This is a genomic window from Streptomyces sp. NPDC028722 (assembly GCF_040637655.1).
Taxonomy (GTDB): domain Bacteria; phylum Actinomycetota; class Actinomycetes; order Streptomycetales; family Streptomycetaceae; genus Streptomyces.
The window spans coordinates 115,344-230,451 of the sequence record NZ_JBEZWU010000008.1 but is presented as its reverse complement, the minus strand read 5'-3'; the positions used below and the strand labels follow the sequence as shown (position 1 = coordinate 230,451).

The following is a 115,108-nucleotide window of genomic DNA, read 5'->3' as shown; positions in this document are numbered from 1 at the left end:
CGCGGCGGGCATGGACCTCACCACCGCACCGCTGACCCGCCTCACCCTGGCCGCACTGCCCGGCGACGAGGTGCTGCTGCTGTGGTCCACCCACCACATCGTCCTGGACGGCTGGAGCACCGGACAGCTGCTCACCGAGGTCTGCGCACGCTACGCCGAGCTGACCGGCGGCCCGCACACGCCACCCCCGGTACGGCGGCCCTTCGCGGACTTCCTGCACTGGCTGGGCGAGCAGGACGAGACGGCCGCCGAACGGCACTGGGCCGACGCCCTGGCCGGGTTCACCGCCCGCACCCCGCTGCCCTACGACCGCACGCCCGCCGAGGCCCACCGGGCCCGGTCCGCCGCGGCCGTCCACCACGAGCTGGACACCGGCGTCTCGCAACGGCTGCGGGAGACCGCCGCCCGCGCCGGGCTCACCGTCAACACCGTGGTGGAGGGCGCCTGGGCGCTGCTGCTGGCCCGGTACAGCGGACGGGACGACGTGGTGTTCGGCACCACCGTCTCCGGCCGCCCCGCCGAACTGCCCGGCGTCGAAGGCATGATCGGCATGTTCATCAACACGGTGCCGACCCGTGTCCGCGTCCCGTCCGGACCCGTACTGCCGTGGCTGCGCGACCTCCAGGAACGCCAGAGCGACGCCCGCCGCTTCGACTTCCTCGCCCTGCCCCGCATCCAGGCCGCCACCGCGATCCCCGCCGGGGAACCACTGTTCGACAGCATGGTGGTCTTCGAGAACTACCCCGTGGACGAGGAGGCCACGGCCCGCACCGGCGTCCGCGTCGAGGAGGTGCGCGCCGACGACGCCACCACCTTCCCCTGGTGCCTGCGCGCCCACCTGGCCGACCGGCTCGGCTTCGACCTCTCCTACGACCCCGCCCTGTTCGACGCCGGCACCGCCGAGCGCGCCGCGGAGCGGTTCGCCGCCCTGCTCACCACCCTCGCCGACGGGTCCGGCGCCGGCCTCGACGACCTCGACCTGCTCACCCCGGACGACCACGGCCTGCTGGCCGCCTGGAACACCACCGCCCGCCGCACCGCACCGCGCAGCCCGGTGGAGCTGTTCGCCGAGCAGGCCCGCCGCGCCCCGGACGCGACAGCGGTGTCCGACGGGGACCGCGCGGTGACCTACCGGGAACTCGCCGAGTGGTCCGGCGCCCTGTCCGCCCGGCTGCTCGCCGCCGGGCTGGCCCCCGAGGGCCGGGTGGCGCTGCTGATGGAGCGCTCCGCCGAACTCGTCGTCGCCCAGCTCGCGGTGCTCATGGCGGGCGGCGCCTACGTGCCCGTGGACACCCGCGCCCCCGAGGAGCGCCGCCGCACCCTCCTCGCCCAGGCGGGCGCGGCCGTCCGGCTCACCGCCGCCGAGGTGGCCGCCGCCCGCCCAGGGACCCCGGACGGGCGGACACCGGACGCCGGTCCCGGCCGGCCGGCGCACGCCACCGGCGCGGAGGAGCAGGCGCCGCCCGCCGATCCCGACCGGCTGGCGTACGTGATGTTCACCTCCGGCTCGACCGGCCGGCCCAAGGCGGTCGCCGTACGCCACCGTGACGTCGCGGCGCTCGCCACCGACAGCCGGTTCGCCGGCGGGGTGTCCGCCCGGGTGCTGCTGCACTCGCCGGTGGCCTTCGACGCGGCCACCTTCGAGGTGTGGGCGCCCCTCCTCAACGGCGGCTGCGTGGTCGTGGCCCCCGGCGACGGCGTGGACGCGGCCCTGATCCGTCGGCTGGCCGCCGGTGACGGGCTGAGCGCGCTGTGGCTGACCGCCGGCCTGTTCCGGCTGCTCGCCCAGGACGCGCCGGACTGCTTCCGCGGTCTCGGCCAGGTCTGGACCGGCGGCGACGTCGTCCCCGCCCAGGCCGTGCGCCGCGTCCTGGCCGCCTGCCCCGGACTGACCGTGGTGGACGGCTACGGGCCCACCGAGACCACCACCTTCGCGACCTCCTGCGCGCTCACGGACCCGGCGGCGGTGCCCGACACCGTCCCCGTCGGCCACCCCCTGGACGACATGCGCGTCCACGTCCTCGACGCCCGGCTGCGGCCCGTGCCGCCGGGCTGCGCGGGCGAGCTGTACGTGGCCGGAGAGGGCGTCGCCCGCGGCTACCTGGGCCGTCCCGGCGACACCGCAGCCCGCTTCCTCGCCGACCCCTGCGGCCCGCCCGGAGCCCGGATGTACCGCACGGGCGACCTGGCCCGGCGGCGGCCGGACGGCACCGTCGAATTCCTGGGCCGCGCCGACGACCAGGTCAAGATCCGCGGCTTCCGGGTGGAGCCCGGCGAGGTCGAGGCGGCGCTCGCCGCCCACCCCGGCGTCGTGGACGTGGCCGTGCTGGCCCGCGAGGACCGGCCGGGCGCGAGGCGGCTCGTCGCCTACGTCGTCGGCCCGGCCGGCGGGGACACCGAGGAGCTGCGGGCCTTCGCCGCCGGCGCCCTGCCCGAGTATCTCGTCCCCGGCGCCTTCGTCCCGCTCGACGCCCTCCCGCTGAGCGGCAACGGCAAGGTGGACCGGGCGGCCCTGCCCGCCCCGCGGGCCACGGCACAGGCCGGGCGGGTGGAGCCGCGCACCGAGGCCGAGCGCCGCACGGCGGACGTCTTCGGCGAGGTGCTGGGCATCGAACCGCCCGGCGCCGAGGACGACTTCTTCCGGCTCGGCGGCGACTCGATCCTGTCCATCCGGCTCGCCTCCCGCCTCGCCGAGGACTTCGACACCGACCTCACCCCCCGTGCGGTGTTCAGCCATCCCACCCCCGCCGGCCTGGCCCGGCTGCTCGGCAGCCGGCAGGGCAGCGGCCGGCCGGAGATCGTCCCGGCCGCCCGCGAGGGAGCGGCGCCGATGTCGTACGCCCAGCAACGCCTGTGGTTCCTGGAGGAGTTCGCGCCCGGCGGCGCCGAGTACGTGACCGCGCTCGCCCTGCGCCTGCACGGCACCCTGGACACCGGCGCCCTCCACGCGGCCCTCGGCGCCCTGGCGGCCCGCCACGAGTCGCTGCGCACCACCTTCGACAGCGTCGACGGACACGGCGTACAGCGCGTCCACCCGCCCCAGGACGTACCGCTGCCCGTGCGCGACCTGGCCCACCTCACCGACGGCGAACGGGAACCCGCGCTGCGGGCCCTGCTCGCCGAGGAGCGATCCCGCCCGTTCGACCTGCGTCAGGGACCGCTGCTGCGCGCCGGGCTGGTCCGGCTCGCCGACCACGACCACGTCCTCACCCTCACGCTGCACCACATCGTCACCGACGGCTGGTCCACCTCCGTCCTGCTCGGCGACCTCGCCCACCTCTACCGGGCACAACTGGGCGCCGTACAGGACGATCTGCCACCGCTGCCGGTGCAGTACGCCGACTACGCGCACTGGCAGCGCACGGCCGGTGCCGCCGGCGCGGACGGGCAGCTCGCCTACTGGAAGCAGCACCTGGCCGGCACCGCACCACTGGACCTGCCCACCGACCGGCCCCGGCCGCCGGTGCGCACCAGCGCCGGCGCCACCACCCCCCTGGTCGTGCCCGCCCGGACGGCCCGGCGGCTGACCGGGCTCGCCCGGGACCGGGGAACCACCCTGTTCACCACGCTCGTCGCCGCCGCCCAGGCCTATCTGGCCCGGCTCTCCGGCACCGACGACATCGCCGTCGGCACCGTCACCTCCGGCCGCGACCGGGCCGAGACCCAGGCCCTGGTCGGGTTCTTCGTCAACACCCTGGTGCTGCGCTCCCGTGCCGACGCCGGCCAGCCGTTCACCGCCTTCCTGGGCGCGGTCCGGCAGACCGTCCTCGACGCCTTCGCCCACCAGGACGTGCCCTTCGAGCGGGTCGTGGACGAGGTCCAGCCGGTCCGCGACACCAGCCGCAGTCCGCTCTTCCAGGTCATGGTCGTCCTACAGAACACCCCGGCGGCCGACCTCGACCTGCCCGGCCTGGACGTCACCGACGTCGAACCGGAGTCGGAGCAGGCCGCGTTCGACCTGACCCTGGAGTTCGCCGAGACCGGCTCCGGAGCCCTGCACGGCCTGCTCACCTACAACACCGACCTGTTCGACGCGGCCACCGCCGAACGGATGGCCGGCCAGCTCGGCACCCTGCTGGACGCCGTAGCCGAGAACCCCGACCGCCCGCTCGGCGCCCTGCCGCTGACCTCCGGCGACGAACTGAAGACCCTGCTGGACCAGGGCCGCGGCACCTTCCGCCCGGTGCCGGAGGCGACCCTGCCCGACCTGTTCGAACGGCAGGCGGCCCACACCCCGGACGCGGTGGCACTCGTGGACGGCGACCGCGAGCTGACCTACGCGGACGTCGACCGGGCGGCCAACCGGCTGGCCCACCGGCTGCTGCGGGACGGCGTCGGACCGGAGCGGGTCGTGGCCCTGGCGCTGCCCCGCTCCGCGGCGACGGTCGTGGCCCAGCTCGCCGTCGCCAAGGCCGGCGGTGCGTTCCTGCCCGTCGACCCCGACTACCCGCCGCAGCGACGGGAGTTCATGATCCGGGACGCGGGCGCCCACCTCGTCCTCGCCGACCCCGCCGAGGTGTGGACCGCGGACGGGCCACCGACCGCGCCCACGGACGCCGACCGCCCCACCGCGCTCGTCCCCGCGCACCCCGCCTACGTCATCTACACCTCGGGCTCCACCGGCACCCCCAAGGGCGTGGCGGTCACCCACCGGGGCCTGGCCGTCTTCGCCGCGTCCGCAGCCGAACAGTACGCGGCGGGCCCCGGCGACCGGGTGCTCCAGTTCGCCTCGCCCAGCTTCGACGCCTCCGTCCTGGAGCTGTGCGTCTCCCTGCTCAGCGGGGCCGCCCTGGTCACCGGCGAGGAGGGGCCGCTGGTCGGGGAACGGCTCGCGGAGGTGCTCGCCGAGCGGCACATCACCCACACGCTGATCCCGCCGGCCGCGCTGGCCACCGTGGCGCCGGAGACCGCCGCCGCCCTGCCCGGCCTGCGCACGCTGATCGTGGGCGCCGAGGCCTGCCCCGCCGACCTCGTGGAGACCTGGGCGCCCGGCCGCCGCATGATCAACTCCTACGGGCCCACCGAGGCCACGGTCGTCGCCACCTGGACCGGCTCGCTGACCCCCGGCACCGGCGCCCCGCCCATCGGCCGCCCCGCCGGCGGCACCCGCGTCCACGTCCTCGACGCCGCCCTGCGCCCCGTCCCGCCCGGCGTGACCGGCGAGCTGTACATCGCCGGCCCCGGACTGGCCCGCGGCTACCCGGGCCGGCCCGGACTCACCGCCCAGCGGTTCGTCGCCGACCCGTTCGGCGCGCCGGGGGAGCGGATGTACCGCACCGGGGACCTCGTCCGCTGGACCGCCGACGGCCTGCTCCGCTTCGCCGGACGCGCCGACGACCAGGTCAAACTGCGCGGCTTCCGCATCGAACCCGGCGAGATCGAGAGCGCGCTGCGCCGCAGCCCCCTGGTGCGGGACGCGGTCGTGACCGTACGCGAGGCCGACACGCCCGGCGCCCCCGCCCGGCTCGTGGCCTACGTCGTCCAGGCCGACCCGTCCGCCCCGCTGCCCCTCGGCGAGCTGCGGCTGCACCTGGGCGGGCTGCTGCCGCCGCACATGGTGCCGTCCGTCTTCGTGGCCCTCGACCGGCTGCCGCTCACCCCGAACGGCAAGACCGACCGGCGGGCCCTGCCCGCACCCGGGCCCGCCCGCGCCGGCGACGGACCGCGGACCGCGCCGCGCACCGAGACCGAACGCCGTGTCGCCCGGATCTGGGCCGACGTCCTGGGCATCGACGAGGTCGGCGCCGACGACAACTTCTTCGCGCTCGGCGGCGACTCCGTCCTGAGCATGCAGGTCGTCTCCCGGCTGCGCCGCGACGGCCTGCACATCGCCACCCGGGACCTGTTCACCCACCAGACCGTCGCCGAACTCGCCACCGTCGTCCGCAGCGCGCCCCAGCGGGCCGGGGAGGGCCCGGTGACCGGCGAGGTGCCGCTCACCCCGATCCAGCACTGGTTCCTGACCGGTCCGCGCGCCGCCCACCACCACTTCAACCAGTCGGCGCTGCTGGAACTCGACGGCACCCCCGACCCGCGGGCGCTGCGCGCCGCCCTCGACGCGCTGCTGGAACACCACGACGCCCTGCGCATGCGGTTCACCCGGGAGGCGGACGGCTGGCGGCAGTTCAACCCGCCGCCCGCCGGCGGCCACGACGTCCTCACCCGCCACGACCTCACCGGACTGTCCGCCGAGGACGCCGACGCGGCCATGGCGAAGACCGCCGACGAACTCCACGCGGGCTTCGACCTGGCCCAGGGCCCGCAGCTGCGCGCCGCGCTGTTCACCGGTGAGCCGGACCGGCCCGTCTTCCTCCTCCTCGTCGCCCACCACCTGGTCGTGGACGCCGTGTCCTGGCGCATCCTCCGCGACGACCTGGAGACCGCCTACCGGCAGGCGCTCCAGGGCGCCCCGGTCACGCTGGGGGAGCGCGGCACCAGCTTCCGCGCGTGGTCACGGGGACTCGCCGCGTTCGTCGCCGAGGGCGGTCTCGACCACGAACTGCCGCACTGGGAACAGGCGGTGCACGCCGAACCCGCCCCGGCGGACCCGACCCCGGCGGCCGAGCCGGGACCGGCGGCCGTGGTGAGCGTGGAACTCGGCGAGGAGGACACCGAGGCCCTGCTGCGCTCCGCGCCCACCGCCTACCGCACCCGGGTCAACGACGTCCTGCTCGCCGCCCTCGCCCTGGCGCTGGCCCGCTGGACCGGACACGACCGGGTCCGCCTGGATCTGGAGGGCCACGGCCGCGAGGACCTCCTCGACGGCGTCGACCTCTCCCGCACGGTCGGCTGGTTCACCACCGTCTACCCGGTCGCCCTCCACGTGTCCGAGCCCGGCGACCTCGGCCCGGACCGCGACTGGCGGTCCCTGGTGAAGTCGGTGCGCCGCCAGCTGCGGGCCGTGCCCGGCAACGGCATCGGCTTCGGCGCGCTGCGCACCTTCGGACCGCCCGACGTCCGCGAGCGCCTGGGTGGCAGCGCGCACAGCCAGGTGGTCTTCAACTACCTCGGCCAGTGGGACGCCCGCCCCGACACCGGGGACGGCGGCCTGGTCCGCGCCGAACACGGCTCGTTCGGGCAGGACCACGACCCCCGGGACCCCGGCTCGCACCTGCTGGAAGTCGTGGGCGCGGTCCAGCACGGCCGTCTCGCCTTCACCTGGCACCACCGGCCCGGCGTCCACGACACCGCGACCGTGCGCCGCGTGGCCGAGGACTTCGCCGAGGCCCTGCGCCGGCTCGCCCGGCACGCCAGGGGAGGCCGGTGACGATCCTCCGCCCCCGCGGGGCGCCGCGCCGGCGGACCGACCGGCACGGCCCCCGCTCACCCCGCGCCCCGACCCGTCCCCCCGCTCCCGCACGGCCCACCCGAACCGACCGCCCGACCCACACGACGAAGGAACCCGACATGGACGAGAACACCCGCTACCAGGTCCTGCGCAACGACGAGGAGCAGTACTCCCTCTGGCCCGCCGACATCGACGTCCCCGCCGGCTGGCAGCCCGTCGGCAAGGAGGGCACCGAGGCCGAGTGCACCGCCTACGTCGACGAGGTCTGGACCGACATGCGCCCGAAGAGCCTGCGCGAGCGCATGGAGAACGCCGGGGCCTGACCCGGCCGCGACACCGGCACGCCGGACCGGCCCCAGGGCCGGCCCGGCACCTCCCTCCCCCCGCCTCCCGCCGTCCCCTGTCGCCCGGCGCCCCACCGCCCTCGGCCCTCACGACACCGCACCGCACCACTCCCGAGGAGCCCGCCATGACCCCCGTCCTGCGCACCGAACGCCTGGAGTTCCTGCCGTACCGGCCCGAGCACGAGGACGTCTTCGTCAGCCTGCTGCGCGACGAGGAGGTGTGCCGCTGGATGGGCCAGGAGCTCGTCCCCGAACCGGAGATCCGCGCGCTGTTCCGCGCCATCCTCGACGAGGTCTATCCGCACCGCCGCTTCGACGTGTGGGGCCTGTGGCTGTCCGGCACGTACGTCGGTCACGCCGAGGTCAAGCGGACCGGCAACGTCGACGGCCACGAACTCGTCACCGCGCTGGCCCCCGGCTACTGGGGGCGCGGACTGGGCGGCGAGGTGGTGCGCGGCCTGCTCCGGCACGCCGCCGACAACCTGGGACTCACCGAGGCGTACGGCATGGTGGGCGCCGGGAACACCGCCAGCCTCACCATGTGCCGCCGCCTGGGCTTCCGGCACGTCCGGGACGTCGTCGCCGACGACGGCACCGTCACCAAGCTGCTCGTCATCCCGACGACGGCCGCCCCGGCCGCCCCGGGCACGGACGCGGGGACCGGGGCCCACACCCGCACCGGCACCGGCGCCCCGGCCGGCGCCCCGGCGGGCGCGGTGACCCTGGCCGTCCCCGCAGGCACCAGGACCGGCGCCCCGGCCGGCGCGGTCACTCCGGCCACTCCGACGGGCACCACGACCGGCGTCGCGGCGGGCGCCGTCGTCCCGGCCGCTCCCACGGGCACCGCGCCGCCCACGGTCGCCTCGGCATCCGTGGCCACCCCGGCTCTCCCGCCCACCGCGCCGGCCCCACCGGTCGCGCCGGCCGCACCCGCCCCACCCCTCACGGCTCCCCTGGAGCCCTCGGACGCCAAGGACCCCGTGTGACCCGGCCGCCGCTCACCGAGGGCGCCGCCGGGCGCGCGGACACCGGCCGGCCGCCCAGCCTGTGGCACAACCGCGACTTCAACCTGCTGTGGACCGGTCAGTGCCTGTCCGACCTGGGCGGTGCCATGGTGGACCTGGCCCTGCCCCTGCTGGTCCTCCAGTGGACCGGCTCCCCGGCGCAGGCCGGACTCGTCGGCACCGCCGGCCTCGTCACCACGATGGTGTGCCGGCTGCCGGCCGGTGTCCTCGCCGACCGCTACGACCGGCGCCGGCTCATGATCGTCTGCGATGTCCTGCGGATCGCCGTGTACGCCCTCCTCGGCTGCGCGGTCGTCACGGACACGGCCTCGCTGCCGCTGATCCTCGCGGCGGTCGTCGCGGGCGCCGCCGCCACCGCCGTCTTCAGCACCGCCGAGCACGCCGCGGTCCGCAACCTCGTCCGCACCGACCAGCTCACCACCGCCGTCGCCCGCAACGAGGCACGGACCTACGGCGTCTCACTGGCCGGCCCACCCCTGGGCGGCCTGCTGTTCGGGCTCGGCCGGGCGCTGCCCTTCCTCGGCAACGCGGTGAGCTTCCTGCTGTCGCTCGCGGCCGTCCTGTTCATCCGCCGGCCCCTCCAGCAGCCCCGGCAGGAGGCGCCCCCGGCCGCCGTCGCGTCGGCCACCCAGGGCATACGGTTCCTGCTGGGCCATCCGTTCCTGCGGGCCCTGCTGCTGATCGCCGCCCCGCTCAACATGGCCTTCACCGGCATGATCTTCGCGATGACCCTGTCGCTCCGGCGCGCCGGCCTGTCGCCGTTCCTCGTCGGCCTCGCCGGCACGATCTTCGCGCTGGGCGGGTTCCTCGGCGCCTTCGCCGCCCCCGCGCTCCAGCGGCGGCTGCGCCTGCCCGTCCTGATCACCCTGCTGTGCTGGGTGACCGCCGCGCTGATGACGGTCGGCACCCTGCTGGCCACCACCGTCTGGGCCGCCGTACCGCTGGCCGCCGCGGTGTTCCTCGGGCCCACCGCGAACGCCGCCCTCTTCGGACGCCAGGCCGCCGTCACCCCGGACCATCTCCAGGGCCGCGTCGTCGGCGGACTGCTGCTCGCCGCCGGCTCGGCCAGCGCCCTCGCCCCCGCCCTCGCCGGAGCCCTGCTGGCCCGGTGGGAGCCGGGGACGGCCCTGCTGGTCTTCCCGGCACTGGTGGCCGTCGCCGCGCTGACGGCCACCTTCAGCAAGGGCATCCGGACGACAACCGGCTGAGCGACGTCACCGGGGCTGCGCGGACGGCCGATACGCGCTGTAATGGCGAAGTGGTGAGTGAGGGTGCTGCGATCAGCGGAACCAGAACGGTGCCGGAGCGCGCCGGAGCCGCCCTCGCGTCGCTGCTGGCATCACCGGCCACCGCCGACCGGCTCCGCCGGGTCCTCGAACTGGCCCTCGTCTTCGCGGGGGCGTCCTTCGCCGGGGTGTACACGCCCGGCGGCGACGCCGCGCAGCTCTTCCTCGCCGAGTCGGCCGGCCTGCCCCGCACCCTCTACGGCCTCCGGGACAGCTACGCGGCCAGCGGCGCCTCCCCGGTCGCCGAAGTCCACCGCACCGGCCGGCCGCAGTGGCTCGGCCCCGCCGAACTGGCCGGCTGCCCCGACGCGCGCCGCACCCCGTCCCCCGACTTCTGCCTGGCCGCCCTGCCGCTCGGCCCGGCCGGCGGCGGCTGCCTGCTGGCCGTCGGCGAGCACCCCGGCGGCTTCGGCGACGACGAGCGGGCCTGTCTGGAGCTGATCGCCCACACGGTCGCCGTACCCGCACCGGACACCGCGTACGACACCGGCGAGCTGCCCGAGAACGCCTTCAGCCTGGCCATGGACACCGGCCGGGTGGAGGCCGGGGACGCGATCCTGCGGCTGTTCGCGATCCGCCGGGAGGAGTTCGACGGCCGCGTGGAGTCCCTGCTCGGCCGCACGGTGCCCGAGGACCTGCCCGCGCTGATGTCCGTCGTCGAGGCCGACCACATGGCCATCGGCGACCGCGAGCTGGAGTTCCGCATCCTCCAGCCCGCCGGGCCGCCCAGATGGCTGCGGCTGCGCGGCCGGCTGCTGCCCGGCGGCAGGGGCCGCCCCGCCCGGCTCGTCGGCACCGTCACCGACGCCTCCACGGAGCGTTCCGGCGTCACCGACGTGGCCCGTGTGCAGCGCCTGGCCGCCGCGCTGGCCACCGCCGGCACCGTCAAGGACGTCGGCCAGGCGGTCGTCGCCGCGCTGCGCAAACCGCTCCAGGCCGACCGGATCGCGCTCGCCGAACTGGAGAACGACCGGCTCGTGGTCACCGTTCTCGACCCGCCCCAGCCCGAGGCCTGGCCCGACGTGTGGCGCAGCGAGTGGCGCACGGAGTGGCCCGACGCGCCGGTGCGGGCCATGCCCACCCTGGCCGCCGCGCTGCGCGAGGGCCGCACCCGGATCTGGTCCGACGGCTCGGCGCTGGAACCGGCCCTCGCCGACGTGGGCCGCGGGGGCCTCGCCGTGCTGCCCCTGCCCGCCGCCGGCCGCATGGCCGGCGCCTGCCTGATCGGCTGGGACCGCCCGCACGACTTCGCCCCCGACGAACGCGCCCTGCTCACCGCCTGCGCCGCCCTGACCGGCCAGGCCCTGCTGCGCGCCCACGCCTTCGACGCCGAGCACGAACTCGTCGGCATGCTCCAGCGCAGCCTGCTGCCGCGCCGCCTGCCCCGGCTGCCCGGCGCGGTCGCCGTCGCCCGCTATCTGCCGACGACGGCGGGCCTGGAGGTCGGCGGCGACTGGTACGACGTGATCCCGCTCGCCGACAACCACGTCGCCCTGGTCATCGGGGACGTCCAGGGCCACAACGCGGGCGCCGCCACCCTGATGGGTCAGATGCGCACCGCGCTGCGCGCCTACGCCGTCGAGGGCCACACCCCGGACGTGGTCGTCGCCCACGCCAACCGGCTGCTGCTGGACATGGAGACCGACCTGTTCGCGACCTGCGCCTATGTCGACGTCGACGTCGAACAGGGCACCGCCTGGTGTGTACGCGCCGGTCACGTGCAACCCGTGCTGCGCCACCCGGACGGCACCACCGAGATCGTGCAGGCCGAGGGCGGCCCGCCGCTCGGCGTGCTCGGGCAGGCCGAGTTCCCGATGACCCCGCTCCGGCTGCAACCCGGCACGGTGATCGCGCTGACCACCGACGGCCTGGTGGAGTCCGCCGGCACCGACCTCGACGCCGGCATGGAACGCCTCGCCCGCGAACTGGCCGCCGCCGACCCCGCGCACCTCGGGCTGGTCGCCGACGCCCTGCTCACCGGCGCGCACCGCGGGGACGACGTGGCCCTGCTGCTGATGCGCTACGACGGCATGACCGTACGGCCGCTGCGGGAGAGCTGGACGGTGTGGCGGGTGCCGGAGGCGGTGCGGCACGCCCGCCGCTTCACCCGGCGCACCCTGCGGACCTGGAGCGTGCCCCGGGACACGGTCGACGCCGCCCTGCTGGTCGTCTCCGAGCTGGTCACCAACGCCCTGGTGCACACCGGCGGCCCGGTCCGGCTCGACCTCGGCCTGGTCAACAACCGGCTGCGGCTCGCCGTGGCCGACTCCTCGCCGCGCAGCCCCGTCAAACCGGCCAGCATCGGCTGGGAGGCCACCGGCGGCCGGGGCATCCTGCTGGTGGAGGCCGTGTCCGAGACCTGGGGCACGATCCCGGTCAGCGGCGGAAAACAGGTCTGGGCGGATCTGGTGCTCGACGGCTGACCCGGCGGCCGGGCAGCGGCGCCGGGGAGCCGTTCGGACAGGTTGGGGAGGCGCACCGCGCGACCCGTGCCTAGGGTCGGTTGGTGTGGCACACACCTTTGAAGAACTGGTGCAGAAGCAGCGCGCGGCCGACGCGGCCCGCGCCATGGTCGCGGAACTGCGGGACGCCTACGGCCCGCCGGCCGAACGGGGGATGACGGGCGTCCAGTCGGGCACCTACGAGACCGCCCTGCGCGCCTGGCGGGATCTGGCCCGCGACGTGCAGACCGCGGTCAGCGAGTACGCCAAGGAGACGGGCCGGCCGCGCCGCGACATCGAGGCCGAGGTCGAGCGGGCGGCGGAGAGTACCTGACCCCGCCGACAGGCGCGCGGTGGGCGGCGCCGGCCGGCTGACCGGCGCCGGTCCGCGCATCCCACGGGCCTCGCCGGGTACCCGCCGACCATGAACACTGCCATGTACGAAGCAGCCTCGGGCCCACAGGTCTTCGGGTACATCCTCATCCTCGTCGCCGGTGTCGCCGTGGTCGCGGGCATCATCTGGGCGTTCCGGCTGGGCTTCAAGGTGCGCGAGCGCGAGCCGGCGCCGCCGCGCCCCGACGAGCAGCCGAAGATGCCGCCGTCCGGGCCGGTCCACGAGACCCACGAGGTCCGCGAGCCCGACGAGGTGCCCCGCACGGAGGGCGGCGACCGGCTCACCCCCCACGAGCTGGGCAACTCCGGCACCCGGCGCGCCGACGACCAGAGCCGCTCGCGCTGGTCGTCCGGTTCCAGCGGGTCGTTCGGCGGCGGTGGCGGCGGCAGGACCTGAGGCGGAACCGGGCCCGCCCGTGTTTGCGGGCCCCCGGTCCGGGGACCCGGTCGGGCACGCAGCAAACCCGGGCCCGGCGGGTCCGGCCGACCGGTCCCGCGAGCGGCGGGACCCGAAAGAAGATGAACGCCGTGACCGCGCACACGAGTGAGCAACCGGCCATATCCGAGGCGGAGACGGGCCGGGCGAACGCCCCCCGCCGACGCGAGCGGGGGGTGCGCACCTGCCTCCCCGCCGTCGTGGACCGGGCTTCCGCCCGGCTGCCGGGCGCGGACACCGAGGACAACATCGTGCGCGGCGAGGACTGAACCCGTACCCGGCCCGCCCGCCCGGCGGGTCGGGTGTCAGGCGTGGGTCTTGCCGAGCAGTTCCAGGATCTCGGCGCTGGTGCCCCTCTCGCCGAGCCGCGGGAAGATCCGCTCGACGCTGTTCTCGTGCGCGCCCGCGTCGGCGTCGGCCATGGCGTCCGTGGCGAGGGTGACGTGGTAGCCGTGCGCGTAGGCGTCCCGGGCGGTGGACTCCACGCCGATGCTGGTGGCGATGCCGGCCAGCACGATCTGGGTGATGCCCCGGCGGCGCAGCTGGACGTCCAGGTCGGTGCCGTGGAAGGCGCTCCAGTTGTGCTTGGTGACCCGGATGTCCCCGGGGTGCCCGGACAGCTCGTCCACGATGAGGTCCCAGCCCTCGGGGAAGGCGAGGCCGCGCGGCTGGTGCTCGGTGCGGCCGGGCACGGCGTCGGCCCAGTCGGCCGCGAAGGAGACCCGGACCAGGACCACGGGCAGCCCGTGGGCGCGGAAGGCGTCGGCGAGCCCGGCCGTGCGGGAGACGACGTCCGCGCCCGGGTACGGCTGGGTGGGCATGGCCACGATGCCGTTCTGGAGGTCGATCGCGACCAGGGCGGTACGGGGGTCGAGCGTGGTGAGCGACATGGGTCGGTCAGGCCTTTCGAGGGGTGTGGGAGGTCAGCCGGCCGAGGGAACGGTCGGGCAGGGTCGTCGCCAGCAGCAGTGCCGAGCCGGCGAGCATGAACAGGGCCAGGCCGTGCAGCCCGGCCGTGTCGGCGCGGTGCGGGTAGAACGCCGCGGTGGCGGCGGACGCGCCGAGCGCGCCGAGGTAGGTGAAGGTCCGCAGCAGTCCGGCGGCCGAGGCGATCCGCTCGGGGTCCGCCTGCCGGTACAGGGCGTTCTGCGTGGCGAGGCCGATCAGGCCCTGCGGCACGCCGAGCAGCGCGCCGACGGCGAGCAGCAGCCAGAGCGGGCTGCCCCTGCCGACCAGGAGCAGGGCGGCGCAGCCGGCGATCTGGAGGAGCGAGCCGGTGAGCAGCTTGGCCCGCACCGCCTCACGGCGCCCGGTCAGCGCGGAGACGGTGAGTGCGGACACCGACAGCGGCAGCAGCGCGAGGCCGGCCGTCGAGGCGCTCAGGCCGCGGCCCTGCTCCAGCCACTGCGTGTAGCCGTACATGAAGGCGTAAGCCGTGGTGTAGCCAAGGAACTGGCGCAGGTAGGTGGCGAGCAGCGGGCCGTTGCCGCCGAGCACCCGCAGGTCGATGAAGGGGTCGGGGACCCGCAGCTCGCGCACCGCGAAGCCGGTGGCGGCGACGGCGGACAGCACCGGCAGGTACCAGCGGTCCGCGCGCGGGTCCGTCAGGAACAGCATCAGCGCGACGAGCAGGACCGCGAACAGCACCATGCCGGGCAGGTCCACGCCCCGCTGCCGACGCCCCGGTGTGCGCGGCAGCCGCAGGGCGCCCAGCACGAGACAGGCGGCGGACAGCGGGACGTTGACGGTGAACACGGTCCGCCAGCCGCCCACGCCGATCAGCAGTCCGCCGAGCGCGGGCCCTACCACGGCCACCGTCTGGTTGGCGACGGCCAGCACGGCCAGGACGCCCGCCGGGCTGTCCCGCCCGGTGCGCTCGGCCTCGCCCCGGGTCAGCCGCATCGCCGCCGGGTACGCCGCCGACGTGCCCAGGCCCAGCAGCACCCGGGCGGCGATCAGCGCCCCCAGCGAAGGCGCCGACGCGCCCAGCAGACCGGCGACGCCCACCAGGGCCGTACCGGTGAGGTACAGCCCGCGCGGGCCGTACATGTCCACCAGGCGGCCCATGACGGGCTGGCCGACGGCGGTCGCCAGGTAGAGCGCGGAGACCAGCCACACCGTCCGGGCCGGCGGCGCCCCGAAGGCGACGCCGATCGGCACCAGCGCCACGGCGATCATCGAGGAGTTGACGGGGTTCAGGACCGAGCCGAGGACCATCGGCGCGACGAGCCGGCGGTCGAATCCGGCGGGGGAGGGGCCGGTGGTCCCGGTGCGGGCCCTGAGCCTCGGTATCACGGGCGCGACAGCCGTTCCATCAGCTCCAGCGCGGCGAGGACCGTCTGCCGCTCCTCCTCGGTGTAGCGGTCCTGGAAGGCGCGGGCGAGCCACTCCTCGCGCACCTGCCTGTTGCCCTCGACGCGGGCCCGGCCGGTGTCGGTCAGGGTGACCAGCTGGCGGCGCCCGTCGTCGGGGTCGGGGGCGCGGCGGACCAGCCCGTGCTGCTCCAGGGCGGCCAGCGTGGTGGCCATGGACTGCGGGCGCACCCCCTCGGCGGCGGCGAGGGCGCTGGCCGTGGCCGCGCCGTGCTTGCCGGCCAGGGTGAGCGCCGACTCCTGGGAGGGGCTGAGGTCGGCGTCGCGCGCCACCTCGCGGATGCGGCGCCGCAGCCTGCTGAAGACCACGCGCAGATCACGTGCGGCCCGGGCGGCGGAGTCGGAGATGTCGGCCATGACGTCAGCCTAGGGTCGACAGGATCAACTGTCCAGTCCAGGCTGTTCAGTTTTACCTGTCTGTTTACTCGGGTACTCGCCCGCCCGGACAGGGCAGTACACCGGTGAACCCAGGGAGCACAGATGACCTCTCCGGACACGTCCGGCCTGGAGGCGGCTCTCCGCGCCGAGGTGGACGGCGAAGTCCGCTTCGACCCGGGCAGCCGCGGTGCCTACGCCACGGACGGCTCGAACTACCGGCAGCTCCCGCTGGGCGTCGTCGCTCCCCGCACCGTCGAGGCGGGCGCGCGGGCGGTGTCGGTGTGCGCGCGCTTCGACGCCCCCGTCCTCTCCCGGGGCGGCGGCACCAGCCTGGCCGGGCAGACCACCAACACCGCCGTGGTGATCGACTGGAGCAAGTACTGCACCGGGCTGCTGAGCGTCGACCCGGAGCGGCGCACCTGCGTGGTCGAACCCGGCATCGTCCTGGACGAACTCAACCGCCGACTCGCCGCCCACAAGCTCCAGTTCGGGCCGAAACCCTCGACCCACAGCCACTGCGCGCTGGGCGGCATGATCGGCAACAACTCCTGCGGCGCCTCCGCCCAGGCCTACGGCAAGACCGTCGACAACGTCCGGCGCCTGGAGATCCTCACCTACGACGGGCAGCGCGCCTGGGTCGGCCCCACCCCGCACGCCGAACGCGACCGCGTCATCGCCGGCGGCGGCCGGCTCGCCGAGCTGTACGCCGGCCTGGACCGCCTCGCCACCGACCACCTGGCCGACATCCGCCGCGGCTTCCCGAAGATCCCGCGCCGCGTCTCCGGCTACAACCTCGACTCCCTGCTGCCCGAGAACGGCTTCGACCTCGCCAAGGCACTCGTCGGCAGCGAGGGCACCCTGGTCACCGTCCTGCGCGCCGAACTCGACCTCGTACCCGTGCCGGCGTGCCAGTCCCTGCTGGTCCTCGGCTACGACGACATCTGCGCCGCCGCCGACGACGTGTCCCGCCTGCTGGAGCACTGCTCGCCCACCCAGCTGGAGGCCCTGGACGGCCGTATGGCCCAGCTGATGCGCGAGGAGCACGCCTACCTCGACTCGCTCGCCGTCCTGCCCGAGGGCGACAGCTGGCTGCTGATCCAGTACAGCGGCGACAGCAAGGAGGACGTCGACGGGCAGGCACACGCCCTGCTCCGGGCCATCGGCCGCGACGAGAACGACGCGAACGTCGCCTTCTCCGACAACCCCGAGCGCGAACAGAAGATGCTCAGGGCCCGGGAGGCCGGACTCGGCGTCACCGCGCGCCCGCCGGACGGCCGGGAGACCTGGGAGGGATGGGAGGACTCCGCCGTACCACCCGAACGGCTCGGCGACTATCTGCGCGACCTCAAGAAGCTGTTCGAGGAGTTCGGCTACGACCACCCGTCCCTGTACGGCCACTTCGGGCAGGGCTGCGTCCACACCCGCATCCCCTTCGGGCTGAGGACCGCCGACGGCGTCGCCGGCTTCCGCCGCTTCCTGGAACGCGCCGCCGACCTCGTCACCTCCTACGGCGGCTCCCTGTCGGGCGAGCACGGCGACGGCCAGGCCCGGGGCGAACTGCTCACCCGGATGTTCGGCGAACGGCTCGTGACCGCGTTCGGGGAGCTGAAGGCGCTCTTCGACCCCCGCGACCGGATGAACCCCGGCAAGATCGTCCACCCGAACCCCGTCGACGGACAGCTGCGGCTCGGCCCCTCCTGGCGGCCCGTCACCCCGGCCACCCACTTCGGCTTCCCCGAGGACGACCACTCCTTCAACCGGGCGGTGATGCGCTGCGTCGGCATCGGCAACTGCCGCGGCCACACCGGCGGCGTGATGTGTCCCTCGTACCGGGCCACCATGGAGGAGGAGCACTCCACCCGCGGCCGGGCCCGGCTGCTGTTCGAGATGCTCGACGGCCACGCCGACTCCGCCGTCAAGGACGGCTGGCGCTCCACCGCCGTACACGACGCGCTCGACCTGTGCCTGGCCTGCAAGGGCTGCAAGTCCGACTGCCCGACCGGCGTCGACATGGCGACCCTGAAGGCGGAGTTCCTCTCCCACCACTACGCGGGCCGGCTGCGCCCCGCCGCCCACTACTCGATGGGCTGGCTCCCGGTGTGGGCGCGGCTCTCCCGCCTCGCCCCGGCCCTCGTCAACTCCGTGCTGCACGCTCCCGGACTGGCCCGCGCGGGCAAACGGCTGGCCGGCCTCGACCGGGCCCGCCCCGCCCCGGTGTTCGCCGGCGAGTCCTTCCTCCAGTGGTGGCGCTCCCGCGACCGCGAGAACCCCGATCCCGCCGATCCGCGCGCCGTCGTCCTGTGGCCCGACACCTTCAGCACCTACTTCCACCCCTCGATCGCGATCTCGGCCGTACGGGTCCTCGAGGACGCGGGATTCCGGGTCGCCGTCCCGGACGAGCCCGTGTGCTGCGGCCTGACCTGGATCTCCACCGGCCAGCTGCCCGTCGCCAAGAAGGTGCTGCGCCGCACCCTCGACGTGCTCGGCCCCTACCTGGAGGCCGGCACCCCGGTCATCGGCCTGGAACCCTCCTGCACGGCCGTCTTCCGCTCCGACGCCCCCGAACTGCTCCCCGACGACCAGGACGTGCGGCGGCTGGCCGGGCAGACGCGCACGTTCGCCGAACAGCTCGTCCACCACGCGCCGGACGGCTGGCGGCCCCCGCACCTCGCCCGGCCGGCGACCGTGCAGACCCACTGCCACCAGCACGCCGTCATGAAGTTCGACGCCGACCGCGAACTGATGCGCCGCGCCCGTCTCGACCCCGAGGTCCTCGACGAGGGCTGCTGCGGCCTGGCCGGCAACTTCGGCTTCGAACACGGACACCACGAGGTGTCCATGGCCGTCGCCGAGCAGGGCGTCCTGCCCGCCGTGCGCGCGGCGGCCCCGGACAGCCTGGTCCTCGCCGACGGCTTCAGCTGCCGCACCCAGATCGAGCAGGGCGGCACCGGCCGCCGCGCCCTGCACCTCGCCGAGGCCATGGCGCTGGGCCTGGACGGCGACCTGCCCGGCGACCACCCCGAACGCTCGGCCGACCGCCCGCCCCGGCCGTCCCGCACCTCCCGCTGGGCGACGACCGCCTCCGCCGCCGCTCTGGCCGCGGGTGCCGTCCTCGCACTGCGCCGGTTCGGACGGCGGGCCTGAACGGCGGGGAAGGCGAGAACGGAACCTGCGCCATCCGGAGCGGTTTCCGGCATCACCCCCGAGCCGACGGGGCACCCGGGCCCGGCCTGGCGCTCGTCGAGGAGCGGGCGGCACCCTGCTGGGTGGAGTGACGGACGTCCCGCCGGGGAACCCCTGCCGGCAGACATCGCGTCGAAAGAGGAGAGGTCCATGCCCCCCACCGTCGTCATCACCGGTGCCAGCGCCGGCATCGGCCGTGCCACCGCCCGCCTGTACGCCCGGCGCGGCGCCGATGTCGTCCTGGTCGCACGCGGCGAGGGCGGCCTGAAGGAGGCGGCCGACGAGGTCGCCGCGCTGGGTGGACGGCCTCTGGTGCAGGTGGCCGACGTGGCCGACGCGGCCCGGCTGGAGGCCGTCGCCGACGCCGCGGAGAAGGCGTTCGGTCCCATCGACGTATGGATCAACTGCGCGTTCTCCACCGTGTTCGCGCCGTTCGACGAGATCACCGCCGAGGAGTTCCAGCGGGTCACCGAGGTGACCTACCTCGGCTTCGTCAACGGCACCCGCACGGCCCTGAAGCGCATGCTGCCCCGCGACCGGGGCACGATCGTGCAGGTCGGCTCCGCGCTCGGGGAGCGGTCGATCCCGCTGCAATCGGCGTACTGCGGCGCCAAGCACGCCATCAACGGCTTCACGTCCGCCCTGCGCACGGAACTGCTGCACCGCGGCAGCAACGTGCACGTCACCGTCGCCCAGATGCCCGCCGTCAACACCCCCCAGTTCCAGTGGGTCCGCTCCCGGCTGCCCAAGCACCCCACGCCGGTCGCCCCGATCTACCAGCCCGAGGTCGCCGCGCGGAGCGTGCTGTACGCGGCCGGGCACCCGCACCGCAAGCAGTACTACGTCGGTGCCTCCACCGCCGCCACCATCTGGGCGAACCGGTTCGCCCCGGCCCTGCTCGACCGCTACCTGGCCCGCACCGGCTTCGACTCCCAGCAGACCGACCGCATCCCGCCCGCCGGTCTGGACAACCTCTTCGAACCGGTGGACCGGGAGCGCGCCGACGACCAGGGCGCCCACGGCGCCTTCGACGACAGCTCCCACGCCCACTCGTGGCAGGAGACCCTGGTCCGGCACCCGGCCGCCACCGCCCTCGGCGCGGGCGCCGTCGTCCTCGGCACCGTGCGCGGCATCCGCCGCCTCACCTCCCGATCCGCCTAGGCCGACACCGTGCGCCTCCTGGTCATGTCCGACACGCACCTGCCCAAGCGGGCCAAGCGGCTTCCGGAACAGCTGCTCGCCGAACTCCCGCACGCGGACGCCGTCCTGCACGCCGGTGACTGGGTCGACACCGCCACCCTCGACCTGCTGGAGAGCCGCAGCCGCCGGCTGATCGGCGTGTACGGCAACAACGACGGCCCCGACCTGCGCGCCCGCCTCCCCGAGGTGGCCCACGCCGAGCTGGGCGGCCTGCGCTTCGCCGTCGTGCACGAGACCGGCCCCGCGCAGGGCCGCGAGGCCCGCTGCGCCGCCCGCTTCCCCGGCGTGGACGTCCTCGTCTTCGGGCACAGCCACATCCCCTGGGACACCACCGCCCCCGGCGGACTGCGCCTCCTCAACCCGGGCTCCCCGACCGACCGCCGCCGCCAGCCCCACTGCACCTACCTCACGGCGACGGTCACCGACGGAACCCTGACCGAGGTCACCCTGCACCGGCTTCCCCGGCGCTGACCGACACCACCACGCCTGTCCGGCCACCCGTGCGAGGATGCCGGGATCATCAGCAGCACCGGCATGTCCACCGCCCGCCCACACGCCCGGCGTCCCGGTCACCGTGGATCCGGAGCCCGGCGGTACCGCCAGCCGCCGATGCTCTCGGCGAGGTCCGAGCCGGCCACATGGGCGGCGGCACGGTCGTGACGCGCGGCGAGGTGGCCTCCGGGTGAGTGGGGCATCCCGGAGACCACCGCCTGACAGTCACCGTCCGAGCCGCGCCCGGCCGGTGACCGGTCAACTGCCGCCGGGGCCCGTCCAGTCGGTACGGACGTGCCCCAGGCGGACGCGCTGCGGATGGTCGCCGACCGGGACCGACGTCACCTTCCGCCCGGTGGCGAAGTCGATCGCCGTCACCTGGTCCGCGCCGCTCTCGGAGATGACGCAGTCCTTGCCGTCACCGCTGACCGTCGCCCAGTACGGCTTGGACGCCGCCACCAGCGGGCCCTCCTGGAGGGTGGCGCGGTCGACCACGGTCGCGTAGTCGTCCATGGTCCCCGCGACGCACAGCTTGGTGCCCTCCGGGTTCATCGAGAGGCCGTGGTGCCGCGAGTCGTTGACCCAGGTCGTGCGGTCCTCGCTGGTCGCCGGGTTCTTCGGCAGGGTCTTCACCCGGGTGATCCGGTCGGTGGCGATGTCGTACTCCAGGAAGCCGTTGAAGAACGACACCTGGAAGTACAGCTTGGACTCGTCGGGGGAGAAGACCGCCGGGCGTACCGCGTCGGAGAAGTCCTTCAGCCCGAACGCGTCCAGCCGCTGCCGCATGTCGATGACCTTGACCTGCTTGTACGTCGTCGCGTCCACGACCGTGATGTGCCGGTCGCCCTTCGTCCAGTCCCAGCCGGGGTCGTCCAGTGCCGTGTTGACGTCGCCGATGGCCATGTTCCAGATGTACTTGCCGTCCCTGGTGAAGATGTTCTCGTGCGGCTTGTCCCCGGTGGCGAAGGACCCGAGCTGCTTGCCGGTGGTGATGTCCAGGACGTGCACGGTGTTCGCGGTCGAGGCGGAGACGGCGACCCGGGTGCCGTCCGGGGAGACCGCCATGTGGTCGGCGCGGTAACCCGACACGGGGAAACGCCAGTTGACCTTCCCGGTGGCCAGGTCGAGCGAGACGACGTCCGCGAAGCTGGGCCGGGACACCACGACCGACCTGCCGTCCGGGGTGGAGTACATGTCGTCGGCGTACTGGTCGTGGCCCTCGCCGACGCTGTTGCGGATCGCCTGGAAGTAGATCCACTTGACGGGGTCCGCGTTGATCTCCTTCATCCGCGCGTCCTTGTCGGGGATGACGTCGATGCGGCCGACCTTCCCGAAGTCACCGCTGGACCTGATGACGTCGGCGGTGCCGTCCCAGTTGTTGCCGACGAACAGCACCTCGCGCAGGTTGTCGGCGGCGGAGGGCGCCGCCGAGGCGGCGGTCGCGGGACCGGCCGCGGCCAGGACGAGGGCGGCGGCCACGGAGCACAGGTGCCTGGTTCTCGAAGCAGGCATGACGGCTCTCTTTCCTCGGTGGGGGAATCTGAACACGCGTGCTTTCACAGTGAACTTACTGAAAAGTAAGGACGGGCCCGCCTTCTCGACAAGAGGTGTGCACGACAAGATTGGCTGAGCGGCGGAATGACGGAGGGGAACACGTGGACGGCAGGCTCAGGGCGCCGACGGGACGCTACGGCGGCCGGTCGGCCGAGGAGCGGCAGGCCGAGCGCCGCCGCCGCTTCCTCGACGCGGCGCTGCGGCTGTTCGGCGGCACCCCCGGCTACCGGGGGACCACCGTCGCCGCGCTGAGCCACGCCGCCGGCCTGTCCACGCGCCAGTTCTACGAGGAGTTCCGCACCCTGGAGGACGTCCTCGCCGCCCTGCACCTCCAGGTCAACGACTGGGCGGAGCAGGCCGTCCTGGACGACCTGGCCGCCGCCGAGGGACTGCCGCTGGCCGAGCGTGCCACCGCGCTCTTCCGGGCCTACGCCCGCGGCGTCACCTGCGACCCGCACCGCGTCCGCATCACCTTCGTGGAGATCGTCGGTGTCAGTCCCCGTCTGGAGGAGCAGCGGCTGACCCGCCGGGCCCGCTGGATCGACCTCATCCGCGCCGAGGCGGACGCGGCCGTGGCCCGGGGGGAGGCGGCGCCCCGCGACTACCGCCTCGCCGCCACGGCATTCATCGGCAGCGTCAACGGCCTGCTGCACGACTGGACCGCCGGCTGGGTGGACGCCACCCTGGACGAGGTGGTGGACGAGCTGGTCCGGCTGCTGCTGGGCATGCTCCGGCCGGAGGGCTGGCGGCCCCGCGGCGGGTGACGCGGCACGTGCGGCGACCGTACCCCGGCCGGTTCGGCGCGCGGGATCGGTCCGGAGCTGATGTGCTGGTGCGGGGGGCCGTCGCACGTTCTCCGGAGAGAGCCATGAGTACCTACCGAGTCGCGCAGGTGACCACCGCGGGCGGTCCGTTCGAGCTGACCGAGCGGGAGGTGCCGCAGCCGGGCCCCGGCCAGGTGCGCATCGCCGTCGAGGCGTGCGGCATCTGCCACAGCGACGCCTTCTTCGTGACCGCCGGACTGCCGGGCATCACGTTCCCCGAGGTCCCCGGGCACGAGATCGCCGGGCGGATCGAAGCGCTCGGCGAGGGAGCGCGGGACCGCGGATGGGAGGCCGGCGACCGGGTCGCGGTCGGCTGGTTCGGCGGCAGCTGCGGCCACTGCCGGGCCTGCCGCCGGGGCGACTTCATCCTCTGCGTCGAGCTGGCGGTCCCGGGCTGGGCCTACGACGGCGGCTTCGCCGAGCAGGTCGTCGCCCCCGTCGACGCCCTTGCCCGGATTCCCGACGCGCTCGCGGCGAGCGACGCCGGGCCCATGGCCTGCGCGGGCGTCACCACGTACAACGGGCTGCGGCGCAGCTCCGCCCGGCCGGGGGACCTGGTCGCGGTCCTCGGCGTCGGCGGCCTCGGCCACCTCGGCGTGCAGTACGCGGTCGCGATGGGCTTCGAGACCGTGGCCATCGCCCGGGGCGCGGAGAAGGCCGGTTTCGTCAAGCAACTGGGTGCCCACCACTACGTCGACAGCACCGCCGGGACCCCGGTGGCCGAGGCGCTCCAGGCCCTCGGCGGAGCGCAGGTCGTGCTGGCCACCGCCGGCAACTCCGAGGCCATCACGGCCACCGTGGACGGACTCGGGCCGCGCGGCGAGCTGGTGGTCATCGGCGCCACCCCCGAGCCGCTCGGCATCAGCCCGGTCCAGCTGATCGGAGCCGGCCGTGTCATCCGCGGCCACCCCTCCGGCACCGCCCAGGACGTCGAGGACACCATGGCGTTCAGCGCCTTGCACGGCATCCGCCCGATGACCGAGACGGTACCGCTGGAGCAGGCCGGGGAGGCTTACGACCGCATGATCGCCGGCGCCGCCCGGTTCCGGATGGTGCTGACCATGCGGTGACCGTCCGGTGACCGGCGGGACGGAGCCGGCCGGCTCTACGTGGTGGCGGCCAGCGTCAGCAGCACCGTCGCCGCCAGCACCGCACAGCCCAGGACGCAGCAGGCCACCAGCCGCGCGCGCAGCGCCCGGTACCGTGCCTCGTACGCTCGCCGCAGCTCCTCCGCCCGCGCGGCCGTGCGGTGCCACGAGAGCCGGGCCAGTACCAGGTACTCCGCCTCGAACTGCCGCTCCACGTCGTCACGCTGGGTGTCGGTGAGCCAGCCCAGCCGGGACGTGAGCCGGACCGCGGCGGTACGGCCCTCCTCGCGCGCGGCGGCCAGCAGCAGATGCCCCTCGACCTGCCGGACGAGGGCCCGCTCGTCGTGGGCCGTCACCGCGCCGTCAACTCCTTCTCCACCGGCTCCACACCGGGGTGGTGCAGGTCGAACGCCGGGGACTCGCTGCGGATCCGCGGCAGGGTGAGGAAGTTGTGCCGCGGGGGCGGGCAGGAGGTCGCCCACTCCAGCGAGCGGCCGTAACCCCACGGGTCGTCCACGCCGACCGGCTTGCCGTACCTGGCCGTCTTCCACACGTTGTACAGGAACGGCAGCAGGGCGGAGCCGAGCAGGAACGAGAAGACCGACGAGACCGTGTTGAGCGTGGTGAGCCCCTCGACGGCGAGATAGTCGGGAATCCGGCGCTGCATGCCCTGGGCGCCCAGCCAGTGCTGGACCAGGAAGGTGCCGTGGAAGCCGATGAACAGCGTCCAGAAGGTGATCTTGCCGAGGCGCTCGTCCAGCATCTTGCCGGTGAACTTGGGCCACCAGAAGTGGAAGCCGGCGAACATGGCGAAGACGACCGTACCGAACACGACGTAGTGGAAGTGCGCCACCACGAAGTAGCTGTCGGAGATGTGGAAGTCGATGGGCGGCGAGGCGAGCATGACGCCGGTCAGCCCGCCGAAGAGGAACGTGATCAGGAAGCCGGTGGCCCAGAGCATCGGTGTCTCGAAGGACAGTGAGCCCTTCCACATCGTGCCGATCCAGTTGAAGAACTTCACCCCGGTCGGGACGGCGATCAGGAAGGTCATGAAGGAGAAGAACGGCAGCAGCACACCGCCGGTGACGTACATGTGGTGGGCCCACACCGTCACGGACAGACCGGCGATCGCGATGGTCGCGGCGATCAGCCCCATGTAGCCGAAGATCGGCTTGCGGCTGAACACCGGGATCACTTCGGAGATGATCCCGAAGAACGGTAGCGCGATGATGTACACCTCCGGATGGCCGAAGAACCAGAAGAGGTGTTGCCACAGCAGCGCTCCGCCGTTCGCGGCGTCGAAGACGTGGGCGCCGAACTTGCGGTCCGCCTCCAGGGCGAACAGGGCGGCAGCCAGCACCGGGAAGGCCAGCAGGACCAGCACACCGGTCAGCAGCACGTTCCACACGAAGATCGGCATGCGGAACATGGTCATGCCCGGGGCGCGCATGCAGATGATCGTGGTGATGAAGTTGACCGAGCCGAGGATCGTGCCGAAGCCGGAGAAGGCCAGACCCATGATCCACATGTCGGCGCCCATGCCCGGCGAACGCACCGCGTCCGACAGGGGCGCATAGGCGAACCAGCCGAAGTCGGCCGCACCCTGCGGGGTGAGGAAGCCGGCGACGGCGACCAGCGAGCCGAACAGGTACAGCCAGTAGGCGAACATGTTCAGCCGCGGGAACGCCACGTCGGGCGCGCCGATCTGGAGCGGCATGATCCAGTTCGCGAAACCGGCGAACAGGGGGGTGGCGAACATCAGCAGCATCACGGTGCCGTGCATCGTGAACGTCTGGTTGAACTGCTCGTTCGACATGATCTGAAGGCCCGGCCGGGCCAGTTCGGCGCGCATGAGCAGCGCCATCACGCCACCGATCAGGAAGAACGCGAACGCGGTGGCCAAGTAGAGCGTGCCGATCGTCTTGTGATCGGTGCTGGTGAGCCACTGGACGGCTCTGGTGTCTCTGATCCTCTTCACGACCCGCCTGTGTCCGCGCCCGGAGCGCGGGTCACACTCGCGGGACGCGAGGAGCATCACGGAAGAAGGGTGTGACGATCCGGGGGCTGCCGGACACGGACCGAGCATGAGCAACGACGAGACCTTCGCCGCTGCCTATCGCGAGCACTACTGGGCGGTCAGCCGCTATGTCGCGAGGCGGCTTCAGGGGCGGGCCGGCGAGGTGGAGGAAGTGGTGGCGGAGGTGTTCACGGTCGCCTGGCGGCGCCGGGCCGACCTGCCGGCCACGCCGCTGCCCTGGCTGTACGGGGTGGCCCGCAACTGCCTGGCCAACGCGGTACGCGGCTACGGGCGGCGGCGCCGGCTGGTGGACCGGCTCGGCAACGACGAGGCCGCGCACGGCCGGCACATCGCGGTGGGCCCCGACGCGGAGGAGCCGGGTGCCTGGGTGCACGAGGCCCTCGACCGGCTGTCCCCGGCCGATCAGGAAGTGCTGCGCCTCGCCGCCTGGGAGGAACTCGACGCCGAGGAGATCGCGGTCGCCCTCGGCTGCGGCCGTCGCGCGGCAACGATGCGCCTGTACCGGGCCCGCCGCCGGCTACGTACCGAGATCGACCACCTGCGACCCACGACACGCCCACCCGACGCCCCTGCGGCGCTGCCGGCCGACGTATCACCGGAGCAGCGCGTGCGTCCGGTGCCGGGGTCGGTCGACGGGCCGCTGGATCACGGTCCGCGGTCCGGACCTCAGTCGGCTGGCGCATCGCTGGACCAGTGTGTGCGTCCGGTGCCGGGGTCGGTCGACGGGCCGCTGGATCACGGTCCGCGGTCCGGACCTCGGCCGGCCGACACGCCACCCGACCAGAGCCTGCGGCCCGGATCTCAACCGGCCGTCACCCTGTCCGGTCAGCGGCGGCGTCCGGGGCCGCCGCCGGCCGGAGTACCTTCCGGGCACCGTCCCCGGGGCGCGGCGACGGCGTCGGCCGACGCGGCCGCTCCGGTTCGGCGGCGGGTGGTGCCCGGCCCCGCCGAGGCCAGTGCCGATGCCGCCGGTCCGGTCCGCCGGACGGCCGGCCCCGTCCGGTCCGCCGCGCCGGTGCCCGCCGCTGAGGTCGCTCCGGGGCGTTCGACCGCCGACCCCGCCCCGCCCCTGGCGTCGGCGGACGCCGGTGCGGTCCCGTCGTCCCCCGTGCCCACCGTTGACGCATGCCTGTGCGAGGACCCCCGACATGCCTGACGAACTCGATCTCCTCCGCCACGCCAACCCGGTCCCCGCGGACGGTCCCGACTTCGGTGACGGTCCGCTGGGCCACCGTGCCGAGCGGCGGCTGGAGCACCTGCTGCACGGGGCCCGGCCGGCGCGCCGCGCCCCCCGCGCCCGGCTGCTGTGGGGCCTGGCCGCCACCGGCGTCGTCCTGGCGACCGCGCTCACCGCGCTCCTCGGCGGGCCGAACACCCAGCCCGCCACCGCCGCGCCCCGCCCACTGACCGTCCGCGCCCAGGCCACGCGCGTACCGCTGGCGGAACTGGCCGACATGGCCGCGGCTGCCGCCGCCGACGGCTCCCCGCGCCTGCGCAAGGGCACGCACATGCAGTCCTGGAGCCTCGGCATGGCCGACGGCAGGCCGCCCGTCACCCTGCCCGAGGAACGCGTCGTGCGCTGGCGCGCGGACGACAGCCACACCGAGCTGGTCGTGGCGACCGACCCGCGCCGTCCGGGCCGCCCGGTCCTCACCGACGAGGGCGACGACCCGCACATGGTGGCCGACGGCCACGTCCTCAGCCGGATCACGTATCCGCCGAGCTGGAGCGACGCCCCGCCCGAGGCGCCGCCGCCGCACACCCCGGCCGCCCTGCGCGCCTACCTCGCCGAGACCGTGCACACAGACTCCCTGGGCACCCCCGAACTGCTGGCAGCCGTCGAGGAGTTGCTGGGCCACTGGACGCTGGGCGTCCGCGAGTCCGCGGCGCTGGTCCGGGTGCTCGCGGACGCCGAGGGGCTGCGGCCGGCCGGACAGGTGACGGACCGCCTGGGCCGGCCGGGGCAGGCGTACGTGTACGCGGGCGGGGGCGACCGGCGGATGCTGATCCTCGACCCGCGCACCGGTGCCGTCCTGGGTCTGGAGACCACCTTCACCCGGGACGCTCTCGAGTACGGGGTGAAGGCCGGGGACGTGATGGACTACCGGGTCTGGATGCGCTGACCACCGGAGCCGGCCCCGCGCCGAGCCCCGTAGGGCGCGACGTGGCGGGACGCCACGTCGGCCTCGCGGCACCGTCCAAGCGTCCGGTGCGTCCGGCGGCCTTCTTCGCGGCGTCGCCGGCGATGCGGTGGGCGAGCGCCGTGCCGCGTGCGTACGGTCCCCGGACCGCTCACCGGGTCCAGGCCGTCCGGGAGGTGACCTGGACCCGCGCGATCCTCCTCGGGAGGCCTGCCGCCGTACCCGGCCGGGTGCTATTCGTCCCAGGCCTGGACGATGAGCTGGTCGGCTATCTTGCCGTCCCGCAGGGTGACCATCGACTCGGAGAGCACGCGGGTGCCGTCCGCGTACTCGCAGGCCTCGCTGTAGGCGGCGTGGTCCCCCTCCACGACGCACCGTTCCAGCTTGTGCGTCATGTCGCGGCTGTAGACGTCGTCCAGCAACTCGGCGATCTGGCCCCGGCCGTGCAGGACCGCGGGGCTGCTGGGCTGGTGGTTGTGGTCGACGATGCGGATCTCCGCGTCGTCCGCGTAGAGCGACAGAAGGGTGTTCCCGGTGTTCCCCTCTACGGCCCGGCGCAGTGTGTCGGAGTCGAACGAGGACCCCGTCGCGGTGCCCATGGTGACCTCCTTCAGACGCCCGCGGCCCGACGAGGAGCGGGCCGCACGGACCCCACCTCCGAGACTCCTCCGTCCGGACGGACACGGCAAACGCAGCGGCCTGATCCGCCTCACGGGTGAGCACGGGCCGCCGCCCGTGTCCGGCCCGGGCCCGCACCCGTTGGTGAGGGCATGATCTCAACACGACGCATCGCCGCCGCCGTCGGTCTGGCCGCCGGGATCGCCGGTATCGCCGTACCGTCGGCGAACGCCGCCGACGCCGGCGCACCGCTCGTCGGGAAGCTCAGCGCGCTGTCCACGCTGGACTCGCTCGCCGGCGCCGGCATGCCCGCAGCGGAGCAGGGCCGGGTGCCCCGGGTCACCGACCAGATGCAGGCACTGAAGCACTTGAAGGACCTGAACCAGCTCGGCCAGGTGGAGCAGGCCCTCGCCCCCGCCGCACCCTTGCTCGGCCTGGCTCCCGCCATCCACTGATCCCGCCCCTGCCCCGAGGGCCGTCCCGTCCGGGGCGGCCCGTGCGCCTGGAAAGATCCACGACCGTCCTCGTGGACCGTCCCGCTGCCGATCGGCGGCGCGTAGGGTCGGCAGCGAAGGTATTCGAAGGAAGGGGCCAGGCCATGGCGCAGGAAGTACGCGGCGTGATCGCACCGGGGAAGGACGAGCCCCTGCGGCTCGAGACGATCGTGGTCCCGGACCCGGGTCCGGGCGAGGCCGTCGTGCGCATCCAGGCCTGCGGGGTCTGTCACACCGATCTGCACTACAAACAGGGCGGCATCTCGGACGACTTCCCCTTCCTGCTCGGCCACGAGGCCGCCGGTGTGGTGGAGTCGGTCGGCGAGGGCGTCACCGACGTCGCCCCCGGTGACTTCGTCATCCTGAACTGGCGTGCCGTGTGCGGGCAGTGCCGGGCCTGTCTGCGCGGCCGGCCCTGGTACTGCTTCAACACCCACAACGCGCGGCAGAAGATGACCCTCGCCGCGACCGGTCAGGAACTCTCCCCGGCCCTCGGTATCGGCGCGTTCGCCGAGAAGACGCTCGTGGCCGCCGGCCAGTGCACCAAGGTCGACCCGTCCGTCTCCCCGGCGGTCGCCGGGCTGCTGGGCTGCGGGGTGATGGCCGGCATCGGCGCCGCGATCAACACCGCGGGCGTCGGCCGGGGCGACTCGGTCGCCGTCATCGGCTGTGGTGGTGTCGGCGGCGCGGCGATCACGGGGGCGTACCTGGCCGGCGCGGCGAAGGTCATCGCCGTGGACATCGACGACCGCAAACTGGACAAGGCCCGCACACTCGGCGCCACCCACACCGTCAACTCCAAGGACACCGACCCGGTCGAGGCGATCCGCGAACTGACCGGCGGGTTCGGCGCCGACGTCGTCATCGAGGCCGTCGGCCGCCCCGAGACCTACCAGCAGGCCTTCTACGCCCGCGACCTCGCCGGCACGGTCGTCCTCGTCGGTGTCCCCACCCCGGAGATGAAGCTCGAACTGCCCCTGCTGGACGTCTTCGGCCGCGGCGGCGCCCTGAAGTCCTCCTGGTACGGCGACTGCCTGCCCTCCCGGGACTTCCCCATGCTGATCGACCTCCACCTCCAGGGCCGGCTCCCGCTCGACGCGTTCGTCACGGAGACCGTCCAGCTCGACGAGGTGGAGAAGGCGTTCGAGCGGATGCACCACGGCGACGTGCTGCGCTCGGTGGTCGTGCTCTGATGGCCGCCCGCATCGAACGCCTCGTCACCGCGGGCCGGTTCACCCTGGACGGCGGCACCTGGGACGTCGAGAACAACGTGTGGCTCGTCGGCGACGACCACGAGGTGATCGTCATCGACGCCGCTCACGACGCGGACGCGGTCGCCCGCGCCGTCGGCGACCGCCGGCTCACCGCGATCGTGTGCACCCACGCCCACAACGACCACGTCAACGCGGCGCCGGAACTGGCCGACCGCACCGGCGCCGTGATCTGGCTGCACCCCGACGACCTGCCGCTGTGGAAGCTCACCCACCCCGACCGCGACCCCGACCGGCACCTCACCGACGGCCAGGTCATCGAGGCCGCCGGCGCCGACCTGACCGTCCTGCACACCCCCGGCCACGCCCCGGGCGCCGTCTGCCTGTACGACCCCGGGCTCGGCACGGTGTTCACCGGCGATACCCTGTTCCAGGGCGGCCCGGGGGCCACCGGGCGCTCCTACTCCCACTTCCCGACGATCATCGACTCCATCCGGGACCGGCTCCTCACCCTCCCACCGGAGACGAAGGTCCTCACCGGGCACGGGGACGCGACGTCCATCGGCGCCGAGGCGTCCCACCTGGAGGAGTGGATCGCCCGCGGACACTGACGGGGTTCCGGGCAATCGCCGGGCGCGGCACACGGGCGCGACCCTAGGATCGCTCCCATGACCGCACAGACGATCGACACCCTCCACGGCGTACGGGTCCTGCGCTGCGCTTCCGACGGCCCGCTCCTCGACGGCGAGAGCGCGGCGCTCGACCTCATCGGTGACGCGTACGGGCACGACGCGCAGCTGGTCGCGCTGCCCGTGGAGCGGCTCGCTGACGACTTCTTCCGACTGCGCTCCGGGGTCGCCGGCGCGGTCGTCCAGAAGTTCGTGTCCTACCGGCTGCGCCTCGCCGTCCTCGGCGACATCTCCGGGCACGTCGCCGGAAGCACGGCCCTGCGCGACTTCGTGTACGAGTGCAACCAGGGCCGGCAGCTGTGGTTCCTCGCGGACGCCGCGGAACTCGACACCCGACTCCGCGGATAGCAGCAGACTCCGAGCGGCCGGCGCGAGCGAGGGCGCGGGTGCTGCGTGCGCTGACGCACACGGTGGCGCCCGCCGCGTCGAGCCGGCGGGGCCCGACGCCTGACGGTGCGTGGCCGAGTTGCCGGACGCGGGGGTGAGCCGGCGGACGTCACCGGGTGCCCGTGAGCGCGGGCGCCGGACGGTCGGGGGCCGCCGTACCGGTGAAAGGCCGCCGCCGCAGCCGTACTGTCGGCCCATGACTGATCCGACCCGCTTCGCAGGACACGGAGTTCTCGTCACGGGCGCCGCCCGCGGCATCGGCGCCGCCGTCGCCCGGCGGCTCGCCGAGGAGGGCGGCCGGGTCCTGGTGACCGACCGGGACCTGCCCGAGGCCGAGCGGACCGCGGCGACACTGCGCGGACAGGGCCTGGCCGCCGAGGCGTTCGCCTGTGACGTGGCCGACCGCGCCGCCGTCGAGGCGGCCGTCGCCCGCGCCGTCACCGTGTTCGGCTCCCTCGACGTCCTGGTCAACAGCGCCGCCCACTGCACCGCGGACGTCCCGCTGTTCGAGGACGACCCCGACGAGGCGTGGACCCGCGACCTCGACGTCACGCTCACCGGCGCCTACCGCTGCTGCCGCGCCGCCCTGCCGCACCTGGCCGCCTCCGGCCGCGGGGCGATCGTGAGCGTCGGCTCCGTCAACGGCCTCCAGGACTTCGGCAACCACGCCTACAGCGCCGCCAAGGCCGGCCTCGGTTCCCTCACCCGGACCCTCGCCGGGCACGCCGCCGCCCGGGGGGTGCGGGTCAATCTCGTGGCTCCGGGCACGGTCCGCACCTCGGCGTGGGAGGGGCGTGACGACGAACTGGACGCCGTGCGCGGCCTGTACCCGCTCGGCCGGGTCGGGGAGCCGCGGGACATCGCCGCCGCGGTCGCCTTCCTGGCCTCCCGCGACGCCGCCTGGATCACCGGCACCACCCTCGTGGTCGACGGCGGCCTCACCACCGTCAACACCGGCTTCCACGCGGCCGTCCACTAGCCCTGACCGGCCCGGGGGCCATCGCCACGCGCCCTTATACCGCCACCCGGTGGCGAAGTTCACCATTTCGTCACAGGTGACCGGAAACACAACCTTCCCCGGCCCGTCCGGGTCTAGTAGTGCGAGACCGTGGGAAGTGCGCTGGGAGACACCCGGTGGAGACCCCGGGCGATCAAGGGGAGAAGGGGAGGCCGTCATGGGGGACACACGCAGACGAGGCGTCGTCGCAGTGGGCGTCACCGGACTGGTGGCGCCGCTCACGCTGGCGCTCACCGCGGCACCGGCCCAGGCCGCGAGTTGCACCTCGCAGGCGGGTCCGTACCAGAAGCAGGTGGAGCGGTTCCTGGGCCGGCCGGTCGACGGCAAGCAGTCCGCCGCCGACTGCAAGGCCGTCCAGGCCTTCCAGAACAAGCACGGCATCACGCCGAACATCGGCTACGCCGGGTCCGTCACCTGGGGTGTGATGGACCTCATGAACAAGCAGAAGGCCGTCGGGAACAAGCCGAACAAGGACGGCAAGTGCCCGGTGAACAAGGGCCGTATCGCCTGCGTGAACCTCACGCTCCAGCTCAGCTGGATCCAGGACGGCGCGAAGCTCGTCCACGGTCCGGTGCCGGTGCGCACCGGCCGCGACGGCTTCGAGACCCGTACCGGCCTGACGAAGATCTACTGGCGCGACATCGACCACGTCTCCAACCTCTACGACGTGCCGATGCCCTACAGCCAGTTCTTCAACGGCGGCCAGGCCTTCCACTCGGTGGGCCTGAGCATGTGGAACCCGCCGGGCTCGCACGGCTGCGTGAACATGACGCCGGCGGAGGCCAAGGCGTACTGGTCGCTGCTGAGGAACGGCGACGACGTCTTCGTCTACGGCCGCAAGCCCGGCACCTGAGCCACGGCCGACCGCGCCTGCGCCGGGCGGCGCCCCCGGATCCCGGCGGGCGCCGCCCGGCGGCGTGAGCCGGGATCCGGCAGCGGAACCGATAGAAAGTACCCCTTCCGGTCGACCTGTTGACGTGATGAGCAACACGGTCCGAAATGTCCGTATTCGAGGTGCTTGCTCACAGCGCCTTCACGTCGTCCGGCATATGCTTCACAGCATGTCCACCACTGTTGCAACCGCCTCCGAGCGATCGGCCGCGGAGGTCAACGAGGAGATCCGGGCCCTGTGGCGCCGGTCGGGCGGGACACTGAGCACCGAGCAGCGCGCGGAGTACCAGCGCCTCGTGTTGGAGTGGGCCGCCGCGGCCCCGCAGTCGCACCGGGCGGCCTGACCGACCCGCGCGCACCGCGCCGTACCGCCCAGGGCACCCGTGAGCGCACGGGTGCCCTTCTCGCAGCACCTCCGGCCCGGCACCGCGCCGGGCGCCTCCCGTACCGGGGCCCGGCCGGCGCCCCGTCAGCCCCACGTCGCCGAGTAGTGCCGCCGGTACGCCTTGCGGTCCTGCTCGGACCGGATGAACCGGGTAGCGACCAGCGCGATCAGACTGCCCGCGATCACCAGCAGCCCCGGCCCGATGTTGCGGGTGTCCGTCAGCCGCGCCAGCAGGGTGCTGCCCTCGGACGTGCCCGTGACCGGCGCCGAGGTGCCCGGCGACGCCGCGTTCGGCGCCATCCCACCCTGCGCCGCGGAGGCCGACGGCGCGGGGGAGGGCGCCGCACTCGCGCCACCGCCCGCACCGCCCGCGTCCTGCGCCGACACGAGCAGCCGCACACCGAGCGCCGTCAGCGCCTTGGTCACCGGCTGGAAGAACGTCGTCCCGCCCGCCGTGCAGTCCCCGTTGCCGCCCGAGGTCACCCCGAGCGCGATGCCTTCCGAGAACAGCGGGCCGCCGCTGTCACCCGGCTCGGCGCACACCGTGGTCTCGACGAGTCCGGTGACCGTGCCCTCCGGATAGTTGACGGTCGCGTTGAGCGCGGTGACCCGGCCGTCGTGCAGACCGCTGGTGCTGCCGCTGCGGAACACCCGCTGCCCCACCGCAGGATCGGCCACCCCGGTGATCCGCACGCCCTTCCCGCCGCCGATCGCGACGACCCCGGCGCCCGCGCCGGCCTTGCCGGAGGCGTACTGCACGAGCGAGAAGTCGCTGCCGGGGAAGACGCTGTTCACGGTGTTGCCCAGCTGCCGGTCACCCTGGTTGTCGGCGAACCAGGTGGATCCCGCGGGCCCGCAGTGACCGGCAGTGAGGATGAAGTCGGACTGCCCGTTGGTGACGTTGTAGCCGGCCGAGCAGCGACCGCCGGTCGACAGGATCGGCAGGGCGCCGTTCAACCGCGTGGTGAACGCGCCCTTCGTGCGCTCCATGTGCACGAAGCTCCCGATCCCCGCGGCCACCCGGGTCAGCCGGGACCAGTCACCGGCGGACACCGTGCGGTCGGCCCGCACCACGACCCGGTTGGTCCGGTAGTCCACCGCCCACGCCGTGCCCGGCACCCGCGGCGCCGAACCCAGCGACGTCGTGGCCGACTTCAGCTCGTTCATGCTGTGCGGCACGACCTTCGCCTCGGCTCCGGCCCGCCGCACCGCCCGCGCTGCCGCGTCGTCGGTCACCGCCACGACCGGACGCCCGTCGGCGCCGACCCAGTTGCCCGCCGTACGGGCGGTGCCGAGCCGTGCCACCAGGGCGGCTCCGGTGTCCCCGGTGCCGCCGGTGGCGTGGAGCACTCCGGCGGAGCCGGGCGGTGTCTCGCTCGCCATGGCCGCCTGGGTGACCATCGCGCCCCCCAGGAGGAGTCCGCCGACCGCCGTCAGCCGTGTCAGTCGCCGGACGACCCGTCGTCGTGCGTGCCGCATGCATGGCTCCCAAGCCGAACCCGAACGCACGCCGCCCGTAACGGCAGCGCGGGACCCCCGGGTCGTCGGGGGCCCGCCCCTCCATACGGCGCCCGGGGCCACGGCGTTCACCGCCCCCGGCGAACTCCCCCCGCCCGATCGGCGCTTGCGCTCGGCCCGCCGGACAGGACGACGCCCTCCGGCTGCCGACGGCCGCCCTCTCCGCGGAGAGGCACACCATGAAGCCCTGTCGGTCGAGCGTGACCTGTCGGCCTGTCGGCCGAGCGCGGCCTGTCGGTCGAAGGCGGCCTGCCGACCGAGCACGCCCTGTCGACCGAGCACGCCCTGCCGACCGAGCATGCCCTGCCGGTCGACAGGCGGCTCAGAAACCCCGGTCGGCGTCCGCCCCCGCCCCCGGGCCGGCCGCCGTCGGAGCCAGCCGGGACCAGCTGTGCGGGTCGCCCCACACCGACTCCGCGCCCACGTAGGGCCGCAAACCCGCGGTGAGGTCCGGATCCCCGCGGCCGGCCAGCTCGTCGGAGGCGATCCTGCGGGCGATCCCGGCCAGGAAGTCGGCGATCTGCACCCGCGCGTCGTCCCGGGAGTCGACCAGCCGCAGCCCGCCGAGCCCGGTCCCGTCCCGCCGGGCGGCCTGCACGAGCCGGGCGATCCGCCCCGGCGTCAGCGCGTTCTGCTGGTCGTGCACCAGCATGACCGGCCGCCCGCCGGCACTCCAGTGGGCCGCCGTCAGCCGGATCGCCGGGAACAGCGGATTGAGCACCGGGAACAGCGCCGGGACCGTCCGCACGCGGGCCAGATAGTCGTCCGCGCGTGCCCGGCCCGCCCCGAGCCGCCGCAGGGTCCGCGCCGCCTCCGTCTCCGGGCGGGCCCGGACCAGGGCGTCCACGGTCCGGAAGAACGGCTCCCCGGCGTCGGCAGGGTCCCCGCCGGGACGGACCCGCAGCAGCCGGTTGGCGGCCACCAGGAACGCGTGCCACCCGTCCGGCCCGAACGTGTCCGGCCCCAGCCGGAACAGCGGGACGGCGTCCGCCGCGTCGTCCAGCAGCAGGCCCACGGTCCGGTCGACCACGAAGAACGCCTTGTGCGTCAGATGGACGTGGGCCCGCCCGTGGATCGGCCCGCCGGGCGCGAGCAGCCATTCCAGCACCGCACGGTGCTTCTCCCGCAGCAGGTGGTTCGCCTTGTACTCCTCGGCGGGCGAGCGGACGCGGTGCCGGATCTCCCGCACGCACTCCGCGGCCACGTCCCACGGCAGCGCCACACTGGCGTGCGCGAACACATCGGTGTTCCCGCCGACCAGGTTCTCCCCGTCCGACCCCGACTCGTCACAGGCGACCTCGGGCAGGCGGCCCTCCGCCGCCGTCCCGCGCCACCCGCCCGTCCCGGCGCTCCCGTTCCCGCTCACGCCCCGACCCCCTATCTTGAGCCTCATGACCAGCATCCCGCACAGCACCCCCGGCGAGCCGGATCCGCTGCGCACGCTCGGCCTGGAGCGGCTGCGACGCCGTACGAGCATGAAGTGGCGCACCTACCCCGATGACGTGCTGCCGCTGTGGGTGGCCGAGATGGACGTGCCGCTCGCCGAGCCCGTCGTCCGCGCCGTCACCGACGCGCTCGCCCTCGGCGACACCGGGTATCCGGCCGGCACCGCCTACGCCGAGGCCCTCGCCGCCTTCGCCGCCGAGCGGTGGAACTGGGACGGTCTCGCCGTCGAGCGCACCGCCATCGTGCCGGACGTGATGCTGGGCGTGGTCGAGATGCTCAAGCTGGTCACCGGGCCCGGCGATCCGGTAGTCGTCAACCCGCCGGTGTATCCGCCGTTCTTCCAGTTCGCCGAGCACCTGGACCGCCGGGTGGTGCAGGCCCCGCTCGACGCGGGTCTGCGCATCGACCTGCCCGGCCTGGAAGGGGTGTTCCAGGAGGTGGCCACCGGGCCCGGCCGTGCCGCGTACCTGCTGTGCAGCCCGCACAATCCCACCGGTACGGTGCACACCGCGGCCGAGCTGACGGCTGTCGCCTCCCTCGCCGAGCGGTACGGCGTCCGGGTCGTCGCGGACGAGATCCACGCCCCGCTCGTCGCCCCCGGCGTCACCTTCGTGCCGTACCTCGCCGTGCCCGGCGCCGACCGCGGCCTGTCCCTGATGTCGGCGTCCAAGGGGTGGAACCTGGCCGGTCTCAAGGCCGCGCTCGCCGTCGCCGGACCCGAGGCCGCCGCCGACCTCGCGTGCCTGCCCGAGGAGGTGGGGCACGGTCCCAGCCACCTCGGTGTCATCGCGCACACCGCCGCCCTGCGCGACGGAACCGCCTGGCTGGACGCCCTGCTGGCCGGCCTCCAGGACAACCGGCGGCTGCTCACCGGCCTGCTCGCCGCGCACCTGCCCGCGATCCGCGTGTACCCCGCCGAGGCGACCTATCTGGTCTGGCTGGACTGCCGGGCCCTGGGCCTCGGCGACGATCCCGCCCAGGTCTTCCTCGACCGCGGCCGGGTCGCCCTCAGCCCCGGCCCTCCCTTCGGCACCGGCGGCGCCGGGCACGCACGGCTGAACCTGGCGACCTCGCCCGGGATCCTCACCGAGGCGGTACGGCGGATGGCGGCGTCCCTGCGCTGACCGGGCACGCCCCGCCGGCCCACCGTACCGCGGCCTCCCCGGGCGGCGGACGGACTCCTAGACTGCCGGGCATGGACGACACGCGGCTCGACCGGCTCGGCTCCGGCAAGTACCTGCTGGTGACCAGCTACCGCAAGAACGGCACCCCGGTCGCCACCCCGGTGTGGGTGGTGCGGGACGGCGACACGCTCGGCGTGTGGACGGCCGCGGACAGCTGGAAGGTCAAGCGGATCCGGCGCCGCCCCGATGTCCTCGTCGGCCCCTGCGACGTACGCGGCAACCCCACCGGCGACCAGCTGCCGGCCACCGCCGAGATCACCGGCCCGGAGACCACCGACCGCTACCGCGCCCTCATCGCCCGCAAGTACGGCATCCTCGGCCGGCTCACCCTGCTGGGCAGCCGGCTGCGGCGCGGCCGGGACGGCACGGTCGGCATCCGGGTGACCCCCGCCCGTTGAGGGCCACCCGGGACGGGCGTCCTACGACGCGTCCAGCACCGACCCCGACAGCTCCAGACCGCCGGGCATCGGCTTCCCGGTCTCCGGGTCGAGCTGCCCGAAGCGCACCGACTCGGCGGGCTCACGGACCCGGTCCTTCACCGTCGGTACGGTGATGTCGGCGCCGGTGTGCCCGGGAGCGATGTCCGCCCACAGGTACAGGCCGTCCACCTTGGACAGCGGACGCGCGGGATCGGGCGACGCGCCGGCCGTGTCCCGCAGCCAGCGCGCCGGGACGTCCTTGGTGGACAGCTCGGGCGCGGTCGCCGGTACGACGCCGAAGTACACGCTCATGTCCACGTCGACCGCCTCGGACAGGGACACCCGCCACTTCAGCGGCTGTCCCTCGGTCACCTTGCCGGCGACGGGCGTGACGGTCATCGTGGGCGCCGGGTCGTCGTCGTGGACGGTGATCCCGCCCCGGTAGGAGCCGACGACCGCCCCCCGCACCGCTTTGACCAGCACGTCGTACGACACGTCGGTGCCGTACCGCGTGTTGCCCTTCACCCGGACCGGTACGTCGACGCCCTGACCGCCCGGGCGGACCGTCACCAGGCGGTCCTCGGCCCTGCCGGTGGCGGGGTCGACGACGTACACCCGGACCTGACCGCTGCCCCCCGTGCCCGTGACCTGGACCGGCACCCGGTAGGTGCGCACACCCGTGTCACCCTCGTCCACGGTGGTCCGGCCGACGTCCACGCGCGGCAGCGCGTCGGCGCGCACCGCGGGCGTTCCGGGCCGCCAGCCCCACGCGTCCATCAGCCAGGCCCGTCCGGACGCCGAACGCGGCGTCAGTTCCATGGACTTGACCGAACCCAGAGCGAGTCCGGCGCGGGTGGCCGCCGTCAGCGGCACCCGGATCTCCCGCGCCCAGTAGGACGCGGTCCGTTCGCTGCCGGGCAGCCCGTCCACCTGCACCCGGCCGAGGTTCGCCTTCCGGCCGGCGGCGTCGGTGAGGGACACGTCCAGCCGCGTCCCCCGGGAGTTCGGCGGCACGAACAGCCGCAGTGCGAGCGCCTTCGCCCCGGACAGGGACACCGGCTTCGCCGCGCTCACCCGGACCGGGGCACCGGCGCGCGTCCAGTGCAGCGCGACCGCGTGCCGGCCGGCCTCCCGGTCGATCGCCCACTGCGCGAAGTGCGGTGACTGCCCGCGCGCGCCCTGGTTCAGGCAGGCCTTGGCCGCGGTGGGCGACACCGCGTCGCACAGCCGGCCACCGGTCACCGACACGCCTGAGTCCGGCAGGAGACCGCCGCTCCGGCGGGCCCCCACCGCGTGGCTGAGCACCCGCGCCGGGTCCGCCGACGGCGCCCGCTTCCCCGAACCGTCCAGCAGCGGACGCACCCGGTCGTCCCCGGCGAGGAACAGCCGCGCGGCGGCGGCGATGTACGTCGAACCGGCCCGGTGCTGCTGGTCGGCGGTCAGCCGGGTCGCGGCCCCCTTGCCGCACACCGGGTCAGGTTGCCCGGGGTCGTCGGAGAAGTCGTCCTCGGCGGGCGCCGCGGCCTGACCGGGGGTCCACTCGGAGTTGAAGAAGTTGTGGTTGGCGCCGATCACGTACACGGCGCTGTGCAGCGCGGTGCCGTTGCCGACCGCGCGCGTGCCGTCGACGTACACCTCGCCCTGGAGGTCGGAGACGTCACCGTCGCAGCCCGGCAGGATCGTCACCGACGGCACGTCGGGCACCGGGTTCTGCCCGAAGACGGTCGGGCCGATGAGGACGGTGCCGCGGATTTTCCAGCGCACCGGCCCGTGGTAGCCGTCCTGGTCCGCGGGTGGTGGCGTGAGGCTGTCCAGGGCGGCCCGGTCGACGCCCTCGCCGCCCCGCGAGTGGCCGACCAGCAGCACCCGGGACAGGTCGGCGCGGGGCGCCTCGCGCACCACGGCCGGTGCCGTCGCGGGGTGTTCGGTCCAGTCGGCCCAGCGGGCCAGGTGCAGCCGCACGAGCGAGGAGCGGGCCTGCGCGCCACCGTCCTCGGCGGCGAAGTCCTGCCCGTTGATGCCGTTGGCGGCGATCGACACGGTCATGTAGCCCTGGGACGCCAGGAGCCTCTGGTCCCGCAGATAACCGCGGTGACTGGGCACCGGCTCGGTGCCGGCCGGGCATGGCCAGTCACCGGTGGTGTCGTCGCGGCCCTTGTAGCAGACGGAGTGGCGGCCGTGCAGGAACAGCGCGAGCGGGCGCTTCCCCGCGGCGCCGACCGGCGCGACGACCACCGCGCGCATCTCCACCGGCTTCGAGAAGCCCGGCAGGCGGACCGACTTCAGTGTGTACTCGCCCGTCCTGGTGCGGAACGAGCCGGGCTTGCCCGGGTCCACGCCGTTCGCGGGGAGCGGGGCCGGCAGCCGCGCCGCCGACGCGGTGCCGGTGCTGTCCCGCGCGTCCAGCCGCCGTCCGCCGGACCAGACTTCCAGCCCGCCGAGCCCCGGTGTCCGCCGCCCGTCGAGCGGCAGCCGGAAGGTGCGCCCGTCCGTGCCTGGCCGCGGCACGCCCAACAGGTGCCCGCCGGAGCGGAATTCGACCCGCGCGTCGCCCATCGGCACCGGCCGGTCCGACCGCCACACCAGCTGCGGTGCCTGACTCCGGCCGGCGAGCCGCCATCCCGGCGGCAGCGGCCCGTCGTCCGTGACCGTCAAGCCCCTGTCAACCAGCCCTCGTTGGGGCTGGGCTGTCGCCACCCCCGGGGTCGCTCCCGCCACCGCGAGTAACGCGGCGGCGGCCACCCCTATGTGCCGGGCACGGACCACTGTTCCTCCTCGAACCCCGACCTCGGGCGCCCCGGGCCTGCCGGGACGCCCCTCGCCCCCGGAGGATGAACAGCGGAGGCTGCGGGTTGCCTGTGCGCGGGAGGTGATGGATCACAGCGGGGACGCCGGGGCACGCGGACGGGTGCGGCGGGGAGTGCGGAGGCAGGGGTGCCGCGGTGCGCGGCCGTCAGGTCAGGTCCCAGGGAACGGTGCTGTCAGGTCCAGGCCCGGTAGGGCTCGTCCAGCAACTGGAAGACCGGTTCACCGCGCACCGGGTCCTTCGCCGTGGACAGCCGGACCCGGTCGCCGCTGTGGATCCCGACCGGCGGGCCCATGACCCGGCCCCGGACGACGAACCCCTCGGCCATCTCTATCAGCGACACGTTGCGCGCCGCGGGCGTGTTGCGGTGCACCACGGTGGAGTGGCGGACCGTGCCGACGCCCTCGCTGCGTTCCGTGCGCAGTTCGCTGCCCTGGCACACCGGACACAGCAGCCGGTGGTACGTCGCCGTGCCGCACCAGGTGCAGCGCTGGAAGAGGATGGCGTCCTGGGAGTCCACGGAGACGGGGTCCAGGACACCCGTCGCGGACCCGGCCGCCGGATGCGCGGTGCTTGCTGAGTGGTGGTACACGCTGGTCAACTCCTCGCGCTCGGCCGGAATCCCGTGTGCCCGGCGCGGACCGGCACGCGGAGGCGCGGTTGCCGTGCCACCGCGCACGCCGACAGAGTATGGCACTGAGTGTCACTCGTAAAGGCACTCCGTACCCAGATTTGTGGGCGGTGGACGCGCCGGGGGTCAGCCGCGGCCGAGCGCCGTCTCCAGTTCCTGCACCACCCGCCACAGCGGGGCGTCCCGGCGGGAGACCAGCACCACCACCTCGTCGGACTGCGCCTCCCGTTCCCCGGACCCCGCCGGGCCGGACCGCGCGGACGCCGCCGGGGTGTCCGCCGGCCCGCCGTAGGTCCTGTGCACATAGCCCAGCGCGTGGTCGACCGCCGCGCCCGGATCGCCCGTGCCGTCCGACCGCAGCCAGGAGCGCAGGGCGTTGTTGTGCGCGGCGACCACCGCCGCCGCGATCACGTCGGCCCGCAGGGTGCCGTCGGGCCGTCCGGCGAACCGGCCCCGCAGGTATGCGGCGAGCGCGCGCTCGTAGCGCCACACCACCGACAGTTCGTAGGCGCGCAGGCCCGGCACCTGCCGGGTGAGGCGGTAGCGCTGCACGGAGAAGGTGGGGTTCTCGGCGTACATCCGCAGCACCAGCCGGGCCGCGTCGCACACCCGCCGCACGGGTTCGTGCTCCGGGCCGCCCGCGCCGAGGAAGGCGGTCATGTCGGCCAGGCAGCGCTCGTGGTCGGGGAAGACCACGTCCTCCTTGGAGGGGAAGTAGCGGAAGAACGAGCGCCGGCCGACACCGGCCAGGGCCACGATGTCGTCCACGGTGGTCTGCTCGTACCCGCGTTCCAGGAAGAGCCGGAAGGCCGCCGCCACCAGGGCGTCCCGCATCGGCGGCTTCGCGGCCGGCGCCGCGCTGCTGGAGCTCATGAACGGGAACGTAGCACCCGGGACGCTTCTATGACACTCAGTGCAACGACAGTGGCCTTTCGGGGGAACTGAGTGCTTCTTTGGCGGGCGGCCGGGACGTGAGGGACGGCTCCCGGGCGGCTGCCCGGGGGCGGCCTCCAACGCCCGTACCCTGCGGCGTAACCTTTCTGCACCCCGCTGGCACCGGCCGCGCACCGCCCCGAGGAGACCTCCCATGCCCGCCGCTCGCCCCCGCCTGCTCTACGTCACCGACCTGGCGTACCGGGCCCGCGGGCGCCGCTACTGCGACGAGGACATCCACCTCACCTCCCGGCTGCGCGCCCACTTCGACCTGGCCCTGTGTCACCCGCTGGACGCGGCGGCCCTGATGGCCGGTCACGACGCCGTCGTCGTCCGCAACAGCGGCCCCGTGCTCGGCTACCCGCGGGAGTACGACGCCTTCCGGGCGCGGGCGCTGGCCACCGGCGCCCGGGTGTACAACCCGCTCACCGGCAAGGCGGACATGGCCGGCAAGCAGTACCTGCTCGATCTCACCGCCGCCGGCTTCCCCGTCATCCCGACCGTCGGCAGCGTCGAGGACCTGCACCTGCTGCCGCCCGTCGCGCGGTACGTGGTCAAGCCCAGGCTCGGCGCGGACTCCCTCGGGCTGCGGACCGTGCCCGCAAGCCGGATCGCCTCCTTCGCCGCCGCCGACGTACTGATCCAGCCGCGCGTCGACTTCGTCCACGAGGTGTCGTTCTACTTCGTCGACGACGACTTCCAGTACGCCCTGTACGCCCCCGACCCACGGCGCCGCTGGGAGCTGCGGCCCTACGCGGCCACCGCCGCCGACCTGGAGTTCGCCCGGCGCTTCATCGACTGGAACGACCTCGGGCAGGGCATCCAGCGCGTCGACGCCTGCCGCACGGCCGACGGCGGCCTGCTGCTCGTCGAACTGGAGGACCTCAACCCCTACCTGTCCCTGGACGCGCTGCCGGAGGAGGCCCAGGACGCCTTCGTCACGGCGTTCACGGCGTCCCTGAACCGGTTCGTGCAGGGAGCGCCCAGCCCCGTCCCGGCGTGACCCGGACGCTCGGCGGGGGAGGGGCCGGGCCTTGAACGGGTCCGTCGCGGGCGCCGTATCCCAGGGCGGGAACCGCGCGAGCCCCGTACCCGGGGGACGGAAGGAGAGCCAGGTGCCGACACCGACCGATCCCGAACGGCCCCCGCCCTCACCGGCGTTGGAGCCCATCCGGGTGATACGGACCCGCCGCTTCGACGCCCTCGCCGAGCTGATGCGGGAGATCCGCCCGGACCCGGTGACGTACGAGCCCTCCGGCACGGCACCCGCCCCCCACCCGCTTCCCGCCGCGGAGGACACCACGGAACTTCCGCCGGTGCCCGCCGCCCGGCCCGCGCAAGCCCCCGCCCGGAACGCCTCCGGCCCCGGCCCGGGCCGTCTCCCGCGGACCTCCGCCCGCGGCGTGTCCGGCGTCGGCCCGGTCCGGCCCCCGAAGGCCCCCGCCCGGGGTGCGTCCGGCCCGGGACCGGGACCGCGCCGGGCCGCCGTCGCCGTGGCCGTCGCGGCGGCCGCCCTCGCCGGTTTCGGCTGCGCCCTGCTCCTCCCCGGCCGCCAGCAGGCCGCCGCGGCCCCGCCGGTCCCGCCGCCGAGCACGGCCTCCGCGCCCACCACGGCCGCCCCACCCGCCACCGCGTCCGCCCCGCCGTCCGCCGCCACCGCGCCCGATCCCGACGGCCCCGGCACCCTCCGCCAGGGCGACACGGGACCTCCGGTCACCGAACTACAGCGGCGCCTGCTCCGCATCCCGGACGTCTACCGCGACGGCACCACCGACGGCACCTACGACCCCGCACTCACCGAGGCCGTGGCCCGCTTCCAGCTCTGGTACGGCATCAGCGGCGACGAGAAGGGCGTCTACGGCGACGACACCCGCCGCGCGCTGGAGTCACGCACCGGCACCGGCGACGATTCATGAGCGGCACACCGGGAACAAGCAGCGACGCCGGGAGCCGGCAGCGGATCGGCAGGGCGGACGGAGGTGCCGGGGTGGACCGGACGGATCGGCGGGACGAGGGTGCCGGCGTGGACGACAACGGGCAGACGGACCGGAACGGCCCGGGGGACAAGGCCGGTCAGGGAGACAAGGCCGGTCAGGGGGACGTGGCGGGCTTCTTCGCGCGGCTGGACCCTGACATGTGCGTGGTGACGGCGGTCGCGGACGGCGAGCGGGCCGGCTGCCTCGTGGGCTTCGCCTCGCAGTGCTCCCTCCAGCCGCCCCGGCTCGCCGTGTGGCTGTCCAAGGCCAACCGCACCTACCGGGTGGCCCGGGCCGCGCAGTACCTCACCGTCCATCTGCTCACCGGCGACCAGCGGGACCTGGCGGAGCTGTTCGGCGGGGAGACGGGCGACGAGACCGACAAGTTCGCGCGGCTCGCCTGGCGGGAGGGCCCCGGCGGCACCGCCGTCCTGGACGACGCGGCGGCCTGGCTCGTCGGCGGCGTGCTCCACCGCACCGACGGCGGCGACCACGTCGGCTTCGTGCTCGACCCGGTCCGGTCGGGTACGGGCCGGGAAGGACCGCTGCTGCGGCTCTCCCAGGCCGTCACCATCGAGGCCGGCCATCCCGCGGACTGACGCACGGGGAGCGGGGACCTCACCCTCGGCCGCCCGCGGCCCCCGTCGCGTCCTGCTCGTCCTCCGCCGGCATCCGGATGTCGAGCACGCACACGTCGTCCCGCCGCTCGTCCGCCAGCATCGTGGCGAGCAGCGCCTCCAGGGAGGCGGACTCGCCGCGGCCGTGGGCGCGCACCGCCTCGGCCAGCCGGTCGAAGCCCGCGTCGAGCCCCTCGCCGGGACGCTCCACCAGACCGTCGGTGTAGAGCAGGAGCCGGTCACCGGGTTCCAGACGCAGCTCCGCCGACTCGTAGACGGGGGAGCCGGTCGCGCCGAGCAGCATGCCGGCGGGCCGGTCGAGGTAGCGCACCTCGCCCCGGCGCACCAGCAGCGGCGGCGGGTGCCCGGCCTGGGCCCAGGCCAGGACGTGCTCCCCGGCGTCGTAGCGGGCCAGGACCATGGTGGCGGTGGTCTGGCTGTCGCGGGAGTGCAGCAACAGCCGGTTGAGCCGCGCCAGGGCCCCGGTCAGCGACGAACCGGTGCTGACCATGCCCTTCGCGGTGAACCGGAGCTGAGCCATGGTGGCCACGGCGTCGATGCCGTGGCCCGCCACGTCACCGACCACGAACAGCGCGTCGTAGTCCGGCAGTTCGATGGCGCTGAACCAGTCGCCGCCCACGTGGATCCCGGCCTGCGCGGGCAGGTAGGCGACCTCGACGCGCAGCCCGGTCAGCTGCACCGGCTTGCTGGGCAGCGGCAGCAGGGCGTGCTGGAGCCGCGTCGCCAGGGCCCGTTCGGCCTGAAGGATGCCGCGCTGGAGCAGCATCGCGCGCTCGCTCTCCACCAGCGCCAGCTCCGCGCTGCGCTGCGCGGTGAGGTCCTGGACGAAGCCGTGCACCTCGACCGGGGTGCCGTCGGGCGCCGTGACGGCCTCCGCGACCATCCGCAGATGCCTGACGCCCGCGGCCGTCTCGACGCGGAACGGCACGTCGAACGGGTGCGCGTGGCGGACGAGTCCGGCGATCGCGTGGGCCAGTGCGCCCGCGTCCTCCGGTACGGCCAGGCCGGGCAGTTTCTCCAGCCTGACCGGCGGCCGCCCGGGGGTCCGGCCCAGCACGGTGTACGTCTGCGCGGCCCAGGAGATCTCCTGGGTGATCAGGTTCCAGTTGGCCCAGCCGAGATTGCCGAGCCGCTGCACGTCGGCCAGGCGCTGCTCCTGCCGGTCCGTCCCGTCGTGCCGCAGCCAGGTCACCACCAGGCCGTCGCCCAGCGGGGCCGCCCGTACCGAGTAGGTGGTGGTGACCGGAACGCCGTCGATGACGTCCTGGTAGGCGAAGGGCTCGCCCTCGAACGGCACCCCGGTCGCGAGCGCCTGGAGATAGCCCTGCCACAGCGGTTCCCCGGCGACCGACGGATAGCTCTCCAGGATGTGGCTGCCGACCATGTCCCGGCCGGTCCGGCCGAACACGTCGACCGCCCCGGGGGTGGCGGCGTCGATGCGGTAGTCCTCCACCCGGCCGGAGGTGTCCCGCAGCGGGGTCAGCAGGGTGATCGCGCCGGGCAGCGCGTCGAACACCGCCTGCACGCTCTGGGCGACGCTCTCGGCCGCACGCTCCCGCGGCCCGTCGAAGGCCCGCAGGCGGCCCGCGCTCAGCCGGGCCATGGCCCGCAGCAGCTCCCGCTGGCGCGTCGTGAACGGCCCGCGACGCCGGCGCAGCACGCCGAGGGCGACGGAGGCCGCGTCCCCGGCCGGCACGGGCAGCCACGCGCGGGAGGGCCAGCGCTCCGGGGGCTCGCCGATGAGCTGGTACCGCTCGCTGTCCGCGGCGGGATCCTCCAGCCAGCACGGCTCCCCGGACCGCAGGACGTCCAGCGCGGCGACCCCGGTCATCGGCGGCACGTGACGCCACTGGGCGGCGAGGGTGGTGTCGACGCCGGCGTGCCCGATCAGTCCGAGCCCGCCCTCGGGCAGCCGCTCGTAGAGCATCACGGCGTCGGCGCCCAGTTCGGGAGTGAGGTGGTCCAGGAGGCATTCGGCCAGTTCGTGCGGCGAGCCGACCCGGACCAGGTCCCGGCCGGCGTGCCCGAGCACCTCCGCCAGGTCCACGGTGGCGGCGGGCGGGGTCGCCCGGGATCCGGTGCCGGCGGGCGGGGCGGGTTCCGTGACGTCGGGCGGGGCCGGTGCCGTGGCGGCGGGCCGGTCCGGGCGTGACAGGCTGCCCAGGGTGAGCCAGCACTGTTCGAGGAGGGTGCGGTTGCCGTCCTTGGCCCGCCGCGTCAGCTCCTTCTGCGCGGCGTCCGGCATGCACCCGGTGAGGGCCATCAGCACGCCCTTGGCCCGCTCCAGCACGGCGGTGGTCGCCGCCCGGTCCCGCAGCCGTTCCATCTCGGCACGCTGCCGGGCCACGACCTTGGCCAGCGCCGCGACATCGGCGCTGGTGCCGGGGTCCACCGGGGGCACGGGCTCGCTCGTCACGCGACGAGCATTGCACACCTGAGGTCGTTCGATCACTCGTCTGCCAGGTCCAGGTTTATATGACCGTCTGACAAGATTTCTGACCGCGGGAGCGGGTCGCGCCAAAGAGGGCGAACGGGGCCGGAGGAGGCGCGGACGGGAGTGCGGAACGGCCGGACACACGCCGCGGCGCAGGCAGGGCGCGACGGCCCGGGCGGCGGCGCCGACGGGGTGCGAGGGCGGGGGGCCCGGGACGGACGGGTCGGCTCGGAGCGGGGCTGCGGGGTCAGCGGCTCGTGCCGCGGCCGGCCAGCGCCTCGCTCACCACGCGGACGCTGCGGGCGATGTGCTGGAGCTGGAGGACCTCGGCCGCGTACATCTTGATCGTGTGCTCGATCACCGATTCCGGCAGCCCGAGCACCGGCAGTTCGGCCCGCGCGGTCTGGAGGGCCGTCCGTGCCACCCGGATCTCCTGCTGTACCTGGATCTGCGCGTGCCGGGCGAGCAGGACGGGGTGCCGGATGAGCGCCGGATAGCTGGAGTAGCGCGCCGGGATCAGTTCGCGCAGCCACTTGGCCGCCGAGCGTTCCCAGTCGTACGAGCCCGGCGTCTTGACCTGACAGGGCCAGTCGGGACTGATGCGCGTGCTGGTCAGGGGCATGATCATCGCTTCCGGTGTGCGGCGTCGGGAGGTGGTCGACGGGTTCGGGGCGGCCCCGGCCCAGGGGATGGCCGGGGCCGCCCCGGGCGCCTCGCGCAGGCGACGCGCCCCGGAACACCCCGGGCGCCGACGTGGGTAGGACGGCGGGCCGCGGGGTGACCGTGCGGGGGTCCCGGGTGCCGGTGCCGGCCGTGCCCGGAGCCGACCGGGTGCGGTCCGTGAGCAGTATTTATATATGCCGTCCAGTTTGCAAGACGTATGAAAAAATTCATGCGCAGTCTGTGGTGAATCGTCCCCGTTCAGGGGGTGGGAGACCGCAAGATCTTCACGTATGTGCGGCCCGCGCGGAAGGATCGGCCGCCGTGACCGCCCATGCGGCCGGTGCGGCAGGCCCGCTTCAGTCCCGGAGGAAGAACTGGTGGTGGTCCGACAGCTGCTCGTACTTCTCCAGCCGGGCCTGGGTGCGCTCCGGATCGGCGTCGGTCATGGCCTGGAGCAGCGCGGCGGCCAGCACCCCGGGCGCCGAATAGGAGTCGAACACCAGCCGCGAACCGGTGCCGGTGGCGAAGGCGACGTCCGCCTCGTCGGCCAGCGGTCCGAGCGCCAGGTCGGTCACCAGGGCGACCCGCAGGCCGGCACCGCGCGCCACCCTCAGGGCGTTGAGCGTCTCCTGCGAGTGACGGGGCATCGCGAAGGCCAGCACCCAGCTGCCGCCGGCCTCACGGGCCTGGAGCAGCGCGTCGTAGGCCACGCTGCCGCCCCGCGTCACCAGCCGTACGTCGGGATGGATACGGCGGGCGGCATAACCGAAGTACTCGGCGAGCGACACCGAGATACGCAGACCCAGCACGGTCAGCGGGGTGGACCGGGACAGCTCGCGGCCGACGTGGATCACCCGGTCGGGGTCGGCGAAGTCGCGCCGCAGGTTCTCCAGGTTCTGGATCTCCGCGTCGACGGCCGCCTGGAGCTCGTTGGCCCGGTCCTCCTCGCCGGGCCCGCCGGCCAGGCCGCTCAGCGCGATCGACTGGAGCCTCTCCCGCAGCGCGGGATAGCCGCTGAAGCCGACGGCGGCGGCGAAGCGGGTGACGGAGGGCTGGCTGACTCCCACCCGGTCCGCCAGCTCGGTGATCGGCAGGAACGCGGCCTCGGTGATGTGCTCGATCAGGTACTGGGCGATGCGCCGCTGCCCCGGCGACAGACGGGGGCCGTCGAACAGTTCCCGGAGCCGGGACGTCGGGGAGGCCTCGGCCTCGGGCACGGTCTTGCCCGACGTGATAGCTGATGCCTGTGCGCGTGCCTGCTGCGGCGAGGGCACCGGTCGGCCTCCTTTGTCTCCCACGAGCACTCAACATAGCTCACCGACCGCCGTGACCAGGGGGTTGAGTCAGCGGGCTCACCGCCGAAAGAGGCTGATGGAATGGCCGACTTCGCCGGCCGGCCGGCTGCCGGCGATCAGTTCGGCGAGCCTCCCGCGCGCCTTGGCCACGGCCGAGTCGGACACCACCAGCAGTCCGTGCACCCGCTCCGGCGGCACCCGGCGCGGATCGGCGGCGTGGATGCCGTAGTACGACGGCACTCCGCTGCCCTTGTACACCAGCCACACCCGCTCGCCCGGGTACCGCTGCCGGAGCCGGTCGGCGAGCCGGCCCAGGTCCTGTCCCCAGTCCACGTTCGAGTCGTGCAGCAGCCGGTGCGTGTGCGCCGGGCCGCCGAAGGCCTCGTTCGCGTACGGCAGGTAGTACGGGAACGCCCGCAGCGAACTCGCCGCCTCGAACAGCACGAGGGCGCAGATCAGGGGACGGGCCCAGTGCCTGCCCCGGTTCTGGTCCCGGTCCCGGTGCAGCGCGGGCAGGCAGCCCGCCGCCACCGCGAAGAACATCGGCACGAACAAGGCGTACCGGGTGCCGAAGTCCCGCGCCCCGGTCATCGCCACCGCCAGCAGGACGAGAGGCGGCAACAGCAGGTACGGCGCCACGGGCCGCAGCCGCCGCACCGCCACGACCGCCACCGCGCCGGCCGCGCCCAGCGCCGCCAGTCCGAGCGGCGTCTTCACCAGCAGGGCGGCCGGCAGGTAGTACCAGAGCGAACCGGTGTACACGTGCCCGAACAGATAGCCATGCCAGGGATAGTCCTCCAGCCCGAACTGCACCCGCATCCCCGCCCGGTACGCCTCGGGCACCGGCAGCAGGTCCACCAGCCGCCCGCGCAGCCCGTGGACGGCGGGGACGGGTTCGGCGGGCGTGAACCGCAGCCGGGGATCGACGGCCAGGTACGCGGCCCAGACGACGGCGAGCGCCACCAGCACCACGACCGCGGCGCCCAGGAGCGCGGCCCCCACCGGCCGCCGCCGGCCCCCGGACCACGGCCGGTCCGGCCTGGCCCACCGGTCGGGCCGGTGCGGCCGGAAGGCCAGGAAGAAACGGCGCGTGACCGGGGCGGATGCCGCGGCCGGAGTGGACGGGTGCGGGTGCGGGGCGGATGCCGCGGCCGGAGTGGACGGGTGCGGGTGCGGGTCGGGTCCCGCGGCAGGAGTGGTCGGGTGCGGGTCCGGGGCAGTTCCCGTCGTCGGACCGGACGGGTGTGGGTCCGGGGCGGACCTCGCAGCCGGGGCGGACCGGTGCGGACGCGGGCCGGACCTCGCGGCCCGAGTGGACCGGTGGGCGGCCACCGCGGACGCCGCCGCCAGCACCATCAGCACCGGCACCGCCGGCAGCGCGCTCATCTTCGTCGCCACGGCCGCCCCGAGCGCGGCCCCGGCCGCCGGCAGGTACGGGACGGGCCGCCGCCGCGCCCGCCACACCAGCCAGGCCGACACCAGCACGAACCCGGCCGCCGGCACGTCCAGGGTGGCCAGCGAACCGTGGGCGATCAGGTCGGGCGAGAAGGCGTACAGGGCGAGCGCCACCAGTCCGCCCGCCGGGCCCGCCACCTCCCGGGCGAACGCGAAGGCGACCAGCCCGCACAACAGGGTCAGCACGATCACCGGCAGCCGCGCCCACAGCATCACCCGCCAGGGATCGTTGCCCGACGCGTACAGCAGCCGCCGGCCCGCCTCCCCCTGGTCGCCGGTGAACGCCGGGTCGTAGCGCGGGTCCGCCACCGCCACCCCGGCCGCGATCAGGAGCTTCCCGAGCGGCGGATGCTCGGGGTTGTAGCGCACCCGGTGCGTGTGCAGGTAGTCGGCGGCCGTCGCCACGTACACGGGTTCGTCGATGGTGGGGGTCTGCTGGACGGCCGTGGTGACCATCGCCGCGGCCATCTGCGCCAGCAACAGCACGACGAGGAGCGGCGTCAGCCGGCGCCCGTGCCGGCGCAGCCGGGCGTACCGGGCGTACCGGGCGGCCCGGGCCCGCCGTACCGGCTCCGCGGCCGGAGCCCGGGGAGTGAGGACCAGGTGCTGTTCGCGCGTCATCGTCCGTCCCACGGTGGCACCGGCCCGCGCGCCGGACCAGCGCCCGAGGGCCCGGTCACGGTCCCGCCGGGGCACCGCTCCCGCCACCGCCGCACAAGTCGTACCGGCAGACCTTCTGCCGTACACACCGGTACGGCCCACGGCCCGGCGGAGTTCACCCCGCCCGACACGAAACCGGCCGCACGACCGGGACCCGCCGGGACGTCTACGCGACCGGCACCGTCGACGGGGCGCGCGCGAGCCCGCCGCCGGCCGGTACGAAGGGAGTGCGGCCGTCCCTTCCGGTGACGGACCTGGTCCGGCCGTACGCACGAGGCGCGCACCGCCGTACGCGGACCCGGTCGTCGGCACCTGCGGCCGGGGCCGTCCCGGACGCGGCCGTCCCGGCCGGTGACGACCCCCGGCGGGGCCGCACCCACGAGGCGTGCACCGTTCGTCGTACGCCGCGCCCCGGCCGTCCGTGCCGGCGCCCGCGCGTCAGCCCGCCGGGGGCGGCGGGGCGGCCGGCAGCACCAGGTCCGCCCGTTCCCGGGTCGCCGCGATCAGGTCGGCGTTGCGCTGGTCCGTGCCCCGCACCCAGGCCACGGCCGCCGCGTGGTCCTTGCCGAACTCCTTGTGCCGGGCGATCAGCCGGCGCACCCGCTCGTCCTCGTCGGTCTCGCAGAACCACACCTCGTCCAGGCACGGCCGCACCCGCCCCCACGCCCCCTCCCGCACCAGCAGGTAGTTGCCCTCGGTCACCACCAGCCGGGCGGTCGGCGGCACCGGGATCGCGCCCGCGAGCGGCTGCTCCAGCACCCGCTCGAACGCCGGCGCGTACACCACCTCGCCGGTCTCCTCGCGCAGGCGCCGCAGCAGCGCCGCGTACCCGGCCGGGTCGAAGGTGTCCGGCGCGCCCTTGCGGCCCCGGCGGCCCAGCCGGTCCAGCTCGGCGTCGGCGAGGTGGAAGCCGTCCATGGGCACGTGCACCGCCCACGGCGGGCCGTCGCCGTTCAGGGCGTCCACCAGGCGGGCGGCGAGCGTCGTCTTGCCCGCGCCCGGGCTGCCCGCGATGCCGAGCAGGGCACGCCCGCCGCCCCGGGGCAGGGCGCGGGCACGGCGGAGGAGGTCGTCGAAGGTCAGGGACACACGGGCAAGTGTGGCATCGCCCGTTCGCCGCACAGGTGGCCCGTTCGCCGAACATGTGGCGTGCGCCACCCACTGGAGCGCTTCCTACGGGGAACAGTGCTGGGTATGACTCAGCTCGGTCTGCCCGACACCATCCAGGCCTGTCTCTTCGACCTCGACGGGGTCGTCACCAAGACGGCCGTCGTGCACGCGGCGGCCTGGAAGGAGACGTTCGACGCGTTGCTGCGCGCCTACGACGGCGAGCAGGGAAGGCCGTTCTCCGACGCCGACTACGACGAGTACGTCGACGGCCGCCCCCGCGCCGACGGCGTCCGCGCCTTCCTCGACTCGCGCGGCATCCACCTGCCCGAGGGCGGCCCGGACGATCCGCCCGACGCCCGCACCGTCCACGGCGTCGGCAACCGCAAGAACGAACTGCTGCTGGAGAAGATCCGCACCGGCGGCGTCGAAGCCTACGACGGCACCCTGCGCTACCTGGAGGCGGTCCGCGCGCACGGGCTGCGCACCGCGATCGTCTCCTCCAGCGCCAACTGCCGGGACGTGCTGCGCGCCGTCGGCGCGGAACACCTCTTCGACACCCGCATCGACGGCGTGGTCGCCGCCGAGCGGAACCTGCCGGGCAAGCCGCACCCCGACACGTTCCTGGCCGCCGCCCGTGACCTCGGCGTCGAGGCGTCCCGCGCCGCCGTGTTCGAGGACGCCCTGGCCGGCATGGACGCGGGCCGCGCGGGCGGCTTCGGGTACGTCGTCGGCGTCGACCGGGTCGGCCAGACCGACGCGCTGTACAAGCACGGCGCCGACACCGTCGTGCGGGACCTCGCCGAGCTGGGAGACAAGCAGTGATCACCGAGCGGTCGTACGCCGTCGAGCCCTGGACCGTCCGGGAGACCACCCTCGACCTGGACGTCCTCGCCCAGAGCGAGTCGGTGTTCGCCCTGTCCAACGGGCACGTCGGCTGGCGCGGCAACCTCGACGAGGGCGAACCGCACGGCCTGCCCGGCAGCTACCTCAACGGCGTCCACGAGGTGCACCCCCTGCCCTACGCGGAGGCCGGCTACGGCTACCCGGAGTCCGGGCAGACCGTCATCAACGTCACCAACGGCAAGGTCCTGCGCCTGCTGGTGGACGACGAGCCGTTCGACCTGCGCTACGGCCGTCTCGTCGCCCACGAGCGCGTGCTGGACCTGCGCCGTGGCGTCCTGGAGCGGACCTGCGAGTGGACCTCGCCGGCCGGCTCCACCGTCCGGGTGCGCTCCACCCGGCTGGTGTCGCTGACCCAGCGGGCGGTGGCGGCGGTCGCGTACGAGGTGGAGGCCGTCGACAGCCGCAGCCGGGTGGTGATCCAGTCGGAACTGGTCGCCAACGAGAGCCTGCCGCAGTCCGACGGCGACCCGCGCGCCGCCAGGGCGCTGAAGTCCCCGCTGGAACAGGAGGACGGCTTCGCCGCCGGCAACCGGCTGCGGCTGGTGCACCGCACCCGGCGCAGCGGCCTCAGGGTCGCCGTCGCCGCCGACCACGTCGTCACCGGCCCCGACCGCACCACCACCCGCAGCGAGAGCGGCATCGACGTCGCCCGGCTGACCGTGACCTCCGTACTGGAGCCCGGACAGACCCTCCGGGTGGAGAAGCTGGTCGCCCACGGCTGGTCCGGCGCCCGCTCCCTGCCCGCGATGGCCGACCAGGTCGACGCCGCGCTCGCCGCGGCCGGGCACGACGGCTGGCAGGGCCTGCTGAACGACCAGCGGTCCTGCCTGGACGACTTCTGGGCCCGCGCCGACGTCGAGGTCGAGGGCGACGAGGAGGTCCAGCAGGCCGTCCGCTTCGCCCTCTTCCACGTCCTCCAGGCCGGGGCCCGCGCCGAACAGCGCGCGATCCCCGCGAAGGGGCTCACCGGCTCCGGGTACGACGGACACGCCTTCTGGGACACCGAGATGTTCGTGCTGCCCGTGCTCACCCACACCGCGCCCGCCGCCGTCGCCGAGGCACTGCGCTGGCGCTACAACACCCTGGACGAGGCCCGCGAACGCGCGGCCCAGCTGGGGCTCGCCGGGGCCGCGTTCCCCTGGCGGACCATCGCCGGTCCCGAGGGCTCCGCGTACTGGCCGGCCGGCACCGCCGCCTTCCACGTGAACGCCGACGTGGCCGACGCCGTCGTCCGGTACGTCGAGGCCACCGGCGACACCGCCTTCGAGCGGGAGACCGGCGTGGAACTGCTGGTGGAGACCGCCCGGCTGTGGCGGTCGCTGGGCCACCACGACCGGCACGGCGTCTTCCACCTCGACGGCGTCACCGGCCCCGACGAGTACAGCGCGGTCGCCGACGACAACACGTACACCAACCTGATGGCCCGGCAGAACCTGCGCGCCGCCGCCGACGCCGTCGAACGCCATCCGCGCGAGGCCCGGCGGCTCGGCGTGGACGACGAGGAGAGCGCCGCCTGGCGGGACGCCGCCGACACCATGCACCTGCCCTACAACGACGAACTCGCCGTCCACGAACAGCACGCCGGGTTCACCCGCTACCAGCGCTGGGACTTCGCCGGCACCCGCGCCGACCAGTACCCGCTGCTGCTCCACTTCCCCTACTTCGACCTGTACCGCAAACAGGTCGTCAAGCAGGCCGACCTCGTGCTGGCCATGTACACCTGCGCGGACTACTTCGAGCAGGAGTACGACGAGGAGCAGATCGCCCGGAACTTCGCCTACTACGAGCCGCTCACCGTGCGCGACTCCTCACTGTCCGCCTGCTGCCAGGCCGTCATCGCCGCCCGCACCGGCCATCTGGACCTCGCCTACGCCTACACCACCGAGGCCGCGCTGATGGACCTGCACGACCTGGAGCACAACACCCGGGACGGGTTGCACATCGCCTCCCTCGCGGGCACCTGGATGGCGCTGGTCGCGGGCTTCGGCGGCATGCGCCGCGACGGCGACCGGCCCCGGTTCGCGCCCCGCCTGCCCGAGCGGCTGAGCCGCCTCGCCTTCCACGTCCAGTTCCGCGGGCGCCGGCTGCGGGTGGAGATCGGCGCGGACAAGGCGACGTACGCGCTGCTGGACGGGCCGCCGCTGACCATCCGCCACCACGGGGAGTCCCTGAGGATCAGCACCGACGAACCGGCCGTCCGGGCCATACCGCCGCTGGTCCGCCGCGCCGCGCCCGACCAGCCGCCGCACCGGGCACCGAACGGCGGCTGACCCGCGGCCGGCCGGCCGACGTGGGGGGCGCGGGTGTCCGTCGCCGGGTGCGGGATGTCCGTGGCCGGGCGCGCAGTTCCCCGCGCCCCTGACGGGGTCCGGACCCGGCTTGGCCGTACGGGCATCCTGGGTAGTCGGGCCACGGCCCGGCAGCGTGCGTGTCCGTCGTCGGGGGCGGGGCCTCCCGTGGCCGGGCGCGCAGTTCCCCGCGCCCCTTCGGCCGTCGGTGCGCCGGATGGCCGTACCCGCGCCGCGCGGGCGGACGGAGCGGGCTAGCTTGGCGGTGGCTTCCCGGTTCCGGGCCCGCCCCGTACGGGCCGGTGAGCCGTGGGGGAGCGGCCGTGAGGAAGCTGTAGGCGAGAAGCGGTGATCCATGACCGGCAGCACGGACACCCCACACGCCGGCGCGCGCCGTGAGCGACGCGCCGCGCATCCGGCGACGGACGGTGTTCGTACCCGGGCCCGCGCCACCGCCCCGCTCGCGGCCGTCGCCGCCGTCTTCACCCTCGCCCAGCTGCTCCTCCTCGGCCCCGGTACCGGCCTCGGCTGGGACGAGACGGTGTACGTCAGCCAGGTCGCCGCACACGCCCCGGCCTCGTTCTTCAGCGCGCCGCGCGCCCGGGGCGTCTCCCTGCTCGTCGCGCCGGTCGCCGCCTGGTCGTCCTCCACGGTCCTGCTGCGGATCTACCTCGCGGTCCTCTCCGGCCTCGCCCTGTACCTGGCGCTGCGCGTCTGGCGGAGCCTGTTCCCGGTCCGTGTCCTGGCGCTCGCCGGTGCCCTCTTCGCCTCCCTGTGGGTGACCCTGTTCTACGGCCCGCAGGCCATGCCCAACTACTGGGTGGCCGTGGGCGCGCTCACCGCCGTCGGCTGCTTCCTGCGCGCCGGGGCATACGGTGCCGGGACGGACCGGGCGGCCCTCGCGGGGCTCGCCGGGAGCGCGGCGCTCATGGCGTTGATGCGGCCGACGGACGCCGTCTGGGCGGCCCTGCCGCTGCTCGTCCTCGGTGCGGGCCGACGCCACCGGCGGGCGCTGCTCGTGCTGCTGACCGGCCTCGCCGCCGGCGCCGCCGAGTGGGTGATCGAGGCGTACACGCGCTACGGCGGCCTGGCCCGGCGGCTGGCGGACGGCTCGGCGATCCAGGGCGGCCTCGGCTGGCACCTCGCCGTCGTCGACCAACTGCGCAGCCTCGGCGGGCGGACCCTGTGCCGGCCGTGCACCGGCGGCCCGCCGCACCCCGCTCTCACCGCCTGGTGGTTCGTGCTGCCGCTGCTCGCCGCGCTCGGGCTGGCCGTCGCCGTCCGCGCCCGGCGCACGGCGGCCACAGCCCTGCCGCTCGCCTGTGCGGCGACGGCCGCCTTCCCGTACCTGTTCCTGATCGGCTACGCGGCACCCCGCTTCCTGCTGCCCGCCTACGCCCTGCTGGCCGTCCCGGTCGCCGACGCGCTCGTCCACCTGATGACGGTTCCCCGCCCCTCCCGGCGCCCGGTCGTGGTGACGCTGGTCTGCGCCGGGCTCGCCGCCCACCTCGCCGTACAGCTGGCGGTCCTGGTGCACACGGCCGGCAGCACGGCCGCCGCCCACCGGGCCTGGTCCCGCACCGCGGCGGAGCTGCACCGCCGGGGCATCCGCCCGCCCTGCCTGGTCACCGGCGAGGAGGCCCTGCCGGTCGCCTACCAGGCCGGCTGCTCCTCGGCCGCCACCTCCGGACCCAACGCCAACGCCACCGGCGACGGCATCGCCCGCACCGCCCGGCGGATTCCGGTCGCCGCGCTGGTGCCGGTGGGCGCCGCACCACCCGGGTACGCCCGCGCCTGGACGCCCGTGCCGCTGGGCGGCGTACGGCTGTACTACGTCGTCCCCGGGCCCCGCGGCTGACGTCCGCGCCCAGCGCATGGGCAAAGACTGTGGCGCGCTTTGGCGCACATGGGTTGCATATGCCGGAGGGATGGCACAAGGCTGGGTGGTGACCGCCCCTGGTCGCGCTCCGCCCCTCCCCGCCCCGCCAGGACCCAGTCCTCGGCCCGGCACCGCGTCCCCGGCTCCTGACGCGGCAGGAGCTGATCAGGGGCGGTTCGGCCACGGCCCGGGTGACGGCGGGGTTAATGATCCTCTTGCGGGTTACGTGGAGCAGGACCGCACCGCGAAGGAGGCGACCATGAGCGAACAGTCCGAGCAGACCCCCATGGCGGACGACGCCTACCAGCCCACCGGAACCAACGAGGAACAGGAGGACGCCGCACCCCTGGACCTTCAGGACGCGGTGGACGAGCGCACCTACGACGACATCCTCGACGAGGGCTACTCCCCGCCCGAACGCCCCCTGGGCGTCACCAAGCACGGCATCACCGCCGCCGAGCAGCACGAGGGGGAGACCCTTGACGAGCGGCTCGGCCAGGAGGTCCCGGACGTGACCCCGCCCGCCGGCGACGAGATCGGCGACCTGCCGGGAGGCGAGGGCGAGCCGGTCGACTCCGAGGCCGGAGAGACCCGCGCGGGCCGCCTGGTCGCCCCGGACGAGGGCGCCCACACCGACACGGTCAAGGAAGAGGTCGCCGACGACGTGGGCATCGACGGCGGAGCGGCGGGCGCCGAGGAAGCGGCCGTGCACGTGATCCCGGACGACACCGCCCTGCCGGAGTGACCGCCGGCACCCGCGACCTCCCGCACCGGTCACGGCGCACGACATCCCCCGCACACACGACGGCACCGGCCGGGCGTTCCCTCGCCCGGCCGGTGCCGTCGTCCGTCTCCTCGGTCCCCGGACCGCCCTAGGGCAGCAGTTTCTCGACGGCCGCGGAGCCCTCGGACTCCAGCTTCTGCCGCGCCCAGTCGAGGTTCTTCGGTGTGACGTCCCTGCCCGCCGCCATCACCAGATCCTCGGGGGTGACGTCCCTCGAGGGAGCGGAGTGGAGCAGGGCGTCCGGGGTGCGGACGTCGTCCGACGTCGACCGGGACTCTTCGGGTGTGGATGTCGACATGATGCCTCCTCCTCGGTCCGGATGACCGCATCCGTGCCGGTGCCTCCGAACGAGGCACCCTCTCACCATTGCCCGCCTCGGCGCTCCCTGCATCCGGAAAGCGCCGGGGGCGGCGAGAAAGCACCTGCCCACGCCACGCGGGCCCACTCGCTCCTAAGCTGGATAACACCCGTAAGCGGGAAACCGCATCGCGGGACCACGCCCCGTACCGAACCGGGAGGCCGCCGATGGCCGAGACGCCGTTTCCCGAGGACGCGGCCCCCCGCCGCCGCTACCTCCCCATCGCCGACCACGGACTCATCGGCGACCTGCGCAGTGTGGCCCTGGTCGGCACCGACGGCACGATCGACTGGTACTGCTGCCCGTCCTTCGACGCCCCCAGCGTCTTCGCGGCCATCCTGGACGCCGAGCGCGGCGGCCGGTTCGAGCTGGCCCCCACCGTGCCGGCCCGCACCAAACAGTTCTACTTCCCCGACACCAACGTGCTGATCACCCGGTTCTTCACCGAGGACGGCGCCGGCGAGGTGCAGGACTTCATGCCCGTCGGCACGAAGGGCTCCGAGACCGGCCGGCACCGGCTCATCCGGCGCGTGGTCTGCGTCCGCGGCACCGTACCCTTCCGGGCGCTGGTCGCCCCGCGCTTCGACTACGGCGCCGCCCCGCACACCGTGCACGCCCTGGACGGCATGATCCTGTTCGAGTCGCCCGACCTGTCCCTGACACTCACCTCCACGGCGGCCCTGGAGTACGGCGAACGCGACGCGTGGGCCGACTTCAAACTCGACGAGGGCGATTCCGCGGTGTTCGCCCTGGACCAGGTCGGCGCCCGGATCGCCCCGCGAGGCTGTGCCCACGCCGAGGCCGAGCACGAGTTCACCGCCACCGTCGCCTACTGGCGGCACTGGCTCCACCAGTCCCGCTACCGGGGCCGCTGGCGCGAGATGGTGCACCGCTCCGCGCTCACCCTCAAACTCCTCACCTACGCCCCCACCGGCGCCATCATCGCCGCCCCCACCACCAGCCTGCCCGAACAGCTCGGCGGCGAGCGCAACTGGGACTACCGCTACGTGTGGGTGCGGGACGCCGCGTTCTGCGTGTACGCGCTGCTGCGGCTCGGCTTCAGCGGCGAGGCCGAGGCCTTCATGCGGTTCGTCACCACGCACATCAGCCCCGGCTGCGGCGACGGCACCGGACCCTTGCAGGTCATGTACGGCATCGACGGCCGCGCCGACCTGCCCGAACGCGAGCTGCCGCACCTGGAGGGATACCAGGGCTCCGCACCGGTCCGCGTCGGCAACGCCGCCGCCGGCCAGCTCCAGCTCGACATCTACGGCGCGCTGATCGACTCCATCTACCTCTACGACACGTGGGCCCAGCCCATCTCCAGCGGTCAGTGGGACGACGTGTGCCAGCTGGTCGACTGGGTCTGCGACCACTGGGACCAGCCCGACGAGGGGGTGTGGGAGACCCGCGGCGGGCGCAAGAACTTCCTCTACTCGCGGCTGATGTGCTGGGTCGCGATCGAGCGGGCCATCCGCCTCGCCAACCGGCGCGGCCTGCCCGCCGACCTGACCCGCTGGCGCCGGGCCCGGGACACCGTCTACCGCCGGATCATGGACCGCGGCTGGTCCGAGCGCCGGGGCGCCTTCGTGCAGTACGAGGGCGGCGACGTCCTCGACGCCTCCCTGCTGATGATGCCGCTCGCCAAGTTCATCGCCCCCACCGACCCCAAGTGGCTGTCCACCCTGGATGCCCTCACCGACGACCTGGTCTCCGACTCACTCGTCTACCGCTACGACCCGCAGGCCAGCCCCGACGGACTCCGCGGCGACGAGGGCACGTTCTCCATCTGCTCCTTCTGGTACGTCGAGGCGCTCGTCCGGGCCGGCCGCCTCGACGAGGCCCGCCTGGCCTTCGAGAAGATGCTCACCTACGCCAACCATCTCGGCCTGTACGCCGAGGAGATCGGCCGCACCGGCCGCCAACAGGGCAACTTCCCGCAGGCGTTCACCCATCTGTCCCTGATCAGCGCCGCCTTCAACCTGGACCGCGCCCTCGGCTGAACCCTCCCGCACGTCCGCCACGGCTGGCGCCGCCGGGTCACAGCCCACCCGCGCCCCACGACTTCCGCGGCGACGGCCGCACCGACCTCCTCACCGGCTTCCCGGACGGCACCGCCGGCGGCAAGGAGGGCGCCGGACACGTCACCGTCCGGTACGGCACACGCCTGGCCGGAACACCCCGGACATCCCGGGCACCGCAGAGGCCGGTGACGCCGCTCTCGGCGGGGCCGCCCACGGCGCCCGCTCGGCGCGCCGATCGACGAGTGGCCGACCGTCCGGATCGGGCGGTGTGTCCGGAACGTGCTGCGGGTACCCGGCAGCTCCGCAAGCGGAAGCACCACCGGGTCGACAGAGGGAGGAGACCGGATGACCAGCACCAGCGAGACCGGCGACGTCACCGGCACCCGCGACAAGGACTACAACCTGATCTGGTACGTCGAGGCGTGCCTGAGCAACGCGCTGCGCATGGAGCAGTACGTCCAGGACGCCGAGCGGGACGGGGACAACGAGGTCGCCGACCTGTTCCGCAAGGCGCAGGCCGACAGCCGCAAGGGGGCCGAGCTGGGCAAGCGGCTGCTGCGCTCCCGGCTGAGCGACAGCTGACCGCCACCGTCCCACCCGCCGATCGTGCGCCGCGGCCGGACATGGCCCCTGACGGGCATGCCGACCGCGGCGCCTTCCGCGCCGCCGGCGCCGCCCGCTCAGGGCAGTGGCTGCTCCGCCCAGATGACCTTGCCGTGCGGGGTGTAGCGGGTGCCCCAGCGCTCGGCGAGCTGGGCGACCAGGAACAGGCCCCGGCCGCCCTCGTCGGTGCTCCCCGCGTACCGCAGATGCGGGGACGTCGTACTGCGGTCGGAGACCTCGCAGATCAGCGTGCGGTCGCGCAGCAGCCGTACCCCGATCGGGCCGCGCCCGTAGCGGATGGCGTTGGTCACCAGCTCGCTCAGTACCAGCTCGGTCGTGAACGCCAGCTCCTCCAGGCCCCAGCCGGCCAACTGCCGGGTCACCGACGCCCGTACCCCGGACACGGCCGCCGGATCGGACGGCACCTCCCACTCGGCGACCCGGTCCCCGCCCAGCACCCGGGTGCGGGCCACGATCAGCGCCACGTCGTCGCTCGGCCGGGCCGGGAGCCGGTCCAGCACCGTACGGCAGGTGTCCTCCGGTGACGCGCCCGGCGTACGGAGCAGGGCGTCGCGGAGCAGGTCGAGCCCCTCGTCGATGTCCCGCTCCCGGTCCTCCACCAGACCGTCGGTGTACAGCACCAGCCGGCTGTCCTCCGGCAGTTCCAGCTCCGCCGTCTCGAACGGCAGCCCGCCCAGGCCCAGCGGCGGCCCCGCGGGCAGGTCGAGGAACTCCACGCTGCCGTCCGGGCGGGCCAGCGCGGGCGGCGGATGACCGGCCCGCGCCATGGAGCACCGCCGGGACACCGGATCGTAGATCGCGTACAGGCAGGTCGCGCCCGTCACCACCGCCGCGCCCGTCGCCGGGGTCTCGTCCTGGTCGATCCGCCCGACCAGCTCGTCCAGCAGGGCGAGGAGTTCGTCGGGCGGCAGATCGAGCGAGGAGAAGTTGTGCACGGCCGTACGCAGCCGGCCCATGGTCGCCGCCGCGTGCAGCCCGTGCCCCACGACATCACCGACGACGAGCGCCACCCGCGCACCGGACAGCGGCAGCACGTCGAACCAGTCGCCGCCCACCCAGGCCTGGGCCGGCAGATAGCGGTAGGCGATGTCCAGCGCTGTCTGCTCCGGCAGCGTCCGCGGCAGCAGGCTGCGCTGGAGGGTGACCGCCATGCTGTGCTCGCGGGTGTACCGGCGGGCGTTGTCGATCGACACCGCCGCCCGCGCCACCAGCTCCTCGGCGAGGGCCAGTTCCTCCGTGTCGAACGGCTGCGGCTTCTCCGACCGCCAGAAGTTCGCCACCCCCAGCACCAGACTGCCCGCCCGCAGCGGCACGGCGATCAGTGAATGGACGCCGTACGCCAGAACCTGGTCGGTACGCTCCAGGTCCTGCGCGCGCCAGCCGGGCGAGGCGTGGAGCCGGGGCTCCACCACCGACTGACCGGTGACCAGGCTGCGGGCCTGCGGTGAGGTGGGCACGAACCGGATCCGCTCGCCGACCGGGTACAGCGGGGCGTCCTTGCGGATGCCGGCACAGGCCGCGCGGCGCAGCGCCGTCCCGGGCCGCGGCTCCTCCCCGCTGAGCACCGCGTCGAACAGGTCCACCGTCGCGAAGTCCGCGAACCGGGGCACCGCCAGCTGCGCCAGCTCCTCCGCGGTACGGGTCACGTCCAGGCTGGTGCCGATGCCCACCCCGGCGTCGTACAGCATGTTCAGCCGTTCCCGGGCCACCTCCGCGCGGCCCGACACGGCGCGCAGTTCGGTGGAGTCGCGCAGCGTGGTCACGCTCCCGGGCGGGCCGCCGCGCAGATCGGTGGGCCGCTGGTTGACGGCCAGCAGACGGTCCTTGACCAGGTGCACCTCGTCCGTGGCGATCCGCCCGGAGGCCAGCAGCCCCGCCGTCCCGTCGTCCAGGCCCAGCTCCAGCACATGCCGGCGCTCGGCGTCCTCGGGCAGGTCCAGCAAGCGGTGCGCCTCGTCGTTGGCGAGCAGCAGCCGCCCGTCGCCGCCGACGATCAGCACCCCCTCCCGCACCGCGTGCAGCACCGCGTCATGATGCTCGTACATGCGGGTCATCTCGTACGGCCCGAGCCCGCGCGTCTGGCGCAGCAGGCGCCGGCTGACCAGGGCCGTGCCCGCGGTGGCCAGCGCGAGCGCCGCTGCCGCCGCCGCGAGCAGCAACGGCAGCTGCTGGTCGGCGGCCCCGCCCACATGCGCCGTGGTGATCCCGGCGGACACCAGGCCGACGATCTTGCCGGCGGGGTCCCTGACCGGGACCACGACCTGCACCAGCGGGCCGATGGTCCCGATGACGTGCTCGGTGACGGTGCCGCCGGCGAGGGCCGGGGCGATCGTGCCGACGAACTTCCTGCCGATGCGGTCGGTCCTGGGATGGGTGTAGCGGATGCCGTCGGTGTTCATCACGACGACGAAGTCCACGCCGGTCGCCTTGCGGGTGGCCTCGGCGCGCGGCTGGAGCACGGCCGTGGGGTCGGGGGAGCGCAGGGCGGCGGCCGTGCCGGGCGCGTGGGCGAACGTCTCGGCCACGGCGAGGGAGCGGTTGGTCGCCTCGAGGTCGCTGTCGTGCCGCACCTGGAGAACCTGTGCCACCACGGCCGAGACGACCAGCAGCAGCACGATCACCACCTGGAGCAGGAACACCTGCCCGGCCACGCTGCGCCCCGACACCGCCGACCGCAGCACCCCCGGCCGGCTGCCGTCCGCTTCATCCCCGCTGCGTGTCGGGAGTTGCGGTGCGCGCGGGTGCCCGGAAGCACGGGACGACCGGGTCGCGGGCCAGCCGGGCAGTCGCACCATGTGCCATGTCTACACTGCCCGGCGCCCTCAGGCGAGACCGTCACCCGGGCTGCACCTGAAAGGGAAGGCCGACGGCAGACCTGCCCGGGCGGCAGGGCGCGGTGGGGTCAACCGGGCGGCATGAACGGCGGGGTGAAAAGGGGCGGCCGGCCCTGCGGTGCGGAGGCCGGGCGGCGGGCGGCGAGCAGGAGCGCCACGTCGTCCGGGCGGTCGGTGGCGTGCCGGGCGGTGGCCGTGAGCTGGTCGGCGACCCCTGACAGCGACCGCCGGCCGGCCCGGCCGGCTCCCGCACCGGCTTCGGCGAGCGCCAGCCGGAGCGCGGTGATGCCGTCGTCGATGTCGGCGCCCGGCCGCTCCACGAGCCCGTCCGTGTACAGGGCGAGGATCGCGTCCGGCTCCAGCAGCACCTCAGTGACCGGGTAGCGGGCGGCCGGGTCCACCCCGAGGACGACACCGCCCGGGATGTCCAGCACGCCGGTGCTGCCGTCGGGGGCGCGCAGCAGCGGCGGCGGATGACCGGCGCGGGCGATCCTGGTCCGGCCGGTGAGGGGGTCGAGGCGCAGATAGCAGCAGCTGGCGAACTGGCCCGGGTCCAGGTCGATCAGCAGGAGGTTGGTGCCGCTCAGCACTTCGTCCGGCGGCCGGTCGCCCAGCGCGAACGCGCGGACGGCGCTGCGCAGTTGCCCCATGGTGGCCGCCGCCTGCACCCCGTGCCCCTGCACATCGCCGATGACCAGCGCGAGCCCGTCCCCGGCCCCGACCACGTCGTACCAGTCGCCGCCCACGTCCATGCCCTGCGTACCGGGCAGATAGCGGCCCGCGGTCTCCACCCGCGGGTGCGCCGACAGCCGGCGGGGCAGCAGGGCCTGCTGGAGACCACGCGCCAGCGCCGCCTCGCTGTCGTAGCGCTGCGCCCGCTCCATCGCGTGCGCGATCGGCCCGGCGAGCGCCGTGAGGACCGTACGCTCCTCCGTGCTGAAGCCGCGCGAGCCCTCGAAGCCGAGGATGCAGGAGCCGACCGGCCGGCCGGAGGCGATCAGCGGCAGGAAGGCGCGGGCGCCCTCGTCGGCGTCGAGCGCGATGCCCGGGTAGGCGGCGGCCAGCTGCTGCATCGACTCGAAGAACAGCGGCCGGCCGGTGGTCAGGGTCTCCACGCCCGGCAGGTGCGCGTCCAGGCCGACTCCCTCGAACGAGGCGAGGAAGCCCTGCGGGAAGCCGGCCTCCCAGGCCAGGTACAGGTGGCGCTCCTGAAGCAGGTAGATGGCCAGGCGCCGCCCGCCGAACGCGGGCAGCAGCTCCTGCATGACCACCGCCGACACTTGCCGGGCGGTCACCGCGTCGGTCAGCGCGATGGCGAGGGCGATCGGCCGGTACAGCGGTGCCAGCGAGTGACCGGCCACCACCGTGCCCTCCGGGACATGCGCCTCGGGAACCGTCCCCAGCGCGGTCTCCATATGGCTGGCCGGGACGATTGTGCAGGTCAGCAGGTCCGCACCAGGATGCACCGAGACGGCCAGCCACTCGCCCTCACCTTCCTCCTCCCGGTCGCCGGCCGGCCGTCGCGCGTGGAAGTGCACCGGGTCCGGGCCGAGCAGCGCGCCCCGCAGATGATCGTCGTACGGCGGCCCGGACAGCCACGGCATCGCCTCCCACAGCGCCCGCCCGAGCAGCCACGCCCGCTCCCGGCCCGCGAACCGGGCCGCGGCCGGATTCACGTACACGATCAGCCCGAGCCGGTCCAGACAGAACACGCCCTGCGGCAGCACGTCGGCCGCGCCGTCCGCGAAAGCCCCCGGACCGGGATCGAAGACCACCCCCCGGACCAGCCCGCCCGTCGTCCCGGTATCGCCTGCGGACTCCGGCCACGTCCCGGTATCGCCACCGGACGCCGGCCACAGGTCGAGCAGCCGCGGGGTGCCGTCCCGGGACCGCAGGTCCAGCGGCGTGCCCGGCGGTGTCCCGGCGGCGGCGTCGCGCAGCGCGGCCAGGATCAGGTGCGCGTCGGCCGGGGCCACGGCGTCCGCGAGCGCCGCCTCCGTCCCCGTGAACTCGCCGGGGCGCAGGCCGAGCAGTGCGTGCAGCCGGTCGTCGGCGCGCACCTCGGAGGTCGCCGGATTCCAGCTGAACCGCCCCGAGTCCGCGCGTGCGGGCCGGCTCGCGGGCGGCCGGACGCTCAGCGGCTCCCCGTCCCAGGCCACCGCGCTCTCGTCGCCGTCGGCCAGAACCCGCAGGCGCTCGCCGAGGCCCTCGGCGAGCTGGACGAGCATGTCCCGGTCGAGGAGTTCGTCGAGAGTGTCCGCCACCGACGGGCGCAGCACCGTGAGAACCCCCAGCGGTTCGGTCCCGCCCGGCACCGGCACGTGCATCGAGCCGAACGGGAACGGCAGACCGGCCGCGAACTGCGGATACCGGCGCATGGTCTCCGTGGCGTTCGGCAGGACCACCGGCACACCGAGCCGGTAGGCGTCGGCGACGGGGAAGGGACGGCCGACGTGCAGTCGCCACCAGGGCCTGAACAGGGGGCCGGGGAGCCCCACGAGCACCGCCAGGCGCAGCGTGCCCGGGCTGCCCGACCGCAGGTACACGCCCGCCACCCGGCCGCCGGCCGCGCCGAGCGCGCCGGTCGAGGCGTCGGCCAGCAACGCGGCCAGCCGGGCCCGCGTACGGACGGCCCGCTCGCCACTCCCAGCCATCGGCCTACCTCGTCCCGTGCGCCTCCGGATGGATGACATGTATGAACACAGCAAGAATGCGCCCCGAGACGCGCGGAACGCACCTGGGCGGGACGGGTGCCGGGGGAGAGAGCCGGCGGCCCGAGCGTGTGCCGGCGGTGCGCCGCCGCGCGCTCCGGAGTGCGTGCCGCGTTCCCCCGCGCCGCCCGGTGGTCTCACACCTGTGCCCCGCCCGAGTGGCGGCGCCGAGGAGCCGCTTCTAGTAATGGACTCCGTGACGCCATGACCGCACACGGGGCCAGGTGCGCGGTCGCGCCCTTCTCCTGGAGCCGAGATGACCATCCGCTCTTCGCCCTCCCGCCCCGACGATTCGCTGATACCTCCGGCACCGGCCAGCACCGGCGTTCCCACGCCCGCCCCCCATCTCGTGACCCGGCCCCCACGACCGCCCGGGGAGCCGCCCGAGCCACCCCGCGCGGAGGACTCCGCACGGGATTCCGGACAGGATTCCCCGTACGACTCCGCGTACGGCGACCCCCTGCGCGACCTGGTCCACGCGGCCGTCGCCGACCGTCCGCTGGAGGACGTCGTCCGGCTCATCACCCTGCTGGAACAGTCACCCGAGCACGCCGGGACCACGGCCGACGCCCTGCGCGCGGTCGGGATGGACCGGTCCGTGGAGGACGTCACCCGCCTGGTGACGCTGCTGACCAGGCCGCCCCGGGGGAGCGACGGCGCCGACGAGGTGATCCGGGCCGCCGCGGAGCACCGCCCCCTGGAGGAGGTCTCCCGGCTGATGCAGCTGCTGAACCGCACTCCGGTGGAACCGCACTGCGGTGAGGCGGCCGTGCGGGCGGTGGCCGAGCACCGGCCCGTCGAGGAGCTCGCCGAGCTGATCGGCCGCCTGGCCACGGACCGCCGGAGGCGTGAACGCCCGCTGCCCGAGCCGGCACCTCCCGGGACCACCGCCCCGCGTCCCACCCCCGGCACCGAGGCACCCGGTGTGACCAGGTCGGAGGGGCCCGGCCGGCCTGCCGTCGACAGGCCGGCCAGGGAGCACGCCCCGGGGGAGCGGTCGTCGCAGGAGGACCCGGCCGGGAAGCGGGTGGCCGGGGGACGGCGGCCCGGCGAGAGGCAGGACAGCAACCGCCCCGCGGACGGCCGGGGGCCGGGGTCCCAGGCGTATGCCGCACGTGGTGCCGCACCGGTGGTGCTGCTGTGCGGGGCGGCGCACGCCCCGCGCTACTGGGCCGGACTGCCCCAGGGCGTGCTCGGGGCCACGCTGCTCGCCTCGGCGCTGTGCGGGCTGCTGGCGCTGGCCATGACCGCGCGGGCGGCGCAGGCCCGGCTCGTCGCGGCGACGGCCGCGGCCGGTGTCACGGCGGTGCTCGCCGCGGGCCAGGCGCTGGGCGGACGCTTCGGCGTGCCCGACCCGTCCCGTCTGGCGGCGGCTACGCTGGCGCCGCCCTGGATGGCCGGCATGACGGCCGCGGCGGCCGCACTCGCCGCACTGACGGTCGTGTTGACCAGTCTGACCGGGGGCACCGGGCGCCCGGCGAAGGGAGGCCGCTGAGCAGGCCCCGAGCGCCACGGCCGGCCCACGCCAGCACCGGCCCACGGCGCCATTGGCCCACGGCGCCATTGGCCCACGGCGCCATTGGCCCACGGCGCCACTGGTCCACGGCGCCGCGAGCCCGGTCACCCGCTCGGCCGGCCGCGACGACGGCGGCCCCGCGACTGGCGCAACGAGGGCGACACCTCGGCCTGTCGCCGCATCGCCCGCATCGCCACATCGTCGGCGTGCACACCAGCCTGGTCGTACCCGAGCCGTCGGCGAGGTGGCCGGCCGCCTCGGTGGCCGGTCAGGGTTCGGACGGCCCGGGCGGCAGCGGCCGGGCCGCGTGCAGGCTGCGCAGGGCGAGCAGCAGGACGCCGATGTCGTCCAGGTAGACGGGGTCGGGCAGCAGGTCGGTGGGCAGCACCAGATACGCGACCGCCCCCCAGAACACCCAGCGCGGTCCCGTCGGCAGACCGGCCTGCCGCAGCGAACGCCGGGTCCGCACCAGCCGGACGAGCAGAGCGACGGCGAGGGCGAGCAACGCCGCCGCGACGACGGCCGCGATCACCAGCAGGGTGTCGGACGTGTCCATGCGCTCTCCTTCCGCCTTCTCCCGCCTCTTCTGCCCTCTGGCTTCCGGGCTACGCCAACCGGCCGCCGGAGCTGGGGGAGCCGCCGGACCCGCCGGAGGCAGCGGTGCCCGCGCCGTCGGCCGCCGTGCCGCCCCGCGTCGAGCCGTCCGCCGTCGTGCCGCCCTGCACCGAACCGTCCGCCGCCGTGTCCTCGGCCGGTGTCCCGTCCGGGGAAGCGCCCGCGGCGGGTTCCAGCCGCTGGCGGCCCTTGGCCGTGAACCTCAGCCGCTCGAACGTCCGGGTCAACTGGTGCAGCGCGACCGGCGTCCGCGTGGTGGACCGCTGCTGGTGCGGCAGGGCGGGCGCGGGGACGTCACGGTAGGCGGACAGCGCCTCCAGTGCCTGCTCGGCGGCCTGCTTGTACAGATCCCGGGACTTCGTCATCGCCTCCAGCGCCTCGGCGTACATGGCGACGAGCCGCCGCGCGCGCTCCAGCTCCTCCTGGGGGGTCCTCAGGGTCCAGTTGTCACGCAGATCGGTCAGCGCCTCCTCGGCAGCCTGGGGCAGGGGCCGGGGCCGGGCGGTGAAGTGCCGCAGCGCCGCGACGAGTTCGGCCGGCTCGGAACCGTCCAGGAAGACGTTGCGCACGCTGTGTTCCCGGCCGTCGTGGTCCTTGGGCGCCGGGTCGGGGGGCAGCAGTACCGCGCCGCCGCGCGGCACCTCGACGCCGAGGTCCTTCAGCGCCCAATTGACGGCCCGCAGTTGCTGCGGCGCCGCCCGGTGCTCCACCACGCGGTGCCGCAGGCCGGGAGGCAGCAGCCGGGTCAGGGGCAGCCGGCCCCGCTCGTCCGGCGTCATCGCCTCGTGCACGACGACGTTGACGCACCAGGCCTCGCGGGCCGCTTCCCGCAGCCGGCGCCGCATCTCCTTGTCGTCCGCGGGCAGCGCGTTGGCCTGCCGGAAGCGCAGTCCGGGGACGGTGGCGTGGTGATCCCAGGAGCCGTCGGTCCCCTCCGCGCCGTCCTCGGGCCAGAACAGCGTGGCGGGCGAGGGCCACGTGTCGTCCCACGGGCCCTCCGCCTCCGCGACGAGCCGCCACTCGTGCTCCTCGGGCCGGCTCGGATGCGGTACGAGGGTGAGCCGGGCCCGTACGGTCACGGTGCCGGCGGCCCGCCAGCGTGCCTCGAAGACGCGCCCGGCCGGGTCCTCGCCGGCGGGTGGCTCGGCGAAGTCGTCGATGTCCCCGCTCTCCTTGCGCCGGTGCAGGACGCGGCGGACGACGTCCTCGGGGTCGGGGCCGGTGTGGCGGCCCCGGGCCGCCCAGACGGTTTGCGGGATGGTGGCGCGGTCGCCGACGGAGTTCGACATGAGCCAATCTGCTGATGGGGGCGGGTGCGCCTCCCAGTATCACCGCTGGCCCGGGCGATACGTCGGCCGGGGCCCGCCGCCGCGTGTCACGGATCGGTGTGCGCCCGCGTACGGGGTGTGCGCCGTGCGCCCGGGACGCGCGCGGCACGCGCCACACGATCGTGGCGCACCCGTGCCGTGCCGCCGCGTAGGGCGTCCACAATGGTCCGGCGAACGGGGCCCGCCCGTCCATCCGCTCAGGGGAGGGCCCCGTTCACCCTGCCGGGGCCCAGAGCGGGGCAGGCCGTCACCGGGTTGACGAACAGCTGGTTCCCGCGAGTGCCGTTCGGTGAACGGCACTCGTCGCAGTCCCCGCGCACGGCCGCGGTGGCGGACCCGTGGACGATGCTCGGACGGCCGGCGTGGCAGCGCTGGGCGTGCGCCGCCGCATCAGGACGTCGAGTGCCACCGGTGCCGCCGCACGAGCCGTTCGCCCGGGCGGTCGGGGCCCGAACGGCGCGGCGGCCGGCGCACCGGCACCGACCCCCGCGACACCCCACCGGGTGGGGAAGTTACGCCTCGCTGGCCCGCAGCATGTCCTCGCGCTCGACGATCTTCACCCGCTCGCGGCTCTGCGGCTCGCCCAGGGCACGCTCGGCGGCGTCCAGCCGGTACCAGCCCTCCCAGGTGGTGAAGCGGACGTCGCGCCCGGCGAGGAAGGCGTCCACGGCCTCCGGCTCGGGCGTGGCCGGGGTGTCCAGGCGGCCGTTCGCGTAGTCGTCCAGGAGGTTGGCCACGGTCTCGTTGGCGTCACCCTTGGTGTGGCCGATCAGGCCGACGGGACCGCGCCGGATCCAGCCGGTGACATAGGCGGAGCGCAGCGGGGTGCCGCCCTCCTCGATCACCCGGCCGCCCTTGTCCGGGACGGTGCCGGAGTCGATGTCCCAGGGCAGCTTGGGCAGCTTCTCGGAGAGGTAGCCGACCGCGCGGTAGACCGCCGTGACGTCCCAGTCCTTGAACTCGCCGGTGCCCTTGACGTTGCCGGTGCCGTCCAGGGCGGTGCGCTCGGTGCGCAGGCCGACGACCTTGCCGTCCTCGCCGAGGATCTCCGCCGGGGACTCGAAGAAGTGCAGGAACAGCTTGTGCGGGCGGTTGCCGACGTCCCGGATCGCCCAGTTCTCCAGGGTCTTGGCGACCATGTCGGCCTGCTTGTTGCCACGGCGGGTCTCGATCGAGCCCTCGTCGTAGTCGATGTCCTCGGGGTCGACGATGACCTCGATGTTCGGGGAGTGGTCCAGCTCGCGCAGCTCCATCGGGCTGAACTTCGCCTGCGCCGGGCCACGGCGGCCGAACACGTGGATCTCCACGGCCTTGTTGGCCTTGAGACCGTCGTGGACGTTCGGCGGGATCTCGGTCGGCAGCAGCTCGTCGGCGGTCTTGGCCAGGATGCGGGCGACGTCGAGGGCGACGTTGCCGACACCGAGGACGGCGACCTTCTCGGCCTCCAGCGGCCAGGTGCGCGGCACGTCCGGGTGGCCGTCGTACCAGGAGACGAAGTCGGCGGCGCCGTAGGAGCCGTCCAGTTCGATGCCGGGTATCGACAGGTCGCGGTCGGCCATCGCGCCGGTGGAGAAGATCACCGCGTCGTAGAAGGCGCGCAGGTCGTCCAGGCTGATGTCGGTCGGGTAGTCGACGTTGCCGAACAGACGGATCTGCGGCTTGTCGAGCACCTGGTGCAGGGCGGTGATGATGCCCTTGATGCGCGGGTGGTCGGGCGCGACGCCGTACCGGATCAGGCCGAACGGGGCGGGCATCCGCTCGAAGAGGTCGATGGACACACCGGGGTCGGCGGCCACCTCGGACTTGAGCAGGGCATCGGCGGCGTAGATCCCGGCGGGGCCGGCTCCGACGATGGCTACCCGCAGGGGGCGCGGCATGATCAGGTTCCCTTCGAGTGTGAACGGCGACTCGAACAGGAAGCCTAAACTAAGGCACACCTAAGTAGGTACGGGGGTCTGCCCTATGACCTCATAAGGCGATCTTATGGGTTGTCGAGGACCGACTTATGAGCCGGGTGTCGCCGCCCCTCCCGTCTGCCGCCTCCGGGTCACGCGGGCCGGACCACGCGGTGGATCGCCGCCTCCCCGGCCCCGTAGACCGACTCCTCGCGGATGGTCGACCCCGGCCCCGGGGCGTGCACCATCATCCCGTCACCGACATAGAGACCCACATGCCGGTCGTCGTCGAAGAAGAGGACGAGGTCACCGGGTTCCGCACCGGCCACCGTGACCGGGGTGCCGGCCAGGGCCTGCTCGTGGGCCGCGCGCGGCAGCATGACCCCGGCGGCCTTCCACGCGGCCTGGACGAGGCTGGAGCAGTCGTACGAACCCGGTCCGGTCGCCCCCCACACGCACGGCCTCCCGACCTGCGCCCGGGCGAACGCGATCGCCTTGGCGGCCCGCAGGGCCCGGGAGTCGACGCCGACCCCGATGCCGCCGGCGCCGACGGATGTGGATGCGGCCGGGTGCGGGTACGAGCCCGTGTCCGTGACGGAGGCGGAGGTCGTCATGCCGGGGGCCGGCATGGCCGGGTGGCCGCCCGTGCCGGCCGCCGGGTACATCGCGACGGGGAGGGAGCCGGCGGTGTGCGTCACGGCAGGCGTCGCCACGGCCGCAACGTCGAGGGCCAAGAGCGCCACTGACGGAGTCTCGGGTACCAGCGGAACCGCGGGCGCCGCAGTCGACGTAGCCCAGGGCGTCGGCTGAGCGCCGGAGCCCCACGCGGTCTGCGCGTACGCGGGCTGAACCGACGTGGGAGCCGGGGCGAGCGGGGAGGCGTGCCGGGCGAGCAGGTCGCGGGCCGCGGTGAGTTTGCGCCGGCTGTCGCCCTTGGACACGGTGGGGGAGGGGCGACCCGGCGCGGCACCGGGCAGTGTCCTGGGGGTCTGGACCCGGTTCGCCTGCGCGAGGGGCAGTGCGGCGGCCGGAAGCAGGCCCGTCCCGGCGGCGCCCGTCCCGGCGGCGCCGGTACCGGCCGGCGCCTGCTCCACGAGGTCCGGCAGGCCCACCGAGCCACCCGCCATCGCCAGTTCGGTCCTGCTCCGGCCGGGCGCTTCGGCGGGGATCAGGTCCCCGGCAGCCGGAAGGTGCGGGGGCAGTGCCGGATCGGGCGGTACCGTCCGCCCGCCTTCCAGCATCGCCGTCGCCCGGCCGACCGCACTCACCAGCATCGGCCCGTCCGCGGGTTCGCCCGTAGTCTGCCCGCCGCTCGGCAGGATCCCGGTCCCCTCGGCCGCCCACGGGTAGCCGGCGGGTCCGGCGGTCAGCTCGCCCATGGCCTGTCCGCCGCCCGGCCGGCCTCCCGTACTCCCGGCCGGCAACTCGCCGATCGCGCCTCCCGCGCCCCGCTCCAACGCCTGGGGCGTGCGTGCCGACGGCCCCGGGGGCAGGGCCGCCCGCGCGCCGCCTGCCAGGTCACCGCCCCCGTCGAGACCCTGGGGACGCGGCGGGGCGGCCGGGCGCTCGGGCAGGCGGTCGGACGGCAGTACGGCGGGGACGGTCGGGCCGAGCTTGGCGCGGGCCGCGTCGAACCACTGCCGGGCCATCGTGTCCAGCGACGGTTCCGCGCGCCTGCCCGTCCGCTTGGCCAACGGCACGCCACGCGACCGCCGTTGGGCGGCCATGGCCCGGGTGGCGTTGAAGTTGCCGGTCGCGTTCTCGGCCTGGTCATAGAGGGACTCGATCCGTTGACGAACCTCGTCGCGGCTCTCCGGCGCCATGGAAGACGTGCTCCTTCCTCGCCCCGCAGGGCAGTTGGGCCGCTCGCCGGTACTGAGCCGGCCGGGCCGAGCGTCAACCTAGCCAACGTGTGTACCTCGTGTGAAGGTTGAGGTGTGGAATGTCCGATACATATTCGTGATGTTCGCGACGAGGTTCGAGTGGGAAGAGGCGGGGCGCGTGGTTTCCTGTGAGACTCCGGTGAATTCGCGATCCCGTTGAACACGACGGCTCCGCCCTCCGTATGAAGCGGGGGAATTCCATGTCCGACCGCGAGCACACACAGAGGACGACCTTGGTACGCAACAGGCGCAGACGCCCGACCGGCGCACGACGCGCGACCCTCGCGGCGCTCGCCCTGATGCTGGGCGGAGCCGGCCTGGCCGCGGTGAACGTCTACGCCTCGGCAAGCGAGGGCTGGGGCGACGGCTCCGGCACGGACTCCACCGGACGGGTGCTGTCCACGGGCATGGCGACGATCGACTGCCCCGATGTCGGCAGCCGGCTGACGGCGGTTCCGGACGCGGCGCGCCCGGACGTCGACCGTGAACTCGCCCTGCTCGACCAGCAGACCGCGGCGGCCTACCGGCAACTCCAGCGGTGGGGACGGGACGGTGGCGGCCAGGACGCCGGATCCGCCCCCGACACGATCATGAACCCGCTGAAGGGCAAGCGGTCCGCCTCCATCGGGCGCCTCACCGACGCCCTCGGCCGGGCGGGGGAGCACCCGCAGGGCCTGGACGACCTGGCCGCCTGCACCCTGCGCCCCGGCGACACCGGCCAGCCCACGGCCACCCCGAGCGGCACCGGCCAGGGCCAGGGGGGAGCCGGGCAGGGGCAGAACGGCACCGGCCAGGGCCAGAACGGGGCTGGTCAGGCCGGCAACGGGCCGGTCGTCTCCGACTACGCGGACATCACCTCCGTGCAGCCCGACGCGCCGGCCGCCTCCCCGGGGTCCGACGCCTCGCGCGGCACCTTCACCTCCGACTGCGGTGTCAACGCGAACGGCCTGTTCAACTCGGACAACGTCATCGTCGCCCCCGGCGTCTCCAACGGCGCCCACCACTTCCACGACTACGTCGGCAACCAGGGCAACAACGCCTTCGCCGGTGACGGCGACCTGGCGAAAGCCGCCACGAGCTGTGTGGACCAGGGCGACAGGTCCACGTACTACTGGCCGGTGCTGCGCCTACAGAACGGCAGTCAGGAACGGGACGCGGGCGCCCCGGGCGGCGGTACGGAGGGCAACGCCGGCCAGATCGTCACCCCGAAGGCGGTCACGCTGACGTTCGTCGGCAACCCGCGCGGCAAGGTCACCGCCATGCCGCGCCTGCTGCGCATCATCACCGGCGACGCCAAGGCCTTCGTCAACGGTCCCGGCAACGCCAACGCGTCCTGGAGCTGCACCGGTCACGAGGACCGGCAGCTGAAGGACAAGTATCCGCTCTGCCCCCAGGGCAGCGACGTCGTGCGCACCTTCCGGTTCCAGAGCTGCTGGGACGGCCGCAACATCGACAGCGCCAACCACCGCACCCACGTCGCGTTCGCCACCGTCGACGGCTCCTGCCCGGCCGGCTTCCGGCCCATACCGCAGCTGGTGCAGCGCATCGTCTACGGCGTCGCCGCACCGAGCCTCGCGGACGGCGGCCGTACCGTCCCCCTGTTCGCGGTGGACTCCTTCCCCGAGCAGCTGCACAAGCCCGTCACCGATCACGGCGACTTCATCAACGTCTTCGACGAGGACCTGATGCGCGAGATGGTCGACTGCATCAACTCCGGCCGCACGTGCGGCCCTTCCGGCGGCAGCGGAGGTGGTGACGGCAACGGCGACGGAGGTGACGGTACGACCGCGACGCCGACGGCGGGTACCGGCGGCCCGGGTACGACCGCGGCGCCCACGGCGACCTCCGGGTCCCCGGCGACCCCCGCCCCCGGTGACGGGACCACGACGGAGCCCGGCGGCGGCACCGGCACGAAGCCCGGTGGCGACACCGGCGCGAAGCCCGGCGGCGACACGGCCACCGAGCCCGGCGACACGGCCACGAAGCCCGGCGGAGGCGCTACCTCCGCGCCGAGGCCGTCGGCCTCCCGCGCCGATGAGGTGCCGAGGACCGAGGCGAACACCGCGCCGGCCCGCACCACCAAGCAGGACGGGACGGACGCCGGGAGTGTGGGCGACCAGGCAGGCAGGCCCGCTCCGGCCGCTTCCGCCCCTTCCCGTTCCACGTCGGCCCGGCCGGCACCGGCCCCGTCCGCACCCGCGTCCTCGGCGTCGGACCAGGCCACCGCCGCCGGGTACGTCCCGCCCGTGACCGCGAAGACCCCGCCCCAGGCGGCCGGGGGCGGGCTGGCGGAGACCGGGGCCCACCTGTGGCCCGCGGCCATCGGCACGCTGCTCGCCCTCTCGGGCCTGTTCATGCTCATCCGAGCCCGTCGCCTGCCCTACTGACCACGGGGACCCACCGGCCGCACATGATCACCAGCACCTGACGACACCGGTCCGTCCGGCAGCCCCCACGGCGGCCCCCTTCCATCGAGGGGGGCCGCCGTGGCGTACCCTGATCCATTCTCTTGTGGGAGCGCTCCCAGTGCGGCCAGACTGCCGGTATGCCCTCTCTTCCTCCGCATCCCGCCCCCGCCATCCGCCCCTGCCGCCCCGCCGACCGCGAAGCCATGGCCGACGTCTGTGTCCGCACCGCGCACAACGGAGGTGACTCCCGGGCGATCTACCCCGACCCGCGGCTCATGCCGGCGCTCTTCGCCGAGCCGTACGTCCACTTCGACCCGGACCTCGCCTTCGTGCTGGACGACGGCACGGGCCGGGCGGTGGGCTACATCGTCGGGACCGCGGACACCGGACGCTTCGTCAGCGACTTCCGGAAGACCTGGATCCCCCGGCTGGCCGGCCGCTACCCGGAACCCACCGCGCCGCCCCGCACGCCCACCGAGGAGATGGTCCACCTCCTGCACCGGCCGGAGCGGATGCTCGTACCCGAACTCGCCGGCTATCCCGCCCATCTGCACATCGACCTGCTGCCGGACTGGCAACGGCGGGGCTACGGCCGCCAGTTGCTGCACACCTTCCTGGCCGCCCTGCGCGGGCGGGGCGTACGGGCGGTCCATCTCGGCATGGTCACCGCCAACACGGCGGCCCGCGCCTTCTACGACCGGCTCGGTTTCCACATGATCCCGGTCGCGGACGCCGGCCCCCTCACCTACCTGGGCCGGGGAACGGCCGCGTCCTGAACGCGTCGCGGGGCCGGACGGCCCTCAGGCCAGTTCGAGGGTGTGCTTGGCGAGGTCGTAGGCGGGCCGCATCTCCTCGTGCTCCTCGGTGTCCATACCGCCGAGGTGCAGGACGACCGGCCCGTCGGGCGTGCTGACCGCGAAGGCGCTCTCCTTCTTGGTCTCCTCCAGGAGTTCGCTCGTCCAGAGGTACTCCACCTCCACGGCGGAGACGCCGCCGCCGGTCGTGAAGGAGTGGTACTTCGCCTTGCTGACGTTGTCCTCGGCGGCGACGAAGGCGCGCAGCACGCCACCGGCGTCGGCGTCGCCCGTCCTGCCGGTCCACACGCGCAGGAAGCCGATGTTCCCGGCGGGCTTGGCGTCGATCTCACAGGCCGCGGTGACCGGCCCCTGCCGGAGGAGGCTGTCGGCGAGCGCCCCGCCGAGGGTGTCGTCCTTCTTGTCCGACGCCTCGCCGGGCTCTTTCCCGGCGGCGATCGACTTGGCTTTCCAGTGCCGGGCGATGTCGAACCTGACGGGCAGTTCGCAGGCGGAACCGGCGGCGCCGACCGTGCCACCGCTCGGACCCACCTCGGCCGATGCCGATGCCGATGCCGATACCGACGCTGTGCCGGATGTGCTCGGTCGGCCCGTGCCGTCCGTCCGGCCCGGCCCGGCGCATCCGCTGAGCGCCGTCGTCAGCAGCGCCGCCCCCGCAGCCATGCCCACGGCTGCCCTCCGCGCGAACCCCACGACCTCCACGCGCCCCATCCCGACCTGCACCTTCGTCTCCCCACTGTCCGGCCGGTCACTGTAGCCGAGCGTGCGGACAGCGGCGCCTCGGACGAGCTTCGGAGCCCTTGCTGACGACAAGTCACCCTTATCCAACCGTGACCTCCGTAGGGCTACCGCAGGTAACTTACTCGAAAGTAAGGTCCCTCCAGTCGCTCCGGCGCCCCCTGCCCCACCCCACCGCCCAGGAGGTCCGCCATGTCCGTGCGCACCCGTGTGCCCGCCACCCTCGCGATCGCCGTCGCCGCCTGTCTCGGCGCCCAGACCGCCGCCGCGCTCCCCGCCACCGCCACGGAGACCGTCGTGTCCCGCGGTGTCACCATCCCGGCCTTCTACACCCCGCCGACCGAGCTGCCCGCCGCCGACGGCGCCCTGGTCCGAAGCGAGCGGCTGCCGCTCGCGCTGAGCCTGCCGGGCCTCGACGGACCCCTGCCCGGCCGGGCCACCCGGCTGATGTACAAGTCGACCGACTCCGCCGGGCAGCCGGTCGCGGTGACCGGCGCCTACCTGGAACCGGCCGCCGCGTGGAAGCGCGGCGGACCACGCCCGCTGGTCGCGCTGGCCCCCGGCACCATGGGCCAGGGCGACCAGTGCGCTGCCTCGCTCGGCCTCGAACACCCGCTGACCGTCAACGGCCGTACGGTGTCCGTCGGTTACGAAGACCTGGCGATCTACCGCATGCTCGCCGAGGGGGTGGCCGTCGTCGTCACCGACTACGCCGGACTCGGCACGACCGACAGACTGCACACCTACGTCAACCGGCTCGACGGCGCCCACGCCGTGCTGGACGCGGTCCGCGCCGCCCGGAACCTGGAGGGCACCTCGGTCACGGCGGCCTCGCCCGTCGGGCTGTACGGCTACAGCCAGGGGGGTGGGGCGACCGCCGCCGCGGCCGAACTCCAGCCCTCCTACGCCCCCGACATCACCTTGGCCGGCACCTACTCGGGGGCACCGCCCGCCGATCTCGCCAAGGTGACGGAGGCGATCGACGGCAGCGACCTGGCCGGCGCCCTGGGCTGGGCCGTCAACGGCTTCCTGGAGTCCGATCCCGCGCTCAGGCCGATCGCCGACCGGCATCTGAACGCGGCGGGCAAGGCCGCGCTGGCCGACCTGTCCACGATGTGCGTCGGCGACGCGATCCTCTCCTACAACTCCGCGCACAGCACCGCCTGGACGACCGACGGGTCCTCCCTCGCCGACGTCGTCGCGGCCGAGCCCGCACTGCGGGACTTCCTCGACCGGCAGCGCATCGGCACGGGGAAGCCCACCGGTCCGGTGCGGGTGGCGACGGGGATCAACGACGACCTCGTCCCGCACGCGCAGGCCCGCCGGCTGGCCGTCGACTGGTGCCGCAAGGGCGCCGACGTCACTTATGTGCCGGTCCTCGCACCGCAGTTGGGTCGCGCCCTGCTCAACCACTTCGCGCCGCTGCTCGCCGACCAGGGCGACGCCGTCGACTGGCTCACCGACCGGCTCGCGGGCCGGCCCGCCGGCTCCACCTGCCGGCTGCTGCCCCTCCAGCCCTGACCGGCGTCACGGCGCCCCGCGCCGGGCGTGCAGGAACAGGTGCGGCTCCGGTACGGCGTCGGGATGGGCCGGGGTGAACACGGCGTGCTCCTCGGCCAGTACCGTCAGGCCCGCCCCGGTCACCAGGTCCGTGAAGGCGCCGGCGGCGAAGCTCGTCACCCGTACCGGCTGCCCCATGAAGAACCCCTCGGCGTCCTCCACGTCGAGGGGCACGGTGGCCAGTGCGACCGACCCGCCGGGCCGCACGGCGCGGGCCAGCTTCGCCACGACGACGGCCTGCTCCGCGCGGGACATCTGGAGCAGCGGGAAGTAGGCGCACACGGCGTCGAACGAGGCTTCCTCCAGCGGGAGTTCCCGGATGTCGGCGAGCCGGAAGTCCGCGGCGGGCACCTGCCGGGCGGCCAGCTCCGTCATCACCGGGGAGACATCCACGCCCAGTACCCGGTGCCCGGCCTCGGTGAGGGTCTGCGCGGTCGGCCGTCCGGTCCCGCTGCCCACGTCCAGCACCCGGCTGTCCGGCGCCAGCCGCTCCAGCAGCCACCGCAGCGACGCCCGGTGCGGTTCGGACCCGGCGAACGCCTCCTCGTAGGCGACTCCCAGCGCGTCGAACACCCCGGCGGCCGGTGCCCGGCGATCGTCATGCGCCACCACGTCCCCTTCCGTCGCCGCGTGCGGGCTGCCGGACACCGTCCTACCCCTGCCGGGCGCCCGTGACGCCTGCCGGGCACCCGGCGTTTGCGGGCAGCGGCGGGCGCACGGCAGGGTGCGGTGCGTGCCTACCTTGCTGATCGTCCATCACACGCCGTCCCCGAACTGCCAGGCGCTGCTCGAAGCCGTCGTGGCGGGCGCGACGACACCCGAGATCGAGGGTGTGCGCGTCGTACGCCGGGCAGCCCTGTCCGCCACCGCCTCCGACGTGCTCGAAGCCGACGGCTACCTGCTCGGCACGCCCGCGAACCTGGGCTACATGTCCGGCGCCCTCAAACACTTCTTCGACCAGATCTACTACCCCTGCCTGGACGAGACCCGGGGCCGCCCGTTCGGCTACTACGTCCACGGCGGCAACGACGTCACCGGAGCCGTCCGCGCCGTCGAGGCCGTCACCACCGGTCTTGCCTGGCGCCGGGCGGCAGACGCGGTGACCGTCACCGGTGCGCCGGGCAAGGGCGACACCCAGGCGTGCTGGGAGCTGGGAGCCACGCTCGCGGCGGGCCTGATGCCGGACAGCTGAGGCGTCCCGGTGCCGGCCGCGCGGCCACCGGAGTGATCCTCGTGCGGCTGTGCACCGTGACCGGCGTGGGCCGAAGCACGCCACCATGCTGCCCTGTTAGTCCTATTTAAGTGTTCATAGGACTACTAGGGAGGTGCTGGCGTGGCCCTCGGGGCACGTCTCGCCGTATTCCTGCCGCTGCTCGCGGCCGTGTCCGGCGGACCGCTGGACCGCGCCGTCGCCGACGGCGCGGGTAGCGACGGGCTCACCCTGGAGGTCGAGGTCGACACCCGGCCGGGCACCGGGGCGACCCACCCCGGCATCCGCGTGGGCCACCCGCTGGTGAAGACGTACCGGCTGATCAACCGCAGCGGCGCCGACCTGTACGACGTACGGGTGAACGACCCGGGGCTGCCGGGTGCCAGGATCCGCTGCGCCGGCGGCGACGACCATCTCCCGATGCTCCGCGGACTGGACTCCGCCACCTGCACCGCGTGGGCCACCGCGCGCGAGGGCACCTGGATCGCCGACGTCACGGCCGTGGGCCGCATCCCCTCCCTCGGCCAGAAGTCCTGGGCCACCACCCGCTCCGGATACGCCGGCGTCGGCGGCCGGCCGGCCCTGTCCGAGACGGTCGGGACCGAGGTGGGGGTGCCGGGCCAGGCCCTGGCCCCCGGCCCGGTCACCGTCCTCTACGACGTGTCCAACACCGGCAACCGTACGCTGTTCGACCTCCGCCTCACCGATTCCGTGCTCCAGCCTCCCGGCATCGTCTGCCCGTCCGGCGACGACACCGTCCCGAGCCTCGACCCCGGGGACTCCGTGCGCTGCCGGGCGACCGTGGAGCGGCCTGCGGGCCAGTACTTCAGCGAGGGGCACGTGACCGGGACCGACCGGATCAGCACCCTCCGGCCCGACGGCTGCCCGAAGCGACCGCCGCTGCTGACGGCCGACGCGTCCGGTTCCTTCACGCTCTACCCGCCCCCGCCACCACCGGTCCCGGTGCCACCGCCCCCCACTCCACCCCCCGCCGTCCCCCCTCCCGCCCCGCCACCGCCCCCCGTCCCGGCACCGCCCCCGGCGCAACCGGTCCTGCCCCTGCCGCCCGGCGTCACCTTCCCGTCACCCCCACCCCTGCCACCCCCCGGCGGACCCGCACCCGTCCCCGGAGTCCTCCCTCCGGGCACGGCGCCGGGTACGGCCGTGGGAGCACCGGGGGCCGCTGCGGGGGTCGGGGCGGTGGCTGGGGGCGGGGCCGGGGGCGGGGGCGGGGGCGCGGGGGCGGTGGCCGGGGCGGCGGCGGGCGGAGGTGCGGGTGCGGGTACGGCTGCAGGGGCTGGGGCTGGGGCTGGGGCTGGGGCAGCTGCGGGTGCAGGGGCGGCTGCGGGTGCCGGGACAGGAGCTGGGGCCGCCGGGGCGGGAACGGCCGCCGGAGCGGGAGCAGTCGGTGCGGGAGGTGCCGAAGTGGGTGCGGGTGCGGCGGGTGCCGGGGCAGGCACTGCGGCAGCGGGAGGAGGCGCCGCGGCCGGAGCAGGCACCGCAGCGGGTGCCGGCGCCGCGACTGGTGCGGGTGGTGCAGTGGGAACTGGTGCCGGTGCTGGCGGTGCTGGCGGTGCTGGCGGTGCTGGCGGTGCAGCGGCGGGCGCGGGGGCCGGCGTGGGAGCGGGTGGCGCCGCTGGTGCGGGTGGCGCAGGTGGCGCGGGGGCGGCCGGCGTTGCCGCGGGCGCGGGCGCGGCAGCCGCAGGGGGAGCGGCAGCGGCCGGTGGCGGAGGCGCCGCCGGAGGTGGGGCCGCCGGGGCGGGAACGGGCGCAGCCGCCGGGGCAGGAGCAGGAGCAGGCGCCGGGGCCGGAGCTGGGGCTTCCGCCGGGGCGGGAACGGGCGCCACGGCCGGCGAGGGCGGGGCGACCGGCGGTGAGGGCGCCGGCGGTGGGGCCACCGGCGGCGAAGCGATCGGGGGCGGATCAACCGGCGGCCAGTCAACGGGCGGCCGGCAGACAGGAGGGCAGTCCACCGGTAGCCAGGCGACCGGTAGCCAGGCGAACGGGGGTCAGGGCGCCACCGGTCAGACGGTCGCAGTCGGGACGACAACAGGTGGGACGACTACAGGTGGGACGACTACAGGTGGGACGACCACCGGCCGGACGACCACCGGTCAGGGAACTACCGCCCAGGGAACTACCGGCCAGGCGGCGGTACCGGGCCGGCCGCCGGGGCGGAACTCCCGGACGCCTCCCCGGCCACCGCACAACCCGTCCATCATCTCCCGCTTCGTACGGCCCGGCGGCGGTCCGACCGGGCTCGGCCTGCTGACCATGCTGTTCCTGATGCTGATCCCTGCTGCCCTGGCCGCCGCCCTCCTGGGCTCCCGGCGCATCAGCCCGTGACCGGCGGCAGGATGAGCCGCCCCTGACTCCCCAGCGCCCCAACCCCCTCCCCCCCAAACCCTGACTTTCCCCCCGCAGAAAACCGACAGGAGACCGAGTCGATGATCGAGATCTTCGCCGTCGTGCTGGGGATCGCCGTGATCGCCGCAGGCATCGTGGTGATCCGGCATCACTACTGGCCCCCCGCCCCGGACGCGGAGCCCCGCGAGGACGTCGCCGAGTACATCTCCATGATGGTCGGCGTGCTGTACGCGCTGGTGCTGGGGCTGTCGATGGTGTCCGTGTGGGAGTCCCGGTCGGGCGCCGAGGGTCATGTGCAGGCGGAGGCGAGCGCCGCCCACCAGATCCGCCTGCTGGCCGCCGGGCTCCCGGCCGCGCAGGCCGAACAGACGCGCGGAGCCGTCGACATGTACGTGCACACCGTGGTGTCCGCCGAGTGGCCCGCAATGAGGAGCGGGCAGCCGCCCGGCCGGCGCGGCTGGGATCTGCTGAACGACCTCCGGGCCGCGAGCCAGGTGCCGGCCGACGCCACCCCCGCCCAGCAGGCCACGCTCCAGGAGTCCCTGGCCCAGCTCAGCACCCTGGACGACGCCCGGCGCGGCCGGGAGGCCGATGTGGGCAACAGCCTGTCGCCGGTGCTGTGGTTCGGGCTGATCGTCGGTGGTGTGCTGACCGTCGCCTTCATGTTCATGTTCGGGGTGCGCAGGAGCCTCACCCATGTGGTGATGGTGATGGGGCTGACGGGTCTCATCACGTTCACCGTGCTGCTGGTCTACCAGCTCAACCACCCCTTCAACGGCATGTTGGCCGTCGACTCCACCCCCTTCTCCCGCTACTTTCCCGGCGCCTGACCACGAGCCCGCCCGTGACCCCGCCCGTCAACCGGCCCGTCAACCGGCCGTCAGCCCCGGCCGTGCCGCCGCGGTGCCCGCCGCCCCGCCGCCTCGGTGGTCAGCCGGCCGGCGATCCGCTGTCCGTCCGGCCAGCGCACGTCGTACGCCCAGCCCCACCGCTCGAACCGGGCGATGAGCCAGGCCGTGAGGTCCGGCTGGCCCGCCAGGGCGCCGTGCCGGGCGCTGCTGGGGTCGGCGTGGTGGAGGTTGTGCCAGCCCTCGCCGAAGGTCAGCAGCGCCACCCACGGCACGTCCCGGGACTGGTCGCGGGTGCGGTAGTGCCGGGCACCGAAGGCGTGTGCGACGGAGTTGACCGACCAGGTGACATGGTGGACGACGGCGTACCGGACGAGGCTCGCCCAGAAGAACGTGACCAGCGCGCAGTGCCAGTCGTGGGAGACCGCCAGGACCAGGGCGGGCGGCAGCCCGAGGGAGGCGGCGGCGGTCAGCGGATAGCAGCGGTCCAGGCGGCGCACGTCCGGGTCGGCGAGCAGATCGGGCGCGTAGCGCGGGTAGTGGGAGCGGACGGGTGAGGAGGAGAACCAGCCGACCTGGGCGTGCCACAGCCCCTTGGCCAGCGCCCGCCGGGTGGTGCCGTACGCCCACGGCGAGTGCGGGTCGCCCTCCCGGTCGGCGTACTGGTGGTGGCGGCGGTGTTCGGCCACCCACATGGTCACCGGGCCCTCCAGGGCGAGGCCGCCCGCGACACCGAGGGCGATCCGCAGCGGCCGTTTCGCCCGGAACGACAGATGGGTGAAGTGCCGGTGGTAGCCGGCGGTGACGCCCATGATGGACAGCGCGTACATCCCGGCCCCCAGGACCGCGTCGTACCATCGTGGCCCCCACCCGGCGGCCAGGGCCGCCGGCAGCGTCAGCGCCAGGACGGCGAGGGGGCCCACCACGAGGGTCAGCAGGTAACCGGTGCGCAGCGGCCGGCCGACCGGGACGGTGTCGGGAAGCGGGGACCGCAGGCCCCCCGGGCGTTCGGCGGACGTGGTCACGACGAGCCCTCCGCCAGATGGGGGACCGGTGCCGTCGGGGGAGTGCAGGGAGTCATGTGCGGCGATTATGCGGCAGTCGTACGACCTCACGGCCCAGGCTCGGCTGGCCGCACGGCAGCCGTGCGCATCCTCTACCTGGATGGATGAAGGTGCGGGCCCGCTCACCCTGGCCGACGATGGGGGCGAGGCCACGTCCGCGGACGCGGCCCCGCCCCTGTCCCCACGTCGTCGAGCCGAGGGAGCGTCGGATGCGAGCGGAGGGCACCGCACTCGGACGGCCCGTGCCGGACGGTCAGGGCGTCCAGGAGCTGCTGCGCCGGTGCGCGCGGGACGTGGTGGACGTCGCCGAGGGCATCCGCGCGGTGTCCGCACGCACCAGTACCGCCCTGTTCTCCCCGGACCTGGCCGCCTCCGCGCGCCGGCGCCCCCGCACCGGCCTCGCCGCCCGGTGGGCGCTGCTGCGCGCCCTCACCAACAAGCAGGGTTTGGGCGGTTCGGCGATCACGGCACCGAACGGCGTGGGCCATGTGCTGGGCGCGGCCGGGGAGGTGCTGGGCCGGGAGAGCCTGGCGGCGCTGGTGGCCGTCGGCTCGCTGCGGCTGCGGATCGCCGCCGTGCTCATCGACCACCCCGAGTTCGAGCGCGATCCGGGCATGCGCCGGTTGATGGAGGCCGTCACCGCCGACCGGGACCTGGAGTCGGTGCGGGCCCTGCGCGCGCTGTTCCGGGACCAGGGGGCCCAGCGCGCCCTTTCCGGGCTGGCCCCGCTGATGGCCGAACTCCTCGCGATCCGCGCCCTGCTGGACGAGGACCCGCAGAACGACGAGACCGGCTGGGCGCTGGCCGCCGGCCGTGCGCTGTCCGCCGACCCGCTGCACGGCGTCAGCGCCGCCCGGCTCGCGCATCTGGACAAGGGCGAGGGCGCCGCCGAGGCCGTCGAGCTGACCGGCCAGGAGAGGCAGGTCATCGCGCTGGAAGGCTCCCTCCTCGGTTTCCTGCGCAACATCGAGATGCTCTCCACCGACGGGCGGATACTCGTGCAGAACGTGCGCGGTCCGGACGGTGTCGTCCGTTACGTCGTCCAGGCGCCCGGCATGGCACCGGGCCGCCCGCGCAACGACTCCCCGCAGGACTTCGTCGGCGCCTGGCGCAACCTGTTCCTGACGGACTCGCCGTACACCCGCTCGATCCTCCTCGCCCTGGACGACTACGGCATCCCGCGCGGCGCCGACCTCGCGCTGATCGGGCACAGCGAGGGCGGGATCGCCCTGATGAACCTCGCCCAGGACGAGGAGTTCTGCCGCACCTACCGGGTCACCCACGTCGTCGCCGTCGGCTCCCCGGTCGACAGCAAGAGACCCGCCGACCCGCGCACCTGGGTCGCCAGCATCACCAACCAGCACGACATCGTGCCCGTCCTCGACGGCCGCGGCGCGGGCACCGCGTTCGACCCGCACCCCGCCTGGTACGAGGTCGACTACATCGGGCCCGGTCACGAGTTCCCGCTCTGCCACATGATCCACGAGTACATCGAGCACCTCAGGACCGTGATCCCCGAGGCCCGCGAGCGTGTCGACGACGCGCTCGCCCCTTACCGGGGCCCTGTCGTGCGCACCCAGGCCTACCAGCTCAAGGACCGTGCCAACCCGCCCGAGGGCTACCCCTTCCTGACCCTGCCCACCGCCTCCGTGCCCACCGCGGCCGGCCCCGTCGACGTACCCGTGCGCTACTACGACTCCTCCGCCGTCCATCTGTGCTTCCCCGTCGACGCCGGTACGGCCCGGAGCTTGCTGCCCGACGTCACGTGGCTGGCACCGAGCCGGCTGGGCCGGCGGGCCATGGCGGTGCTCTCGGTGTACGAGCACCGCTGCACCACGATCGGCCCTTACACCGAGATCGTCCTCTCCCTGCTGGTGGACGACCTGTGGCGGCCCAGCCCCTACGACGTCGCCCTGGACCTGCTGCGCCGCGTCGACCTGCGCCGCACCGGCCGCTACGTCCTCTCCCTCGCCGTGACCAGCGAGGAGGCCCGCGTCGTCGCCCAGGAGATCTGGGGCCAGCCCGTGCTGCGGGTGACCGCCGAGGCCGACCTGATGGGCCGGGAGATCCGTGCCGGCTCCCCGGACCTCGGCATCACCGTCGACGGCCGCCTCGGCCGGGGCGTGCCCTGCCCCGAGGCCGACTGGATCCTCTACGGCCGCCGGGGCGAGAGCACGGTGCGTACCCTGGTCCGGGCCCACGGCCGGCTCCGCCTGCACCGCGGCGGCGGAATCGGGCTGCGGCTGGACACCGCGGCCGCCGAACCGTTCGCCGGGCAGCTGCGCCGGCTCGGTATCGACACGGCCCGGCCGCTGTTCGTCCTGACCTGCCCCCAGTTCATGCTGCACCGCAGCGCCGGCGCCCTCCTGCCCCGCTGACACCTCCGCACAGCCCGCCGACCGGGAGTACACCATGGTGACCGAGTCCCCCGCAGTGACGCCGTACGACACCCGGCTCCCCGACCGCGCCGGTACGCTCCGGTCGGACGCCGAGCTGATGGAGGAGTACGCGCGACGGCTGCGCGCCACGGCCGCCACGCTCGGCGACTGCCCGGCGGCACCGGAGTGGAGCCGCCCCACCCTGGAGCAGCAGGCCGCCGCCTGCATCATGGCGGCGGAGCAACTGCGCACCGCCGCCGAGGCGTTGCTCGCGCACGCCCGAGCCGGAGCCTGAACCCGGCCGGCCGCCCCGCCGGGCGGTCCCGGCCGGCTCAGCGGGCCGGGGTCCGGGTGTCCGCCGCGCTCCGGCCGAGCGAGACGAAGTAACGCGTCTTGTCCTCCGGCAGGTTGCGGTGCAGCAGGTCGGAGAAGCCGCGCGTCCCGCGGACGATCCGCAGGCCCTCGGGGGAGAAGGTGCCGGGCGTGAACAGGCGGGGCGCCAGCAGCGGGTTGTTGAGCGCCTCGGAGAACGCGTCGACGGAGATGACGCGTTCGAGCAGCCGGCCGAAGACGGCACCGGGCTCCGGCTCCTCGGCGAACAACCCGACGTACAGGTCGATCGCGTCGATGTCGCCGTACATGTCGAGCAGCGCCTCCTGCACCCGCGGGTCACCGGAGATCTGCCGCGGGTCGGTGACCCGGGGGAAGCCGTAGTAGGCGCGGTAGTCGTTGTACGAGGCCAGCCGCAGGTCGCGGCCCACGGCGACGGCGTGCGCCTCCAGCGGCAGCAGCAGCGCGTCCGTGTTGAACAGACCGACCTGGCCCGCGGGTTGCCGGGACAGGTCCTCGAACAGCGGGCCGAGGCCCCGGTCCAGGACCAGCTGACCGTTGGCGACGGTCCGCTCCAGCGGCACCTCACGGCCGCCCAGGCCGTACGTGGACGGGACGAGGCTGTGCCAGCGGTAGACCAGGCTGAACTCGATCGTCGCCCAGTTCTCACGGTGCCAGACCCCGCGGTCGGTGCGGACGGGGTCGAGGACGAACGCGAAGTGGTACGGCGTGATGTGGTTGATGTACTCCTCCAGCATCACCCGGATCATCATCACGATCAGGGTGTTGCGGGTGGTCTGGAAGACGCGTTCGTCGTCCCAGTCCGGATGCGCGCCGGCGATGATGCCGGCGACCCGGTTGTGTTCGCGCAGGAAGAGGACGTTCATCGCCATCGGCCCGATGTGCGCGTGCGCGCGTTCCCCGCCCCACGCGAACAGCGTGTCCACGTACGTCTCGGGCACCTCCTCGAACCGGGCCGGTCTGATCGCCCGGAACTCCTCCGTGATCCGCCCGCCCTCGCACAGGGCGGGCGGGAACTCGGCCCCGCCGATGATCCGGCTCTTCATCCGGCCGCCCTCGAAGGTGCGCAGGCAGGCGGTGACCTCCTCGCGGTCGCCGTACAGCTGGGACATGTCCAGGGTGTGCGGCGAGTCGGTGCGGCGCGGGTCGCCGGTGGCGGCGTGGCCGCGCAGGAAGCCGTCGGTGAACCACTGCGCGAACGCCGGCAGCAGCGCGGTGGACCGGGTGCAGCAGCGGCCCTCGCCCTCCCGCCGGAACAGCTCGGCGACCTTCTCCGGCGCGGGCAGGTCCTTCCGCACGGCGGCCACCGGCGGCAGGTGCCGGCCGACCCAGGAGCGGTCGGTCAGGGAGTCCCAGGAGGGGTACGGGGCCTTGGTGCTCAGCGGGTCGGGACGCGGCGGCGCCTTGAGCACCGCCAGATCGGTGAGGGTGGAGTTGAGCCTGCGGTGCAGCCACCTGCTGCGCTGGGCGGCTCGCCAGACCGGGCCGAAATGGGTCAGCAGGTGCGTCTCGAAGCGGTTGCGCACGCCGTCCCGGGACCTGTCCCTGACCCCGGTCCGCGGTACGGTCCTGGCCTGGGCTGAGCGAGACGTGACGGTCATGGGTCGTCCTCCGTTCGGTCGCGGGCCGCATCCCCGGGTGCGGATCCTGGTGTCGGTCCCGGTGCGCGGGTCGCGGGTCAGGCCCCTTCTGCGGGCCCGGGGGCGCGTCCCGGTGTCAGGCCGCAGGCACCGCGGTGCGCCCGGACCGCACCCGGTAGTGCTGCGGGAACGGGGTGCCCGCGTAGTCCAGGGCGCGTTCGCCGCCGGGCAGCGGGCGGACGCCGGGGCGCAGCAGCACACGCCGCACCAGTTCCGGCACGATCTCCTGCGCCGCGTACCGGCCGACACAGTCGTGGGCGCCGTGACCGAGGACCAGGTTGTGTGCGGGCGGGCGCCCGGGCCGGAACTCGGCGGGCGCGTCCACGACCTCCTCGTCGAACATCGCCGAAGCGAAGCAGGCCAGCACGACGCTCTTCGCCGGGATCACCGTCTGCCGCGGCGTGCCCGCGGCCAGCACGTACTCACGTACGCACAGCCGGGGTGTGACCGGCACGAACGGGTGGAAGCGCAGCGCCTCCCAGACGTAGGCGTCGAAGCGGGCCGGGTCGTCCGCGCCCGCCGCCCGCTCCGCCTCGGCCAGCACACCGGGGCGCACGGCGAGTTCCTTCAGCGCGGTGGCCGAGCACTGGGTGGCGTTCTGCTGATAGCCCGTCAGGTAGCCGACCAGGTTGGCGTTGATCCGCTCGTCGTCGAAGCCGTACTCGGCGGGCAGCCGGGTGCGCAGCATCCGGCCGAGGATGTCGTCGGGACCGTCCCCGGAGTCGCCGGCCCGGCGGCGCGCGATCAAGTCGGCTACCGCGTCGCGCAGTTCACGCCCGGCGGCCACACCGGCCGCGTGGACCTCCGGGTCGCGGCCGGGATTCACGGCGAACGCCCACTGCATCCGGAGGGTGCAGGAATGCAGCGTCCCCTCCTCGATGCCGGCGAAGCCCAGATAGGCGGCGGCGACCCGGGCGGCGGCCACGCGGGCGTAGTCCTGGACGAGGTCGAAGGTGTCCGCGCCACCGGCGGTCGCCTCGTCCAGTACCTCGTCGGCGATCCGCGCCGTCAGCTCCCGCACCCGCGGCGCGTCCTCGGCGGCGAGCATCAGCTGCCCGTACCCGCGCTCGCGCCAGTGCACGTCACCGCCGTCCCGGGCGAGGACGAACGGTGCCCCGAGCACATTCTCCAGTGCCGGCCCGAACACCCCCACGGTGAACGTTCCGGGTGCCGACAGCACCTCCAGGACGTCGGGGTGCCGGGTGACGAACACCCCGACGGGTGTGCCGAACACCGGGCGGTGCGCGCGCAACTCGGCGAAGAGAGCCGCCCTGCCGGTCGCCATGGCCTCCCGCAGCAGGGCCACCCGCTGCGGGACGTCGTCCTCCGCGATCGCGTCGTACGCGGCGAGAAAGTCCATGACGGCCATTCAGCCACCGGCCGGCGGCCACCGCACCTCGGACCGGCATTCGGGGCAGTGCGGGCGTGCGCGCCCGCGCCACCCCCGTCATGATCGCCCCGGGGACCGTACGGCGGAGAGGAGCGCACGATGCTGTCCGCGTGGGCCGGGGCCCTGCTGCCCCTCTTCAGCGACACGACCGTGAACGGCACCGGCCACCTGGCGCAACCACCCGGCACCGGCTGCCTCCTCGCCGCCGGCCACACCTCCTTCTTCGACCCGGTGCTCCTCGTCGGCACCCTGCACCGGCTCGGCCTGCGCCCCGCCGTACTGGCCACCGCCGGACTGTGGCGGGTGCCCCTGCTGGGCCCGGCCCTCACCCGGGAGGGTCACGTGCCGGTGCACCGGGGCAGCCGCCGCGCCCCGGACGCCCTGCGGCACGCCGCCGACGCGCTCACCGCGGGCCACGGCGTGCTGATCCACCCCGAGGGCGGCCTGCCCCGCTACAGCGCCTCCCACGACCGCCCGCCCGGACGGCTGAAGTCCGGTGTCGTCCGGCTCGCCCTGTCCACCGGCCTCCCCGTCATCCCCGTCGGACACGCGGGCGCCCGCCGGGTCTCCTCCGGCAGCCGCCAAACAGTTCGCGGGCTGGGCGACCGCCCCCCTACGCCGCCCTCGTGTCCAGGTGCACATCGGCCCTCCCGTCCGGCTGGACACCGACCACCCCCTGGACGACCTGGAGACCGCGCTCGCCTGCGCCTGGGCCGGCGCGGTCCGCGCCCTGGACGGCCGGCCCGGCGAGGACGGCACACCCGACGGGGAGGGCATACCCGACGGGGAGAGCACGCCTGACGGGGACGGCCAGTTGTGCGCCGGGCGGCACTGATGTCCGGGCGGTACCGACACCCGGGCGATAGCGACCTCCGGGGGATACCGACCTCCGGGCGGTACTGACGTCCGTTCGGTACCGGGCTCCGGCGGCCCGCGCCGGCGTCCACCGGCCGGGCCCGATTCGCGCATCCGGGTGGTAGCGGCCCCCGCCCTGGGCCGATCGAGTTGCCGCGGCCCGCAACAGCCCCTCGCGGCACGGATAATCACGCCTCATGCAGCAGGTGAGAGCAGGCGTACGACGGGCCCCGGTCGCCGTCACCGGACTGGGTCTCGTCACCCCGGCGGGCATCGGCAAGGACGCGGCCTGGACGGGTCTGTGCGCCGGGCAGTCCACCGCCGCGACCGACCCCGGACTGGACGGACTGCCCGTGGCCTTCTCCTGCCGGGTGCCCGGCCCGGACGCGGCCGGCCTGCTCGGTCACCGGCTCGCCCGCCGGCTCGACCGGTTCACCACCTTCGCGCTGCTCGCCGCCCGCGAGGCCGTCGCCGACGCCCGGCTCACCCCGGTCGGCTGGGACGGGCCCCGCGTCGGCGTGGTGATGGGCGTCGGCACCGGGTCGATGCAGGGCTGGCAGGCCGAGTTCGACCGGCTCGCCGACCACACCCCCCAGCGCGTCTCCCCGCTCGCCCTGCCCCGCAGCGTGCCCAACATGGCCGCCGCCGAGATCGCCCTGGACCTCGGCGCGCTCGGCCCCAACATGGTCGTCAGCACCGCCTGCGCGTCCGGCACGAGCGCGATCGGCCTCGCCCGGGACTGGCTGCTGTCCGGCCGGTGCGACCTCGTCCTCGCCGGTGGCAGTGAGTCCGCCCGGCTGCGGATGACCGCCGCCTGCTTCGCCCAGATGCGCGCCCTCTCGCGCCGTTCCGCCGCCCCGCACGCCGCCTCCCGCCCCTTCGACCGCGACCGTGACGGCTTCGTCCTCGGCGAGGGCGCCGCCGTCCTCGTCCTGGAACGCACCGAGGACGCCCGCGCCCGGGGCGTACGGCCCACGGCGCTGCTCGCCGGGTTCGGAGCCTCCTGCGACGCCCACCACTTCACCGCCCCGCACCCCGACGGCGACGGCGCCGCCCGCGCCGTGAGCGGCGCCCTGGACGACGCCGGACTGGCCCCCGAGGACATCGACCACGTCAACGCGCACGGCACCGCCACCCCACAGGGCGACGCCGCCGAGCACAACGCGCTGCACCGCGTCTTCCACCGGCCCCCGCCCGTCACCGCGCTGAAGGGCACCATCGGGCACGCCATCGGCGGGGCCGGGGCCATCGAGGCGGCCTGCACCGTTCTCACCCTGCGCCACCAGCTGATCCCGCCCACCGCCAACCTGGACACCCTCGACCCGTCGATGGACCTGGACGTCGTCACCAAGGTGCCCCGGCCGCACCGCATACGAGCCGCCGTCAGCAACTCCTTCGGCTTCGGCGGCCAGAACGCCGTCCTCGCCTTCACCGCCGTCGACTAGCCCGCCCCCGCCGAGAGATAAGGTCGCCATGTCCTCGGAACTCTCCGGCTCCCCCCTGCCGGCGGCCGGTCCTGACAGGGCGCGCCGACCGCGCTGTTCTGGGCCGGGCTGGTCCGGATCCGGCTGGTCCACCACGTGACCTGGTCCGTCAACTCCATCTGCCACGCGGCCGGCTCCCGCCCCTTCCGCAGCCGGGGCCGGGACCGCTCCGGCAACGTGTGGTGGCTGCCCCGCTCTCCTTCGGCGAGTCCTGGCACAACCTCTGCCACGCCGACCCCACCAATGCCCGGCACGGCGTGCTCACCGGCCGGCTGGACACCGGCGCCCGGCCGCTCCGCATGGCACCGGTGACGGACCGTGCCGGTCGGCGGGGCGGACTGCCCGGGCCGGCCGGTGGAGCCGCCCCCCGGTCCGGCAGGCGAGGGGGCCCGCTCGTGGTGGCCGCTTCTCGCGGCCCCCGGGCCGGCCCGGGGTCAGTGGCAGCGGGAGGTTGTCGGGGTGTCGTGGCGGTGCCAGACGCTGGTGATCACGCGGCCGTTCGGGAGGGTGTGCCGGGGCGGGCCCTCGTCCGGGACGAAGCCGGCGCGGGCCAGGGCGCGGCGGCTCGCGGTGTTCCCGGTCTCCGCACCGGCCCGGACCGTGGCCAGCCCGACATGGTGGTGGGCCAGTTCGGCGCCCGCGCGGAACAGCTCCGCGCCCAGGCCCTGGCCGCGGCAGCCCGGCGCCAGCCAGCCGCCCATCTCGCCCGCCCGGTGCTCCAGTTCGAGCCCACCGGCGTAACTGAGGTCGGACCTGCGCACGCACACCAGCAGAAGGGGGTCGTCCGGCCCGGGTGCGTACGGCTCGGCCAGGCCGCGGGGGATCCGGCGGCCGTCGTCCCCGGCCGGCCGCCATGCCAGCAGGTTCCGGCGGGTGTCGGGGCCGGGCACCACCTCGTCCGCCTGGGTGCCGAGCCACCGCTGCGCCTCGGCGTCCGCGCTCGCGGCGAGCGCCGCCACGACGTCCAGCCGGGTCCGGGGGGTGAACAGCAGCAGGCGCTCGGTGGCCAGGACGTGCCGGCCGGGCGCGCACCGCCCCGGCACGGGCAGTCCGCGGGCGGCCGGGCCCCGGCGGAACAGCGACCAGACCATGGAACCCCCGGCGCGACGGCACACGCGGCGGACCCGGACCCCGTACGGGACACGCGCCGCCGCCGGTGCGGACGATCCGCACCGGCGGTGAATCTAGCGGGTCGCGGGACGGATGCCGTGCTGGTGCCGGTGTGGAGCGGGCCGTGGTTCAGCCGGACTGTCCCTGGGAGCCGGGCCTCGGGCGGGTGCGGGTCCAGGACGGGTCGGCGGCCGGGGGCGGGGTGGGGGTGGGTGCGGTGTGGGGCATGGGGGGCTCCTTCGGACGAGTGGGGGACGGTCCGGGGGCGTGTCCGCGGGGGTGTGGGGGTCAGGCGCGGCCGGACGGCAGTTCCGCCCAGACGACGCGGGCGCGCCGGCCGGGGACGGCCGTCACTCCCCAGTCGTGGCTCAGCGTGCCGACCAGGAGGAGGCCGCGCCCGTGCGGGTCGTCGGGACCGGGACGGCGCGCCACCGGCAGGGCCGGGCCGCCGTTGGCCTGGTCCTCGACCTCGATCCGCACCCGGTCCGCCACGGCGGTCAGCCGGCAGCCGATCCACTCGCCGGCCGCGTGCACGAGGGCGTTCGTGACCAGCTCGGAGACCACCAGGACCACGTCGTCCCGGGCGTCCTCCGGCACGCTCCAGGCGGTCAGCAGGTCCCGTACGACATGGCGGGCGGTGCCCACGGCCGTCGGCAGGGCCGGCAGATCGAAGGCGGCGGTGCCGCGGCGGACCGGCGCCGCCGGATCGCAGGCGGTGGTGGCGGGGAGGGGGGCTCCGGAGGCGAGCCGGTCGGGGCCGTCGGGCCCGGGGAGTCGACCGGGGCGCTCGCCTCCGGAGCCGGGGATGCCGGCCGGAGCGGGCAGTCGGCACAGGGACTGCCCGCCGTCCGGTATCCGGCGCAGGGGTGCCTCGATGTCCGCCGCCCGGTGTTCGGGTGGCGCCCCGGACAGGAGCGACGGCGCCTGCTCCCGGGGGAGTCGGGCCGGTCTCCGGTTTTCGGGCGGTCGGGGGAGGGAGGGCGGAGCCATCGCCGTGCGCCTTTCGTGGCCTCGCTTGTCGGGGGTTGTCACTCGGCCCGGCCACGGAGCTGCGGACGGCACACCGCCTCCGCGGAGGCCGTGGTGCGGCCCGTCTCCCCCAAGCCGGCCGCGCCGTCCGCTCCTTGGTCGACCGGAGCGGTGGGCCCACTCTGGCACCTGCCAACAACACCCCGCAACCAGCGAGTTGAAATTTGCAAGTAGCCAAGTGCATGCTGCATCCGCCAGAACGTGATCGAATGGGCTGGGAAACCGATCGCGTACGAACGTGACCCGGGCGCCGGACGAGGGGGTGGGCGTGACCGCGGAGACCGACTGGGGCGGCGCGCCTTCCGTGCTGCGCATGATCCTCGGCAGACAGCTGGAGGAACTGCGCACCCGGGCCGGACTCGGCTACGCCGAGGCGGGGGCGGCGATCGGGGTCAGCCATTCCACGATCCGCCGCATGGAGGCGGCGAAGGTGGCCCGGCTGCGGCTGACGGACGCCGAGAAACTCCTCCAGGTCTACGGCGTCACCGACCAGGAGGAGATCGACACCTTCCTCCAGTCCGTGCGCGAGGCCAACAAGCGCGGCTGGTGGCACACCTATCGCGACGTCATGCCCGACTGGTTCGCCGCCTATCTCAGCCTGGAACAGGCGGCTCTCCAGATCCGCGTGTACGAGAACCAGTTCGTGCACGGCCTGCTCCAGACCGAGGACTACGCGCGCGCCCTGCTCACCGCGGCCAACCCGCACGCGTCCGCCGAGGCCACCGAACGCCGGGTCGCGCTGCGCATGCGCCGCCAGGAGGTGCTGGCCCGGCCGGCACCGCCGCGGCTGTGGGTGGTGATGGACGAGACCGTGCTGCGCTGGCCGGTCGGCGGGCCCGAGGTGATGCGCGCGCAGATCGACCACCTCATCGAGGTCAACCGGCTGCCCCAGGTCACCGTGCAGCTCATGCCGTTCCGCAACGGCCCCCATCCGGCCCTGCGGGCCGGCGCCTTCCACCTGTTCCGCTTCCGGGCCCGTGAACTGCCCGACATCGCCTACCTGAGCGGACTCGTCGGGGCGGTCTACCTCGACAAGGCCGAGGACGTCGTGGTGTACCGGGAGGCCCTGGACCGGCTGGGCGCGCAGGCCGCGCCCGCGCGGAAGACCGAGGCCCTGCTCGGCGCGCTGCGCGAGGAGCTGTGATCCGACCCCGTGACGCAATCCCCCGCCCCCCGCAGACCCACCGACCGAATGGGAGACACGGCGTTGCCCGACAACGGATGGCCGGCCGACCGGATCGACACCGAGAACGCCCACTCCGCCCGGATCTACGACTACATACTCGGCGGCAAGGACTACTACCCCGCCGACCAGGAGGCCGGTGACGCGATGTCCCGGGAGTGGCCCGCGCTCCCGGTGCACATGCGCGCCAACCGCGACTTCATGACCCGTGCCGTGCGCTGGCTCGCCGAGGAGGCGGGCGTCCGCCAGTTCCTGGACATCGGCACCGGCATCCCCACCTCGCCCAACCTGCACGAGATCGCCCAGGCCGTGGCCCCCGGGTCCCGGGTCGTGTACGCCGACAACGACCCGATCGTCCTCACCCTCTCCCAGGGACTGCTCGCGAGCGCCCCGGAGGGCCGGACCTCGTACATCGAGGCCGACTTCCGTGACCCGTCCGCCATCCTGGACGCCCCCGAACTGCGCGAGACCCTGGATCTGAGCAGGCCCGTCGCGCTCACGGTCATCGCGATCGTCCACTTCATGCTGGACGAGGACGACGCGGTCGGTGTCGTCCGCCGGCTGCTGGAACCGTTGCCGTCCGGCAGCTATCTGGCGATGTCCATCGGCACCGCCGAGTTCGCGCCCGAGGAGGTGGGCCGCGTCGCCCGCGAGTACGCGGCCCGCAACATGCCGATGCGGCTGCGCACCCTGGACGAGGCCCACGCGTTCTTCGAGGGCCTGGAACTGGTCGAGCCGGGCATCGTCCAGGTGCACAAGTGGCACCCCGACGGCACCGGCGAGAAGGGCATCCGGGACGAGGACATCGCGATGTACGGCGCGGTCGCCCGCAAGCCGTGACAGACCCGGGGCCGGGGTCCGACCCACCTCCCGGACCCCGGCCCCGCCTCACCCGTACGGCGGGCCGGGCGGGTGCCCGGGCGGCACCGTGAGCCCCTCCGCACGCCACCCGTGTCACCCGGCGCGCGCGGGCACCGCCGCCGCGCCGACCGATCACGGCGCCGACCGATCACGGCGCCGACCGATCACGGCGCGGTCGTGGTCCGACGCGCCGGTGGGCCCGCGGGAGATGACCGGAAACGATCGCCGAGCGGCGGAACCGCACCGCGGGAAAAGAGGTCTTACGGTCTGTCGACGGCCGGGATCGGGCCGGTCGCGAAGAAACCGGGGGAAAGAGACACATGTCCATCCGCAGCCGTAAGACCCTGCTCACCGCCGCGGCGCTCACCGCGGGCCTCACCCTGGCCGCGGTGACGCCCGCCCTCGCGGGGGTGGGCGCGAGCCACACCCCCCGCGCCGCCGCCGTGTCGTCCGCCCAGGGCGACCCGCGCAACGCCACCCAGCACGTGGCCGACTTCTACGGCGCCTACATCGACGCCGTCTGGGCCACCGACGACCCCACCGCCGCCGCGAGCGCCAAGGCCCTGCGCGGTTTCCACCTCTCCGCCGCCGCCAAGAAGGCGGTCACCGCCTACGAGAAGAAGGAACACGCCGACGGCATCCTCTTCGCGCAGAACGTGCCGGTGAAGTGGAAGGTGGCCTACACCGGTTCCGGCGCGGGCCACGCCACCAGCCGGGTCACGCTCACCTGGAGCGACGGGGCGCACCCCACGGTCAGCCGGATCGACGTCCAGTCGGACCTGAAGACCCTGAAGATCACCCGCCTGAAGCCGGTCGGCTGACCGGCGGCACCGGGCGTGCGGCCCCGCCCCGCCCCATTCGGGGCGGGCCCCACGCCCACCGCACCCGTCAGCCGCGACCGTGCGGGAAGAAGGACCGCGGCAGCGGCATGCCGCGAGCGGCCATGATCTGCCGGACCCGGTCCGGGTAGTCGGTGATGATCCCGTCGGCCCCCAGGTCCATCAGCGCCTCCACCGTCGCCGGGTCGTCACAGGTCCACGGGACCACCTTCAGTCCGCGGGCGTGCGCCTCCGTGACCATGGCCGCGTCGGAGTAGAACCGGAATCCGGGGTCGCCGACCTTTCCGGTCTGCGGGAAGCCGTAGTTGGGGGAGAGGGTCGTTACGCCGGGAAGTGTCGCCGCCGCCCGGACGAAGTCCCCGCCGTAGTCGTCCGCGTCGATCCCGCCCAGCCACGGGGACGCGCCCGGCCTGCCGACCTCCAGGAAGTCATGATTGGTCAGCGCCACCAGCGGCCACTTCGGCGCCAGCCGGTGCATCACCCGCAGCGCGCCCCAGTCGAAGGACTGGATGGTGACCTGCCGTTCGAGGCCCGAGCGGTGGATCTCCTCGTACACGCGGCGGACGAACACCTCGCGCGGCGCGGTCTGTTCGGGCGCACCCGCCTCCACCTTGGTCTCGATGTTCAGCGTGACCTGCCGCGCGTGGTAACGCCTCACCAGGTCGAGGACGTCCCTGAGTTGCACCATCCGGAAGCCCTTGACGACCTCCTGCCCCGGGAAGCCGGGCAACTGCTGGTAACCGCAGTCCAGCGTGCGGATCTGAGCCAGCGTCAGGTCCTTGACGAACTTGCCGACGTACGGGTACATCGGGTCGCCTGGCGCGACCGGGCCGGTGTCCCGGCACTTGACGCCGCTGACCTGCCGGTCGTGATCGACCACGACCCTCAGGTCCCGGGTCACCTGGGTGTCCAGTTCCAGCGTGGACACCCCGAGCCGCATCGCCTTGCCGAAGCCCTCCAGGGACTCCTCGGTCGTCAGGCCGAGGCCACCGCGATGCGCCTGGAGGTCGAAGCGCGCCGCCGGCGGGCCGCCCGGCACGGCCCGCGCGGCCACCGGCGACAGCAGCGCCGGCACCAGGGCCAGACCGGCGAGCAGCTGCCGTACCGGCAGGCACCGTACGGTTGGGAGTCGTAAGGGCATCGGTAACCTCACTGCGGTCGGGACGCGTACACGGTGTCCGCCGTCGGGCACGGGGGCCGGAGCGCGCGCCGCAGATTCTCGCAACACCGCGGCAGGGCGGGCCACCCGCCGGGACGAACTTCGGCGCAAGGGGAGCTGAACGCGAACCCTCAGCCCTGCCGGGCCGGTCCGCCGCCGTGGCCGTGGCCGTGGCCGTGGCCGTGGTGCTGGTGGCGTTCGGCGCGGGTGCGGTGGAGGGCGATGAGCGCGGCGTCGTCACCGAGGCGCCCGCCGACATGGGCGAGCAGATCGCGCCGCAGATGGTGCATCAGCGCCTCGGGGCTGTCCTCGGTCCAGCGCGCGACCCGGTCGACGAGGGGGTAGAACCGGCCATGGTCGTCCCGCGCCTCCACGACCCCGTCGGTGTACAGCAGCAGGGTGTCGCCCGGCTCGAAGGAGAAGACGTCCAGCGTGTGCTCGTCACCGGCCGGCACCCCGAGCGGCGGCGACGGGTGCAGGCTCGGGACCGTGACGACGTGACCGGGGCTCAGGAGCAGTGGCGGCGGGTGGCCGCAGCTGGTCATCCGGGTCACCGGGTCCCGGTCCGGGATCTCCACGAGCAGCGCGGTGGCGAACCGTTCGCCGGCCTCGTCCGGGGGATCCAGCTCGGCCGCGTAGCGGGTGACGCTCTGGTCGAGGGAGCCGGCCAGCTCGGTCAGCGCGAGGTGCCGGTGGGCGCTCTCCCGGAAGGCGCCGAGCAGCAGGGCCGCCTCCCCGATCGCGGACAGGCCCTTGCCGCGGACGTCACCGATCAGGACGCGGACCGTGCCGCCGGACCGGCTCGCCGCGTACAGGTCTCCGCCGATCTGTGCCTCGTCCTCCGCGGCCAGGTACAGCGACGCGATCCGCAGCGGGCCGATCTGCTCGGGCAGCGGCCACATCAGGACGTGCTGCGCGGCCTCGGCGACCGTACGGACCTGGGCCAGTTGGGCCTGGCGGCGATCGCGCAGGGCGCTGTAGAGGACGGTGAGCACCACGAGGACCGTGAGGGTGATGATCTGCACGATGTGGTTCGTGGTGCCGAGCCCGCCGTGGGTGACACCGATGAGGATCTGGGCGGCCACCGCCAGCGCCCCGACGGCGGCGGTGGTCCGGGGCCCGGCGAAGGAAGGGGTGAGCGCGGGCGCGATCACCAGCGCCGGCCCGAGGTGGACGTTGTCGGGGGCCCGCACGTCCACCACCGTGATCACCACGATGAGCACGACCGGAAGCAGCAGCAGCGCATGGGCCGACTGCCACGACCGCTGCGGACCTGCGCGTCCGAGCCGGGATGCCATGCCTACCAGCGTGCTCCCGGGCCGGGCGAGCGGCCACTCGCCGCCGGGCGAGCGGGCACTCGCAGTGGGCCGGGCGGACACCGGTCGTCCCTCCCCTGGGCAGCCCCTCGCCGTCGTGACCCCGGCGCTCGTGGCGGAGGGCTGAACCTTCCGGTGGCGCCGTGTCGGTGGCGGCACGCCGGGTACCCGTACGACCCCCGGAGCCGATCAGGCCGGCCCGGGGGCGAAAGGCGCCGAATGGAGAGGTCATGACGCACAACGGGGAGGAAGCCGTGCCCGTCCGGCGACCGGAGGCCTCGGGGCTCCGCCTTGCCATGGACGGACCGGATCAGCAGACCGGGCCCGCTCCCGAGCCGGCGGACCTGCCGCACGACCGCAGCCAGGCGATCCTGGAGGCCGCCAAACAGATCGGTGCCCTCTTCAAACGGGCGGGCCACCCCTTCGCGCTGGCCGGGAGCGTGGCCGTGTACGCCCACGGCGGCAGCCGCTACCTCCAGCACGACGCCGACTTCTGCGTGCTGCCCGACGACGCCGACGCGGTGGCCGCCACCATCCGGGAGGCGGGCCTCGCCGTGCTCACCCCGCCCGAGGACTGGCTGCTGAAGACCACGTGCCACGGGCAGAACGTCGACATCATCTTCTCGCTGGCCCACCAGCCCGTCACCCGGGAGATGCTCGACCGGGCCCATGTGCTGCCGGTCGACTCGGTGCTCATGCCCGTGCTGTCCCCGACCGACCTGATCCGCAGTCTGATCAGCGCCTTCTCGGAGCACTACTGCGACTTCGGGTCGGTCCTGCCGGTGGCCCGCGCCGTCCGCGAGAAGGTCGAGTGGGACGAGGTCCGCGCGGCCTGCGGCGACCAGCCCATGGCCGCCGCGTTCCTCTTCCTCCTCGAACGGCTGAACGTGATCGACGCCCAGGAGGGGCAGCCATGACCGAGACCAGCCCGCCGCCGGCCGGGAACCTGGACTACCGCGTCGCCCACCTCGCCGAACACCTGGCCTCCGGAAACCTCGGGGAACTCGGGGTCCGGCTCGAGATGCGCGGCGACGCCGTCCTGCTGACCGGCACCGTGCCGTCCACCCAGTGCCGGGACGAGATCCTCCAGCTGGCCCGCGAGGAACTGGCGGGGCACCCGGTCCACTGCGACCTGCTCGTCGCCGGCACCACCTCACCCGACCACGGAGAGGACCTGACATGATCCGCGTCGCGGCCGTCGGGGACATCCACATGGGTCCCGAGAGCCAGGGCACCCTGCGCCCCTCCTTCGAGACGCTGCCCGAGTGCGCCGACGTCCTGCTGCTCGCCGGTGACCTCACCCGGCACGGCACACCGGAGGAGGCCGCCGTCGTCGCCCGGGAGATCAAGGACCTCGGGGTGCCCGTCGTCGCCGTACTCGGCAATCACGACCACCACGACGAGCGCCCCGAGGAGGTCAGCATGATCCTGCGGGACGCGGGCGCCCACGTCCTGGAGGGGCAGGCCACCGTCGTCGGCGCCGACGGCGCGCGGATCGGGATCGCCGGGACCAAGGGCTTCGGCGGCGGCTTCGTCGGGCGCTGCGCCGGGGAGTTCGGAGAACCCCTCATGAAGGAGTTCGTGCGCTACACCCGCCGGTGCGCCGACGGTCTGCACGGCGCCCTGAAGGACCTGGAACAGCGGGACTGCGACGTACGCATCGCGCTGACCCACTTCTCGCCGGTACCGGACACCCTCGCCGGGGAGCCGCTGGAGATCTATCCGTTCCTCGGCAGCTACCTGCTCGCGGAGGCCATCGACACCGGCGGCGCCGACCTCGCCGTGCACGGCCACGCCCATGCCGGCACCGAGCACGGGATGACCAGCGGCGGTGTCCGCGTGCGCAATGTGGCCCAGCCGGTCATCGGGCAGGCATTCCACGTGTACCACCTGCCCGGCCGGCAGCAGTGAGGCGGGCCTAGACCCTTACGGCCGGCCGGTGTGACGCGGGCCGCGGCCGCTCAGGCCGCGGTGCCCAGCAACTCCCGGCCGGTCACGTCGCCGTCCCGCGCCGTCAGCGTCACCGGCACCGGTTCGCCGCGGCGGCGCGCCAGCAGGCCCGCGCCGATCGAACCCGCGACGATCATCCCGCCGGCGACCAGGGCGCCGCGCGCCCCGGCCCATTGCATCAGCAGACCCAGCAGCGGGGGCCCGCCGAGACTCCACACCGTGCCGACACTGCTCCACACCCCGAGCACCCGGCCCCGCAGGTGCGGCGGCGGATCGGTCTGGAGCACGGCCGTACCGGCGGTGTCCGAGACGGACTCCACGACCGCCATCGGGAGCACCAGCACCAGCAGCACGGCCAGTGACGGCGACAGTCCCGCCACCACCTGGAGCAGTGCGCCCGCCATCGCGAGCAGACCCACGGTCCGCACGGACGGACTGCGCAGCCGCGCGCCGAGCACCGCGCCCAGGATGCCGCCGACGGCCAGCACCGTGGAGACCGTGCCGAAGGTCCCGGCGCCACCCGCGAGCGGTCCGGTGACGAGGACGGCGAGGGTGAGGCCGTAATTGCGGCCGAAGAGGGAGCTGACGCCGGTGATGCCCGCGAGGGCGACCAGCCGGGGGCGGCGCGCGAAGAAGGCCAGCCCCTCCCGCACGGTCAGCTCCGCACGCGCCGGGACGGCACGGGCCCCCGCCGCCGGCCGGGCCGCCGCGGCCTCGGCGGCCGGCCGCAGCAGCGGCACGACGGAGGCGACGAACAGGAACGACAGTCCGTTGGCGGCATACGCGGCGGCCGTGCCGAAGAAGCCGACGGTCATCCCGGCCAGGCCGGTGCCGGCCAGCCGGCCCGCGCTGTGCACGAGCGCGCCCACACCGATCGCGGACGGCACGTCCTGCGCGGGCACCAGGTCGTTGCCGAGCAGGGCGCAGGCCGGACCGTCGACGGTGGCGATGACACCGGTCACCGCGGCCAGTACCAGCAATGCCGTCAGGTCGATCCGGTCCAGCGCCACGAGCAGCGCCGTCGTGAAGGCGACCGCGCCGAGCAGGGTCTGGCTCACGGTGACCGTCAGCTTCCGGGGCCAGCGGTCCACGGCCGCGCCGCCGAGCAGGCTCACGAACAGCGCGGGTGCCGCCTGCACGGACATCGACAGACCGGTCGCCGCGGCCGAGCCCGTGATGTGCAGCACGAGCAGGTTCTGCACCGTGAGCTGCATCCAGGTGCCGGCGTTGGAGACGAAGTTCGCGGCCGACCACCAGCGCATACCGCGGTGCCGCAGAGACCGCCACGGCGAACGGGAGACGGCGGCGGAGGGCATGGGCGCGGGCAGGGCGGAGGTACGGGACACGGCGGGATACTCGGCAACCAGGTGACGGGGGAGGAGACCGGCGGATCCCGTCGGTCCGGCTGCGTTGCACGGCCGGGCCGCCTGGTCAGGGCGTCGACCATGCTGACAGACGGGACGGGCAACTCCTCGCCACCGCCGCCGGCCCGTACCGGGTCCTCACCTCAATCAGCCCTCCGGCGGGGTGACTTGCGCCCCGCGTGGGCTTCCTCACAGGCGCCGGGTGCCTGGTGCCGCACGGCGCCCCGCGGCGTCCGGCACCCCGACCGCGCCCACGCGCGTCAGCGGTTGACCGTCCGCATCCCCGCCTCGTCGTACCGCTCGCCCGCCGCCCGCGGCAGCTCGGCGTCGATGCGGGACAGGTCGTCCTTCGTCAGCTCGATGCCGACCGCGGCGGCGTTCTGCTCCAGGTAGGTGCGCCGCTTGGTGCCCGGGATCGGCACCAGGTTCTCGCCCTGGGCCAGCACCCAGGCGATGGCCAGCTGGGCCGGGGTCACACCCTTCTCCGCGGCGATCTCCTTCACCTTCGCCGCCAGCCGCAGGTTCGCCTCCAGGTTGGCGTCCGTGAAGCGCGGGTTGGTGCGGCGGAAGTCGTTCTCGTCCAGCTCCTCCGGCGAGGAGAAGCGGCCCGCGAGGAAGCCGCGGCCCAGCGGCGAGTACGGCACGAAGCCGATGCCCAGCTCCCGGCAGGCCGGCAGCACCTCGGCCTCCACGTCCCGCGACCACAGCGAGTACTCGCTCTGCACCGCGGTGACCGGGTGCACGGCGTGGGCGCGCCGGATGGTCTCCGCGCTCGCCTCGCTCAGCCCGATGTAGCGCACCTTGCCCTCGGCGACCAGTTCGCCCAGCGCGCCGGCCGTCTCCTCGATGGGCACGTTCGGGTCGACCCGGTGCTGGTAGTACAGGTCGATGTGGTCGGTGCCGAGACGCTGGAGCGAGCCGTGGACCGAGCTGCGGACGTGCTCGGCCGAGCCGTCCTGCCGGCCGACCGTGCTCATGTCGCCGGGGACGGCGTCGTCCATCCGGTAGTTGAACTTGGTGGCGATCACGTACTCGTCGCGGCGCCCCCTGACCGCCTCGCCGACGAGCGACTCGTTGGTGAGCGGACCGTACATCTGCGCGGTGTCGAGGAAGTCGACACCGAGGTCGAGGGCGCGCCGGATGGTCGCGATCCCTTCCTCCCGGTCGGCGGAACCGTAGAAGGCGGACATCCCCATGCACCCGAGCCCGATGGCCGATACCTGGAGTTCCCCTAGCCTGCGCTGCTGCATGGGAGATCCCTTCCTGCACACTCGATCGTCATTTCCGCACGGCACGAGGGCCTTCCTCCATCTAGCGACGGATTCCGGCACCCGGCATCCCGTGCGGGACACCGGGTGCGAACGGTCTCTCCCGCACCGGCTGTCCGCGACGCTACGAGCTGGAGCGCCCTCGAAGTCAAGCCCGCTCCGCGCCGGACCACGGAATGAGCCGCACGGGCGGCTCGAAAGAGGTCGCTCTGCGTGACCACCGGCTTGTTGCGCAGTTCCGGTGGGCCTCAACAGGCGCGGGTGCCACGCCCGTACCGCGGTGTCCGTAGGCTTCCCCGCGTGATTGAGACCATCGTTTTCGACATCGGAGAGACGATCACTCGCGACGACCGGTACTGGGGATCTTGGGCGAGCTGGCTCGAGGTTCCCCGCCACACCCTGTCAGCGCTCGTGGGCGCGCTCGTGGCGCGCGGCCTGGACAACGCGGAGGCGCTCCGGCTCGTACGGCCCGGGATCGACGTCGAAGCCGAGTACCGGGCCCGGGAAGCAGCCGGCCAGGGTGAGCACCTCGACGAGGCCGACCTCTATGAGGACGTACGACCGGCCCTCGCCGCACTCCGCCGGGGCGGCGTCCGGGTCGTCATCGCGGGCAACCAGACCGGCCGCGTGGGGCAGCTGCTGCGCGGGCTCGATCTGCCCGCAGACGTCATCGCCACGTCGGCGGAGTGGGGTACCGCCAAACCGCAGCTGGGGTTCTTCCGGCGGGTCATCGAGGTCGCGCAGGCCCCAGCAGAGCGAATCGTGTACGTGGGGGACCACCCCGCGAACGACGTTCACCCGGCGCGGGCAGCCGGACTACGGACGGCCCATCTGCGGCGCGGCCCGTGGGGACATCTGTGGGCTGACGACCCGGAGACCATCGCGGCGGCCGACTGGCGCATCAGCAGCCTCATGGAGCTGGTGGACATCGTGGGCGGTTGACAACGGTGAGGCGGCCCCCCGCGGTGGCGGGGCCGCTTTGCGTACGCGGGGCGTCTGACGTGGATACCGTGCGGAGCGGATGCCCGAACGGAGGCAGTATGCCCGCAATCACCGACGGGGGAGTAGGCCGGCGGATCGCCTACTACCGAAGCGTCGTCCGCCCGAAGATGACACAGCAGGAACTGGCCAATGCCGCCTGCGTCGCCCTGGGCACGATCCGCAAGATCAAACGCGGCGAGAGGGGCGTCACGGACGACACCCTTCAAGCGATCGCCGACGCTCTCGGAGTTGATCCGGCCCGTCTGCTCCGCGACCGGGGCCCCGCTCACTCGCAGGCCAGAGAGGCCCTCCCGGCGCTCTCCGCGGCGATCGCCGCCTACGACTGCCCCGAAGACGGGCCGGTGCGGCCGATCGCCGATCTACGATCCGCAGTCGACACGGCCGTGCAGTGGAGACTCGGCGCCCAGTACACGCGCATTGTGCGTGACCTCCCGAACCTGCTGGCCGAGTTGACCCGTGCCTTTCACACGGCGTCGGGCGCCGAGCGCGCTGAGCTGGCCCGACTCCTGGTGAGCGCCTATCGCTCCGCGGATGCGGCCGCGTACAAGCTCGGTGCGCACGACCTGTCCGCCCGGCTGGTCGAGCTGATGCGGTGGGCGGCGGCCGAGGCGGCGGAGCCGCTGCTGGCGGCATCGGTGGCCTACGTGCGTACAGAGACCTTCTTCGCGGCGCGCGCCCATGCCGCAGGCCTGCGTGCTCTCCGGCAGGCCATCGACGCTGCACCCGCACCGTCGACGACAGTGGCGCGCGCAGCTCGCGGTTCGCTTCACATGAGGGCCGCTGTCATCGCTGGCCGAGCCAAGAACGCCGACGCGGCCACCGGGCACCTCGTGGAAGCCGAGCAACTCGCCGCAGCCGTCGAGGAGGGCGTCTACAACGGCACCGCGTTCGGCCCCGACTCCGTACGGATCCACCAGGTGTCCCTGGCGGTCAGCCTCGGAGACGATCACGTCCGCGCAGCCCTGGACATGTCGCACGAATGGAAGCCGCCGACGAGCCTGCCAGCTGAGCGGCGGTCCGGTTTCTACATCGAGCTGGCCCGCGCCCAGCTATGGGCGGGCATGCCCGACGGCGCGTTCGAGTCGCTGATGGTCGCCCGGAAGATCGCACCCCAGCACACTCGCGACCACCCGTGGGTCCGGGAGGACGCCTCCAGGCTGCGGCGGCTGCGCCGCGCCGACTCCGAAACGCTCACGTCCTTCGCTGAGTGGTGCTCTGCCACCTGAGTAGCACGCGTACCCAAGTACCCCTGGCCGGGGTCCTTGTGACGTCCCCTCACCCCCACCATCTGTGACACGCGCAGGACCCACACAGATGGGAACGGGAATGCAGGAAGCACGTTCGCTCGCTCCCGCAGTCGTCGACCACCGGGTGAGCATCGTTCGCCTTCACGACGAGGGGTGCTCCGGGCAGGCCCGCTCATGCGGCTGCCGACCCGTGACGATGCGGAGACGCCCGTCCCAGGGAACTGCCACGGAGGACCCGGCGACCGCGCGACCGGCCCCGGGCATGGCCAACGCTCGAACCAGCGAGGGAGCGTCGACATGATGAACCGTACCGCCCGGACCCGTAACCGCACCCGGGGCCCGGCCATGACGATCAAGGTGTACACGGTCACGCGGGACGGCACGGTCCCCGCGCCGCGGGCCACCGTGACCGTGCCGCGGGACTACACGCCGCCGACGGAGAGCATGAACACGCAGCTCCCGCCGTGCGACTGCCCGCGGCACCGCCAGGCGGGGGGCTCGTGATGACCCGGACACGTCCGGCCCCCGTCGCCACCGTCCCGGTGGACACCGACACCATGCGCGGCAGCATCGCGCTGCTGCTCCCGCACGAGACGGTGCAGCCGCCGGCCGGCGACCGGCTCGCCACGCTGACGCCGGCTCTTCGCGGGCACATTCAGCTGATCATCCCCGAGGTCGAGCGGATCACCGCCCGCCTGTCGACGGACGACATCCCTCGGTACTGCGCGCTCGCCTGCATCGGCGAAGCGCGCCGGAAGCTCAGCATGCAGGCGGGCGCCGGTCCGCACGGTGCGCTGACGTACGCCCGCAAGCTGGCCCGCGCGCTCACCGCGCTGTGCGACCACTACGAGGCGCTGACCGGGCAGGGCATGTGCGTCGCCTGCGACCGGCCGATGCGCGCCACGGACGACACCGTCCCGTACGACCGGGTCGGCAACTCGGGCGGCGCCCTGACGAGCCGCGTCCACGCCGCCTGCGCACAGCACCCGCGCCGCGCTCGCTGAGCGCGATGCCCACGCCCCGGGGGCAGGGTTCCATCCCGCCACGCTTCATGTTCGCGTGCGTCGGTCTCTCCCGCACCCGGCTGTCCGCGACGCCACGAGCTGGAGCGCGCTCGACGCCGAGCGCGCTCCGTGTCGGGTTACGCTTCGAGGCGTACGGGGAGTTCGAAGAGGTCGTTCTGCGTCACCACCGGCTTGTTGCGCAGCTCGGTCGCGGGCACCGCCAGCTCCAGGCCGGGGAAACGGGCGTACAGGGCCGGCAGGGCGACCCCCGCCTCCAGGCGGGACAGCGCGGCGCCCGGGCACACGTGCGGGCCGTGTCCGAAGGAGATGTGACGGGCCGACGGCTCGCGGGTGATGTCGAACTCCCCGGCGGTCGGGCCGTGCGCCTGCTCGTCCCGGCCGATCGCGCCGTACGACACGATGAGCGCGTCCCCGGCCGGGATCACCCGGTCGCCGACCGGCACGTCCTCGGTCGCGAACCGGATCAGGACGTGGGAGGTGGGGGTCGCGTAGCGCAGGGTCTCCTCGATCACCGCCGGCCAGTCGGCCCCGCCGGACAGCACCAGGGCCCGCTGCTCCGGGTGGGTGGAGAGGCCGACGACGGCGTTGACGATCAGCGAGATCGTCGTCTCGTGGCCCGCCGCGACCATCAGCTGGAGCGTGGAGACGATCTCCTCGTCGGTGAGGCGGTCGCCGTCCTGCGAGGCCAGGATCAGCGCGCTGGTCAGGTCGTCGCCGGGCTCGGCCCGCTTCGCCGCCACCGTCTCCGCCATGATCCCCGCCAGCTCGGTGAGGGTCGCCACGACCTCCTGCGGCGGGGTCTGCGTGGAGAAGAACTTCTCGAACAGCACCTTCAGCCGGGGCAGCCGCGCCTCGTCGATGCCCATGAGGTCGGCGATGACGTACATGGGCAGCGGGTAGGCGAACGCCGCCTTCAGGTCGACGGTCGAGCCGTCCGTGGGCAGTGCGTCCAGCAGGTCCTGGGTCAGCTTCTCGATCCGCCCGCGCATCCGCTCCACCCGGCGCGGGGTGAGCGCCTGCGCGACCAGGGTGCGCAGCCGGCGGTGGTCGGCGCCGTCCACGGTGAGCATGGAACGGCCCGGGTTGGCCAGGCCGATCAGCGGCCAGTCCGCGGGGATCTCACCCCGCTGCCAGGCACCCCACACGTTGATGTCCTTCACCAGCCGCGGGTCGGTGAGCAGCGCCTTCGCCTCGGCGTGGCGGGTGACGGCCCACACCGGGACACCGCCGGGCAGTTCGACGGCGGCGAGCGGGCCGGCCGCGCGCAGTGCCGCGCTCTCGGCGTCCAGGTCGGTGACGAAGGGATCGAGGGCGATACGGGGTGCTTCGGTACCGGTCGTCATCGTGACGTGCCTCCCAGGGCGGGGTCGGGGTACTGCGCCTGTCCCGCGGGCCACCCCCGGACCCCCGCCGCGACAGCGGGCCGGCCGAGGCGGCCCGGGATCACAGGGCGGGTACGGGGGTGAACCGGACGGGCAGCCGGGTCAGACCTCCGAGCCAGGGCGAGGGCCGACGGGTGAGGGACTCGGCGGGCACCGCGAGATCGATGTCCGGCAGCCGGTCCAGGACCACCTCGATGCCGGTCCGCGCGATCACCTCGGCGATCTCCTGCGCGGGGAAGGGACAGCGGTGCTCGCCGTGACCGAAGGAGAAGTGCGCGTTGTTGCCGCCGGTCAGCGCGGAGGCGTCGGTGCGCACCTGCGGATCGGAGTTGGCGCCCTGGAGGCCGAGCAGCAGCAGGTCGCCGGCCTTGATCCGCCGGCCGCCGAGGTGTGTGTCCCGGGCGGCCCAGCGGCCCGCCACGTTCTGTGTGGGCGTGTCCTCCCACAGCACCTCGTTCATCGCCTCGGCGACGCTGTGCCGCCCGCCGAACAGCGAGGCGGCGAACCGGTCGTCGGTGAGCATCAGGCGCAGCGAGTTGCCGATCCAGTCGGCGGTCGGCTGGTGGCCGGCCGCCAGCATCACCATCAGGTCCTGCATGATCTCCTCGTCGCTGAACCCGCTGCCGTCGGCGAGCATCCGGGAGACCACGTCGTCGGCGGACTCCTTCGTCCGCTCCGCGAGCAACCGGCCCATGGAGGAGGCCAGATGGGACTGCCCGGCGAGGGCCCGCTCCCGTCCGTCGATCATGTCGTTCAGGGCGGTGACCAGCCCCGGGCCGTCCTCGTCGGGGAAGCCGTACAGCCGGGCCAGGACCCGTACCGGCAGCAGCATGGCGTACTGCGCGATCAGGTCGGCCTCGCCCTCGCCGCACAGCGCGTCGATCAGCTCGTCCGCGAACCGCTCGGCGTGCCGCCGCAGTTCGGACGGGTCGACCGCCTCCAGCGCGTTGCCGACCATCGCCGCGCGCTGCCGGTGCCGTTCGCCGACGGTGTAGAGGATCGACGGCTGTCTGCGGCCGATCATCGGCAGCAGCGGCCAGTCCGCGGGGATCTTCTCCCACTGGCTCCACAGGTCCGAGTCCCGGCTGAACAGCGCCGGATCCCCGGTGACCTGGTGCAGTTCCCGGTAGCCGAGGACCAGCCAGGCCGGTATGTCACCGTCGAGCAGCACCGGTACGACGGAGCCGTGGTCGCGCCGCATCTCCCGGTAGAGACGGGCGGGTTCGGTCTGGAACCGGGGTCCGCTGAGCGGGACGGCGTCGGGGGTGGTCACACGAACTCCTGTCGGGGCAGGCCCGCCCGCGCGGACGGGTCGGCGTACCGGTTCTTCACGTGCTGCACCAGTGTGATCAGCACCTGCTTGCCCGACTCCCGGGACCGGGCGTCGCAGTCGAGCAGCGGCACCCGCGGATCCAGGTCGAGGGCCTCGCGGACGTCCGCACCGGCGCGGACGGGACCGCCGAAGTCGTTGCAGGCCACGATGAACGGCGTGCCGTGGTGCTCCAGCCGGTCGATCGCGTACCAGGAGTCGTCGATGCGGCGGGTGTCCACCAGCACGACCGCGCCGAGCGTGCCGGCGAACAACTGGTCCCACAGGAACCAGAACCGCTCCTGGCCGGGCGCGCCGAACAGGTACAGCACGTTGCGCGCGTCCAGGGTGATCCGGCCGAAGTCGAAGGCGACCGTGGTGGCGGACTTGCCGCGCACCTGGCGGATGTCGTCGACCGCCTCACCGGCCCGGGTCATCGTCTCCTCCGTGGTGAGGGGACGGATCTCGCTGACCGAGCGGACCAGCGTGGTCTTGCCGACGCCGAAACCGCCCACGACCACGATCTTGAAACCCTGGTCGGCGGAGGCACCCAACGGGGTGCGGGCGTCAGAGGTTGCGGAGTCCAACGAGCACCTGCTCCAGGATGTCGGGGTCGGTTATGGCCGGCCGGTGCGGATGACGGGCGCTGACGCGACCCGCCGCGAGCAGGTCGCACAGCAGCACCCGGGTGATGCTCACGGGCAGCCGCAGCTCGGCGGCGATCTCCACCACCGAGGTGGGGGACCCGGTCAGCTTCAGGATCGCCACGTGCTCCGACTGCATGCCGGCCACCGGCTCCGACTCGGCGACCACGAGGGTGACCAGGTCGAAGGGGGTGTCGGGGCCGGTGCCGCTGCGTCCCTGGGTGAGGGTGTACAGCCGGTCGGGGGCGTCGTCCCGGCCCGGCCGGTTCATGCCCGGACGGCTCATGAGGTACGGGGCGGAGCGGTCAGGTAGGCGCCGAGCTGCTCGACCAGTTCGCTCATGTTGTGGCCGACGACCCCGGCGTCCGCGTCCTCCGCGGCGATCACGGCCAGATGGGCGCCCGCGCCCGCCTCCACGATGAACAGCACACCGCCGTAGAACTCCGCCATCGCGGAGCGCACGCCGCCGCTCCCGTCGCCGAACTCCACGGACGCGCCGTGCGACAGCGACTGGATGCCGGCCGCGATCGCGGCGAGCTGGTCGGCCTGGTCGACGCTCAGCTCCGGCGTCCGGCACAGCTTCAGCCCGTCCCGGGACAGCACGAGCGCGTGCCGGGCGCCCGGGGTCTTCTCCAGCAGGCCTTCCAGGAGCCAGGTGAGCTTGTCGTCGGCGGTGGTCGGGCCGGTCATGAGGTGGAGTCGCCTTCCGGGTGCTGGTGCTGGTGCTGGTGCGGATGAGGGGCAGCGGCGGGGGAGCCGGGGCCGGCGGTGTCCTGCGCGGAGTCCCCGGCCGGAGCGCTGCCGGGCGCGGGGCTCTCGGGGGGTACGGCGCCCAGGTCGTCCGGTGCCACGGAGTGCGCGGCGCCGGAGGCGTGGTCGTCCTGGGGTGGCTTCCCGGTGCCCTCGTCCCCTGCCGGGCCCTGATGTGCGGGTGCGGAGGCGGGGTCGGGCCGGCGGGTGCCGGGTGCGGACGGCCGTACCGCCTGGCGGAAGCTGCTGAAGCGGGCGGCGCGGGTCCTGCCCTCGTCCGTGCCCGGCGCGGTGCGGGCTTCGGTGGTGCCGTGCGCGGACCGGGCGCGTTCCGCCTCGGCGAGCGTACGGCCCCGGCGCCGCCTGGGCAGCCCGGCCGGGCCCTCCTGCGGCGGCGCGGCGGACTCGTGGACCGGGGCGGCGTCCACGGCGGCCGGCGCCTGCGCCCGCACGGGCGCGCCGGTCTCCTGGCGCGGGGCCGTGACGGCCGGGGCGGCCTTGGCAGCCGGTGTGGCCGGACCGGCCGGGGTGGGGCCGGTCAGGATGTCCTGCGGGATGAGCAGCAGCACGCCCGTGCCACCCCGCGCCGACGGCCGGAACGACACCTTCAGGCCGTGTTTGCGGGCCAGCCGGCCTACCACGGCCAGCCCCAGCCGGGTGCCGGTCAGACCGCCCAGCTCCGAGACGTCACCGGAGACCGCCCGCTCGGCGCGGCGCAGCTGCACCTCGCCCATCACCAGCCCGCTGTCCTCCACGGAGACTATGGCGCCGGCCGGGACCTCCTCGACGTAGACGTGGACCTCCGCGTTGGGCGGCGAGAAGTTCGCGGCGTTGTCGAGGAGTTCGGCGAGGGCGTGCATCACGCCCTCGGCGGCGTGCCCGGCGACGGCGGCCTCGCTGACCGAGTGCACCCGCACCCGCCGGTACCCGGCGATCCGGCCCATCGCGCCGCGCAGGATGGACTCCATCCCGATCGGCCGCGCCCACCGGCGGCCCGACCGGGCCCCGGTGAGGACGGCGATGGAGTCGGCGAGCCGGCCGGCCTGCGCGGTGCGGTGGTCGAGCTGGAGCAGGTCGGCGAGCACGTCCTCGTCGGTGTGCCGTTCCTCCATCGCCCGCAGGTCGGCGAGCGTGGCCGTGGCGAGGGCCTGCATCCGGGCGGCGGCGTTGGAGGTCGCGGAGACCGCGGCGGCCCGCTCCCGGCGGGCGAGGTCCAACTCCCGCGACAGCCTGATGTTGTCCTGTCCGAGCCGGTCCACCTCCCGCGCGGCCTCCTCCTCCCGGCGTGCGCGTTCGGCCGCGAACGACTCGGTGAACTCGGTCCGCTGCCGGGCGAGTTCGTCGATGAGGCGCTGCTGTTCCTGGCGCGCCTCCTCGGTCGTGCGGGTCTGCTGCTGGAGCAGTCGCCCGATGTCCTGGGTGGCGCCCTCCAGCCTGCGCCGGGTGTCCCTGGCGCTCCGCAGGGCGTGCGCGGCCGTGGCCACCGCCGCGCTGAGTACGACCGCCGCCGTGCCGGCGCCCCAGGCGAGCGGGGCGCGCACCGAGCCGGGAGCCATCGCCACGGCCGTGCAGACCA

Annotated in this window: 93 protein-coding genes and 2 pseudogenes (2 of these 95 only partly in view); 54 read left to right on the top strand and 41 right to left on the bottom strand. The window is 74.3% G+C overall.

Translation table 11 applies throughout. The features are described from left to right. The 8 genes from AB0F03_RS15770 to AB0F03_RS15735 all read left to right on the top strand — a co-directional run. Positions 1–7,267 carry the end of a non-ribosomal peptide synthase/polyketide synthase gene (locus AB0F03_RS15770; protein WP_361991307.1) on the top strand. It extends 12,683 nt beyond the left edge of the window, so the window shows 7,267 of its 19,950 coding nt (coding positions 12,684–19,950); the start codon falls outside the window, past its left edge; its stop codon occupies positions 7,265–7,267. A gap of 140 nt (positions 7,268–7,407) precedes the next feature. Further along, positions 7,408–7,611: an MbtH family NRPS accessory protein gene (locus tag AB0F03_RS15765; RefSeq protein ID WP_361991304.1), complete on the top strand. Its 204-nt coding sequence runs from the start codon at positions 7,408–7,410 to the stop codon at positions 7,609–7,611. A gap of 146 nt (positions 7,612–7,757) precedes the next feature. Beyond that, positions 7,758–8,618 (top strand): GNAT family N-acetyltransferase, encoded by an 861-nt coding sequence (locus AB0F03_RS15760; protein ID WP_361991301.1) that lies wholly within the window; start codon positions 7,758–7,760, stop codon positions 8,616–8,618. After that, positions 8,615–9,865, top strand: a complete 1,251-nt coding sequence (locus AB0F03_RS15755) for an MFS transporter (protein ID WP_361991298.1) — start codon at positions 8,615–8,617, stop codon at positions 9,863–9,865. Before AB0F03_RS15760 ends, AB0F03_RS15755 begins: the two co-directional genes overlap by 4 nt. A gap of 50 nt (positions 9,866–9,915) precedes the next feature. Next, positions 9,916–12,366 carry a SpoIIE family protein phosphatase gene (locus AB0F03_RS15750; RefSeq protein ID WP_361991295.1) on the top strand — a complete coding sequence of 817 codons (2,451 nt, stop codon included), beginning with the start codon at positions 9,916–9,918 and terminating at the stop codon, positions 12,364–12,366. A gap of 85 nt (positions 12,367–12,451) precedes the next feature. Continuing rightward, positions 12,452–12,718, top strand: a complete 267-nt coding sequence (locus tag AB0F03_RS15745) for a hypothetical protein (RefSeq protein WP_361991293.1) — start codon at positions 12,452–12,454, stop codon at positions 12,716–12,718. Between the two features lie 90 nt (positions 12,719–12,808). Further along, complete coding sequence (locus tag AB0F03_RS15740; RefSeq protein ID WP_361991291.1) at positions 12,809–13,174, top strand: DUF6479 family protein; 366 nt, start codon at positions 12,809–12,811, stop codon at positions 13,172–13,174. Between the two features lie 122 nt (positions 13,175–13,296). Further along, complete coding sequence (locus AB0F03_RS15735; RefSeq protein ID WP_361991288.1) at positions 13,297–13,482, top strand: hypothetical protein; 186 nt, start codon at positions 13,297–13,299, stop codon at positions 13,480–13,482. 36 nt (positions 13,483–13,518) lie between these two features. On the opposite strand, the gene AB0F03_RS15730 is transcribed toward AB0F03_RS15735, so the two are convergent. The 3 genes from AB0F03_RS15730 to AB0F03_RS15720 are packed head-to-tail and all read right to left on the bottom strand — an operon-like array spanning position 13,519 to position 15,942. Beyond that, the gene (locus AB0F03_RS15730; protein ID WP_361991285.1) at positions 13,519–14,103 is read right to left on the bottom strand and encodes a hydrolase; all 585 of its coding nucleotides are present in this window, start codon (positions 14,101–14,103) and stop codon (positions 13,519–13,521) included. 7 nt (positions 14,104–14,110) lie between these two features. Beyond that, entirely contained in the window at positions 14,111–15,508 is a 1,398-nt protein-coding gene (locus AB0F03_RS15725; RefSeq protein ID WP_361991282.1) for an MFS transporter, read from the bottom strand. Continuing rightward, the gene (locus tag AB0F03_RS15720; protein ID WP_356822865.1) at positions 15,505–15,942 is read right to left on the bottom strand and encodes a MarR family transcriptional regulator; all 438 of its coding nucleotides are present in this window, start codon (positions 15,940–15,942) and stop codon (positions 15,505–15,507) included. Before AB0F03_RS15720 ends, AB0F03_RS15725 begins: the two co-directional genes overlap by 4 nt. 123 nt (positions 15,943–16,065) lie before the next feature. On the opposite strand from AB0F03_RS15720, the gene AB0F03_RS15715 reads away from it, so the two are divergent. The 3 genes from AB0F03_RS15715 (at position 16,066) to AB0F03_RS15705 (ending at position 20,817) form a co-directional block, all read left to right on the top strand. Further along, positions 16,066–19,107, top strand: coding sequence for an FAD-linked oxidase C-terminal domain-containing protein (locus tag AB0F03_RS15715; protein ID WP_361991278.1), 3,042 nt, complete (start codon positions 16,066–16,068; stop codon positions 19,105–19,107). Between the two features lie 189 nt (positions 19,108–19,296). Continuing rightward, a complete protein-coding gene (locus tag AB0F03_RS15710; RefSeq protein ID WP_361991275.1) occupies positions 19,297–20,307 on the top strand; it encodes an SDR family oxidoreductase in 1,011 nt (336 codons plus the stop codon). A gap of 9 nt (positions 20,308–20,316) precedes the next feature. Next, on the top strand, positions 20,317–20,817 hold the full coding sequence (locus tag AB0F03_RS15705) for a metallophosphoesterase (RefSeq protein WP_361991273.1): 501 nt from the start codon (positions 20,317–20,319) through the stop codon (positions 20,815–20,817). 279 nt (positions 20,818–21,096) lie between these two features. Here AB0F03_RS15705 and AB0F03_RS15700 read toward each other — a convergent pair whose 3' ends face one another. Next, positions 21,097–22,350, bottom strand: a complete 1,254-nt coding sequence (locus AB0F03_RS15700; RefSeq protein ID WP_361991270.1) for a YncE family protein — start codon at positions 22,348–22,350, stop codon at positions 21,097–21,099. A 143-nt stretch (positions 22,351–22,493) separates the two neighbouring features. Between AB0F03_RS15700 and AB0F03_RS15695 the strand changes: the two genes are divergently transcribed. Continuing rightward, the gene (locus AB0F03_RS15695) at positions 22,494–23,156 is read left to right on the top strand and encodes a TetR/AcrR family transcriptional regulator (protein WP_361991267.1); all 663 of its coding nucleotides are present in this window, start codon (positions 22,494–22,496) and stop codon (positions 23,154–23,156) included. Positions 23,157–23,260: 104 nt separating this feature from the next. Continuing rightward, entirely contained in the window at positions 23,261–24,286 is a 1,026-nt protein-coding gene (locus AB0F03_RS15690; RefSeq protein ID WP_361991264.1) for an alcohol dehydrogenase, read from the top strand. Between the two features lie 35 nt (positions 24,287–24,321). Here AB0F03_RS15690 and AB0F03_RS15685 read toward each other — a convergent pair whose 3' ends face one another. Then, positions 24,322–24,660, bottom strand: coding sequence for a hypothetical protein (locus tag AB0F03_RS15685; RefSeq protein ID WP_361991261.1), 339 nt, complete (start codon positions 24,658–24,660; stop codon positions 24,322–24,324). Beyond that, positions 24,657–26,282 carry a cytochrome c oxidase subunit I gene (gene ctaD / locus AB0F03_RS15680; RefSeq protein WP_361991258.1) on the bottom strand — a complete coding sequence of 542 codons (1,626 nt, stop codon included), beginning with the start codon at positions 26,280–26,282 and terminating at the stop codon, positions 24,657–24,659. Before ctaD ends, AB0F03_RS15685 begins: the two co-directional genes overlap by 4 nt. Positions 26,283–26,388: 106 nt before the next feature. Here ctaD and AB0F03_RS15675 point away from each other — a divergent pair. After that, positions 26,389–26,889 (top strand): annotated as a pseudogene (locus tag AB0F03_RS15675) (sigma-70 family RNA polymerase sigma factor); the annotation flags it as partial. A gap of 601 nt (positions 26,890–27,490) precedes the next feature. Then, entirely contained in the window at positions 27,491–28,465 is a 975-nt protein-coding gene (locus AB0F03_RS15670) for a CU044_5270 family protein (protein WP_361991255.1), read from the top strand. Between the two features lie 251 nt (positions 28,466–28,716). On the opposite strand, the gene AB0F03_RS15665 is transcribed toward AB0F03_RS15670, so the two are convergent. Continuing rightward, positions 28,717–29,082 (bottom strand): nuclear transport factor 2 family protein, encoded by a 366-nt coding sequence (locus tag AB0F03_RS15665; RefSeq protein ID WP_361991252.1) that lies wholly within the window; start codon positions 29,080–29,082, stop codon positions 28,717–28,719. Between the two features lie 171 nt (positions 29,083–29,253). On the opposite strand from AB0F03_RS15665, the gene AB0F03_RS15660 reads away from it, so the two are divergent. From AB0F03_RS15660 to AB0F03_RS15630, 7 genes are all read left to right on the top strand, one after another. Further along, the gene (locus AB0F03_RS15660) at positions 29,254–29,556 is read left to right on the top strand and encodes a hypothetical protein (RefSeq protein ID WP_361991249.1); all 303 of its coding nucleotides are present in this window, start codon (positions 29,254–29,256) and stop codon (positions 29,554–29,556) included. A gap of 143 nt (positions 29,557–29,699) precedes the next feature. Then, positions 29,700–30,788, top strand: a complete 1,089-nt coding sequence (locus tag AB0F03_RS15655) for an S-(hydroxymethyl)mycothiol dehydrogenase (RefSeq protein ID WP_361991246.1) — start codon at positions 29,700–29,702, stop codon at positions 30,786–30,788. Beyond that, on the top strand, positions 30,788–31,417 hold the full coding sequence (locus tag AB0F03_RS15650) for an MBL fold metallo-hydrolase (protein ID WP_361991243.1): 630 nt from the start codon (positions 30,788–30,790) through the stop codon (positions 31,415–31,417). The genes AB0F03_RS15655 and AB0F03_RS15650 overlap by 1 nt, the downstream gene beginning before the upstream one ends. A gap of 57 nt (positions 31,418–31,474) precedes the next feature. Then, positions 31,475–31,843: a DUF4180 domain-containing protein gene (locus AB0F03_RS15645; protein WP_361991240.1), complete on the top strand. Its 369-nt coding sequence runs from the start codon at positions 31,475–31,477 to the stop codon at positions 31,841–31,843. A 235-nt stretch (positions 31,844–32,078) separates the two neighbouring features. After that, the gene (locus AB0F03_RS15640; RefSeq protein ID WP_361991238.1) at positions 32,079–32,861 is read left to right on the top strand and encodes an SDR family NAD(P)-dependent oxidoreductase; all 783 of its coding nucleotides are present in this window, start codon (positions 32,079–32,081) and stop codon (positions 32,859–32,861) included. Between the two features lie 196 nt (positions 32,862–33,057). Next, positions 33,058–33,753 (top strand): L,D-transpeptidase, encoded by a 696-nt coding sequence (locus tag AB0F03_RS15635; protein WP_361991235.1) that lies wholly within the window; start codon positions 33,058–33,060, stop codon positions 33,751–33,753. A 196-nt stretch (positions 33,754–33,949) separates the two neighbouring features. After that, positions 33,950–34,135 carry a hypothetical protein gene (locus AB0F03_RS15630; protein ID WP_356822814.1) on the top strand — a complete coding sequence of 62 codons (186 nt, stop codon included), beginning with the start codon at positions 33,950–33,952 and terminating at the stop codon, positions 34,133–34,135. A 125-nt stretch (positions 34,136–34,260) separates the two neighbouring features. Here the strand turns inward: AB0F03_RS15630 and AB0F03_RS15625 are convergent, their stop codons facing one another. Together AB0F03_RS15625 and AB0F03_RS15620 are read right to left on the bottom strand one after the other, a co-directional pair. Next, positions 34,261–35,655 (bottom strand): S1 family peptidase, encoded by a 1,395-nt coding sequence (locus AB0F03_RS15625; RefSeq protein WP_361991232.1) that lies wholly within the window; start codon positions 35,653–35,655, stop codon positions 34,261–34,263. Between the two features lie 361 nt (positions 35,656–36,016). After that, positions 36,017–37,000, bottom strand: coding sequence for a hypothetical protein (locus AB0F03_RS15620; RefSeq protein ID WP_361991527.1), 984 nt, complete (start codon positions 36,998–37,000; stop codon positions 36,017–36,019). 85 nt (positions 37,001–37,085) lie between these two features. On the opposite strand from AB0F03_RS15620, the gene AB0F03_RS15615 reads away from it, so the two are divergent. Both AB0F03_RS15615 and AB0F03_RS15610 read left to right on the top strand, forming a co-directional pair. Further along, positions 37,086–38,264 (top strand): aminotransferase class I/II-fold pyridoxal phosphate-dependent enzyme, encoded by a 1,179-nt coding sequence (locus AB0F03_RS15615; RefSeq protein WP_361991229.1) that lies wholly within the window; start codon positions 37,086–37,088, stop codon positions 38,262–38,264. A gap of 71 nt (positions 38,265–38,335) precedes the next feature. After that, positions 38,336–38,722: a PPOX class F420-dependent oxidoreductase gene (locus AB0F03_RS15610; RefSeq protein WP_361991226.1), complete on the top strand. Its 387-nt coding sequence runs from the start codon at positions 38,336–38,338 to the stop codon at positions 38,720–38,722. A gap of 21 nt (positions 38,723–38,743) precedes the next feature. On the opposite strand, the gene AB0F03_RS15605 is transcribed toward AB0F03_RS15610, so the two are convergent. The 3 genes from AB0F03_RS15605 to AB0F03_RS15595 all read right to left on the bottom strand — a co-directional run bounded on the left by AB0F03_RS15605 (position 38,744) and on the right by AB0F03_RS15595 (position 43,053). Beyond that, positions 38,744–41,509, bottom strand: coding sequence for a hypothetical protein (locus AB0F03_RS15605; protein ID WP_361991223.1), 2,766 nt, complete (start codon positions 41,507–41,509; stop codon positions 38,744–38,746). A 215-nt stretch (positions 41,510–41,724) separates the two neighbouring features. Next, positions 41,725–42,141, bottom strand: a complete 417-nt coding sequence (locus AB0F03_RS15600; protein ID WP_361991220.1) for a zinc ribbon domain-containing protein — start codon at positions 42,139–42,141, stop codon at positions 41,725–41,727. A gap of 165 nt (positions 42,142–42,306) precedes the next feature. Beyond that, positions 42,307–43,053, bottom strand: a complete 747-nt coding sequence (locus tag AB0F03_RS15595) for a TetR family transcriptional regulator (protein ID WP_361991218.1) — start codon at positions 43,051–43,053, stop codon at positions 42,307–42,309. Positions 43,054–43,267: 214 nt separating this feature from the next. Here AB0F03_RS15595 and AB0F03_RS15590 point away from each other — a divergent pair, with 214 nt between their 5' ends. From AB0F03_RS15590 to AB0F03_RS15580, 3 genes are all read left to right on the top strand, one after another. Further along, complete coding sequence (locus AB0F03_RS15590) at positions 43,268–44,116, top strand: hypothetical protein (protein ID WP_361991216.1); 849 nt, start codon at positions 43,268–43,270, stop codon at positions 44,114–44,116. A 112-nt stretch (positions 44,117–44,228) separates the two neighbouring features. Then, positions 44,229–45,029: a peptidoglycan-binding domain-containing protein gene (locus AB0F03_RS15585; protein WP_361991213.1), complete on the top strand. Its 801-nt coding sequence runs from the start codon at positions 44,229–44,231 to the stop codon at positions 45,027–45,029. 218 nt (positions 45,030–45,247) lie between these two features. Then, complete coding sequence (locus AB0F03_RS15580) at positions 45,248–45,688, top strand: flavin reductase family protein (RefSeq protein ID WP_361991524.1); 441 nt, start codon at positions 45,248–45,250, stop codon at positions 45,686–45,688. A 19-nt stretch (positions 45,689–45,707) separates the two neighbouring features. Here AB0F03_RS15580 and AB0F03_RS15575 read toward each other — a convergent pair whose 3' ends face one another. The 5 genes from AB0F03_RS15575 to AB0F03_RS15555 form a co-directional block, all read right to left on the bottom strand. After that, complete coding sequence (locus AB0F03_RS15575; RefSeq protein ID WP_361991521.1) at positions 45,708–48,119, bottom strand: SpoIIE family protein phosphatase; 2,412 nt, start codon at positions 48,117–48,119, stop codon at positions 45,708–45,710. Between the two features lie 289 nt (positions 48,120–48,408). Next, positions 48,409–48,789, bottom strand: coding sequence for a hypothetical protein (locus tag AB0F03_RS15570; protein WP_356822797.1), 381 nt, complete (start codon positions 48,787–48,789; stop codon positions 48,409–48,411). Positions 48,790–49,180: 391 nt separating this feature from the next. Further along, positions 49,181–50,098 (bottom strand): MurR/RpiR family transcriptional regulator, encoded by a 918-nt coding sequence (locus AB0F03_RS15565; RefSeq protein ID WP_361991209.1) that lies wholly within the window; start codon positions 50,096–50,098, stop codon positions 49,181–49,183. Between the two features lie 78 nt (positions 50,099–50,176). Next, the gene (locus AB0F03_RS15560; RefSeq protein ID WP_361991206.1) at positions 50,177–52,195 is read right to left on the bottom strand and encodes a phospholipid carrier-dependent glycosyltransferase; all 2,019 of its coding nucleotides are present in this window, start codon (positions 52,193–52,195) and stop codon (positions 50,177–50,179) included. Positions 52,196–52,672: 477 nt separating this feature from the next. Next, a complete protein-coding gene (locus tag AB0F03_RS15555; protein ID WP_361991203.1) occupies positions 52,673–53,323 on the bottom strand; it encodes a nucleoside/nucleotide kinase family protein in 651 nt (216 codons plus the stop codon). 105 nt (positions 53,324–53,428) lie between these two features. On the opposite strand from AB0F03_RS15555, the gene AB0F03_RS15550 reads away from it, so the two are divergent. The 4 genes from AB0F03_RS15550 to AB0F03_RS15535 all read left to right on the top strand — a co-directional run bounded on the left by AB0F03_RS15550 (position 53,429) and on the right by AB0F03_RS15535 (position 59,159). Next, entirely contained in the window at positions 53,429–54,166 is a 738-nt protein-coding gene (locus AB0F03_RS15550) for a beta-phosphoglucomutase family hydrolase (protein ID WP_361991200.1), read from the top strand. After that, complete coding sequence (locus AB0F03_RS15545; protein ID WP_361991197.1) at positions 54,163–56,517, top strand: glycosyl hydrolase family 65 protein; 2,355 nt, start codon at positions 54,163–54,165, stop codon at positions 56,515–56,517. Before AB0F03_RS15550 ends, AB0F03_RS15545 begins: the two co-directional genes overlap by 4 nt. A gap of 373 nt (positions 56,518–56,890) precedes the next feature. Beyond that, the gene (locus AB0F03_RS15540; RefSeq protein ID WP_361991194.1) at positions 56,891–58,393 is read left to right on the top strand and encodes a hypothetical protein; all 1,503 of its coding nucleotides are present in this window, start codon (positions 56,891–56,893) and stop codon (positions 58,391–58,393) included. 280 nt (positions 58,394–58,673) lie between these two features. After that, positions 58,674–59,159 (top strand): DUF5709 domain-containing protein, encoded by a 486-nt coding sequence (locus AB0F03_RS15535; RefSeq protein WP_361991191.1) that lies wholly within the window; start codon positions 58,674–58,676, stop codon positions 59,157–59,159. Positions 59,160–59,286: 127 nt separating this feature from the next. Here AB0F03_RS15535 and AB0F03_RS15530 read toward each other — a convergent pair whose 3' ends face one another. Next, positions 59,287–59,496, bottom strand: a complete 210-nt coding sequence (locus AB0F03_RS15530; RefSeq protein ID WP_356822782.1) for a hypothetical protein — start codon at positions 59,494–59,496, stop codon at positions 59,287–59,289. Positions 59,497–59,723: 227 nt separating this feature from the next. Between AB0F03_RS15530 and AB0F03_RS15525 the strand changes: the two genes are divergently transcribed. Beyond that, positions 59,724–61,559, top strand: coding sequence for a glycoside hydrolase family 15 protein (locus AB0F03_RS15525; RefSeq protein WP_361991189.1), 1,836 nt, complete (start codon positions 59,724–59,726; stop codon positions 61,557–61,559). A gap of 366 nt (positions 61,560–61,925) precedes the next feature. Beyond that, the gene (locus tag AB0F03_RS15520) at positions 61,926–62,162 is read left to right on the top strand and encodes a hypothetical protein (RefSeq protein WP_361991187.1); all 237 of its coding nucleotides are present in this window, start codon (positions 61,926–61,928) and stop codon (positions 62,160–62,162) included. 98 nt (positions 62,163–62,260) lie between these two features. On the opposite strand, the gene AB0F03_RS15515 is transcribed toward AB0F03_RS15520, so the two are convergent. Next, positions 62,261–64,999: a SpoIIE family protein phosphatase gene (locus AB0F03_RS15515; RefSeq protein WP_361991184.1), complete on the bottom strand. Its 2,739-nt coding sequence runs from the start codon at positions 64,997–64,999 to the stop codon at positions 62,261–62,263. Between the two features lie 107 nt (positions 65,000–65,106). Then, positions 65,107–67,692, bottom strand: coding sequence for a SpoIIE family protein phosphatase (locus AB0F03_RS15510; RefSeq protein ID WP_361991181.1), 2,586 nt, complete (start codon positions 67,690–67,692; stop codon positions 65,107–65,109). Positions 67,693–68,005: 313 nt separating this feature from the next. On the opposite strand from AB0F03_RS15510, the gene AB0F03_RS15505 reads away from it, so the two are divergent. Then, positions 68,006–69,244 carry a hypothetical protein gene (locus tag AB0F03_RS15505; RefSeq protein ID WP_361991178.1) on the top strand — a complete coding sequence of 413 codons (1,239 nt, stop codon included), beginning with the start codon at positions 68,006–68,008 and terminating at the stop codon, positions 69,242–69,244. A gap of 289 nt (positions 69,245–69,533) precedes the next feature. Here AB0F03_RS15505 and AB0F03_RS15500 read toward each other — a convergent pair whose 3' ends face one another. The 4 genes from AB0F03_RS15500 to AB0F03_RS15485 form a co-directional block, all read right to left on the bottom strand. Further along, complete coding sequence (locus AB0F03_RS15500; protein ID WP_361991175.1) at positions 69,534–69,821, bottom strand: YkvA family protein; 288 nt, start codon at positions 69,819–69,821, stop codon at positions 69,534–69,536. 49 nt (positions 69,822–69,870) lie between these two features. Continuing rightward, the gene (locus AB0F03_RS15495; RefSeq protein WP_361991172.1) at positions 69,871–71,169 is read right to left on the bottom strand and encodes a hypothetical protein; all 1,299 of its coding nucleotides are present in this window, start codon (positions 71,167–71,169) and stop codon (positions 69,871–69,873) included. A gap of 551 nt (positions 71,170–71,720) precedes the next feature. Then, entirely contained in the window at positions 71,721–73,085 is a 1,365-nt protein-coding gene (locus tag AB0F03_RS15490; RefSeq protein ID WP_361991170.1) for an FAD-dependent oxidoreductase, read from the bottom strand. A 170-nt stretch (positions 73,086–73,255) separates the two neighbouring features. After that, a complete protein-coding gene (locus AB0F03_RS15485; RefSeq protein WP_361991518.1) occupies positions 73,256–74,197 on the bottom strand; it encodes an NlpC/P60 family protein in 942 nt (313 codons plus the stop codon). 1,088 nt (positions 74,198–75,285) lie between these two features. Here AB0F03_RS15485 and AB0F03_RS15480 point away from each other — a divergent pair. Together AB0F03_RS15480 and AB0F03_RS15475 are read left to right on the top strand one after the other, a co-directional pair. Then, positions 75,286–77,373 carry a DUF1996 domain-containing protein gene (locus AB0F03_RS15480; RefSeq protein ID WP_361991515.1) on the top strand — a complete coding sequence of 696 codons (2,088 nt, stop codon included), beginning with the start codon at positions 75,286–75,288 and terminating at the stop codon, positions 77,371–77,373. Between the two features lie 158 nt (positions 77,374–77,531). Then, positions 77,532–78,170, top strand: coding sequence for a GNAT family N-acetyltransferase (locus AB0F03_RS15475; RefSeq protein WP_361991167.1), 639 nt, complete (start codon positions 77,532–77,534; stop codon positions 78,168–78,170). Between the two features lie 24 nt (positions 78,171–78,194). Here AB0F03_RS15475 and AB0F03_RS15470 read toward each other — a convergent pair whose 3' ends face one another. After that, positions 78,195–78,872 (bottom strand): lipoprotein, encoded by a 678-nt coding sequence (locus AB0F03_RS15470; RefSeq protein WP_361991512.1) that lies wholly within the window; start codon positions 78,870–78,872, stop codon positions 78,195–78,197. Positions 78,873–79,139: 267 nt separating this feature from the next. Between AB0F03_RS15470 and AB0F03_RS15465 the strand changes: the two genes are divergently transcribed. Beyond that, the gene (locus tag AB0F03_RS15465; protein WP_361991164.1) at positions 79,140–80,468 is read left to right on the top strand and encodes a lipase family protein; all 1,329 of its coding nucleotides are present in this window, start codon (positions 79,140–79,142) and stop codon (positions 80,466–80,468) included. A gap of 6 nt (positions 80,469–80,474) precedes the next feature. On the opposite strand, the gene AB0F03_RS15460 is transcribed toward AB0F03_RS15465, so the two are convergent. Beyond that, entirely contained in the window at positions 80,475–81,116 is a 642-nt protein-coding gene (locus AB0F03_RS15460; protein ID WP_361991161.1) for a class I SAM-dependent methyltransferase, read from the bottom strand. Between the two features lie 124 nt (positions 81,117–81,240). On the opposite strand from AB0F03_RS15460, the gene AB0F03_RS15455 reads away from it, so the two are divergent. Together AB0F03_RS15455 and AB0F03_RS15450 are read left to right on the top strand one after the other, a co-directional pair. Further along, positions 81,241–81,699 carry an NAD(P)H-dependent oxidoreductase gene (locus AB0F03_RS15455; protein WP_361991158.1) on the top strand — a complete coding sequence of 153 codons (459 nt, stop codon included), beginning with the start codon at positions 81,241–81,243 and terminating at the stop codon, positions 81,697–81,699. A gap of 2,465 nt (positions 81,700–84,164) precedes the next feature. Then, on the top strand, positions 84,165–84,914 hold the full coding sequence (locus AB0F03_RS15450; protein WP_361991156.1) for a hypothetical protein: 750 nt from the start codon (positions 84,165–84,167) through the stop codon (positions 84,912–84,914). Positions 84,915–84,964: 50 nt separating this feature from the next. On the opposite strand, the gene AB0F03_RS15445 is transcribed toward AB0F03_RS15450, so the two are convergent. After that, positions 84,965–85,957 (bottom strand): acyl-CoA desaturase, encoded by a 993-nt coding sequence (locus AB0F03_RS15445; protein ID WP_361991154.1) that lies wholly within the window; start codon positions 85,955–85,957, stop codon positions 84,965–84,967. Positions 85,958–86,205: 248 nt separating this feature from the next. Between AB0F03_RS15445 and AB0F03_RS15440 the strand changes: the two genes are divergently transcribed. Further along, a complete protein-coding gene (locus tag AB0F03_RS15440; protein WP_361991151.1) occupies positions 86,206–88,374 on the top strand; it encodes an acetoacetate decarboxylase family protein in 2,169 nt (722 codons plus the stop codon). A 34-nt stretch (positions 88,375–88,408) separates the two neighbouring features. Then, complete coding sequence (locus AB0F03_RS15435) at positions 88,409–88,669, top strand: hypothetical protein (RefSeq protein WP_361991148.1); 261 nt, start codon at positions 88,409–88,411, stop codon at positions 88,667–88,669. Positions 88,670–88,706: 37 nt separating this feature from the next. Here the strand turns inward: AB0F03_RS15435 and AB0F03_RS15430 are convergent, their stop codons facing one another. Together AB0F03_RS15430 and AB0F03_RS15425 are read right to left on the bottom strand one after the other, a co-directional pair. Then, on the bottom strand, positions 88,707–90,326 hold the full coding sequence (locus AB0F03_RS15430) for a peroxidase family protein (RefSeq protein ID WP_361991145.1): 1,620 nt from the start codon (positions 90,324–90,326) through the stop codon (positions 88,707–88,709). A gap of 115 nt (positions 90,327–90,441) precedes the next feature. Continuing rightward, positions 90,442–91,725 (bottom strand): cytochrome P450, encoded by a 1,284-nt coding sequence (locus AB0F03_RS15425; RefSeq protein ID WP_361991143.1) that lies wholly within the window; start codon positions 91,723–91,725, stop codon positions 90,442–90,444. 129 nt (positions 91,726–91,854) lie between these two features. Between AB0F03_RS15425 and AB0F03_RS15420 the strand changes: the two genes are divergently transcribed. The 3 genes and pseudogenes from AB0F03_RS15420 to AB0F03_RS15410 form a co-directional block, all read left to right on the top strand. Then, complete coding sequence (locus AB0F03_RS15420) at positions 91,855–92,556, top strand: lysophospholipid acyltransferase family protein (RefSeq protein WP_361991140.1); 702 nt, start codon at positions 91,855–91,857, stop codon at positions 92,554–92,556. Between the two features lie 251 nt (positions 92,557–92,807). Next, complete coding sequence (locus AB0F03_RS15415) at positions 92,808–94,055, top strand: beta-ketoacyl-[acyl-carrier-protein] synthase family protein (RefSeq protein WP_361991137.1); 1,248 nt, start codon at positions 92,808–92,810, stop codon at positions 94,053–94,055. Between the two features lie 39 nt (positions 94,056–94,094). Then, positions 94,095–94,393 (top strand): annotated as a pseudogene (locus AB0F03_RS15410) (acyl-CoA desaturase); the annotation flags it as partial. 135 nt (positions 94,394–94,528) lie between these two features. Here AB0F03_RS15410 and AB0F03_RS15405 read toward each other — a convergent pair. Next, a complete protein-coding gene (locus AB0F03_RS15405; protein WP_361991134.1) occupies positions 94,529–95,185 on the bottom strand; it encodes a GNAT family protein in 657 nt (218 codons plus the stop codon). Positions 95,186–95,492: 307 nt separating this feature from the next. After that, positions 95,493–96,194 (bottom strand): ATP-binding protein, encoded by a 702-nt coding sequence (locus tag AB0F03_RS15400; RefSeq protein WP_361991131.1) that lies wholly within the window; start codon positions 96,192–96,194, stop codon positions 95,493–95,495. A gap of 307 nt (positions 96,195–96,501) precedes the next feature. Between AB0F03_RS15400 and AB0F03_RS15395 the strand changes: the two genes are divergently transcribed. The 3 genes from AB0F03_RS15395 to AB0F03_RS15385 all read left to right on the top strand — a co-directional run bounded on the left by AB0F03_RS15395 (position 96,502) and on the right by AB0F03_RS15385 (position 99,098). Beyond that, the gene (locus AB0F03_RS15395) at positions 96,502–97,377 is read left to right on the top strand and encodes a helix-turn-helix transcriptional regulator (RefSeq protein ID WP_361991128.1); all 876 of its coding nucleotides are present in this window, start codon (positions 96,502–96,504) and stop codon (positions 97,375–97,377) included. A 63-nt stretch (positions 97,378–97,440) separates the two neighbouring features. Continuing rightward, positions 97,441–98,256 carry an SAM-dependent methyltransferase gene (locus AB0F03_RS15390; protein ID WP_356822731.1) on the top strand — a complete coding sequence of 272 codons (816 nt, stop codon included), beginning with the start codon at positions 97,441–97,443 and terminating at the stop codon, positions 98,254–98,256. A gap of 341 nt (positions 98,257–98,597) precedes the next feature. Beyond that, positions 98,598–99,098: a hypothetical protein gene (locus tag AB0F03_RS15385; RefSeq protein WP_361991124.1), complete on the top strand. Its 501-nt coding sequence runs from the start codon at positions 98,598–98,600 to the stop codon at positions 99,096–99,098. A gap of 67 nt (positions 99,099–99,165) precedes the next feature. Here AB0F03_RS15385 and AB0F03_RS15380 read toward each other — a convergent pair whose 3' ends face one another. Both AB0F03_RS15380 and AB0F03_RS15375 read right to left on the bottom strand, forming a co-directional pair. Next, complete coding sequence (locus AB0F03_RS15380) at positions 99,166–100,227, bottom strand: glycerophosphodiester phosphodiesterase family protein (protein WP_361991509.1); 1,062 nt, start codon at positions 100,225–100,227, stop codon at positions 99,166–99,168. Between the two features lie 179 nt (positions 100,228–100,406). After that, positions 100,407–101,573 carry a PP2C family protein-serine/threonine phosphatase gene (locus AB0F03_RS15375; protein WP_361991121.1) on the bottom strand — a complete coding sequence of 389 codons (1,167 nt, stop codon included), beginning with the start codon at positions 101,571–101,573 and terminating at the stop codon, positions 100,407–100,409. A 248-nt stretch (positions 101,574–101,821) separates the two neighbouring features. On the opposite strand from AB0F03_RS15375, the gene AB0F03_RS15370 reads away from it, so the two are divergent. Genes AB0F03_RS15370 through AB0F03_RS15360 form a run of 3 tightly spaced genes read left to right on the top strand, consistent with a single transcriptional unit; the run spans position 101,822 to position 103,502 of the window. Beyond that, entirely contained in the window at positions 101,822–102,508 is a 687-nt protein-coding gene (locus tag AB0F03_RS15370) for a hypothetical protein (RefSeq protein ID WP_361991118.1), read from the top strand. Then, positions 102,505–102,774: a BON domain-containing protein gene (locus tag AB0F03_RS15365; RefSeq protein WP_361991115.1), complete on the top strand. Its 270-nt coding sequence runs from the start codon at positions 102,505–102,507 to the stop codon at positions 102,772–102,774. Before AB0F03_RS15370 ends, AB0F03_RS15365 begins: the two co-directional genes overlap by 4 nt. Continuing rightward, positions 102,771–103,502 carry a metallophosphoesterase gene (locus AB0F03_RS15360; RefSeq protein ID WP_361991112.1) on the top strand — a complete coding sequence of 244 codons (732 nt, stop codon included), beginning with the start codon at positions 102,771–102,773 and terminating at the stop codon, positions 103,500–103,502. The genes AB0F03_RS15365 and AB0F03_RS15360 overlap by 4 nt, the downstream gene beginning before the upstream one ends. A 50-nt stretch (positions 103,503–103,552) precedes the next feature. On the opposite strand, the gene AB0F03_RS15355 is transcribed toward AB0F03_RS15360, so the two are convergent. After that, positions 103,553–104,857, bottom strand: coding sequence for an MFS transporter (locus AB0F03_RS15355; RefSeq protein WP_361991506.1), 1,305 nt, complete (start codon positions 104,855–104,857; stop codon positions 103,553–103,555). A 308-nt stretch (positions 104,858–105,165) separates the two neighbouring features. Beyond that, positions 105,166–106,155: an aldo/keto reductase gene (locus AB0F03_RS15350; protein ID WP_361991109.1), complete on the bottom strand. Its 990-nt coding sequence runs from the start codon at positions 106,153–106,155 to the stop codon at positions 105,166–105,168. Positions 106,156–106,473: 318 nt separating this feature from the next. Here AB0F03_RS15350 and AB0F03_RS15345 point away from each other — a divergent pair, with 318 nt between their 5' ends. The 4 genes from AB0F03_RS15345 to AB0F03_RS15330 all read left to right on the top strand — a co-directional run bounded on the left by AB0F03_RS15345 (position 106,474) and on the right by AB0F03_RS15330 (position 109,426). After that, complete coding sequence (locus AB0F03_RS15345; protein WP_361991106.1) at positions 106,474–107,115, top strand: HAD family hydrolase; 642 nt, start codon at positions 106,474–106,476, stop codon at positions 107,113–107,115. A gap of 98 nt (positions 107,116–107,213) precedes the next feature. Beyond that, positions 107,214–108,401, top strand: a complete 1,188-nt coding sequence (locus tag AB0F03_RS15340; RefSeq protein ID WP_361991103.1) for a helix-turn-helix transcriptional regulator — start codon at positions 107,214–107,216, stop codon at positions 108,399–108,401. 318 nt (positions 108,402–108,719) lie between these two features. Then, positions 108,720–108,926: a hypothetical protein gene (locus tag AB0F03_RS15335; protein WP_361991100.1), complete on the top strand. Its 207-nt coding sequence runs from the start codon at positions 108,720–108,722 to the stop codon at positions 108,924–108,926. Then, positions 108,926–109,426 carry a DUF6415 family natural product biosynthesis protein gene (locus AB0F03_RS15330; protein WP_361991097.1) on the top strand — a complete coding sequence of 167 codons (501 nt, stop codon included), beginning with the start codon at positions 108,926–108,928 and terminating at the stop codon, positions 109,424–109,426. Before AB0F03_RS15335 ends, AB0F03_RS15330 begins: the two co-directional genes overlap by 1 nt. A 137-nt stretch (positions 109,427–109,563) precedes the next feature. Here the strand turns inward: AB0F03_RS15330 and AB0F03_RS15325 are convergent, their stop codons facing one another. The 6 genes from AB0F03_RS15325 to AB0F03_RS15300 all read right to left on the bottom strand — a co-directional run. After that, positions 109,564–110,790 (bottom strand): cytochrome P450, encoded by a 1,227-nt coding sequence (locus tag AB0F03_RS15325; protein WP_361991095.1) that lies wholly within the window; start codon positions 110,788–110,790, stop codon positions 109,564–109,566. Between the two features lie 100 nt (positions 110,791–110,890). Beyond that, the gene (locus AB0F03_RS15320; RefSeq protein ID WP_361991092.1) at positions 110,891–112,102 is read right to left on the bottom strand and encodes a cytochrome P450; all 1,212 of its coding nucleotides are present in this window, start codon (positions 112,100–112,102) and stop codon (positions 110,891–110,893) included. Then, positions 112,099–112,692 carry an ATP/GTP-binding protein gene (locus AB0F03_RS15315; protein ID WP_361991504.1) on the bottom strand — a complete coding sequence of 198 codons (594 nt, stop codon included), beginning with the start codon at positions 112,690–112,692 and terminating at the stop codon, positions 112,099–112,101. The genes AB0F03_RS15320 and AB0F03_RS15315 overlap by 4 nt, the downstream gene beginning before the upstream one ends. A 13-nt stretch (positions 112,693–112,705) precedes the next feature. Next, complete coding sequence (locus tag AB0F03_RS15310) at positions 112,706–113,053, bottom strand: DUF742 domain-containing protein (RefSeq protein ID WP_361991089.1); 348 nt, start codon at positions 113,051–113,053, stop codon at positions 112,706–112,708. Between the two features lie 11 nt (positions 113,054–113,064). Next, on the bottom strand, positions 113,065–113,472 hold the full coding sequence (locus AB0F03_RS15305; protein ID WP_356822699.1) for a roadblock/LC7 domain-containing protein: 408 nt from the start codon (positions 113,470–113,472) through the stop codon (positions 113,065–113,067). Beyond that, a protein-coding gene (locus AB0F03_RS15300) for an ATP-binding protein (RefSeq protein WP_361991085.1) crosses the window boundary here: on the bottom strand, positions 113,469–115,108 show its 3' portion. It continues 88 nt past the right edge of the window; the window shows 1,640 of its 1,728 coding nt (coding positions 89–1,728); its start codon lies beyond the right edge, outside the window — the gene reads right to left on this strand; its stop codon occupies positions 113,469–113,471. The genes AB0F03_RS15305 and AB0F03_RS15300 overlap by 4 nt, the downstream gene beginning before the upstream one ends.

Excerpts from the sequence above, each read along its gene's own strand:
- AB0F03_RS15330 (WP_361991097.1), top strand. The coding sequence starts at position 108,926 with ATGACCCGGACACGTCCGGCCCCCGTCGCCACCGTCCCGGTGGACACC.
- AB0F03_RS15405 (WP_361991134.1), bottom strand. The coding sequence starts at position 95,185 with ATGGTCTGGTCGCTGTTCCGCCGGGGCCCGGCCGCCCGCGGACTGCCC.
- AB0F03_RS15625 (WP_361991232.1), bottom strand. The coding sequence starts at position 35,655 with ATGCGGCACGCACGACGACGGGTCGTCCGGCGACTGACACGGCTGACG.
- AB0F03_RS15730 (WP_361991285.1), bottom strand. The coding sequence starts at position 14,103 with ATGTCGCTCACCACGCTCGACCCCCGTACCGCCCTGGTCGCGATCGAC.
- AB0F03_RS15310 (WP_361991089.1), bottom strand. The coding sequence starts at position 113,053 with ATGAACCGGCCGGGCCGGGACGACGCCCCCGACCGGCTGTACACCCTC.
- AB0F03_RS15465 (WP_361991164.1), top strand. The coding sequence starts at position 79,140 with ATGTCCGTGCGCACCCGTGTGCCCGCCACCCTCGCGATCGCCGTCGCC.
- AB0F03_RS15760 (WP_361991301.1), top strand. The coding sequence starts at position 7,758 with ATGACCCCCGTCCTGCGCACCGAACGCCTGGAGTTCCTGCCGTACCGG.
- AB0F03_RS15595 (WP_361991218.1), bottom strand. The coding sequence starts at position 43,053 with ATGAGCTCCAGCAGCGCGGCGCCGGCCGCGAAGCCGCCGATGCGGGAC.
- AB0F03_RS15495 (WP_361991172.1), bottom strand. The coding sequence starts at position 71,169 with ATGTCGAACTCCGTCGGCGACCGCGCCACCATCCCGCAAACCGTCTGG.
- AB0F03_RS15365 (WP_361991115.1), top strand. The coding sequence starts at position 102,505 with ATGACCGAGACCAGCCCGCCGCCGGCCGGGAACCTGGACTACCGCGTC.
- AB0F03_RS15475 (WP_361991167.1), top strand. The coding sequence starts at position 77,532 with ATGCCCTCTCTTCCTCCGCATCCCGCCCCCGCCATCCGCCCCTGCCGC.
- AB0F03_RS15525 (WP_361991189.1), top strand. The coding sequence starts at position 59,724 with ATGGCCGAGACGCCGTTTCCCGAGGACGCGGCCCCCCGCCGCCGCTAC.
- AB0F03_RS15350 (WP_361991109.1), bottom strand. The coding sequence starts at position 106,155 with ATGCAGCAGCGCAGGCTAGGGGAACTCCAGGTATCGGCCATCGGGCTC.
- AB0F03_RS15370 (WP_361991118.1), top strand. The coding sequence starts at position 101,822 with ATGACGCACAACGGGGAGGAAGCCGTGCCCGTCCGGCGACCGGAGGCC.
- AB0F03_RS15720 (WP_356822865.1), bottom strand. The coding sequence starts at position 15,942 with ATGGCCGACATCTCCGACTCCGCCGCCCGGGCCGCACGTGATCTGCGC.
- AB0F03_RS15635 (WP_361991235.1), top strand. The coding sequence starts at position 33,058 with ATGGGGGACACACGCAGACGAGGCGTCGTCGCAGTGGGCGTCACCGGA.
- AB0F03_RS15550 (WP_361991200.1), top strand. The coding sequence starts at position 53,429 with ATGACTCAGCTCGGTCTGCCCGACACCATCCAGGCCTGTCTCTTCGAC.
- AB0F03_RS15470 (WP_361991512.1), bottom strand. The coding sequence starts at position 78,872 with ATGGCTGCGGGGGCGGCGCTGCTGACGACGGCGCTCAGCGGATGCGCC.
- AB0F03_RS15340 (WP_361991103.1), top strand. The coding sequence starts at position 107,214 with ATGCCCGCAATCACCGACGGGGGAGTAGGCCGGCGGATCGCCTACTAC.
- AB0F03_RS15560 (WP_361991206.1), bottom strand. The coding sequence starts at position 52,195 with ATGACGCGCGAACAGCACCTGGTCCTCACTCCCCGGGCTCCGGCCGCG.
- AB0F03_RS15700 (WP_361991270.1), bottom strand. The coding sequence starts at position 22,350 with ATGCCTGCTTCGAGAACCAGGCACCTGTGCTCCGTGGCCGCCGCCCTC.
- AB0F03_RS15490 (WP_361991170.1), bottom strand. The coding sequence starts at position 73,085 with ATGCCGCGCCCCCTGCGGGTAGCCATCGTCGGAGCCGGCCCCGCCGGG.
- AB0F03_RS15665 (WP_361991252.1), bottom strand. The coding sequence starts at position 29,082 with ATGGGCACCGCGACGGGGTCCTCGTTCGACTCCGACACACTGCGCCGG.
- AB0F03_RS15355 (WP_361991506.1), bottom strand. The coding sequence starts at position 104,857 with ATGCCCTCCGCCGCCGTCTCCCGTTCGCCGTGGCGGTCTCTGCGGCAC.
- AB0F03_RS15480 (WP_361991515.1), top strand. The coding sequence starts at position 75,286 with ATGCTGGGCGGAGCCGGCCTGGCCGCGGTGAACGTCTACGCCTCGGCA.
- AB0F03_RS15500 (WP_361991175.1), bottom strand. The coding sequence starts at position 69,821 with ATGGACACGTCCGACACCCTGCTGGTGATCGCGGCCGTCGTCGCGGCG.
- AB0F03_RS15540 (WP_361991194.1), top strand. The coding sequence starts at position 56,891 with ATGACCGGCAGCACGGACACCCCACACGCCGGCGCGCGCCGTGAGCGA.
- AB0F03_RS15535 (WP_361991191.1), top strand. The coding sequence starts at position 58,674 with ATGAGCGAACAGTCCGAGCAGACCCCCATGGCGGACGACGCCTACCAG.
- AB0F03_RS15520 (WP_361991187.1), top strand. The coding sequence starts at position 61,926 with ATGACCAGCACCAGCGAGACCGGCGACGTCACCGGCACCCGCGACAAG.
- AB0F03_RS15425 (WP_361991143.1), bottom strand. The coding sequence starts at position 91,725 with ATGGACTTTCTCGCCGCGTACGACGCGATCGCGGAGGACGACGTCCCG.
- AB0F03_RS15305 (WP_356822699.1), bottom strand. The coding sequence starts at position 113,472 with ATGACCGGCCCGACCACCGCCGACGACAAGCTCACCTGGCTCCTGGAA.
- AB0F03_RS15615 (WP_361991229.1), top strand. The coding sequence starts at position 37,086 with ATGACCAGCATCCCGCACAGCACCCCCGGCGAGCCGGATCCGCTGCGC.
- AB0F03_RS15640 (WP_361991238.1), top strand. The coding sequence starts at position 32,079 with ATGACTGATCCGACCCGCTTCGCAGGACACGGAGTTCTCGTCACGGGC.
- AB0F03_RS15765 (WP_361991304.1), top strand. The coding sequence starts at position 7,408 with ATGGACGAGAACACCCGCTACCAGGTCCTGCGCAACGACGAGGAGCAG.
- AB0F03_RS15360 (WP_361991112.1), top strand. The coding sequence starts at position 102,771 with ATGATCCGCGTCGCGGCCGTCGGGGACATCCACATGGGTCCCGAGAGC.
- AB0F03_RS15710 (WP_361991275.1), top strand. The coding sequence starts at position 19,297 with ATGCCCCCCACCGTCGTCATCACCGGTGCCAGCGCCGGCATCGGCCGT.
- AB0F03_RS15420 (WP_361991140.1), top strand. The coding sequence starts at position 91,855 with ATGCTGTCCGCGTGGGCCGGGGCCCTGCTGCCCCTCTTCAGCGACACG.
- AB0F03_RS15660 (WP_361991249.1), top strand. The coding sequence starts at position 29,254 with ATGATCTCAACACGACGCATCGCCGCCGCCGTCGGTCTGGCCGCCGGG.
- AB0F03_RS15715 (WP_361991278.1), top strand. The coding sequence starts at position 16,066 with ATGACCTCTCCGGACACGTCCGGCCTGGAGGCGGCTCTCCGCGCCGAG.
- AB0F03_RS15690 (WP_361991264.1), top strand. The coding sequence starts at position 23,261 with ATGAGTACCTACCGAGTCGCGCAGGTGACCACCGCGGGCGGTCCGTTC.
- AB0F03_RS15630 (WP_356822814.1), top strand. The coding sequence starts at position 33,950 with ATGCTTCACAGCATGTCCACCACTGTTGCAACCGCCTCCGAGCGATCG.
- AB0F03_RS15450 (WP_361991156.1), top strand. The coding sequence starts at position 84,165 with ATGATCGAGATCTTCGCCGTCGTGCTGGGGATCGCCGTGATCGCCGCA.
- AB0F03_RS15335 (WP_361991100.1), top strand. The coding sequence starts at position 108,720 with ATGATGAACCGTACCGCCCGGACCCGTAACCGCACCCGGGGCCCGGCC.
- AB0F03_RS15415 (WP_361991137.1), top strand. The coding sequence starts at position 92,808 with ATGCAGCAGGTGAGAGCAGGCGTACGACGGGCCCCGGTCGCCGTCACC.
- AB0F03_RS15510 (WP_361991181.1), bottom strand. The coding sequence starts at position 67,692 with ATGGCTGGGAGTGGCGAGCGGGCCGTCCGTACGCGGGCCCGGCTGGCC.
- AB0F03_RS15670 (WP_361991255.1), top strand. The coding sequence starts at position 27,491 with ATGCCTGACGAACTCGATCTCCTCCGCCACGCCAACCCGGTCCCCGCG.
- AB0F03_RS15610 (WP_361991226.1), top strand. The coding sequence starts at position 38,336 with ATGGACGACACGCGGCTCGACCGGCTCGGCTCCGGCAAGTACCTGCTG.
- AB0F03_RS15505 (WP_361991178.1), top strand. The coding sequence starts at position 68,006 with ATGACCATCCGCTCTTCGCCCTCCCGCCCCGACGATTCGCTGATACCT.
- AB0F03_RS15655 (WP_361991246.1), top strand. The coding sequence starts at position 29,700 with ATGGCGCAGGAAGTACGCGGCGTGATCGCACCGGGGAAGGACGAGCCC.
- AB0F03_RS15645 (WP_361991240.1), top strand. The coding sequence starts at position 31,475 with ATGACCGCACAGACGATCGACACCCTCCACGGCGTACGGGTCCTGCGC.
- AB0F03_RS15740 (WP_361991291.1), top strand. The coding sequence starts at position 12,809 with ATGAACACTGCCATGTACGAAGCAGCCTCGGGCCCACAGGTCTTCGGG.
- AB0F03_RS15440 (WP_361991151.1), top strand. The coding sequence starts at position 86,206 with ATGCGAGCGGAGGGCACCGCACTCGGACGGCCCGTGCCGGACGGTCAG.
- AB0F03_RS15435 (WP_361991148.1), top strand. The coding sequence starts at position 88,409 with ATGGTGACCGAGTCCCCCGCAGTGACGCCGTACGACACCCGGCTCCCC.
- AB0F03_RS15325 (WP_361991095.1), bottom strand. The coding sequence starts at position 110,790 with ATGACGACCGGTACCGAAGCACCCCGTATCGCCCTCGATCCCTTCGTC.
- AB0F03_RS15735 (WP_361991288.1), top strand. The coding sequence starts at position 13,297 with ATGAACGCCGTGACCGCGCACACGAGTGAGCAACCGGCCATATCCGAG.
- AB0F03_RS15515 (WP_361991184.1), bottom strand. The coding sequence starts at position 64,999 with ATGGTGCGACTGCCCGGCTGGCCCGCGACCCGGTCGTCCCGTGCTTCC.
- AB0F03_RS15530 (WP_356822782.1), bottom strand. The coding sequence starts at position 59,496 with ATGTCGACATCCACACCCGAAGAGTCCCGGTCGACGTCGGACGACGTC.
- AB0F03_RS15400 (WP_361991131.1), bottom strand. The coding sequence starts at position 96,194 with ATGGCTCCGCCCTCCCTCCCCCGACCGCCCGAAAACCGGAGACCGGCC.
- AB0F03_RS15570 (WP_356822797.1), bottom strand. The coding sequence starts at position 48,789 with ATGATCATGCCCCTGACCAGCACGCGCATCAGTCCCGACTGGCCCTGT.
- AB0F03_RS15580 (WP_361991524.1), top strand. The coding sequence starts at position 45,248 with ATGTGCGTGGTGACGGCGGTCGCGGACGGCGAGCGGGCCGGCTGCCTC.
- AB0F03_RS15650 (WP_361991243.1), top strand. The coding sequence starts at position 30,788 with ATGGCCGCCCGCATCGAACGCCTCGTCACCGCGGGCCGGTTCACCCTG.
- AB0F03_RS15385 (WP_361991124.1), top strand. The coding sequence starts at position 98,598 with ATGTCCATCCGCAGCCGTAAGACCCTGCTCACCGCCGCGGCGCTCACC.
- AB0F03_RS15590 (WP_361991216.1), top strand. The coding sequence starts at position 43,268 with ATGCCCGCCGCTCGCCCCCGCCTGCTCTACGTCACCGACCTGGCGTAC.
- AB0F03_RS15375 (WP_361991121.1), bottom strand. The coding sequence starts at position 101,573 with ATGGCATCCCGGCTCGGACGCGCAGGTCCGCAGCGGTCGTGGCAGTCG.
- AB0F03_RS15430 (WP_361991145.1), bottom strand. The coding sequence starts at position 90,326 with ATGACCGTCACGTCTCGCTCAGCCCAGGCCAGGACCGTACCGCGGACC.